This window comes from Propionivibrio sp. (genome assembly GCF_047602565.1).
GTDB lineage: Bacteria > Pseudomonadota > Gammaproteobacteria > Burkholderiales > Rhodocyclaceae > Propionivibrio.
Map to the genome: position 1 here is coordinate 4273069 of NZ_JASGGX010000001.1, position 113001 is coordinate 4386069.

Sequence of the window (113001 nt, forward strand, 5' to 3'; positions counted from 1 at the left end):
TTGCACAGCCGTTCGTAATAGTTGACCAGCGAGACGACGCGCGCGGGCGGCGTCATCTTGTCCCCGCCGATGCCGCGCGGATAGCCGCTGCCGTTGACCATCTCGTGATGCTGGAAGATGACCGACAGGATGTCCGCCGGCAGGCCGAGCTGCCGGCCGATGTGCAAGCCGAACTCGCAGTGCATGGCGCGCAGGTCGCGCTCCGGCCTGGTGTATTCGTCCGGCCGCATCTTGAGCAGGCGGTCCGGCACGTCCATCAGCCCGATGTCGTGCAGCAGGGCGCCCAGGCCCAGGACGCGGGCCTGTTCGGGCGGGAAGTCGAGCCCCTTGGCGAGCATCATGGCCAGCACGGTGACGTTGAGGCTGTGCGAATAGATGTCGTCGCCGCCGCATTCCTCGCCCATCAGGTGCAGCGTCACCGCCGGATGTTCCAGGAAGGCCGCGACCATCTGCTCGACCAGCGCGCCGATCTCGTGCAGCGTCGCCTCGGGATCGCTCATCAGGTTGCGGTTCAGGTTGCGCAGCAGCATGGCCGACTTGAGGAACGACCGGTTGACCTGCCCGAGGCGCCGCCGGTGGTCGTTCAGCAGCAGGACGCGCTGGCGCTTGCCGGACAGCGCCTCGGCCGGTGTCGGCGCCGGCTCGTCGCCGGGCGGCGCCGGGACGTCGGCCGGCCCGGCGGCAACCTCGGCGGCGGGCGCGGGGTCCGTGCCAGCGTCCGCGCCGGCGTCCGGCGCCACCGTGCTGCGCTGCGGGTCGTAGCGGAAGCGCGGCTCGCCGAGCGCGCGCAGCGCGCGCACCTGCTCCGCGCTGGCGATGCGGAAGCTGTTGAGCGTGAAGGGATGGCGGAACCAGGGCAGATCGACGTGGACGTAAAGCCCGATCCTCAACTGGTCAGCGGAAACGTAATGCGCGTGATTCGAAGGTTTCTCTTTTGCCACTGTTGCCTCTCGGCCATTGCCCGGATTCACCGGTTCCACGGTTCCCGGAACGCTGCGCGGAGCCGCGCCCGCCGTCGGGCCGTGCCATTCCGATGCGGCGTATCCGCAGCGGTCGGTCAATCGGCGATTGCCATGTATCGGTGCGATTTTCATCGAGATTTTCATTTACTGGCAAGCGATTTTTCGTTATACTCCGCCGGTTTTCCGCTCGCCCCTTCCGGGGCAAAATTACTGAGATGGGCGTTTCGCCCATTTTTCTTTTGTGGCCATGGATTTAGTCGTACTGATCGAAAAAACGGTGACCGGGCTCGGTTTCGAACTGGTCGATGTCGAGCAGAGCCCGCGGGGCCGGGTGCTGCGCGTCTTCATCGACAAGCAGGAGAAGGCCGGCGGGGTCGATGTCGAGGATTGCGCGCAGGTCAGCAACCAGCTGTCGCGCGTGCTGGCCGTCGAGGACGTCGATTACGACCGCCTCGAAATCTCTTCGCCCGGACTCGACCGCGTCCTGAAGAAGCCGGCGGACTTCACCCGTTTCGCCGGTTCGGAAATCAATCTGCGGCTGCGGTTGCCCGTCAACGGGCGGCGGAATTTCAATGGTGTCCTGCATGGCCTGCAGGACGGCAAGGTGCGCCTGACGATCGATACGGGCGAGGTCGAGCTGGATTTTGGCAACATCGACAAAGCCCGGCTGGTGCCGAAGTTCGATCGATGACGTGGGGCTGGATTAGGGGATGGTGAAATTATGAGTCGTGAGATTTTGCTGCTGGTCAACGTGCTGGCGCGCGAGAAAAACGTGTCCAAGGAAATCGTCTTCGGTGCCTTGGAGCTGGCGCTGGCGTCCGCGACCAAGAAGCGCATTCACGACGATGCCGATGTGCGCGTGGTGGTCGACCGCGAAACCGGCGATTTCGAAACCTTCCGCCGCTGGGAAGTCGTGCCGGACGAGGAATTCATCCACGAGGCGCAGCACGTCGCCCTGTCCGACGCGCAGAAGCAGGACCCGGAGATCGAGGTCGGCGACTTCCTCGAAGAGGCGCTGGAACCCATCGATTTCGGGCGCATCGGTGCGCAGGCGGCCAAGCAGGTGATCCTGCAGCGCATCCGCGACGCCGAGCGCGACCAGATCCTCAACGACTTCCTGGAACGCAAGGAACACCTCGTCACCGGCACCATCAAGCGCATGGAGCGCGGCAACGCCATCATCGAGGCGGGCAAGATCGAAGCCGTCCTGCCGCGCGACCAGATGATCCCGCGCGAGAACCTGCGCGTCGGCGACCGCGTCAAGGCCTACCTGCTGCGCGTCGACCGGCAGGCGCGCGGCCCGCAGCTGATCCTCTCGCGCACGGCGCCGGAGTTCATCATCAAGCTGTTCGAGATGGAAGTGCCCGAGGTCGACGACGGCCTGCTGGAAATCAAGGCGGCCGCGCGCGATCCGGGCATGCGCGCCAAGATCGCGGTCAAGTCCAACGACGCGCGCATCGATCCGATCGGCACCTGCGTCGGCATGCGCGGCATGCGCGTCACCGCGGTGACCAACGAACTGGCCGGCGAGCGCGTCGACATCGTGCTGTGGTCGGCCGATCCGGCGCAGTTCGTGGTCGGCGCCCTGGCCCCGGCGGAAGTGACCTCGGTGGTGGTCGACGAGGAAAAGCACAGCATGGACATCGTGGTCGACGAGGCCAACCTGGCCGTGGCGATCGGCCGCGGCGGCCAGAACGTGCGCCTGGCGTCCGAACTGACCGGCTGGACCATCAACCTGATGACCGAGGAAGAATCGCAGACGCGCTTCGAGGCCGAATCGGCGGCCATCCGGGTCCTGTTCATGGAAAAGCTCGACGTCGACGAGGACGTGGCCAACATCCTGATCAACGAAGGTTTCTCGTCGCTCGAAGAAGTCGCCTACGTGCCGCTGCACGAAATGCTCGAGATCGAGGCGTTCGACGAGACCACCGTGCAGGAACTGCGCGAACGCGCCCGCAACGTGCTGCTGACCGAGGCGATCGTCGCCGAGGAGCAGCTCGGCGACGTGGCCGAGGACATGCTGGGCCTGGACGGCATGGACAAGCCGCTGGCCGCCAAGCTGGCGGCCAGCGGCGTCAAGACCCGCGACGACCTGGCCGACCTGGCGATCGACGAGCTCACCGAAATGACCGGCATCGACGCCGAGCGCGCCAAGCAGCTGATCACCACGGCGCGCGCGCATTGGTTTGAATAAAGAAGCGTATCTGCAAGCAGAGAAGAGGATTCCCATGGCGCAAACGAGCGTTGCCCAATTCGCGACAGACCTGAAAATGCCGGCCACCGCGCTGCTGGAGCAGCTGCAGATGGCCGGCGTCGTCAAAAGCAAGGCGGACGATCTGCTGACGGAGCAGGACAAGGCCAAGCTGCTCGACTACCTGCGCCGCGCGCATGGCGGAGCCGAATCCAAGACCAAGATCACCCTGATGCGCAGGGAGACTTCCGAAATCCGCGCCCAGGATTCGCACGGCAAATCGCGTACCGTCCAGGTGGAAGTGCGCAAGAAGCGCGTCCTTGTCAAGCGCGACCCGGCCGAACTGCGCGCCGAGGCGCTCGCCGCGAAGGCGGCCGCGGCCCCCGCACCCGCGCCGGAGCCCATCCCCGAGGCGAAGCCCGAGCCGGTCGTCCAGCAGGAAGCGGAACCCGTCGCCGCGCCGGTGGAAAGCGTCGTCGCGCCCGTCGTGGAGCCCGCTCCCGCGCCCGAGCCGGTGGCGGCGGACCCGGTCGCCGCGGTCGCCGAAGTCGAAGTCACCGCGCCGCCGGCCGAGCCCGAGGCGGCGGCGCCGAAAGCCGTCGCGGAAGCCAAACCCAGGCATCCGGCGCGCCATAAGGAAACGCCGGCGGCCAAGGAGCACGCGCCCAAGTCGACGGCCAAGAAAGTCGTGACGCGGGCGTCGATCATCGGCGAGGAGCAGCAGCGCCTGCGCGCCGAGGAAGAGCGCCGCAACGCGGAACTGCGCGCCCGGCAGGAAGCCGAATTCCTCGAAAAGCAGCAGCGCGCCGCCGATCTGGTGCGTCTGAAGAAGGAAGCCGAGGAGAAGGCGGTCGCCGCGCGCGCCGCCGAGGCCGCCAAGCAGGCGGCGGCCCGGACGGCGAGCGGCAAGCCGGAGGAGAAGGGCGAGAAACAGGACAAGACCGTCCGTCGTTCTGACAGCAAGCCGGGCACCACGGAGAAAAAGAGCGGCGAGAAGAAGGGGCCTTGGAAGAGCGAGGAGGGCGGCAAGCGCCAGGGGCTCAAGACGCGCGGCTCGCCGGCCACCAGCGAATGGCGCGACGGCAAGCATGGCAAGCGCAGCCGCAACAGCGGCGACGCCGAGCAGGCGCACGCCTTCCAGGCGCCGACCGAGGCCGTCGTGCGCGACGTGCAGGTGCCGGAGACCATCTCCGTTTCCGATCTGGCCCACAAGATGGCCGTCAAGGCCACCGAGGTGATCAAGACCCTGATGAAAATGGGCTCGATGGTCACCATCAACCAGGTGCTCGACCAGGAAACCGCGATGATCGTGGTCGAGGAAATGGGGCACCGCGCCTTCGCCGCCAAGCTCGACGATCCGGACGTCTTCCTGGAGGACACCGAACACAAGGACGCGCCGCAGCTGCCGCGCGCGCCGGTGGTCACCGTCATGGGCCACGTCGACCACGGCAAGACCTCGCTGCTCGACTACATCCGCCGCACCCGCGTGGCGTCCGGCGAAGCGGGCGGTATCACCCAGCACATCGGCGCCTACCACGTGGAAACCGCGCGCGGCATGGTGACCTTCCTCGACACGCCGGGCCACGAAGCGTTCACCGCGATGCGCGCGCGCGGCGCCAAGGCCACCGACATCGTCATCCTGGTGGTGGCCGCCGACGACGGCGTCATGCCGCAGACGCGCGAGGCCATCCACCACGCCAAGGCGGCCGGCGTGCCGATCGTGGTGGCGGTGAACAAGATCGACAAGCCCGAAGCCAACCCGGACCGCGTCAAGCAGGAACTGGTCGCCGAATCGGTCGTGCCGGAAGAGTACGGCGGCGATTCGCCGTTCATCAACGTCTCGGCCAAGACCGGCGCGGGCATCGACGAGCTGCTGGAAAACGTGCTGCTGCAGGCCGAAGTGCTCGAACTGACGTCGCCGCGCGAGACGCCGGCCAAGGGCCTGATCATCGAAGCGCGGCTGGACAAGGGGCGCGGCCCCGTGGCCACCATGCTGGTCCAGTCCGGCACCCTGCACCAGGGCGACGTGCTGCTCACCGGTCAGGTGTTCGGGCGCATCCGCGCCATGCTCGACGAGAACGGCAAGTCGATCAGGGAAGCCGGCCCGTCGATTCCGGTCGAAATCCTCGGCCTGTCGGACGTGCCCACCGCCGGCCAGGACGCGATGGTCCTCGGGGACGAGCGCAAGGCGCGCGAAATCGCGCTCTTCCGCCAGGGCAAGTTCCGCGACGTGAAGCTGGCCACCAAGCAGGCGGCCAACCTCGAAAACATCCTGGAGCAGATGGGCGAGGCCGAAACCAAGACGCTGGCGCTGATCATCAAGGCCGACGTGCAGGGTTCGCAGGAGGCGCTGGTCCAGTCGCTGCAGAAGCTGTCGACCGACGAAGTCAAGGTCGACGTGATCCATGCCGCGGTCGGCGCGATCAGCGAATCCGACGTGCATCTGGCACAGGCCTCCAAGGCCGTGATCATCGGCTTCAACACCCGCGCCGACGCCGGCGCGCGCAAGACGGCCGAGGCCGTGGGCGTCGACATCCGCTACTACAACATCATCTACGACGCGGTCGACGAGGTGAAGGCGGCGCTGTCCGGCATGCTGGCGCCCGAGAAGCGCGAGGAAATCACCGGCCTGGTCGAAATCCGCCAGGTGTTCCGCGCCTCCAAGATCGGCACCATCGCCGGCTGCTACGTGCTCGAAGGCATCGTCAAGCGCAGTTCGCGCGCACGGCTGCTGCGCAACAACGTGGTGCTGTGGGACGGCGAACTCGAATCGCTCAAGCGCTTCAAGGACGACGTCAAGGAAGTGCGCGCCGGCTTCGAATGCGGCCTGTCGCTGAAGAACTACAGCAACTACGAGGAAGGCGACCAGCTCGAGGTCTATGACCTGACCGAAGTCGCCCGGACGCTCTAGGGAATCGCCCGTGACCGCCAGCAAGGGCTTTTCGCGCCGCGACCGGATCAGCGAACAGATCCGCCGGGAACTGGCGGAGCTGATCCGCACCGAGCTGAAGGACCCGCGCGTCGGCATGATCAGCATCACCGGCGTCGAGGTCTCGGCCGACTACGCCCATGCCAAGGTGTTCTTCAGCAGCATGTCCGGCCGGGAACATCTCGATTCCGTGCTGGCCGGCCTGCAGAAGGCGGCCGGCTTCCTGCGCCGCGAGCTTGGGCGGCGCATCACCATTCACAACACGCCGCAATTGCACTTCGTCTTCGACGAATCGCTCGAACGCGGGGCGGACCTGTCGAAACTGATCGAGCAGGCTGTGTCGATTTCCAAGGCGCCGGATTCGCCGGATTCGACCGAAGACTGAGTTGGACGCGAACCGCCCCAAGCGCACCTGGCGGCGCGTCAACGGCGTCCTGTTGCTCGACAAGCCCCAGGGCATGACCTCCAACGCCGCCTTGCAGGCTGCCCGGCGGCTGTTCTCCGCAGCCAAGGCCGGGCATACGGGAACGCTCGATCCGTTGGCCACCGGGCTGCTGCCGCTGTGCTTCGGCGAGGCCACCAAGTTCTCCGCCGACCTGCTCGACGCCGACAAGACCTACGAGGCGGAGGTCCGCTTCGGCGTGACCACCGACACCGGGGACGCCGAGGGCGAGGTGCTGGAGCGCCGCACGCCCGACTTCTCGCCGCAGGATCTGGAAGCGGCGCTGGCGAGGTTTCGTGGCCGCATCACGCAGGTGCCGCCGATGTACTCGGCGTTGAAGCGCGACGGACAGCCGCTCTACAAGCTGGCGCGCCAGGGCGTGACGGTCGAGCGGGAGGCGCGCGAGGTGAAGATTGGCGAACTCGCGCTGCTGGATCGTTCCGGCGACGGCTGCCGCTTGCGCGTGACCTGCAGCAAAGGCACCTACATCCGCACGCTCGCCGAGGACCTCGGCCGCGTGCTCGGCTGCGGCGCGCATCTCGCCGCGCTGCGCCGGACGGCGGTCGGCGGCGTCTTAATCGCCCAGGCGGTGACGCTCGACGCGCTCGGCGCCTGGCCGGAAGACGAGCGGAGCCGCCGGCTGCTGCCGGTCGACGCGCTGCTGCAAGGCCTCCCGGACGTGGCGCTCGACGAAGCGCAAAGCCGGCGCTTCGCGCACGGCAACCCGGTGGCCGTCGCGGGCGGCGTCCGCGGAAAATGCCGCGTCTATGCGCAGGGGCGATTGCTCGGGGTGGGCGAGGTCGACCCCGCCGGGATCGTGCATCCGCGCCGGCTGGTGGCGTCTTCCTGAGCCGGGCGGGCCGCGCGCGGGGAGTATCGCGCGCTTGCCGCCGGGGTGGCCCGGCGATATAATCCGCGCCTTGCTTCGCCAAGCGATAGGCTTGTTTTCATCAACCTGGCGCCTGCTCTATCAAACCGGGGCGGCGTCGTCATCTAGGAAAGAGAGTTTGACATGGCGATTACCGTTGCGCAGAAAGCGCAGATCATGAGCGAATACCAGCGCGCCGCCGGCGATACCGGCTCCTCGGAAGTCCAGATCGCGCTGCTGACCGCCCGCATCAACGACCTGACCGAGCACTTCAAGGCGCACGTCAAGGATCACCACTCCCGCCGCGGCCTGCTGCGCATGGTCAGCCGCCGCCGCACGCTGTTGGATTACCTCAAGCGGACGAACGTCGATTCGTACCGCTCGCTGATCCAGCGCCTCGGCCTGCGCAAGTAAGTTCGCCGGCCGAGCCGCCGTGCGGTTGGTTGACTTCCCTTTTCCTGAACACGTCGCAGCGGACAGCCCTTTCGGGTTGTCCGCTGCACTTTTTTGCAGTTTCGCCAACACGGCGTATTGATCAACCGCATGCCGGCGTCGTGGGTATGCGCAACGAACCAACTGAGAGGTAACTAATGTTTAAGATCGCCAAGAAGACTTTCACCTACGGTGCGCACCAGGTGACGCTGGAAACCGGAGAGGTCGCGCGCCAGGCCGACGCCGCCGTCATGGTGTCGATGGATGACACCGTGGTCCTGGTGTCCGTGGTCGGCTCCAAGACCGTCAGGCCGGGCCAGGACTTCTTCCCGCTGACCGTCGACTACATCGAGAAGACCTACGCCGCGGGCCGCATCCCCGGAGGCTTCTTCAAGCGCGAAGGCCGCCCCTCGGAAAAGGAGACGCTCACCTCGCGCCTGATCGACCGGCCGCTGCGCCCGCTGTTTCCGGACGGCTTCTACAACGAAGTGCAGGTTGTGGCGATGGTCGTCTCGCTCAACCCCGAAGTCGATCCGGACATCCCCGCGCTGATCGGCGCCTCGGCCGCCCTGGCCGTCTCGGGCATCCCGTTCAACGGCCCGATCGGTGCGGCGCGCGTCGGCTACCTGGACGGCCAGTACGTGCTCAACCCGACGCTCTCGCAGCTCAAGGACAGCCGCCTCGACCTGGTCGTCGCCGGCACCCAGAGCGCGGTGCTGATGGTCGAATCGGAAGCCGACGTGCTGCCGGAAGACGTCATGCTCGGCGCCGTGGTGTTCGGCCATGAGCAGATGCAGACCGTGGTCAACGCCATCAACGAGTTCGTCGAGGAAGCCGGCAAGCCCGAATGGGACTGGGCGCCCGCCGCCAAGAACGAGGAACTGGTCGCCAAGCTCAACGCCCTGGTCGAAGCCGACGTGCAGGAAGCCTTCCGCATCACCAGCAAGCAGAAGCGCACGCAGCGCCTCAACGAGATTTCCGCCAAGGCGATCGAAGCGCTGACCGCCGGCGAGGACGCGCCGGATGCCGCGACCATCGGCAACCTGCTGTTCGAAGTCGAATCGCGCATCGTGCGCGGCCGCATCCTGGCCGGCGAACCGCGCATCGACGGGCGCGACACGCGCACCGTGCGCCCGATCTCGATCCGCACCGGCGTCCTGCCGCGCACCCACGGCTCGGTGCTGTTCACGCGCGGCGAAACCCAGGCGCTGGTGGTCGCCACGCTGGGCACCGGCCGCGACGAGCAGATCATCGACTCGCTGGCCGGCGAATACCGCGAGCGCTTCATGCTGCACTACAACTTCCCGCCCTACGCCACCGGTGAATGCGGCCGCGTCGGCAGCCCCAAGCGCCGTGAAATCGGCCACGGCCGCCTGGCCAAGCGCGCGATGATCGCCGTCCTGCCGAAAACGGAGGAATTCTCCTACACCATGCGCGTGGTTTCGGAAATCACCGAATCGAACGGTTCGAGCTCGATGGCCTCGGTCTGCGGCTCCACGCTCGCGCTGATGGACGCCGGCGTGCCGCTCAAGGCGCACGTGGCCGGTATCGCCATGGGCCTGATCAAGGAAGGCAACCGCTTCGCCGTGCTGACCGACATCCTCGGCGACGAGGACCACCTCGGCGACATGGACTTCAAGGTGGCCGGCACCGACAGCGGCGTGACCGCGCTGCAGATGGATATCAAGATCCAGGGCATCACCAAGGAAATCATGCAGGTGGCGCTGGCGCAGGCCAAGGAAGCGCGCCTGCACATCCTGTCCAAGATGCAGACCGCCGTCGCCGCACCGCGCCAGGAAGTCTCCACCTACGCGCCGCGCCTCTACACCATGAAGATCAATCCGGAAAAGATCCGCGACGTGATCGGCAAGGGCGGCGCCGTGATCCGCGCCATCACCGAGGAAACCGGCACGACGATCGACATCCAGGAAGACGGCACGATCACCATCGCTTCGGTCAATGCCCAGGCCGCCGACGCGGCCAAGGCGCGCATCGAGGCGATCACCGCCGACGTCGAAGTCGGCAAGATCTACGACGGCACGGTGCTCAAGCTGCTCGACTTCGGCGCCATCGTCAGCATCCTGCCGGGACGCGACGGCCTGCTGCACATCTCGCAGATCGCCAACGAGCGCGTCAATGCTGTCGCCGACTACCTCAAGGAAGGGCAGAAGGTGCGCGTCAAGGTGCTGGAAGCCGACGAGAAAGGCCGCGTCCGCCTGTCGATGAAGGCCGTCGCCGCCGAAGCCGCCGCCGCGCCGGCAGCCCCGGCTGAGGCCGTCCCGCCGCAGCAGTAAGCGGTTGTCACCCAGCGAAAAAGGACGCCGCGGCGTCCTTTTTCGTTTGGCGGTGGCCGGCGGCGTTGCGCCGGCGATCTCGGAGAAGGTGTCCGCTTACTTGGCGACCTGTTTCTCGCGCACCTCTTCCAGCGTCTTGCAGTCGATGCACAGCGACGCCGTGGGCCGGGCTTCCAGCCGTTTGATGCCGATTTCCACTCCGCACCCGCTGCAATAGCCGTAATCGCCGCTGTCGATCAGGGCGATGGTTTCCTCGATCTTCTTGATCAGCTTGCGCTCGCGGTCACGGTTGCGCAGCTCAATGGCGATATCGGTCTCCTGGCTGGCGCGGTCGTTCGGGTCGGCGAATACCGTCGCTTCATCCTGCATGGTATGGACCGTCCGTTCGATATCCCGCATCAACTCCGCCTTGAGGGTCTCGAGGATGTTGCGGAAATGCGCCAGTTGCCTGTCGCTCATGTATTCCTCGCCCTTCTTGGGGACATAGGGGGCAAACTGTCTGGGTAGCAATTCTTCAGGCATGTTCGAAACCATCCATACGTTTTCGCAAAGAGGCGATTAAATATCAGAAATACGGCAATACTGCAAGCAATCGGGTGCCGGCGCCTGGAATGATACGGGAATCTACGCCGCATGCCGTCAATCCAATTTCTTCATTGACCTGCTTTGGCGCAATGGGTAGAATGCCGGCTTTCTCGGGGCGTAGCGCAGCCTGGTAGCGCATCTGCTTTGGGAGCAGAGGGTCGTGAGTTCGAATCCCACCGCCCCGACCAGTTTAAGAGCAGCAAAAGCGTTGCAGGCGGGATGCGAATCCCCGAAAAGCCCAGAGCCTCGTGCCCGTAGCTCAACCGGATAGAGCACCGGCCTTCTAAGCCGGGGGTTGTGAGTTCGAGTCTCGCCGGGCGCGCCAGAACAACGGCGGTGTTAGCTCAGTTGGTAGAGCATCGGATTGTGATTCCGAGGGTCACCGGTTCAAGCCCGGTACATCGCCCCAGAGCCTAGCCTCATCAAGCACCACGAGGCACCAGAAACCCCGAAGCCGCAAGGCTTTCGGGGTTTTTTGTTGCCTCAGCCAACATCATCCCGTACCATCCCAATTCATAGGTTTTGTCGGTATACGTGACGGTACACGATATTTCATTGGTATTTTTGTCGGTATACGGAGGATTTGTGGCTACCAACAAGCTGAAATCCAAGCAGGTGGAGCAGGCTAGGCCGGGCGAGAAAGCCTACAAACTGATCGACGGCGACGGGATGCATCTCCTGGTCGATACCAAAGGCGGACGGTATTGGCGACTCGATTACCGCTTCGCTGGAAAGCGCAAAACGCTCGCCCTGGGGCCTTACCCTGATGTTTCCCTGGAAAAGGCCAGGGCGGCCCGCGACGAGGCGCGCATGGCCCTTCGCGAGGGGATAGATCCCGGCGAGCGGCGCAAGGTCGGCAAGATTACCAAGGAGTACCGCGAGGCCGTCAGCTTCGAGGCGGTGGCGCGGGAATGGCACCGTGAGCTATCGCCGGGCTGGACGGCGAGCACAGCCAAGCGAAATATCCGCGTCCTCGAGCGCAGCGCCTTTCCCTGGATCGGGGAACGTCCCATTGCCGAGCTGACCGCCCCCGAGCTGCTGGCCTGCATCCGCCGCGTCAAGGATTGTGGCCGCATGGATACGGCGCACCGGTTGCGTGAGCTGGCCGGGCAGGTGTTCCGCTTTGGCATCCAGACCGGGCGCTGTGAGCGGAACATCGCCGGAGATCTGCGCGGCGCGATCCCGCCGAAGGGCAAGAAGAATTTCCCGGCGATCACCCAGCCGAAGGAGTTCGGCAAGCTGCTGCGGGCGATCTGGGGCTACTCGGGATTGTTTCACACTTGCTGTGCCTTCAAGTTGAGCGCCTTGTTCGGGCTGCGGCCAGGGGAGGTTCGTCAACTCGAATGGGCGGAGATCGATTTCGAGGAACGGCTGATCCGCATTCCCATGGGGAAGATGAAGGCACGGCGCACGCACCTGGTGCCGTTATCCGATCAGGTGATGGAGATCCTCAAGGAATTGCAGCCGCTGACCGGAAAGAATCGCTACTGTTTTCCGGGGATGCGCGATCACAGTCGGCCGATGAGCGAGAACACTATCGGTCAGGCACTGCGGCGCATGGGCTACAACACGTCATCGGAACACACCGCACACGGCTTCCGGAGTTCGTTCTCGACCATCGCGCACGGCTCCGGTCTGTGGCGGCCGGAAGTCGTCGAGGTGCAACTCGCACACAAACATGGCGACGCGGTACGCCTGGCCTATGACCGCGGCGATTTTCTCGCGGAGCGGCGTAAGCTGATGGCCTGGTGGGCGGATGAGTGCGACAAGATGCGGCAGGGGGCGGATATCATTTCCATTGAAAAGGTGGCGTAGAAATGTTTGATCCTTGGACGGCGACATTCGAGGAGGCACAAGAAGAACAGAAAAAATTGGAATCTTCTGGGAAGAATGGTTCTTCTCCTGTCGGTCCACTTTATCAGTTCGGTGGTGCGTGCAATGTTGTGCGTCTGAAAGATGAAATTGATAAAGGAGATGGGTTCGCCGTTTTAGCGGCAATTCGGGAGTGTGTAACACACGGATTGGTTGCCCCTGATTGGCTTGCTTTTGCGTTTAATCGCCGTTATGACAATGTAAATATGGCTAGGGTCGGTAGTTGGGATGATCCCAAAGCATTTGGGCGACCGTACCCAAAAGGTACGAATCTTGCCGCGCGGAGAAAGGCACGGGTAGGGCGTTTAGCAGTCTGGTTATCTGTCGTAACAAGGCGTAAAACTTCTCCGGAAACGCCGATAGACAAGGGGTTGTTTGAGGAAATTGGAAAAGCGCTCGGGTTTGGCGCTACGTTGGCTGAGCGGTACTACTACGAACAAAAGAAACTTCACATCCTTTTATTTGGTAAGAATTCCAATGCGGTTGGCATGAACCCCACTCCCACGAAAAAAGGAAAAATTGCGGGATTACTAAAAAAATCGGATTAGCGACACTGCCGCCATGCACTCACCCCACGCCATCCCGGCATGAGGGGGATCATGAAAGGAGCACGCATGGCAACGAAGAAAATCCCGCCCACCCTGGTGGCATTTAACTCCCTTCCGGATGAAGCGCTAATCGACGTCAGGTTCGTCGCGGTGCTGTTCGATTGCAGCGATAACACCGTGTGGCGGCGCGTCAAATCCGGCATGTTGCCGTCGCCGATCCGAGTATCACCCCAACAGACTCGTTGGCGTGTGGGTGGTATCCGGAAGGTACTTGCGTCCCTGGACAACTGCCAGGGGCCGGCGTGATGGCGGGGAGAACTGTTGATACGCCGAAGCGGAATCGAACACCAAGCAAACTGACACCAGCGCAGCGCCGCTTGCTGCGCGATGCGCTGTCCGCCTGTGGCGAGGCTGAGCGTTCGGCCAGGTGGAGGGTCGATCCCTCAAATCGTCCCGCCAACGTGGTTATCCTCCCAGCTTGGACTTCCGAGAGACGCGCCTTAGCATTGGATGATGCGGCTTTGGCTTTGCTGTACGCGGCTATCGCGCACCGCCTGACGCACCCTGGTACGAACCCGAAGGAAATGACGTGGCTAGGGCATCGTTGGTATTTGGTGGTACACGCATCGGGTGATCTTGAAGTTCAGGCCTATCGCGGCGTTCCCGGCGTGATATCCATCCCCATGGGGTGGGTAGCAGCCAGCATGCAAAGGGTGGCAAGACGATGATTCCCTTGACCCGCCCGGCTCGCTGGCCTGATACTGTGGGTTCTCTCAAAAACATCAGCAGCACCCCGGCACCTTTGCTGCGAAGCCGGTTTTTTTACGCCCCTCATTCCGTGAGCCGTGCACGCGCACGTCTTACCCGGTCTTTGGGGGTGTCGGGTATCCGCAAGGCCCCGGACGCGCTGATGTGCGTTGAGAGCACCCCCACCCTTTTCGGGTGGTTCTCAATCTCGAAACATCAGGAGGCCATCATGGCTGCTAGTTCTCTCCAGGGCGTTACCGTCCGCAAAGATTTTCTTTCCTGCAATCCCGAGCAAAACCTGCTCTTCTCCGTCAATTCTGGCGTGCCGGTCGAGGACGCTCTGGCAATGGCCAGTACTTTCCTTGCAGAGGCTCTTGAAGCGACTGGCGGTGACGGATGTCCGATTTTCGCGGCACGGCGGCTGACGGAGTTGGCAAAAGAGGTCATTGATTCGGTGCTCAGCAGCGCGTTGGAAGGCGGTGCCGTATGACTGCCTCGACCATCATCACCGAAATTGAAAACCTAGAATCGGTCGCTGACGGGCAACTCCAAGCGGCCTTGGCAATTATCGATGCCGCGAGAGTGCTTTGCGCCTTGGAGCGTGCGCCCGAGCATCACGATACCCACCCAAGCCACGACATCAAAACGGGCGGGGGATTCGCGCATGGGCTGAAACTGCACAATGGAACGCTTCCTACCCTACTCGCGCATGCGCATTACCTTGTGGCTATGGCGGATAACGATTACGACGTGGCGCTGGAAAAGGCGTGTGATGCGCTGAACGGGGGTGTCGCATGAAATCCGCTTCGGAAATCCGTTACGAAAGCGCGCTGGAGTTGGCCGAATGTTCCGGCATTAGTTACTTCAATCCGTTCATCGGCGGTTCAGCGGTTGAAACCTGCGAAAAGCTCAACGATGGTTTCGAAATACTGCATTACTTGATGTGCAGAGACGTATTTGAAGGTATTCGGCCGGGCCTCTCACTGTTGGTTCAAACGATGTCGGCGGCGGTGCAATTCGAGGTGGATGTCGGCCGGTTGAATGGAGATGTCGCATTAAGTCAGAGTGCCAAGAGCATTATGGGCTTGGGCGACGCGCGTCCAACGGAGGCCAAGACATGAACCGGCCGCAACACAACATCGTCGGCATCCCTGCCGGCATGACGATCGGCGAGCTGCTGCCGGTCTTCTCCGAGGTCAAGCACGAGGTGCGGATCGGCCGGCCGAACCGGGAATGCGCGAGCTGCGGCAAGCCGTTCAATGACTTGCGCAAGCGCCGCGCAATTATCCGGTTGTACCCGGCGGCTGCGCTGGTGCCCATCGTCTGCCAGTTCCATCTGTGCGGCCGGTGCTCCTATCTATACCAGAGTGGTGGCGTGGCCAAGGAGGGCATGCTGGCGACCGTGGAAGCCTACTTCAAGGGCAATGCAACGCATGGCCATTGACCCCGCCGCCAGCTTCCTGGACGCTCTCGCCGATGCCGGCTTGGCCATGCTCAAGCCGGCCGTCGTCGGCGACGGCGTTCTCCACCGCTACCGCGTCGACGGCGACAAGGCCGGCTCCCTGAACGGCTGGTACGTCCTGCACCTGGACGGCCAGCCCTTCGGGGCGTTCGGCTCCTGGAAGACCGGGCAATCCGTCACCTGGACTGCCCACCAGCCGGACACGCTCAGCCCGGCTGAGCGGGCCGCACTGGCGGCACGCTTGGCCACGGCGAAGCGCGCCCGCGATGCCGAACTGGCAAAGGTCCAGGCCGATGCCGCGGCCCGTGCCGCCCGTCTGTGGCACCAGGCGCGGCCGGCCAGCAACCAGCATCCCTACCTTGCCCGGAAGCGCGTACAGGCCTACGGCGTGCGCCTGCTGGGCGAATCCCTGGTCATTCCCTTGCGCGACGTCGCCGGCGCGCTGCACAGCCTGCAGTTCATCCTGCCCGACGGCGGGAAACGCTTCCTGACCGGCGGCCGGAAACGTGGCTGTTACTACGGTATCGGGCACCCGGACGGCGCGCTGTGCATCTGCGAAGGCTACGCCACGGCCGCCTCAATCTACGAAGCCACGGGCTACGCCACCGCCTGCGCCTTCGACGCTGGCAACCTGGAGCCGGTCGCGCGGGCGCTGCGCGGCAAGTTCCCGCAGCTGCGCCTCACCCTCTGCGCCGACAACGACGCCGGCACGTCGGGCAATCCTGGTGTCCGCCATGCCGAGGCGGCCGCGCGGGCCGTACGCGGCTTCCTGGCGGTGCCGACGTTTGCAGGGATGGAACCATGACCGGCCTGACCGATTTCAACGACCTGGCCCAAGTCGAAGGCAGGACGGCCGTAAAGCGAACCATCGACACAGCTAGGCCGGTGGCGGTGCCCGTGGCGGACATCTGGGGCGATCCGATCCTGCCGGGCGCCCGCCGGACGCCCGAAATCGAGGCGAGCATTCTGCCCGGCATCTTCGCCGAGCATGCGGACGCCGTGGCGGCCAGTACCCAGACGCCGCCGGCCTTGGCCACGATGTTCACCGTCTCGATCCTGGCTACCGTCCTGCAGGGGCGCTACGAAATCGCACCGTTCGGCGATGATTACCGGGAGCCGCTGCCGATCTGGACATGCACCTGCTATCCCGTGGGCGGACGCAAGACCGCCGTCTTCAATGCCGGCGTGGCGCCGTTGCAGCGCTGGGAGAAATTGGCCGGCGACCGTGCCCGCCCGGAAATCGCCCGGCGCTTCGCGGCGCGGGAGGTTGCCACGAAGCGCATTGAGCGCTTGAAGCAGGACGCTGCCCGCGAAGATGACGTGCAGCGGCGCGAGGCGATTCAGGACGAAATCAAGCGCGAACGGGAAGGCATGCCCGACGAGATGAAGGCGCCGCGCATCTTCACCACGAACGCCACGCCCGAACGTACGGAAGGCCTTCTCGCCGAGCAGGACGGCAAGCTGGGAATCCTGTCCGACGAAAGCGATACCTTCCTCAACCTGAGCGGCGGCCTGCGCGGCGGTATCGCCAGCCTGGACGCCGTGCTGAAAGGGCATGCCGGCTCGGCGATCCGGGTCGACCGCCAGGGCCGCGAGGCGCATCTTGATCGCCCGACCCTGAGCATGGGCCTGATCGTGCAACCGGAGAGTTTCGCCGAACTGGCGGCTGGCCGGCGCTTACGGGCGACCGGCGTCCTGGCGCGGTATCTCTACGCGATACCCAAGTCCAACATCGGCACGCGCGACGTGCGTCAGCGTGTGCCGGTGCCGCGCGCGGTCGCGGAAGGGTATCACCAGGCCGTCATGGATCTACTCCAGGGCTACGAAGAACGTGGCCGCGAACCGCGTGTACTGACCCTTGCGCCGGATGCCCTCGAACAATGGCTTGAATTCTCCGAAACCATGGAGAAGGACCAGGGCGAGGGCGGGCGTTTTGAAGCAATCACCGACTGGACATCGAAACTGCCCGGACATGCGGCGCGCCTGGCGGCGTTGTTCGCACTGGCCGCCGGTGGCCTGGAGGTGGCCGTCGTGCAGCGTGAATCCATGGAACGGGCGCTGACCCTGTGCCGGCTGCTGATTCCTCACGCCGAAGCGGCGTTCGCCATGCTCGGCGCGGATGACACAGACGCCGACGCGCTGGCCGTGCTGCGCTGGATCAGGACGGGCGAGCGCAGCGAGTTCACGCGGCGCGACGCGCAGCGAGCGATGCACGGGCGCTTCTCCAAGGTGGAACGCCTCGAGCGTGCGCTCGCCGTGCTGCGCGACAACTACATCATCAGCGGCGAAAAGAAGTCGGCGACCGGAGGACGGGCCTCTGCCTTCTACCTGGTCAATCCAAAGCTCTACACCATGAAGGTGGCGGCATGACTTCTGTCACTAAAAGCCATTTGTCAGTAGACACAAAAAATAACCTTTTTCTTTTCTTTCAAATACATACATTTCCATCCGGTGACAGTGACAGAAGTGACAAAAGGTTTCAACGCCTTGAGCGGCAAGGCTTCCAGCCATGTGACAACAGAAAACCCCGTGTGACAAAAGGGGGGCTCCGGCCAACGGCCAGACTTTTGTCACATCGCAATTTTGCAGATCACTCGGCTGTATCGCCCTGGTGGCAAAGCTTACAGACTATTGTCACTTTTGTCACTGTCACGGGATAGGTATGAAGGTGTGGAGCGGTGGAAAAGTTCAGTGCTTTCGCCTTTCTGACCGGCCGCTCCATTTTGTTCTCTCACCCGCGAAATGGATAGGGGGCGGTGCAAATCTCCAACACGTCCCGACCAAGGACCGACCGTCAAGTCTTTTTTTCTTATGCGGGGGTAATGGGAGGGGGGGTAGTAGACCAATGGACGCTATTTCAACTTATTGCATACTAATGCTCCAGCCTATAGAATCACGTCATCAACACGTCGCCCGGTTCCACGAGTCGGGTGATAGTGAGGTCCGAAAGTCGGCAAGCTTCCACGAGGCGGGCGCGCTTTCAAGCACTGTTTGTTAAATCAACAGAGCTTGGGCGCGCCCGCTTTGTTTTGCGCTCAAGCCGGTTTTAGGAGAAATAAAATGGCTTCAAACCTTCAAGAGCTGCGCCAGTACCGCGACGACCACAGTATCGAGATACTCGCCGAACTGTCAAAGAATGGCCTTAGTTTGGAAGTTGATGACAAGAACCGGAGCAAACTCGTCGCGTATCGTAACGACCTCCGCCGGGTGATCAACGGACACCGGGACAAGGCCCTTGCCATCGCAGACGCCAAGGGGCCGATCGACCCAAAAGCAAAGGCTCGTTACGATGAGTCGGTAAAAGCAATCGAAATGTTGGGCGTGCTGGTCGATCTCACCGACCACAAGATTAATCTGCTGGACATCGGCGAAGAGCATGCCGCAATCTTCGGGTTACCGTCCGCGTCCTGGAAGAACAACGGCCAGGCCGTCCGGCCGCTCGCTAGGAATGATAGGTTTGCCGACACCATCAGCGGACGGCACGAGCAAAACATCGGCTTTGGCGAGTACGTCAAGGCAATGGTTGCCGGAACGAACCGCCAGGAAATCCGCGACGCCCTGGTCGAAGGCACCGACAGTGCCGGCGGCTATACCGTTCCCCGTGTCCTGATGGCTCAGCTGATCGATGCCATGCGGGCGAAGACGGTAGCGATCCAGGCAGGGGCAATCACCGTTCCGCTGGAGACCGAGAAAACGACCATTGCTCGCCTTGATAGCGATCCGCAGGCAGGATGGCGACTTGAGCTCGGTGCGGTCGCGGAATCCAGCCCCACCTTTGGTGCCGTGACGTTTATTGCCAGAAGCCTCGCGTGCATGGTGAAGATTTCCCGCGAATTGCTCGAAGACTCGCTTAACATCGACACTGCCCTCATGACGGCGTTTGCTGGTGCAATGGCCGGCGAACTGGATCGTGTCGCGCTGTTCGGTTCTGGTGAAGCACCGGAGCCGCGGGGACTCTGCAATACGGCCGGAATCTTGGGCGTGAGCATGGGCGAGAATGGCGCGGCCATTACCAACTACGCACCGATGCTGGACGCACTTTTCGAGGTGGAGAACGCGAATGCCAGCGCCCCGACCGCGTGGGTTATGGCCCCCCGGACGAGTCGCGTTCTCAACGGGCTGACCGACAGCACGGGGCAGCCGCTGAACGCGCCGGAAGCTGTCAGCAGGATTCCCCGGCTCGTGACTACCCAGGTGCCCATCAACCAAAGCCAGGGCACTGCGCATAACGCAAGCTCCGTCATCTTGGGCGACTTCTCTCAGCTACTGATCGGCGTGCGGACTCAGCTCCGGATCGAAGTTCTTCGGGAGTTGTTCTCAAGCACTATGGAATACGCCTTCCTGGCGCACCTTCGGGCCGACATTGCGGTCGCGCAGCCCAAAGCGTTCGCTGTGATCCGGGGGGTTAAACCGTAAGATTCCCACGTCATCGCATGGGAAGGCGGCTTAGTCGTGAGTCCTGCCGTTTGCAAAGCAACCGCGACACTTTGCTGAACACACGGTTCTCCAAGCCAGTTTCATGTGTTCGAGGCAGAGACAAGCCCCAGTCCTCGGACTGGGGCGTTGTTGTTCTTGAAGTCTTTCGGCACGCGCTGTTGATGGCCGCGCGACGCCACGCTACTGCAGACGTATGGACTCGCCGTCAACGTCAGTAACCTGGATCTGGTCGCGCGGGCACTGCGCGGCAAGTTCCTGCAGTTACGCTTGCACCAACGCGGCCGGCGTTTTCGGGATAGTGGCTTCCTGGCGCTGCTCCTGTGCGCACATCCCCGCCCGCAGCACCGGAAAGCGCGACGTCTGGCGCCGTGCTCCATGAGGCGGGAAACTAATCCGACTGCGTTGTTCTGAGCGGATGAATCGGTCGAGGCTATCTACCGAAAAAACCTGTTTGGCGGTACATTTGTCGGTATACGATTTTTCCTAATTCCATGTATTCCTTGAAAAACAAGGAATACATGGAATAATTCGAAGCCGGTACATCCCCAGACAAATCCCGCGCAATCAATAGGTTGCGCGGGATTTTCTTTTGTGCGGCGGCTTGATGTTGTGGTGCATCCGGTTTTGTATCCGGAACATAAAAATCGCCTCCCTGCTGGGGTTGCGAGGCGCTATGAGGATAATGCCTCGATCGATTGAGCCGCTTCCTGGCAGAGCCGTCCGCACTCTCGGCATGCCTGGGCACAGACTGCGCAGTGTTGATGCCGTTGTGCGTGCCTGTCACATTCATCGCCACAGGCGCGACAAGCCAGGCCGCACGCCTCCAGCACTGCGCGCAGCGTCGTTCCGTTGCTGCCGGTGCGGCGCGTGGCCAGCGAACCCGCCGTCCGGCAAACGTCGGCGCAGTCCAGATTCAGTCGGATGCACCGGGTCAGCTGCTCGACCATCTCCTCGCCCAGGCAGGCATCGGCGCAGGCGATGCAGGATTGCTCGCAATCGAAGCAGGCTTCGATGCAGCGAATCAGAACGTCGTTTGTATTGCTGTGAGTGTGGGGGTGGGTACTGATCATTTGTCGGGCATGCATGGGTTTCTCCTTCAGGTCGGTCGTTTAGCGACACCTGATTGCCCGGCAAACGGTGTTCCCATGAGGGCTGAAAAAAAACGGGCAGCCGAAGCTGCCCGCCGTGTTGCGTCGCAGATTTGCCGGATCAGTCCCTGTCTCCGGAAAACGCCATCAGCAGGTTCAGCAGATGCACGAAGAGGTTGTAGATGTCCAGATAGACCGCCAGCGTCGCCGTGATGTAATTATCCTCGCCGCCATTCACGATCCGGCTGATGTCGAACAGGATGTACCCCGAGAACAGCAGGACCGCCACCGTCGAGACCGTCAGCGACAGCGCGGGGATCTGGAAGAAGATGTTCGCCAGCGACGCCAGCAGGATCACCACCAGCCCCACGAACAGGAACTTGCCCATGAAGCTGAAATCCTTCTTCGTCACGGTGGCGATGCCGGCCAGCGTAAAGAAGATCGCGCCCGTTCCGCCGGCGGCCGTGGCGATCAGCGAGGCGCCGTTGGAGAATCCGAGCGCCACCTGCAGGATGCGCGAAAGCATCAGCCCCATGAAAAACGTGAAGGCGAGCAGGAGCACGACGCCCATCCCGGAGTTCTTGGTGCGCTCGATGCCCCACATGAAACCGAAGGCAATGCCGAGAAACACCACGAAGGAAACCATCGGGCTGCCCGCGAAGAGCGTGAACCCCAGGTTGACGCCCAACACGGCGCCAGCGACGGTGGGCAGCATGGAGAACGCGAGTAACAAGTACGTATTCCGCAACACCCTGTTCTGCTGCAGCGCACTCGCCTGCGTTGCCTGATTTGTCATCGGAAATTGCGTTTGCATCGAATCCTCCTCAAATTAAGGCTAAGCCGTGTGTAAGACTACCGAAGCCACCCCCGAGTTGCAAGGAGGGGGAGTAACAGTATGTAACGTGCTATCATCCGGCCCGCCGTGGCGATGGCATGTGGGGAGGCGTGGCAGAGTGGTCGATTGCACCGGTCTTGAAAACCGGCAACGGGCAACCGTTCGTGAGTTCGAATCTCACCGCCTCCGCCAATAAAAACAAGTACTTATCGTAGTTCAATGGGCGCGCAGAGAGCTTGTAAAAAGTGATGAAAAGTTCCACTAGTCGGAGCTTTCTTCTTGGTGGCGAATTTGTACCCCGTAAGCACACCGTAACTGATCGCGGGGTATCGGCAGATTCATGCAGCCGCCGCCTAGGCCCAGCTCGGCAAGGCCAGTAACATAGCTAGAGCGGCCCATGTGGCAGGTGATAGACATGAATGAGCGAGTTAGTAATGCGAGAGGTGCTGGACTTATTTCCTGAACAAGAGACAGTCAAGATCGCTGCCAAGAACAAGCGAATCAAGGACAAGCTCGCCCCGTTCAACCTGACGGCCTACCTAGATGCCGCTCACGAGCCGTTCTTTCAATCGGCGCATGGCGCACTGTTTGACGGTGACTGCCTAGCGGTACTGCCCCACATCAAGGCGGGTTCGATTGACACCGTATTTGCTGACCCGCCCTTCAACCTGGACAAGAAGTACGGAGCCAAGGCCAAGGACAACCTTCCTGAACACAAGTATGTCGAATGGTGCAAGGCGTGGTTAGACGAGTGCATCCGGGTACTGAAGCCGGGAGGCTCCCTGTTCCTCTACAACCTGCCGCGCTGGAACATCGTCCTTGGCGCTTACCTGATGGAGAAAGGGCTAACCTTCCGTCACGACATCACGGTTTCGGTGAATTCCACAATGCCCATCGCTGGGCGGTTGTATCCGAGTCACTATTCCTTGCTGTACTTCAGCAAGGGCAAGCCGAAGACCTTCCGCAAGATACGCACGCCGATAGAGGTATGCAGACACTGCGGCGGCGAAATCAAGGACTACGGCGGTCATCGGCACGCCATGAACCCGCTGGGAGTCAATCTCAAGGATGTCTGGACAGACATTCCGCCAGTGCGGCACTGGAAGTTCAAGTCAAAGGATCGCTCTGCAAACGCGCTTTCGACCAAGCTGCTTGATCGTGTGGTTGAGATGAGTACCGTGGAAGGCGAAACCGTGCTTGACCCGTTTGGCGGGTCAGGGACTACGTTTGCAGTGTGCGAGAAGAAAGACCGCTTCTGGATCGGCATCGAACTCGACTTCGCCCAGCAGATCAAAGAGCGGCTGCTGGACGACGACATTGCCCATCACAACAACACCGACCACGTTGAGGACTAACTTTTCTGGATGAGGGCGGCCAGCATGCCTTCCGCTGCACGGCCATCCTTGCCCTTCGGAATCTTCGGGCTGTCGGTGCTCTCTCCGTCCTGCTCGATGACCACAAGCTCCAAGACACCTTCCGTCACGCTGAGGTTTTCCCACAGCGGGATATAGGGCCGGATCTCTTCAATGTTGCCGATTCGGTCGGTCAGGTATTGCGCCAGCTTCATGTTCGGCACGACCAGAACCCCGGCAATGCACTTCTTCGCCACCAAGCCCAGCGCCATCTTGTTGATGGCCCGATGGGATGAGCTGATGTTGCCGGTTTCCCATTCGACAACCACAAGCCCCTGATCGAATTGCTTTGCAGCGTCGATGTCACCCGGCCTTGTGCCTTTTCGAGATTTTCCGGTGACCCCTGTCTTGGTAGCCACTTCCCAAGGAAACTCCAGCGCCCAGCCGTCGTCCTTGAGGACTTTCATGGGCTTGGCCTTGATCGGCACGACGCCGTTACCCTGACCGGACTTCTTGCCACTCTCGGGGTGGATAGTGAAGGAGCCTGTACCTACAGGCCATTCAGCTTGCGCAATGGCTGCATGGATTTTGTCGCGGATCGCCTTCCATTCCGCCGACTGTGCAAATGCGCCCCGACTGAGCAGGACAACGGTTTCCGCAATTTTCATGAACGAGCCATAGCCAAAAGCTCGATCATAAATCTTGGGCTTCTTCAAGAGAAGAACCGCAGGCGATTTATTACGCTGCGCTTATGCCTTTCGGATGTTGCCGACCTAACCACAAGGGCAGCAATCGGTTAGCGGGCAAGCCCGAATAACTTCGTGTTTGTTGTTCCTTGCCCGCAGGCTGGCGCGCCACTACAGGCCGCCCAACGGTGCCGCGGCGGCAGTGTGGTGATCGTGGCCTATGCCGTCCCCTTAGCGCCTGCTAGCGCTCCTTGTTTGCTTGGGAAAGGACAGAAGCAGCAAGTTCCTTCGTGGTGGCAGAGTATTTTTCGCTGGTTAGTACCCTTGAGGCAACTTTCTCCATTTCCGCACCTGTTTGACGGATGTTTCCTCGCTGAGAAAGCGTGGATGCAGCAAGGCTCTTCGCAATTTGGGATGAATTATTGTTCGACAAGGTTGTGGCTGCTAATGAAGCGACCCGGCTTGACGTTTGTTTCGTATTCTTTGCCATGTTCAGTTTCCCTTAAATGGTTTCGGCGCTGGCAGCAGTAACCGACTTCTCGAACTCCATAACTTCGGCGACTGCGTATGCAATATGGTGATTGGTGTCGATAGCGATCCATGTCGTCGAATTACCGGGCTTGCCTTTCCCCAAACTGCACTGAAGAATTTCGGAGTCGCTCCAACTGAAATCGGGGCCAAGATAGTGTTGGGACTCAACGAGCTTTTTGGCGAGGTCATACATTTGACCTCCCTTAGCACCGATCTGAACCGAATGGCCGCGCACGATAAAAAAGTGTTTATCGATGGTGTGCCTAATTTTTCCGTTGGTATGTGGGGACACCACGTCTTCGCCGGTATTCGGGCTACGCACTCCATAGTCACCAAACAGCCAATTGATATGTGGATACTGAGTTCGCAGCATTTGCCACAACAACATTTCCTTCCGCAGAACCTTGCCGGTTGAATTCGGCTTCTTGACCGCACCGTCGATAGTTGGCGGTAGGGAACAACCTGCGGTGGCAATCCGCCCAAACCCGAAGGAATCAAGTTGCTCTACGATCTGCGCGCCTTGGTCAAGAATGTCCTCAATGGAAGCGTGGCTGATGTCCCCAAAATCAAGTAATACGGCGCATCGGCTTGGATCAATTTGAAGGTCGTCAAGAATCGTAGTGAGTTGCTCCTCGAAAAACTCTGGTTCTGCGGCATCTTCAATTGCATGGCTATCTAGCCGTAGGCAATAGTAGTCTTCTGGGGAAAGCTCGAGCTGCATCATCGCCGCCCTGTATTGCGTACTATCCCACCGGTCATATCCAATAACCGGGATTGCCTTGACGCCCAATGAAGCCAGTTTCCCGTAGATGTACGGAATGACATGTTCCCCTGTTTCCGTGGCCGAATTGGGAGGCCACTGGTACGCATCTACAAGGGCGCTGCTTCCCTTTCGGACTTTGGCAATGCTCTCTGCAACTTCGTCCAAGTAGGCGCAGGTGACTGCTGACGTTTCGGAGAAACGCTTCGCTTGTCTGGTTCGTTCGCTCAATCTCCCCACATCGAACAGAGGCAAAACCTTCGCTGAAACTGAGGTCTTTGAGTTCGCCAAGGCCTTCAATTCGCCTGGCTTGGCCTTGAGGATAGGGAGATATTTGGGAGCCATTTCAGACCTCTACTTCGCCACTGGTTAAGGAAAACATAGAGCGAACCTGATTTAGTCCAATCAGGTCGCCAAATACTCGGTAGTTCCCAGTTTCACGCCTCAGCCTGCCCGCGATTACCGATGGGTGGATTTTGAGTTCTCTGGAGAGTTTGTCGATTGATTCTTTGCTTGGCGCTATGAATGCATCACTGCGTTTCCAAAGCATCCTCGGGATAAACGCTTCTTTCGCCAAACGGTTGGCTTCCGCCTCGCGCCGATCCTCTGACGATGTATCAAGATCATCTAGAAATGCTTCATCTGTTCCTACATGCTTCCATAAGTGGGCAACCTCATGGAGAAGCGTGAACCAGAAGTTATCTAGGCGATCATGTCTAAGGGTGATTCCAACAATTGGCGTGCCATCAATGTCGTTCAACGCTGCGCCATCCAACAGCGTTCCCTTGAGATGCGGCTCTATCACAACGGCAATGCCATGTTTCTCAAGATACTCGACCGCCAAAAGTGGTCCGCGATCAGACCAGCTTAATTGTGCAAGCTCACGAAGAAATCCTGCGGAAAGAATAGATTTATCGAAGACTCCAAGGGTTGATTTTTTAGCTCGGGCCTTTTGAATGACACGAGCAAGCCATGCGTACAAGGCATACTGGGTTGTAGGCGAGTTGGCTTCCCCTGCCAGAGTTCTTCGAAATGATGCAGCCCCAAATTGGAGGCCTGCGTCAGCGATGAAGCTCTTGACCACATCCTCCACTGCGGTCTTCGATTTTGTAGCCAAGCTCTCTAACCAACCTCTTTTTGCCATCTCCCTGATAGGGAACTTGGACCAGTCAATTTCACCTTTTCGTTCGGTTGATTCCATGGTTGCCAACCCGATCAGCGTATCCGCAGACAGCCCTAAACCAAGAGATAGGGCGCGAATCATCTGGACGGTCAAAGGACGCTTCCGACCAAGCACCTCAGAAACGCGACTGCTCGTGCCGAAGTAGGGAACCAAATCGGCGCGCTTTAGGCCTTTCTCTTCCATCCGAAAAAGAATGGCATCAATAGGGTCCGGTGCCTCTACCGGGAATTTCGTGTTTTCATAAGCCTCAAGCAGCACCGTCAATAATTCCAGACGATCACATTGATTTGCGTCTAGCGCTCCTCCGAGGGCCATCAAGGACTGTACTTCTTCGAGGTAGCGGTGATACTGCTCCTCGGTTCTGATTACTTTAGCTTCCATAGGAACCATTTGTTTCTTCAAGTGCCGTGATGAGCGCTATTCCTTGCGGAAACGCGATCAGCAGAGAAATTGCCCGAGCGCACCCATTGACGGGGAACAGGAACCGCCCGTCCTCCATCTGTTTCACGTTCGGAAACTGAGCCCCCAACTCCGCAGGGTGCTTCCAATTTGCATTTGCCACTTCTGCTGTCCAGCTTTGAACCCATTTCTTCACCCGCTCTTCGGCGTTGCTGAGACAGCAGAGTTTTTCTCGTCCAATTAGGCGCATAAAAACTCCCAAGTTGGGAGAATCATGAACTATTCATCGCGGATTGTCAACCTCCCAAAATGGGAAAAATAAAGCCCGCCAGTTGGCGGGCTCATGGGGTGTGGTCTGGAAGGCTAGCTCTCTTAGCGATCTGGCGGCGGGAACAGTTCCCCGACAGGCGCCTGTAGTGTCTCCGCCAGCTTGACGATATTCAGCTGTCCGCGCTCAACCCCGCCCAAGTAGCTACGAGCGCCCCCGCTCTCAAGCACCTACCTGACGCCACGCCCATAGCATGGACCAACGCTTGGTTTTTATGTAGCCTATGGGCACTGTGGGTGATAGCGGAACACAGCTATCGCCTTTCTAAGACAACCAGAATTAACGACAGGAGCCGTAATGGTGATGAAAGCAAGAGCTTTGATTGGAGTGGCGTTTGCGATGTTCCTCGTGGGGTGCCAAACGCCAGGTCAGATTTCACCGGGGCGTATTTGGAGTCCGCTTGTCGGTAAAGACGAGTTCAGCGATAAAGTCACAAAGATGGTCACCGTTGGCATGGTGCGATCAAATAGTATGGTTATAACGCAGTCATTGCGGTACTACCCATTTGTTGGCGTACAGGACGGAGAACTTTATGTTGGCATCCGTTCCGGCGGTGGTTATCGCATTCCCACAGGAACAGTTCAAATTCGTGTGGATGAAAATCCGAGTTGGACAATTACGCCGGAGGAAACCCCCGTATATCTATCCCCAAGTATGCCACCGGCACCCACAGGTATGGCATCAAATCAGGAAATGGCCGATATGATCCAGAAAACACAGAATCAGGTAATGGGTAATGTCGCAAAGATCATGTCTCCCTACACCGCTGCGACGGGAGAAAAAGCGAAGGCCATCATCAAAGAAATGATTCGGGGCCGAGTTATTAAATATCGAACGATCGGCTTCAATCAAGCGGCTTCCTCGACTGGAGAAGTACAAATTGATGATTCATTCTTTTCGTCCCTTAGAGGCATAGGGATTGCTCCTGAAAGATTGTAGTAGTTTGTAAGGAAAGATAGCGGCGAGGAACAACCACAGAACTCGACAAGCAGACTGTGCGACACAACGGAGTCAAGATCGTCCCGAGTTACCATTTCTTGGCCTGACGCATTGGCACACCGGCTTTTTCTGGCCGCGCGGTGTTACCGCCACTATAGGCCCCCTGTGGTTATCGCCACCAACTAGCGGCTCGCCGTTTCGCCCCATGCGCTGCTGCGGGGCGCACACGGGCCACGCTAGCAGGTTGGCCAAGGGGGTTAGTAGGGCCGTGCAGTAATGGTCGCTTGTGGTGCCCTGCAAAGTCAGCACAAAGGTGGCTATTTGGCGATTTGCCCGAGATATTCGGCTTCCGTTTCTCGGACCAGCTCAGCCGCGGAGACTCCCAACGCCAAACCAAGGCCGATCAAGGTGGTGATGGTCGGCTGCCTTATCCCGCGTTCAAGGCGGGAAACAAACGTTCGATCCACGCCAGCACGAAAAGCAAGTTCTTCCTGAGACACGTTCAGGGCAGACCTGTAGCGCTTCAGAACGCTGCCGAATGTAGGTCCGATGTCAGGAACGTGCGAATTCGCCATGTGGCGACTTTCGCTTCATGCGTGCCTATGGGCAACGGCCTATGGGCACGTTATACTTACATTAACGAGACTCGTTCTCATCTTCTGGGCTGCTCGTGACAATCAAGTAGCAGCTGAATGTGGTTACTACAACCAATATTAAGGAGGAAATATGTGTAGCTTGTTTTTGCCACTTTTCGTCATATTGCTTGGAGCTTCTTCCATTGCAAATGCGGGGACAAAAGAACTACCCGATGATCTAAAAAAAACATTGGGTATTGAAAAACTACCTCCCGTGGAAAACAGAAAAATTGTGGGAACGTGGTTCAGTAAGGATATTGGCTGCACTCGTAGCTTTGAACAGGTCAGTCAAAAATACTTCGAAGTGATGCGTTGCAAAGACGATAGCGGGGGAGCGGATGGCTCACCTCTATCAAAAATTAATTCAAATACATTCAGACCGCTTCCTCCGCGCAGAACTGGTGATCACTACGTAATCAAAAACAATGGTGACTTAGAGGCGCGAGATAATGAAGGGCTGATTGAAACGCTACCAAAGTCCGCTGACCTGCGCCCGAGACCTGCCCCACTCCAACCACAGCCAAAATCCAGCGGACAAAGCGTCAAAAAAGAACTGCTGGCATGTACCAGTGAAGACGCTCTTGACGAGGCCTTTACTTATGCCAACAAGAAGGATTTTGAGGGGATTAAACAACTGATGCTCACGGGGAATTGCATAGTTCTTAAAGAAGGAGACCCGGTATCAGTCATTAGCCCCGGCTTTATGACTGCGACAATTCGATACCGTGGTGTGAAGCTGTATACCCCTTCCGAGGCAGTACGATAAATCACCTCATATTGCCGGCCGGGATTGACTTGTGAGAGCTGAATTAATCGCTCCACAAGGGGCTTACCTTGAATAGTTTGTTACCTTGACGTCATTTTGTGAGTCGTTGGTAAGTTGTTGTTGCATAGGCAAGGCCAAGGTTTCCCAATCGTCACAACTGAGCATTTCTGGCCACCGGGCTATGGGGCGCCCGACCGCTAGCGCTTGTTCGAGTGCCCCTAACCGTCTGCGCGTTACCGAAGACAAACGCCGTCTCATTAATGCTAGCTCGCAGTTGTGCTACAGAGTTCTGAAAGGATTGCGAGAGATTTAGCTCGAACATGGCAACTCTCGTCATTGATCGCAGAGTAACGAAGCAAATGCTCTAAATTAGCATATTGATCATCGGCTTTCGCCGTGGCTTCTGCACCATATTTACAGTACAACTCCGCATGATGGCACATTCCATGAGGGCGCATCATTTCTCTTGCAAAATACATTACACGTTCAATAAAACCTTCCTCTGACTCACGAGATAATCTATCAACGGTTTTTTGTTGTGCTGGAACCTTTCCGAATAAAGGATGCATCACAATAACAATACGATCCGGAATATGGTCACCTGCTGCAATCCATGAGTATTTGAGGGGGATATCGTTCATATTTATCTCCTGCCAATTGTTTTCTCTAGCTCATCTAGCCGATTGGTAAGTTCGTCAAACTCTCGTAGTCCTGCAAATGCGCAAATACAGTCAATCAATGCTCTGCCAGAATCCGGGTCTATTTCGCCATCTGCAATGGCTTTCAAGACTTGTGTGGCTTGCTCAGTCAGGGGCTTGGTCGCGTCAATGGCGAAACTGACCTTTTCGCTTCGCGGTTTTAGCGGAGGCGCTAGGCGCTGTAGGACGATATTGGCCGCGTGAATATCACCGTCCTTGGCTGCTTGAATAACCACTCGCGCAACTGCTGAACCTTCTTTTTCAAATTCTTCAGAGATAAGGCTGGTGCGGTTACGGCTACCTTTGGGGCGACCTTTCGGATTTCCTGACTGACCGGGGGGCCAGCCGGGTTTGCTGGCTTTGTGCTGACTAAGCCACGGTGGATCTTCTGTGGTGGTCATGTGTATTGATATCGCTGTTGTTTGCAGGAAAAAAACAGGTGTGTTGTAACTATTTGCTTTTTACACTTACATTGGGCTAACTGCAATATGACAAACACCTGTGATAAGCGCTATAAAACAGCCGCATGCAGGACTGGGAACAGCAAATAACAAATAATGTGGTCGTTGTCTTCTGTGAAGTTCTTCCGCTTTCCCCACCCGACACCCCCCTTTGCCCCTTGCAAATAGCCGAGAGCTCGCCCTATGGTGTTGCCATTGCCGAGGCTTGGGGTAACCATGGAACCAAAGACCTACACGAGACGAGAAAACGCCCGACGGGCAGCCGTGGCAACTGGCATACCGAAGGATAGGGTCATAATCACGGTTCACAAAAACAGTGACGAAGTACGGTTTGGCTGGAAAGAGGGCGTAGTACCATCAAAAAAAGCTGTGACCACAGTTGTAGAACTTGCCCCAGTCCCAACAACACTGCGGATCGAATGTAACGGGGTGAAACGCCCTAAGGTGGGAGGTCTGTGTGCTGCGGTATGGGAGTGGCTGGATGCCAACCCTCGCGCAACATTGAAAGAGGCCAAGGCGGCAGCGGCTGACCACATGTGGAATCTGAACAATGTTAGCTGCGAGTTTTACTCTTGGCGCAAGTTCCATGGGATCACTAGGCGCGCAACGTCTGCTCGCCCACCTGCGTAGCAAAACCCTGGAGGGTGGGTTATGGTGGGGACTGAGGGCGGTGTGGCAGTTTCCCCACTTTTCTCACATTACGGAGTTTCGTTAGGGATATTCTTCAGTCGGCAATACCAAACCCCTCCAAAATTTTGTTTCTCCAAATAAGTGATGCTATGTTCGTCCCACCAGCGTGCAGTTACGACACCAGCCGCAAGCGCTGCAGCTTTCACGTCGGTGACGCGCTGACTTTCATTTACAGGTGTGGTCATAAACTGGGCGCGAAGCCAGAGGCCGAATGCCGCAGGGTATTTACTGATCGGCCCGCGCGTTCCGCCAACAAGATTTTCTGGCGTTAAACTAGCGTCGAGTTGCTCCCATTCCGGGCATGTGGCATGAATGGGTTTCTGATTGCGCGGATCGATGCCCACCTGCACCTTCACGGTGCGAAACTTCCAGGCACCGCCAGGATGCTCTGGCAGATTTCCCTTCACCTGAATTAGTGCTTTAGCATACATGCCGTCATCCGGACGCGCTATGACTGAGCATAGACTGCGGCAGGTCTGTGTGAATGCAGCTGAACCAAGAACTCGATGCAGCATTGCCCGTGTCGTGTCCTTCATGAAGTGTGTGACGCATACGATGGCGAGGCTGTATTCCTGGGCAAGCAAGAGCCAAGGTTCCAATACCGCCCGCAGTTGCCCGGCATCGTTCAGATCGACCTTGCGTAGCTTGTGTCCTGGTAGGTAGCTGGTGACCGGGTCAATGACCAGCATATCGAAAGGGGCGTCACACTCCTGCGCATCTGCCAGCCATCTCTTAACGGCGGACAGATCATCTTGCATTGAAAAAGTATTGCGCTTGCCTAGTTGTACGACGCCCTGAATCTCGGTCACGTTTGCGAGGTTGGCTCCACATGCAACCAAGCGTGGAACAGTCAGTTCCTCAATGCCATCTTCGCTGCCAAGCCAGAGTACCCGCCCTTGTTGGCGTGGCTCATGCTCACCCGGCCATGGTGCTCCTGTGGTCACTTTCGCAGTTACGTCGGCGAGAACGGTTGATTTACCTGCTCCAGTCTCGCCTGCCCAGATTGTGATATACCCCTTTGGAATCCATCCCGTCCAGAGCCAATCAATTGCCCGCATTTGAACAGTGTTTAGATGACGGCCTATCAGTTCCCGTGGTACGTGGTAGCTATCGTCTAGGGGCAGGCCTCGTTTCAATTTTTCCCGTTCAAGTGCGAATTTCTCCGCGTCTCGATGCGCTTCTAATCCCCGTACAGCATCGCTGCTGTCGGAATCGGTAGTCTTTGAGGGTTGGGGGTCATTCCAAAACATCGGCTTGTTGTTGGGTGGGATCGTAGCCATTACGCGCCTCCCGCAGTGATGTCAAACCGATCGAGAGCAAGGGCCTGTCTATAAAGGTCACCCGTCGGGTGATAGGTACTAGTACTGCGGAAGGTCTTAGCTTCGAGCCATTCCAGAATGTCAATAGCTCGATAGCGAATGGGAGCTTGTTTTTCTTCGCCCATCTTCACGAACTTTGGGCCTTTTCCCTTGTGGCGCCAAATCTCAAGGGTGTTGGGTCTAATGCCAAGCATTTCGGCTGCTTGGTTGTTTGTCAGCAGAGCAGCGCTGAGTGAGGATACTGTGGTCATGGCAAGTGGTCCTTGGACTTGCCCTGTGGCGCATACGAATAGAAAGCGTCAGCAAGGCGGAGCTTGCCGTCGAGTTTTGTGTGGTCACCTGCCCCAGACGGTTTCGGGGGTGTCCGGGTTCTGGGCGGCTGGTTACGCTTGCTCCACCGGCTGACGGAACGGTACTTCTTTGCCTTGGCGCCCCGTTCGGGCGCCATTACCCTCACCACATTGCATGGCGAGGCTTTGATTGGCACTACGATAGCACAGCTTTATGCACAAATGTTGGATAATTTTGCGATATGCATAACACCTGTAAAGTCTCTTGAACACTCGTTCAGGCACGAAGTGCGACCTCGTTTTCTCCGGTGGCGATAGCCTCTGCAACCCGTGCTTGATCATCAAGCCAATTGGCGATGCGCTGAACTTCCGGAAGCAAGTAATGCAGGCGTGACGTTTCCAGATAGTGGCGGGCGGTGACGCCTCGCGGAACATGGTTAGTCAGGAGTTCGATCTTATGAAGATCGATGCCACACAGCGCCACGCCGACGGTCGTGAAAGTGCGACGCAAGTCGTGAGGCGTAATTTTGGTTTCCGCCACCTTACTAACTTTTTTCATGGTGTCGCGTGGGTCGCGGATATGGCCGCACTTGCCCCAAGAGGTGAAGACGAACGGGCTGCCTTTGATCCGCTGCCGTGTGGTCAATAACTCGTTGGCTTGTTTCGAAAGCGGTAGCCATACGGGGTTCGAGTTCTTGGGGTCTGGTATGTGCCACCAGCCTTCGTCCAGATTCACCCTGTCCCATGTCAGCGCAGATGCTTCCCCAATGCGGGCACCTGTCAGCATGAGAAACATCACGAGGTCAATGCTGGCGAGGGTGTCTCGATTGTAGGCAACTTCACGGCTCTTTTTTAAGAACGACCACACTGCTCCCGCCTTGCTGTCCGGGACGCGGCTGGTACGCGGTTTGATCGGCACCCATTTCTTGTAGAGAACATCGACGGGGTTGTCGGTAATAATGGCGCTCCCGTCTGATTTTCGGTATTCACGGATGGCGTAATTGATGAGGGCGCGAAGTACGGCAAAGCCTTGATTGGCCTGAGCCGGTGCAGGGCCGTCGCCGCGCAGTCCCTTGGTCTTGATTTCGTTGAAGCGTTTAGTGACTGCTTCGCGTGTAATGTTCGCAATGGGCTTGTTGAGCCAAGCTTCAAAGGTTGTAGTCGCATGCCGCTCGATTTCGCCCTTGCTGCTTTCTTTCAACGGTCGATCGCGCTTGTATGCATCGGTTACATCCCGCAATGTCACCGACTCCGCTGCTTTTTCCTTCGCGAGGGCTCGCGGGTCGATGCCCATGCGCATGTTACGCAGATGTTCTCGTGCTGCCTCTCGGGCCTGATCGGCTGTAAAGACGCCATGCGGGCCAATCGACATGCGAAGCTCTTTGCCATTTACCCGTCCCTGCACGATGTAGGTGCGTTTCCCGTCCTTCGTGACCCGGATGCCGAACCCCCTGTCTTGCTCGTCCCAATGCAGGTCGTAGCCATCCGTAGGGGGAACAATTTTGTCGATATAAGTCTTGGTGAGCCTTGCCATGTGGTCATCTCCTGGGTGTGCCGTAAGCACGTAGTAAGCAGTCCAGGTAAAGTTATGACAACCCACACCAAATGCGCAAGGGCTTTAATCGCCTGATTTAGCGGGCAATGTAAGGCTTACCAAAGTCACGAAAAGCAGAGTAAAGTACGCTTACGACTTACTTGAAAACCGGCAACGGGCAACCGTTCGTGAGTTCGAATCTCACCGCCTCCGCCAGTAAACAATAGCCGTGCGAGTCCGCGTTTTCGGAGATTTCCCCCGGCGTCCTGTTCAAGGATTCGGAAAGGCGTCTCCCTGCGCCATCCTGATCCCCGCTCTGCCGGCAAATTCGGCGAAGCCGACGACGCATTTCGGTAATTTTTGCGCGTCGAGCGACGCATGGATGTCGCGCAGGGCGACCAGCGAACAGCCGTTGCTTTGCCAGCCGGTCAGCAGTTTTTCGAAGGGGCCGAAGAATTTCATTCCTTCGAGCTCGGCGCGCAGGGTGAACACGTGATCTCCCGGAATGGCCCTGGAAAGCTGCAGGAGCCGGTCCATCGCCCGGTCGGGCGTCAGGCCGGGCTCCAGCGCGAGCAGTTCGTCGAGAGTCGGCAGGGTCGTCGGTATCTGCAGGCAGGCGATCGGTTCGCCCTGGACGACGGGGAAGAACGGGTGGCTTCCCCGGCAATCGCTGGCGTAGAGGAATCCCTTGCGCTGTTCGAGGCGCAGCGCATGGCGGCTGGCGCGCCAGCCGGCCGCGGCGTGCGCTTTGGGCGCGGTACCGAAGACGTCCTCGAAGCGCCGGCAGGCGCTGTCGAGTTCGGACTCGGCCAGCTCGTTGGCCGAATCCAGGATGCATCGTTCCCAGCGGACGCGATTCCAGGCGTGGATGCCGGTTTCGAAGCCGGCGTCGCCGATTGCCCGCAGAACGTCCCGGCAGCGTGCCCCGATGTCCGGCGCGGGCAGCAGGCGTCCGTAGAGACGCGACGCGAGTCCGTGGTAGGACTTCAGCGACCCGGCGCGCGCTTCGCGTCCCCCCTGGTCCGGACCGAGCGCGAAAAAGAAGGAGGCCTGCGCGCCGTGGCGCTGCAGAAGTTCCGCCAGGGCAGGCGCTCCGGTCCGGGTACCCTGGTAGGTGCCCACGTCGATCTTCAGTGCTATGCGTTTCATCGTGTCTGGCTGGCTGACGGCCGCCGGGAACCTGGCCGGGCGGGTCGGGGAATGGGCGGCAGGGCCGCGGAGTCGGATGGGCGGATGGCGTAGATCAGCGGAGGATGAGGGCGGCGGCGACCTGCCGCCCTTCGCTCGCCAGGACGTTGTAGGTCCGGCAGGCCGCGTGGTTGTCCATGGTCTCCAGTCCCTTGCGGGCCTGCATGAGCGGCCGGAGCAGCTCGGCGCGGGGGAAGCGGAGCGTGGCGCCGGTGCCGAGGAGGATGATCTCGGCGTCGAGCGCGGCGAGGAACTCGAAATCCGCGAGAGCGAGCGATTCGGGGGACGACGCGGTCCACCCTTCGATCACGCGATCGGGCAGCACGACGATGCTGTTGCCGTATCGCGCCGCGTTGACGTTGACGTAGCCTTCGCCGTAGGCGGTGAAGACATTCGATCCTTCCGGTCGGGCGAGCTGCAGCTTCATAAAATTGCGGTGCTTGGTGCGATAAAGTAGGATTATACCTTTTGCTGGACAACGCTCGCTGCAAGGACTGTCATGAAACCCGTGCATAAATCGAACAAGCTCGCCAACGTCTGCTACGACATCCGCGGTCCCGTGCTGCAACAGGCCAAGCGGATGGAGGACGAGGGACAAAAGATCATCAAGCTGAACATCGGGAATCTGGCGTCCTTCGGTTTCGACGCGCCGGAGGAGATCCAGCTCGACATGATCCGCAACCTGCCGAACGCGGCCGGCTATTCGGATTCGAAGGGGATTTTCGCGGCCCGCAAGGCGGTCATGCACTACGCGCAGCTGAAGAAGATCAAGGGCGTGACGCTCGAGGACATCTACATCGGCAACGGCGTGTCGGAACTGATCGTCATGTCCATGAACGCGCTGCTCAACACCGGCGACGAAGTCCTGGTGCCGGCGCCCGATTATCCGCTGTGGACGGCGGCGGTCAGCCTGTCCGGCGGCACGCCGAGGCATTATCTGTGCGACGAGGGCAACGGCTGGCTGCCGGACCTGGACGACATCCGCCGCAAGATCACGCCGCACACCAAGGCGATCGTGATCATCAACCCGAACAACCCGACCGGGGCGCTGTATCCGGAAAGCGTGCTGCGCGAGATCGTCGCGGTGGCCCGCGAGCACGGACTGATCATCTACGCCGACGAGGTGTATGACAAGGTGCTTTACGACGGCGCGCAGCATACGGCCATCGGGTCGCTGTCGGAAGACGTGCTGACCATCAGCTTCAACGGGCTGTCGAAGAACTACCGCTCGTGCGGCTACCGCGCCGGCTGGATGGTGGTTTCGGGCGATCAGCGCGACGCGCGCGACTACATCGAGGGGCTGGAGATGCTGGCGTCGATGCGCCTGTGCGCCAACGTGCCCGGCCAGTACGGCATCCAGACCGCGCTCGGCGGCTACCAGAGCATCGACGACCTGGTGGCGCCCGGCGGCCGGCTGTGCCGCCAGCGCGATCTCGCCTACGAACTGATCACCGCGATTCCCGGCATCAGCTGCGTCAAGCCGAAGGCCACGCTGTACATGTTCCCCAGGCTCGACCCGGCGGTCTATCCGATCGCCGACGACCAGGCCTTCATCGCCGAGCTGCTGCGCGATGAGCGCGTCCTGCTGGTCCAGGGCACCGGCTTCAACTGGCCGAATCCGGATCATTTCCGGCTGGTCTTCCTGCCCCACGAAGACCTGCTCAGGGAAGCGATCGCCCGCATCGCCAGCTTCCTGGAGAATTACCGCAAGCGGCACGGAACCTGAGATGCGAGTCGTTGCCGTAACCGACGATCAGGGGATTGTGACCGAGGCGGAGTGGCTGGAGAAGGCGGAGCACGTGCATCGGCAATTGCGTCCGCAACTGCCGCCGGACTATGCGCCGCGCCTGCGCGAAGTGTTCGCCGCCGGCGGGCGGATGGCGATCGCGGTCGAGGAGGGGGGCGTCGTTTCCGTCGCCGTCTGGCGCGTCATCGAAAACACCAACGAAGGCCGCCGGCTTTACGTTGACGATCTGGTGAGCGACGCGGCCCGGCGCTCGCGCGGCGCCGGCAAGCTCCTGCTCGGCTGGCTGGAGGCCAAGGCCCGCAGCCTGGGATGCGGCGCGCTGGCGCTCGATTCCGGGGTCCAGCGCCAGGACGCGCATCGTTTTTATTTTCGCGAAGGGCTCGTCATTTTCGCGTACAGCTTTAAGAAAGTATTGAAATGAAACCGATCAGCGTGGGACTCCTGGGCATCGGCACCGTCGGAGGCGGCACCTTCACGGTGCTGGAACGCAACGCCGATGAAATCGCCCGGCGCGCCGGCCGGCCGATCCGCATCGACGTGGTGGCCGACAAGAATCTCGATCTGGCGAGGAAAGTGACCGGCGGGCGCTGCCGTCTGACCGACGACGCCTTCGCCGTGGTTGACGATCCCGAGGTCGACATCATCGTCGAACTGATCGGCGGTTGCGGCGTCGCCAAGGAACTGGCGCTCAAGGCCATCGAGAACGGCAAGCACGTGGTCACGGCCAACAAGGCGCTGCTGGCCAACCACGGCAACGAGATCTTCGCCGCCGCGCAGCGGCGGGGCGTGACGGTGGCCTTCGAGGCGGCGGTGGCCGGCGGCATTCCGATCATCAAGGCGCTGCGCGAGGGGCTGACGGCCAACCGCATCGAGTGGATCGCCGGCATCATCAACGGAACCACCAATTTCATCCTCTCCGAGATGCGCAGCAAGGGGCTGCCGTTCGGCGCCGTGCTGGCGGAAGCGCAGCGCCTGGGCTACGCCGAGGCCGATCCGACCTTCGACGTCGAAGGCGTCGACGCGGCGCACAAGGTGACCATCATGAGCGCGATCGCCTTCGGCAATTCGATGAAGTTCGGCGACGCCTACATCGAAGGGATCAGCCGGCTCGACTCGACCGACATCAAGTACGCAGAACAGCTCGGCTACCGCATCAAGCTGCTTGGCATCACCCGGCGCACGCCCGAAGGCGTCGAGCTGCGCGTGCATCCGACGCTGATTCCGGCCAAGCGGCTGATCGCCAACGTCGAGGGCGCGATGAACGCGGTGCTGGTCAAGGGCGACGCGGTCGGCGCCACGCTCTATTACGGCAAGGGCGCCGGCGCCGAGCCGACGGCCTCCGCCGTCATCGCCGATCTGGTCGACGTGGCGCGCATGCTGACGGCGGACCCCGAGCATCGTGTGCCGCACCTGGCCTTCCAGCCGGACGCCATCGTCGAGCTGCCCATCCTGCCGATCTCGGAAGTGGTCACCAGCTACTACCTGCGCATGCGGGTCGAGGACCAGCCGGGCGTGCTGTCCGACATCACGCGCATCCTCGCCGACCACCAGATCTCGATCGACGCCATGATCCAGCGCGAGCCCGACGAGGGCGAGGAGCAGGCGGACATCATCATGCTCACGCACCAGACGCGCGAGAAGAACATCGACGCGGCCATCGCCCGGATCGAGAAACTGCCGGTGGTCACCGGAGGCGTCACGCGCCTCCGCCTCGAAGGGCTGCTGTAGGACACGCCGACGTTTTCGGCGACGCGACGCGGGAGCGGGACATGAGCTATCAGGTTTTGGCGCGCAAATGGCGTCCGCGCACGTTCGCCACCCTGGTCGGGCAGGAGCACGTGGTGCGCGCGCTGACGCACGCGCTGACCGACGGCCGGCTGCACCACGCCTACCTGTTCACCGGCACGCGCGGCGTCGGCAAGACCACGCTGGCGCGCATCTTGGCCAAATCGTTCAACTGCGAAGCGGGCATCACGGCGACGCCGTGCGGCGTCTGCTCCGCCTGCACCGAGATCGACGCCGGGCGCTTCGTCGACCTGCTCGAAGTTGACGCGGCGACCAACACCAAGGTCGACGAGATGCGCCAGCTCCTGGAAAACGCCGTGTATGCGCCGACGCGCGGGCGTTTCAAGGTCTACGTCATCGACGAAGTGCACATGCTTTCCAACTCGGCCTTCAACGCCATGCTGAAGACCCTGGAGGAGCCGCCCGAACACGTCAAGTTCATCCTGGCGACGACCGATCCGCAGAAGATTCCGGTGACGGTGCTCTCGCGCTGCCTGCAGTTCAACCTCAAGCAGATGACGCCGTCGCTGATCGCCGCGCACCTCAAGCACATCCTCGAAGTCGAGGCGATCAGCGCCGAACCGGCGGCGCTCAACCTGCTCGCGCGCTCGGCGGCGGGCAGCATGCGCGACGCGCTGTCGCTGCTCGACCAGGCGATCGCGCACGGCGCGGGCAAGGTCGAGGAAGCGCAGGTGCGCGACATGCTCGGCACGGTCGACCTCGACTACCTGTTTTCCATCCTCGACGCCCTGCTGGCCGGCGACGTGGCCGGCATGCTGCGCGTCGCCGAAGGCATGGCCGGCCGCAGCCTGTCGTTCGCCGCCGCCCTGCAGGAACTCGCCAGCCTGATGACGCGCCTGCAGGTGGCGCAGTTCGCGCCGGAGGCGGTGCCCGAGGACCTGCCCGAACGGGCGCGCCTGCTCGCACTGGCCGGCCGCTTCGATCCCGAGTACGTCCAGCTGGCCTACCAGATCGCCGTCCAGGGGCGCAACGAACTGCATCTCGCGCCCGACGAGCAGGACGGCTTCGCGATGACCCTGCTGCGCCTGTACGCCTTCCGGCCGGCGGTCGCCGGCGACGTCCTGCCGCGCGCCGCCCCGCCGGCCGCGACCAGCGAAGGCGCCCGGCGGCCGGTCGCCGCCTCTCCCTCCGCGCCGGAGGCTCGCCAGGCCGCGGCCGGGGACGACGTCTCTCCGGCTCCTGCGACGGAGCCGAAACCCGAACCGGCCGCCCGGCCGGCCGATGATCCGCCCGTGGAGACGCGGGCCGCTGCCGCGCCGCCCGTTCCGCCGGCCGCCGTCGGCGAGCCCCCCGACTGGCACGAACTGCTCGCCGCGTTGAAGCTGGGCGGCATGGCCCGGGAACTGGGCCAGCATTGCGGCGTGAAGTCGCTGGACGGAACGCGCCTCGTGCTCTGCCTTTCGCCCATGCATCGCCATCTGCAGATCAAGGCCGCGCAGGACAAGCTGCAGCAGGCGTTGTCCGAGCATTTCGGGCGCCCCATGCAGCTGTCCATCGAACTGGACGAAGTCGCCGGCGAAACGCCCGCGGCGACCGCCCGGCGGCAGCGCCAGGAGCGCCAGGAGCAGGCCGTGGCGTCCGTCGAACAGGACGTCTTCGTGCGTGAAGTGATCGACGTCTTCGACGCCACGCTGATCGAATCGTCGATCAAACCCGTTTAACCATCCCACTTGTCGAGGCAAACATCATGATGAAAGGCGGACTCGCCGGCCTGATGAAGCAGGCGCAACTGATGCAGGAAAACATGAAGAAGGCGCAGGAGCAGCTGGCGCAGATCGAAGTCGAGGGCCAGTCCGGCGCGGGCATGGTCAAGGTGGCGATGACCTGCGGCCACGACGTGCGGCGCGTCACGATCGATGCGTCGGTCATGGACGACCGGGAAATGCTGGAGGACCTGGTGGCGGCGGCGATCAACGACGCCATGCGCCGCGTCGAGGCGACGACCCAGGAACGCATGGCCGGCTTCACTGCCGGCATGAACCTGCCGGCGGGCATGAAACTGCCGTTCTGATGGCCACGCCATCGAGCCTCGAGAATCTCATCGAGGCCTTGCGCTGCCTGCCGGGCGTCGGCCCGAAATCGGCGCAGCGCATGGCCTACCATTTGCTGCAGCGCGACCGGCCGGGCGCGCAGCGCCTGATGGATGCGCTGCAGCAGGCCCTGCAGGCGCTGCGGCACTGCCAGCGCTGCAACACTTTCACAGAAGCCGAGGTCTGCGAGCGCTGCCTGTCGCCGAAACGCGATCCGGCGCTGCTGTGCGTCGTCGAAACGCCGGTCGACCTGAACATGATGGAACAAACACAGGCGTACTCCGGTCTGTACTACGTTTTGATGGGGCGCGTCTCGCCGCTCGACGGCGTCGGGCCGCGCGAGCTGCATCTGGACAGGCTGTTGGCGAGAGTGTCCGACGGCGTCGTGCGCGAAGTCATCCTGGCGACCAATTTCACCAATGAGGGCGAGGTGACGGCGCATTACCTGGGGGAGATGCTGAAGAGCCGCGGGCTCCGGGTGTCGCGGATCGCGCGCGGCGTGCCGGTCGGCGGCGAACTCGAATACGTCGATTCCGGCACTTTGGCGCAAGCCGTGCGCGAGCGGAAATCGCTTTCAGATTAAGTACTTGGCATCCTCCGTCTTTTTTTTCTGGGGGAACCTTGCGTATAATCGGCCCTGTTTCGAATAACCAAACCAACTGTCGGGGATCGGCACGATGAGCATAGAGAGCACAGTGGACTGCGGCAGGCGACGGTTGATCATCGCGACGGCCGCGGTCGGCGGCGCGGGCGCGGTGGCGGCGGTCGTCCCCTTTGTCTCCAGCATGCTTCCCTCGCAGCGCGCGAAGGCCGCCGGCGCGCCGGTCGAGGTTGACGTGTCCAACCTCGTGCCCGGCCAGATGATTACCGTCGAATGGCGCGGCAAGCCGGTGTGGATCCTCAATCGCAGCCAGGAGATGCTCGACACGCTCGCCAAGCTGGACGAAGCGGTCGCCGACCCGAAATCCGAAGTCAAGCAGCAGCCCGACTACTGCCGCAACGAGACGCGCTCGATCAAGCCGAACCTGCTGGTCGCCGTCGGCATCTGCACGCACCTGGGCTGTTCCCCGTCGTCGAAGTTCAAGAAGGGCGGGGAAGAAGGCATGCCGCCCGAATGGCTCGGCGGCTTCCTCTGCCCGTGCCACGGGTTGACCTTCGATTTTGCCGGCCGCGTGTTCCGCAACAAGCCGGCGCCGAGCAATCTGGAAGTACCGCCGCACACCTATCTGTCCGATACGCGCATCCTGATCGGCGAAGACAAGAAAGGGGCGTAAGCGATGGCCGCCAAATCCGGGTACGAGAAATACAAGTCGGACGGTTCGCTCAAGGGCAACCTGCTCGAATGGTTCGACGCGCGCTTCCCCGCCACCTCGCTGTGGCGCGGCCACCTGTCCGAATACTACGCGCCGAAGAACTTCAACTTCTGGTACTTCTTCGGCTCGCTGGCGATCGTCGTGCTGGCCATCCAGCTGATCACCGGCATCTTCCTGGTGATGTTCTACAAGCCCGACGGCTCGCTCAACGCCAGCGGCGTCCCGGTCGCCTTCGCCAGCGTCGAGTACATCATGCGCGACGTCAACTGGGGCTGGCTGATCCGCTACATGCATTCGACCGGCGCCTCGGCGTTCTTCGTCGTGGTCTACCTGCACATGTTCCGCGGCATGCTCTACGGCTCGTACCGCAAGCCGCGCGAACTGATCTGGGTGTTCGGCATGCTGATCTTCCTGGTGCTGATGGCCGAAGCCTTCATGGGCTATCTGCTGCCGTGGGGGCAGATGTCGTTCTGGGGCGCGCAGGTCATCGTCAACCTGTTCTCGGCCATTCCGCTGATCGGCGAACCGCTGTCGCTGTGGATTCGCGGCGACTATGTGATCAGCGACGCCACCCTCAACCGCTTCTTCTCGTTCCACGTGATCGCCGTGCCGCTGGCCCTGCTCGGACTGGTCATGGCGCACATCCTGGCCCTGCACGAGGTCGGCTCGAACAACCCGGACGGCATCGAGATCAAGAAGACCGTCGACGCCAACGGCATCCCGCTCGACGGCATTCCGTTCCACCCGTACTACACGGTGAAGGACATCGTCGGCGTGGTGGTCTTCCTGATGATCTTTTTCGCCGTGGTGTTCTTCGCGCCCGAAGGCGGCGGCTATTTCCTCGAGTACAACAACTTCTTCCCGGCCGACCCGCTGAAGACGCCGCCGCACATCGCGCCGGTCTGGTATTTCACCCCGTTCTATTCGATCCTGCGCGCGATCGTCTGGCCGATCTTCGGCCTGGAAGCCAAGTTCTGGGGCGTCGTCGCCATGGGTGCCTCGGTGGTGATCATCGCCTTCCTGCCCTGGCTCGACCGCAGCCCGGTCAAGTCCATCCGCTATCGCGGCCCGATCTACAAGAGCTTCCTGGCCGTTTTCGTGGTCGCTTTCCTGACCCTCGGCTATCTCGGCACGCAGCCGCCGTCGCCGGTCAGCGAATTGGTTTCCCAGGTATGCACGCTGATCTATTTCTCGTTCTTCCTGTTGATGCCCTGGTACTCGAAAATCGACAAATGCAAGCCGGAGCCGGAAAGGGTGACGTTCAAATGAAAGCGCAGAACATGAAGCAATTCCTGCTGGCGCTTCTTTTCGTTCCGCTTGCGGCGCTGGCCAGCGAAGGCGGCGTCCGCCTGGACAAGGTGGACGTCCCGTCCGACCCGGCCGCGCTGCAGAACGGCGCCCGGCTGTTCGTCAACTACTGCCTGAGCTGCCACGGCCTGAGCTTCGTGCGCTACAACCGGCTGACCGAACTCGGCCTGACCGAGCAGCAGATCAAGGACAACCTGATGTTCACCGCGGAAAAGATCGGCGAGCCGATGCGCATCGCCGCCCGCGCCGCGGAACAGAAGCAATGGTTCGGCGTCACCCCGCCGGACCTTTCCCTGGTGGCGCGCGCCCGGGCCTCGGCGGACGGCAGCGGCGCGGATTGGCTGTATACCTATCTGCGTTCCTTCTACGGGGATGAGAAGCGGCCCACGGGATGGAACAACACGCTGTTCGCCAACGTCGGCATGCCCCACGTGCTGTGGGACCTGCAGGGCCGGCAGGAGCTGGATCACGAAACGCAGAAGCTGAGTCTCGCGCAGCCGGGGCGGCTGTCGCCGGCCGAATTCGACCGGCAGATCGCCGACCTGGTGGGCTTCCTGGTCTGGGCGGGGGAGCCCGCGGCGGGATTCCGCAAGCAGTTGGGCATCGGCGTCCTGGCGTTTCTGATCGTGTTGTTCGGCGTGTCGTACGCGCTGAAAAAGGAGTACTGGAAGGACGTCGGGAAGCATTGAGCAACTGCCTGTTTCGGGCATCGGCATCGTCGGCGCGGTCAGCGGCCTGAAGCGATGCCGGTTCGTTTTTAAGGATATTGACCATGATGAACCTTTATTCGGGCACCACCTGCCCGTTCAGCCAGCGTTGCCGCATCGTCCTGTACGAGAAGGGGATGGATTTCCAGGTGATCGACGTTGACCTTTTCGCCAAGCCGGAAGACATCGCCATGGTCAATCCGTACGGGCGGGTGCCGGTGCTGGTCGAGCGCGACCTGATCCTTTATGAGCCGAACATCATCAACGAGTACATCGACGAGCGCTTCCCGCATCCGCAGCTGATGCCGCCGGACCCGATCATGCGCGCGCGCGCCCGCCAGCTGCTGGTGACCATGGAGCGCGAGGTGTTCACCCACGTCGAGACGCTGGAGAAAAACCTCAAGACGGCGGACAAGGCGCGCCAGACGATCCGCGACCGGCTGACCGAGATGGCGCCCGTTTTCGTCAAGCAGAAGCACATGCTCGGCGAGGACTTCTCCATGCTCGACGTGGCCATCGCCCCGCTGCTCTGGCGCCTGGATCATTACGGGATCGAATTGCCGAAATCGGCGGCGCCGCTGATGAAGTACGCCGAGCGCATCTTCAGCCGCCAGGGCTACATCGACGCGCTGACGCCGTCCGAAAAGGCCATGCGCCGCTGAGATTCCTCCGTACAGCGCGGACCCGGCCGGTGCCGGGATTTCCCACTCCAGAGCGTTGCCGCCGCCGAGATGACCGAAAATACCCTGCCTTCGACCAAGCCCTATCTGATCCGGGCGATCCACGAATGGTGTACCGACAACGGCTTCACGCCCTACATCGCGGTGCAGGTCGACGGCCGGGTGCGCGTGCCGCGGGAGCACGTACGGGATGGGCAGATCGTCCTGAACGTCGGCTACGAGGCGACCGGGGGCTTGCAGATCGGCAACGATCTGATCAGTTTCCAGGCGCGCTTCGGCGGCGTGGCGCGCGACATTTCGTTTCCCGTCGGCAACGTGGCGGCGATCTATGCGCGGGAGAACGGCGCGGGCATGGCTTTCGAGCCGGAAAGCGCGGCCGCCGACGCTGCTCCGCCGGAAACGCCGCCGCCGTCCGGGGACGGTCCCGAGCCCCGGCCGCCGCCCGGCGGACGGCCGAAGCTGCAGCGGATCAAATAGGCCGCTCCGCCGTGAAGCACGCCGTGCGTCCGCTTGCACCAACTTGATGCGGCGGTAGCTGCCGACCTTTCCGGATATCGTCGCAACGGCCGCATTCTCTTGTCTGGCATACGTGTTGCTGAGTCTTCCGTGAGGCGGTCCGCGGGGCCGGCCGCCTGCGGTCCGCCAGGCATCGGGTTCCGCCGCACGGTTTACATTTCGGGAGCAGCATGAACTACGCGCATTTCATCCGGGAATTGGGACGCGGCAGCGAGGGCGCCCGCGACCTCGCGCTCGACGAGGCGCGCCAGCTCTTCGGCGCGATGCTGGACGGCGGCGTGCCGGAACTCGAGTTGGGCGCCGTCGCGATCGCCTTGCGCCTGAAAGGGGAGAGCGTCGACGAGATGCTCGGCTTTTTCGCCGCGGCGAGCGAACGCCTGGCCGCCCTGCAGCGTCCGGCCGGACGGCCGCGGCCGGTCGTCCTGCCCTCCTACAACGGCGCGCGCCGGGGAATCAACCTGACGCCCCTGCTGGCCTTACTGCTCCAGCGCTACGGGGTGCCGGTGCTGGTGCACGGACTGATCGAAGGGTACGGCCGGGTGACGTCGGCGCAGGTCTTCCGCGAGTTCGGCCTGCTGCCCTGCCTCAGCGCGTCCCAGGCACAACACACGCTCGACGGCGACGGCCTGGCCTTCCTGCCGCTGTCGGCGATCTCGCCCGGCCTGAACACCCTGCTGGCGCTGCGCAGCCGGCTCGGCCTGCGCAACAGTGCGCACAGCCTGGTCAAGATGCTCGATCCGTTCAAGGGGGAGGGGGTGCTGGTGGCGGCGGCCACGCATCCCGATTATCTGGCGCTGATGCGCGAGGTGATGGGCGCGTTGGGCATGCGCGGCCTGCTCTTGCGGGCGACCGAAGGCGAGCCCTACGCGAATCCGAAGCGCCGGCCGCGCATCGAATACCTGCACGACGGCGCCGGCGACGTCCTGTTCGAGGCCGAGCACGACAGCCTGAAGACGCTGCCGAGCCTGCCCGAGTCATGCGACGCGAAAACGGCCGCGGACTGGACGCGCAAGGTGCTGGCCGGGGAAATCGGGCTGCCTTCGCCGATCGCCAACCAGCTGGCCTGCTGCCTTTTCGCGGCGGGCTGCGCCGACGATCTCAACCAGGCCAAGGCCATCGTCGCCGTCGAAGGCCCGGGCAAGGCCGCGTGCTAAGCCGTGGCGGAGGCCGCCCGCGCCGGCGGGTATCCGTCCTCGCGCGACCGGTATAATTGCGCATAGAACGAAGAACAGGCGAGGATCTTCTCGAAACCACCGGATGGACATATTCCTTCTTCTGCTGCTCATTCTGCTCAACGGCCTGCTGGCCATGTCGGAGATCGCCGTCGTCTCCGCCAGAAAATCGCGCTTGCAGAAGCTCGCCGACGACGGCTCGCCCGGGGCGAAAACCGCCCTTGACCTGAGCAACGAGCCGTCGGCCTTCCTGTTGACCATCCAGGTGGGAATCACCACTGTCGGGATTCTCAGCGGCGCCATCGGCGAGAACGCGCTGGCCGATCCGCTCAGCGCATGGCTGTCCGGCTTCGCCTGGCTGCAGCCCTACGCGCGTGGGCTGTCGCTGTCGTTCGTGGTGGTGCTGCTGACGTATTTCTCGGTAGTGGTCGGCGAGCTCGTGCCCAAACGCCTGGGCCTGCTGGCGCCGGAGGCGATCGCGGCGATCATCGCCTCGCCGATGGCGTTCTTTTCGCGCGTGGCGCGTCCGCTGGTCTGGCTGTTCTCGTCGTCGTCCAGCCTGATCATGCGCCTCATCGGCGCCCGGGCGAGCGCCGAGGCGACCGTGACCAACGACGAGATCAACGTGCTGATGGAGCAGGGCGCCGAGGCCGGCGTGTTCCACGAGAGCGAGCAGGCGATCGTCTCCAACGTGCTGCGGCTCGACGAGCAGCGGATCGCCGCGATCATGACGCACCGCAACGACATCTACGCGCTCGACCTCGAGGCGCCCGAGGAGGAAATCCGGGCCTGCCTTTCCGAGAGCCCGTTCACGCGGATCGTAGTCTGCCGCGACGGGCTGGAGCATATCGTCGGCATCCTGCGCACGGCCGACCTGCTGAAGCTGGCGCTGGCCGGCCAGAAGCTGGACGTCGAGCCGTATCTGCGGCCGCCGCTGTTCGTGCCGGAGGGGGTGACCACGACGCACCTGCTGGAGAGCTTCCGCAAGGCGCGCCAGCAGTTCGCGCTGATCGTCGACGAGTACGGCGAGCTGCAGGGGATGGTGACCCTGACCGACGTGCTGGCGTCGATCGTCGGCGACGTGCCGTCGTCCGATTCCTCGGAGATGGAGGACATCGTGCCGCGGGACGACGATTCCTGGCTGATCGACGGCAGCGTGACGATCGACCGCCTGAAATCGGTGATCGACATCGAGGACGACCTGCCCGGCGAGGACGAGAACGCCTACAACACCCTGGGCGGGCTGGTCATGTACATCCTCGGGCGGATTCCCGCCGTGACGGACGCCTTCGACGCCGCGGGCTTCCGCTTCGAGGTCGTGGACATGGACAAGAACCGCGTGGACAAGGTCCTGCTGTCCCGGCTTCCCGCGCCGCGGCACGGGGACGACGGCGAAAGCGAGTCCGCCGCGCGGGATTGAGCGCGCCGCCGGGCGGCATGCCTTAGCGGATTTCCGGAGGCCGGCAGCGAGCCGGCCCGACCGCCGCCGGGCGGCGGCCGCCTCGCGCCGTACGGCGCCCCGGGCAGGAATCGCCGCCTTTCCGCCTGGCGCGAGCCATCCGGCCGTGTTGACACCGTGTGTGGCCCCGGCCAAAACGCCGTTGTTTCGGCCGCTCCGGCCCCGTTTCTTCGTGGTATTTCCCCGCTTTTCCGGCGACGGCCGACAGGTACGGAATTCGCGCGATAGTTGGACCGGGTGGGGCGATAATCGCCCAAAAGCGTCCTTTGCCTCGTTGACGGGTGCAATCCCAGCGCCTAGTATTCCGCAAAACAAAAAACGACGTGCTTTCCATGATCGAAGCCAGTCCAGGAGTAGGGAATGAAGGTGTTTGCGAAAACTTTCCAACTGCAGTCGTCCGGCGCCATCCGCGCATTCGCGGGAGCGGTGCGGTGGACGGCGGGCAGCTTCATTCCGGACTGACGGGAGCGCAACCGATGAAACGCATCCGGGTCGGCGGGGAAATGATCGGTCGCGCGGACCAGCCGCTGATCTGTTCGCCGCTCATCGGCAGGTCGCGGGCCGCGATCCTCGACGAGGTGGCCGCCATCGTGCCGAAACAGCCCGATCTGATCGAGTGGCGCGTCGATTTCTTTGAGGAAGTCAGCGACATCGCTGCGGTGATCGATCTGGCCAGCGAAATCAAGGCCGCCGCTGCGAAGATTCCGGTGATTTTCGCCTTCCGCGCGATGAGCGAGGGCGGCGGCGCATGCGCCCTCAACGAATCCGACATCCTGAAGCTGTACGTCGCCGCGTGCGCCAGCCGTTGCGTGGATCTCATCGACTACGAAATGAGCAATCCGGTCACCAGCGTGGCGATGCTGCGCGAGGTCTCGCGCAACCACGGCGTGACCATGATCATGTCGTACCACAACCACCAGGCCACGCCGGAAGACGCGGTGCTGTCGGAGAAGTTCGCCGAGGCGGAGCGCCTCGGCGCCGACGTGGCGAAAGTCGTGGTGACGCCTCGGCATTCGGAAGACGTGCTGTCCCTGCTCGGCGCCACGCAGAAGGCCAGCCGGACCTGCGCGATCCCGCTGGTCAGCATGGCGATGGGCGGCATCGGGGCGGTATCGAGGGTTTTCGGCTGGGCGTACGGCTCGTCGGTGACGTTCGCCGCGGGGCGGAGCCCCAAGCCGGGGCAGATGCGGATCGAGGAGCTGCGTTCCGTGTTGGCGTCCGTCAGCCACGCATTGCATGGCGGCTGAACCGGGCAGGGCGTGCGAAGGAAGCGAAGCGTAAGGCGCTGACAGGCAGATTTGCAAGGAAGTAAATCAAGGCGGTGCGGAAAGCGAATCAAGGCGGCGCCGTTACTGTTCAACAATTGAAGGAGCATTCGATGAAAGACCTGGTATCCAATCAACTGGTGCGTTACCTCGAAGCGCGTGGCGTGGAGCACATTTTCGGCCTGTGCGGCCATACCAACATCGCCGTGCTGGCGGCGCTGGAAAAAAGCAAGAAAATCACCTTCGTGAATAGCCGTCATGAACAGATCGCTGCGCACATGGCCGACGGCTACGCCCGCGCCACCAAGAAGGCCTCCGTGGTTCTTTCGCACCTGTCGCCGGGCCTGACCAACGCCTGTACCGGCGTGGCCAACGCCTCGCTCGATTCGATCCCGATGGTGGTCATCGCCGGCGACGTGCCGACCCACTACTACGGCAAGCACCCGCACCAGGAAGTCAACCTGCACGCCGACGCCTCGCAGTGCGAGATCTACCGGCCCTTCTGCAAGCGCGTCTGGCGCGTCGATTCCGTGCACTTGATCCCGGAAATCCTCGAAAAAGCCTTCATTCTGGCCGAAAGCGGCCGCCCCGGCCCGGTGCTGGTTGACGTGCCGATGGACATCTTCTCCAAGGAAATCGACGTCGAACTGTTCGACCGCGTGCTCAAGAACACCCGCCAGCTCGCCAAGCCGTCCATGGACGACGAAACGGCCGAGAAGATCGTCAAGCAGCTGCTGGCCGCCAAGACCCCGCTGATGTACGTCGGCGGCGGCATCATGCTGGCCGACGCCACCACCGAACTGCGCGAATTCGCCGAACTCCTGCAACTGCCGGTCGCGCACACCCTGATGGGCAAGGGCGCGCTGCCCGACGACCATCCGCTGATCCTCGGCATGACCGGCTTCTGGGGCACCAAGTTCATCAACGAGAAGTGCAAGGCGGCCGACTGGATCATCGGCCTGGGCACCCGCTTCTCCGAAGCCGACTGCAGCTCGTGGGAAGCCGAATACACCTTCAACTTCCCGCCGACGCAGCTCATCCACATCGACATCGACCCGGCGGAAATCGGCCGCAACTACCCGGCCGCCATCGGCGCCGTCGCCGACCTCAAGCAGGCCCTGACGGTGCTGCTGCGCGTGGCGAAGAAACTGTGCCCGCAAGGCGTCAAGCGCCCCGAGCTGGTCGCCGAAATGGCCGCCAACCGCGTCTCCTTCGTCGAAAGCAACAAGGAATGGGCGGAAAGCAGCGATTTCCCGATGACCCCGCAGCGCATCCTGGCCGACCTGCGCCAGGCCCTGCCGCGCGACTCCTACATCTGCACCGACGTGGGCTGGAACAAGAACGGCCTCGCCCAGCAATACCCCGTGTATGAGCCGGGCACCATCTTCACGCCGGGCGGCTTCGCCACCATGGGCTTCGGCTCGCCGGCGGCGATGGGCGCCAAGATCGCGCTCAAGGACAAGGTGGTGGTGGCGCTGGTCGGCGACGGCGGCTGGGGCCAGAACCCGGCGGTCCTGGCCACGGCCAAGGAAAGCGACATCCCGGTGATCTGGGTGATCATGAACAACCACGCCTTCGGCACCATCGCCGGGCTGGAGAAGGCGCACTACGACACCACCTTCGGCACCGTCTTCGAAGTCGACGGCGAGACCTACTCGCCCGACTACGCGGCGATCGCCCGCGCCTACGGCATCGAGGGCATCACCATCAACCAGGCCGACGAGCTCCTGCCGGCCCTGCAGAAGGCGATCGCCCTGAAGAAGCCGGTGGTCATCGACGTCTATATGAAGAACATCCCGACGCCGACCGCCGGGCACTGGAACATCATGGACATCTACTCGCCGGGCAAGAAGGTGCACCACGTTTCGACCGACTGATCGCCCGGGCCGCTTCTGGAGTTTTGTTGGGGGGAACGGTCCCGGCTTCATGGCAACCGCCGCGCTGCGGCGGGGTAAGCCGGGACCGTGACTTTGGCGGGCGAAAGATAAATCGGACCGAGCGCCAGCGGGGCGCGGTCCCTGACAGGTTTTTTTTGGAGGGAATTTGATGGCTTTGGAATACTCATTGGCCCATCTCACGGTGCTGGGTTGCGCGCCGCCCGAGATGGTTTACGTCGCGGCGCGCGCCGGCTACGACTACGTCAGCATCCGGCCGATCTACATGGGCCTGCCCGGCGAGCCCAACTACGCGCTGGCGGACAACCCCGAAATGCTGCGCGCCACCAAGCGCGCGCTCGCCGATACCGGCATCAAGGTGCACGACATCGAACTGGCGCGCGTCTACGACGACATGCATCCCACCAAGTACCTGCCGGCCATGGAAGTGGCGGCGGAGCTGGGGGCCAAGGCCGTGCTGTCGAGCATCTGGACGCCGAAGCGCGAGTACGCGATCGAGAAGTTCGGCCAGATCTGCGACCTGGCCCGGCAGTTCGGCATGACTGTCGATCTCGAATTCGTGCCGATCGCCAGCGTCAACAACCTGGCCGGAGCCGTCGACGTGCTGCGCACCGCCAACCGCCCGAACGCCGGCCTGATGATCGACGTGCACCACTTCCACCGCGCGCTCGACACGCCCGAGGCGCTGGAAGGCCTGCCCAGGGAGTGGTTCCATTTCGCCCACCTGTGCGACGCGCAGGGCGAGATTCCGACCGATCGCGCGGAGATGACGCGCATTCTGCGCGAGGAGCGGCTCTACGTCGGCGAAGGCGGCGTGCCGGTGGCAGACATCCTCAACCGCATGCCCAAGATGGTGTACTCGATCGAGTTGCCGCATCTGGCCCGGGCCAAGGAATTCGGCTACGCTGAGCACGCCTTCCGCTGCCTCGAATCGGCCAAGGCGTATGCCGCGGCGCACATCAAGCATTCATGACGGCAGGCCGGGAGGGTCATCTCATGTCAATTGAAATCGCAGGTATAAGGAAGACGTCATGAAACAACTGGTTGATTGGTATTTCCGGATTCTCAAGGGGGCCGTGGTGGTGTGCATCACCATGATGGTGGTCATGGTGTTCGGCAACGTGGTGCTGCGTTACGGGTTCAACTCCGGGATCACGGTGTCGGAGGAACTGTCGCGCTGGTGTTTCGTCTGGCTGACCTTCATCGGCGGCACGACGGCGTTGCGCGAACACGCCCACCTGGGGATGGACACGGTGGTTTCGAAACTGCCGGTGATCGGCAAGAAGATCTTCTACGTCCTGAGCCACCTCGTCATGATCGGCTGCGTGCTGTACTTCCTGCGCGGCAGCTGGGACCAGACGATCATCAACATCGGCGTCGAAGCGCCGGCCACCGGCCTGTCCTCGGGCTTCTTCTACGGCATCGGCATCTTCTTTTCCGTGAATGCCATCCTGATCCTGGCCTACGACCTGTATGCCATGCTCGCCGGCAAGCTGCAGGACAAGGAACTGGTGAGCGTCAAGGAGTCGCAGGAAGAACTCGACGAGGAAGAACTCGCGGAACTCCAGCACGAGATGGAGCGCGAGATGGAAAATTCGAAGCTTTCCGCCGGCGGCGCGAAGCACTAAGGGGGAATCATGACCGTAACAATCTTTATCACCTCGCTGATCGGTGCCATGGCGCTGGGCATGCCCATCGCCTTCGCGCTGATCTTCTGCGGCCTGTGCCTGATGGCGCACCTCGACATGATGGATGCGCAGATCGTGGCGCAGAACCTGATCAACGGCGCCGACAGCTTCCCGCTGATGGCCATCCCGTTCTTCATGCTGGCCGGCACCACGATGAACGCCGGCGGTCTGTCCAAGCGCATCATCAAGGTGGCCGTGACCCTGGTCGGGCACATTCCCGGCGGCCTCGGCTACGTGGTCATCGTCGCCTCCTGCATCCTGGCCTCGCTGTCCGGCTCGGCGGCGGCGGACGCGGCGGCCATGTCGGCGCTGCTGTTCCCGATGATGATCAAGTTCGGCTACGACCCCAAGAAGTCGGTCGGCCTGATCGCCTCGGGCAGCATCATCGGCCCGATGGTGCCCCCGTCGCCGAACCTGATCCTGTTCGGCGTCACCGCCGGCCTGTCGATCACCAAGCTGTTCCTGGCCGCCATCGTGCCGGGCCTGATGATCGCCGTCGGCCTGACCGCCGCCTGGTGGTGGGTGGCACGCGGACAGAGCGTGCAGACCACGAAGCGCGCGACCAAGAAGGAAATCCTGATCGCCATCCGCGAAGGCCTGTGGGCGCTGGTCATGCCGGCGATCATCGTGTTCGGCCTGAAGTTCGGCATCTTCACGCCGACCGAGGCGGGCGCCGTCTGCGCCATCTATGCGCTGCTCGTTTCCATCTACGTCTACAAGGAACTCAAGTGGTCGCAGGTCTATAGCGTGCTGGCGCAGGCCGGCCAGACCGCGGCGATCGTCATGTTCCTGGTGGCGGCGGCGATGATCGGCGCGTGGATGATCACCATCGCCGAGATTCCGCAGGAAGTCATCGAGATGCTGCGGCCGTTCATGGGCAACAAGATCATGCTGATGGTGGCGATCATGGTCGTGGTGGTGATCGTCGGCACCGCGCTCGACATGACGCCGACCATCCTGATCCTGACGCCGGTGCTGGTGCCGGTGGTCATCGCGGCCGGCATCGATCCGATCTACTTCGGCGTGCTGTTCGTGATCAACAACGCCATCGGCCTGGTGACCCCGCCGGTCGGCACCACGCTCAACGTGGTGTGTGGCGTGACGGGACGGTCGATGGACGATGCGATCGTGGGCGTCATTCCGTTCATGATCGCCCAGCTGATCGTGCTGGCCCTGCTGGTCATCTTCCCCGACCTGGTCCTGGTGCCGATGCGCTTCCTGGCTGGGATGTAAGGAGTTCCGGGAGGCGCCGGCGGGAATCCGTTCCGGCAGGCGCCTCCCGGTGTTGGAGGGCAATAGTTGTTGGTGTAGTAGCTCAAACGGGTGACCTCTTCCGAGGTTCTATAGATAAGGAGATAGAGAAATGCTGAAATTCGTTGCAAAGGCATCGGTGGTGCTGATCGGCGCGCTGCTCGCGTCGGCCGGCCAGGCGCAGGTCAATGAACACACGTTCCGGATTTCCATCGCCGGCGCGCCGGGGCACCCCTCGGTGATGGGCGCCGAGAAGTGGGCGGAAATCCTCAAGCAGAAGAGCGGCGGCAAGCTGACGCTGAAGGTCTTCCCGAACGGCGTGCTGGGCGGCGACGTGCAGGTGCTGTCGGCCGTGCAGGGCGGCACCATCGACTTCACCTCGATGAACTCGGGCATCCTGCAGACGCAGGTCAAGGAATTCGCCATCTTCGACTTCCCGTTCATGTTCGAAAGCGGCAAGGAAGCCGACCCGATCCTCGACGGCCCGTTCGGCAAGAAGCTGGCCGATCTGCTGCCGGCCAAGAATCTGTACAACCTGGCCTACTGGGAACTGGGCTTCCGCGAAATGACCAACGGCAAGCATCCGGTGAACAAGATGGAAGACATTTCCGGGCTGAAGATCCGCGTGATCCAGTCGCCGATCTACATCGACACGTTCAACGCGCTGGGCGCCAACGCGGTGCCGATGCCGTTCACCGAAGTCTATACGGCGCTCGAACAGAAGATCATCGACGGCCAGGAAAACCCCTTCTCCGTGATCGAAACCAGCAAGCTGAACGAAGTGCAGAAGCACCTGACGATCACCAACCACATCTACAACCCGCAGTCGGTGCTGGCGAGCAAGAAGAAATTCGACGCGCTGACCAAGGACGAGCAGGCCCTGCTGATGTCGACGCTGGCCGAAGCGACCAAGTGGCAGCGTGAAAACTCCCGGAAGCTGGCGGAGGACTCGCTGGCCAACCTGAAGAAGACGATGCAGGTCACCACGCTGTCGCCGGAAGAGCTGGCGAAGATCCGCGCCAAGATCAAGCCGGTGATCGACAAGTTCGCCGCCAACGTCGGGCCGGATCTGGTCAAGGAACTGCAGACCGAACTCGAGAAGGGCCGCAAGAAGTAACAGCTGATTGACCCTCGCGTTCCGCGGCGGGGACGTCCGTGGCGCAGCCGCGCCACGGACGCGGCCGGACCTTCGGCGAGGGTGTTCGCACAGACATGATGGAAAAATAAAATGCTTAGTGGCAAGACAACGTTGATCGCACACATCGGCTACCCGACCGAAGCCTTCAAGGCTCCGCTGATCTACAACCCGTGGTTCGAAAAGCACGGAATCGACGCGCTGGTCGTGCCGATGGGCGTCAAGGCCGAGGATTACCCGGTTTCACTCCGGCAGATTTTCAAGTTTTCGAACGTGCATGGTGCGCTGATCACCATGCCGCACAAGGTGACCACGATTTCCCTGGCGGATGAGGTATCGATCACGGCCCGGATCGCCGGCGCCGCCAATGCGCTGCTCAAGCGTCCGGACGGCACGCTGCTGGCCGACCAGTTCGATGGCGCCGGCTATGCGCGCGGCGTGGCGAGAAAAGGTTTCAAGACCAAGGGCAGCAAAATCCTGATCGTGGGCACCGGCGGCGTCGGCAGCCCGATCGCCGCCTCGCTCGCCGCCGACGGCGCGGCCTCGATTTCGCTGTTCGACCTGAACACGGCGGCGGCCGAAGGACTGGCATCGCGCCTGAAGCAGTACTACCCCGACATGGAAGTCAAGGTGACTTCGAACGACCCGGCCGGTTACGACATGGTGGTCAACGCCACCCCGCTGGGCATGAAGGATACGGACCCGCTGCCTTTCGATCCCGAGCGCCTGGCGCCGTCGACCTTCGTCGGCGAAGTGGTGATGAAGCAGGAGATCACGCCGATGCTCCGGGCCGCCATCGCGCGCGGCTGCAAGTACCAGGTCGGCACCGACATGCTCTTCGAAATGATTCCCGCCTACCTGGAGTTCTTCGGCTTTGGCACCACCACGCCGGCGGAACTGCGCGAGGTCGCCAGGATCGCTTACTGAAGCAAACGAATTCGAATGCAGCCGGGTTTTTCCGGGTGCAGTGTTGTCTAGATGAAAGGATGAAGCGACATGAGTTCCCCCACGATTGCCTGGCCGGCCAAGGTCACCTTGTGCGAAGTCGGTTTGCGCGACGGTCTGCAGAATGAGAAGACCATTCCCACCGTCGAGCAGAAGCTGCAGCTGCTCGACGCGGTCGTCGCTTCCGGCGTGAAGATCATCGAGGTCGGCGCCTTCGTGCATCCCAAGGCCGTGCCGCAGATGGCCGACACCGACGCGCTGTGCCGCGCCATGAAGAAGGTCGAGGGCGTCGAATACCGCGCGCTGGTGCCGAACATCAAGGGCGTGCAGCGCGCCTTCGACGCGGGCCTGACCAAGGCCAAGCTGACCGTCTCGGCCAGCGAGGCGCACTGCCTGGCCAACTTCAACAGCTCGCCGGTCAAGATGGTCGAAGGCTTCGCCGACTGCGTCGAGTTCGCCGTCCAGAACAAGATGACGCTTTCGGGCGCCATCTCGACCTCGTTCGGCTGCCCGTTCCAGGGGCGCGTGCCGGTGCAGCAGGTGGAGAACGTCGTCGAAAGCTTCGTCAAGCTCGGCATCACCGAACTGTCGCTGTCCGATACCACCGGCATGGCCAACCCGCGCCAGGTGTACGAACTCGGCACGCACATGATCGCCAAGTTCCCGCAGGTGCAGTGGGTGATGCACTTCCACAACACGCGCGACATGGCGCTGGCCAACATCGTGATGGCCATCCAGGCCGGCATCCGCATGTTCGACGGCGCCTTCGCCGGCCTCGGCGGCTGCCCGTTCGCGCCGGGCGCCTCGGGCAACGTGGCGTCGGAAGACGTGATCCACATGCTGCACGAGATGGGCATCGACACCGGCATCGACCTCTTGAAGGCCATGGACACGGCGCGCCTCGCGGCCGAATTCGTCGGCCATCCGGCGAACAGCACCGTGCTCAAGGCTGGCCGCTGCGTCGACCTGGTCAAGGAAAAGGCGCAGGCACAGAACAACAAGTAGGGGGCAATCGCCGTGTGAAACGTGTTGATCGTTCCCACGGCTCACGGGGATAAAAAAATCAACGATCGGACACCGGTTTTTGCCACAACGACAACGAGATCGGTTTTTTTCTTTAGTTTGTTTTTGTTAGGGGAATGAAATGAGTAGAACAGAATGACATGCCGGAACGCTACGCCGAACTGAAGCTGAACCAGGATCAGATCGACGAAATCGAACAGGCGTTCGAACGCGCCGACAAGGCGCAGCGTGAATTCGAAAAATGGGATCAGGCGTCGATCGACCGGGCGATCAAGTCCGTGGCGCAGATCGTCGCCAACTCGAAGACCTTCCACGAACTGGTCGAGCTGGGCATCCAGGAAAGCGCCTTCGGCGACCCGGTCAGCCGCGAAGCCAAGCGCTTCAAGATCCGCGGCATCCTGCGCGATTGCCTGCGCGAGAAGTCGGTCGGCATCATCGAGGAAATCCCCGAGAAGCGCCTGGTCAAGTACGCCAAGCCCGTCGGCGTCATCGCCTGCGTGATCCCGGCGACCAACCCCGACCTGACCCCGGCCGGCAACGCCGTGTACGCCATCAAGGCGCGCAACGCCATCATCTTCTCGCCGCACCCGCGCACCCTGAAGACCAGCCGCAAGACCATCGAACTGATGCGCGAAGGCCTGCGCCGCGTCGGCGCGCCAGAAGACCTGGTGCAGATCCTCGGCTACAAGGCCAAGATCAACAAGGGCATCTCCGAAGCGCTGATGACCAAGTGCGACCTGATCATCGCCACCGGCGGCCAGGGCGTCGTGCGCCGCGCCTACATGTCGGGCACCCCGGCCTACGCCGTCGGCGCCGGCAACGCCACCATGATCTGGGACGAAACCGCCAAGCAGGACCTGAACAAGGCGGCGTTCAACACCATGCGCTCGAAGACCTCGGACTTCGGTTCGGGCTGCTCGGCCGACGGCAACATCGTCATCCACGAAAGCATCTGGGAAGACGCGCTCAAGGAAATGGTCGCGGTGGGCGGCTACATGATGTCCCCGTCCGAGCAGGAAGCCATGCGCAAGGCGATGTGGGACGACGAGTGCCATCGCCACTCCGACACCGTCGCGCTGTCCGCGCAGGACATGGCCAAGCACGCCGGCTTCTCGATCCCTGAAGATCGCAAGTACCTGATCGCCTCGCACGGCACCGGTGTGTTCAACACCTCGCTGGAAGGTGTCTGGAGCCGCGAGAAGCTGTCGACCGTCCTGGCCGTGCACGAGTACACGGGCGAGTTCCAGAACGCCATCGACACCATCATGGCCATCCATGAAGTCGGCGGCATCGGGCACTCGGTCGGCATCTTCTCGTTCGACGACGACCACATCCACCGCCTGGCGATGGTCGCCCGCGTCGGCCGCATCATGGTGCGCCAGCCGCAATCCAAGGCCAACTCCGGCAGCATGAACAACGGCATGCCGATGACCTCGTCGATCGGCTGCGGCACCTGGGCCGGCAACGCCACGAGCGAGAACATCCACCTGCACCACTACATGAACGTGACCTGGGTGTCCCGCGAGTACGACAAGATCGACTGGCCGAGCGACGAAGAACTGTTCGGCGAGTTCTACGATCCGGAACTGGAAAAGGTTCAGTACTCCAAGTACTGAGATAATAAAAAAGGCTTAGGCCTGACGAAGTCAGTCTGGCGCGGAGATCATCCGATCTCCGCGCTTTTTTGCTTTTGTTGCGGCTATACTGATCCGGTTGACCACAGGGGGGACAAGATGGACTTCAATGGCATCATGCGGGTATCGATCCTGGCGCTGGCGTGCCTCGCGGCCGCGGGCAACGCTGGCGCGGAGATCAGGAACCAGGCGTTTCGCTGGACCACGACCAACCCTTCGGGACACCCGGTCGTCAAGGGGGGATTGAAATTCTCCGAACTCGTCGCCGAGAAAAGCGGCGGCAAGATGATCGTCAAGCTCTACACCGGCGGCGTGCTCGGGGCGGACCCGCTGGTCCTGTCGTCGCTGCAGGCGGGATCGATCGATTTCGGCGCGATGAACACCGGCATCCTCCAGTCCGAGGTCAAGGAGTTCGCCCTCGTCAACCTGCCGTTCCTGTTCAACGACGCGAAGGAAGTCGACGCGATCATGGACGGCGCCACGGGCAAGCTGCTGGCCGGCAAGCTGCCGGCGAAAGGCTTGATCAATCTCGCGTACTACGATCTTGGTTTCCGCAACCTGACCAACAGCAAGCGGCCGGTGAGGAAGCTGGAGGACCTGGAGGGCCTGAAGATCCGCGTGATCCAGTCGCCGACCTACATCGACACCTTCACCGCGCTGGGCGCGACGGCGGTGCCGATGGCCTTCACCGAGGTTTATACCGCGCTCGAACAGAAAAAGATCGACGGCCAGGAAAACCCTTTCTCGGTGATCGCCGCCAACAAGCTGGACAACGTGCAGAAGTATCTGACGGTGACGCGCCACATCTATAACCCGCAGTCCTTCCTGATGAGCAAGAAGACCTGGGACAGGCTTAACAAGGAGGAGCAGGACATCATCGTCGCGGCGGCGCGCGAATCGGAGCTGTACCAGCGCAAGGTTTCGCGCGACGCCCAGGAGCGCTCGCTGGCGGAGATCAGGAAGGGCATGGAGTACTACGAGCTGCCGCCGGAGGAAATCGTCCGGATTCGCGAGCGGCTGAAACCGGTGATCCAGAAGTACAGCGACGCCATCGGCAAGGACGTCGTCGGCTCGGTGTTCGCCGAGCTGGAAAAACTGCGCAAATAGTGGGCCTTGCCACCGCCGTTCGCTGCGGCGGCGGACGTCCCCGCGTCATCAAGCCCTAGAAGGCGACGAGCAGCGCGTATTCGGCCTCGCGCAAGAGCGGCAGGGCGCGGGCGACGGCGTTTTCGATCGTCTCGTTGCCCATCGGCAGGCTGACGCTGATCGAACCGACCACGTCGCCCGCGTGCGTGCGGATAGGCACGGCGATCCCCCGGACGCGCTGCGCGACCTGCTGTTCCAGCAGCGCGTAGCCGTTCTTGCGCGCATTGTTGATCAGTTGCCGGACCGCTTCCTCGGTGGTGGCCGTGAATGGGGAATAGGGGACGAATTTCCGCCCGATCAGCCACTTGTCCACCTCCTCGGAGGTATAGGTGGACAGGATGGCGATGCCCGCGGAAGAGAGGTTCGCCGCGATGCGCGCGCCCAGCACGTAGCCGACGTTCTGCACCAGGTTGGAACCGTCGCGCGCGACGAAAACCACGTCGTTCTCGTCCATGACCGCGAAATAGGCGGCGCCGCCGAGCGCCAGGCTGAGCTTCTGCAGGTGCGGCTGGACGGCGCGCGGCACCCGCGCCGAATCGAAGTAGGACCAGCCCAGCCGCAGCACCCGCGGCGTCAGCCAGAAAAGGTGTCCGTCGCTTTCGACGTAGCCGAGGTGTTCCAGGGTGCGCAGATAGCGCCGCGTGGCGGTCCGCGTGATCCCCGTGCGGCGGGCCGCGGTCGATGCCGTCAGCCGGGGATGGGTGTCGTTGAACGCCTCGATGATCTGCAGACCCTTCTCCAGGCCGGCGATCCAGTCCTTCCGGTTGAGCGGTGGCTTTTTGTCGATCATGACGTGTCGGTTCCGCGCGATTATCAAACGAACTGGCGCGATTATCGCGCCAAAATGCGGGCCGGTCAATCGACGCGCAAGCGGCCGAAGCCTACCATGTCGCTGCTGTATTTCCGCCGGTCTTCATGCGTAATGAATGCGGCCGGAGCGGTTTCATGGCGTGCGTAGGAAGCAGTGAGTTGATTCCGAAAACGCAGAATAATGTGATGATTCATTGTTTGTGACAAGAATAAAACCCTGTAAAAATGGGAATTAACTCAGGAGTGGAAGCCGTACATTCCGATGTTGTTGATTGATCGACATCAAGTTCATTTTTGCAGTTTGACTTCCGAGGTGCCGTCGAGAACGGTCCGGCGCGTGGTGGCGCCGGACCCCGGCACCCGGGTATTGAAGGTGAAACGAAAGGAATGACCGGGTATCGTTGGAGATTCCGTCTTTCCGGGCGATGAATTGTCTGTATTTCCGATCTGCTGTCTATTTCCATCAATTTGTTTTTCACACCATTAGCAAGGAGAAATGAAAACATGACGACGCAATCAAAGATCGTTTGGACGAAGATCGACGAGGCTCCCGCCCTGGCGACCTACTCATTCCTGCCGATCGTGCAGGCGTTTACGAAGGGGACGGGCGTCGAGGTCGAGACGAGCGACATCTCGCTGGCCGGGCGCATCATCGCCACCTTTCCGGAGCGCCTGACCGAGGCACAGCGCATCGCCGACAACCTGACCCGGCTCGGCGAACTGACGCTGCGCCCGGAAGCCAACATCATCAAGCTGCCGAACGTCAGCGCCTCGGTGCCGCAATTGAAGGAGGCCATCAAGGAACTGCAGGGCAAGGGCTACAACCTGCCCGACTACCCGGAAAATCCCCAGACCGAGGAAGAGAAGGAAATCAACGCGCGCTATTCCAAGGTGCTCGGTTCCGCGGTCAACCCGGTGCTGCGCGAGGGCAACTCGGACCGCCGCGCGCCGCTGTCCGTGAAGAATTTCGCGAAGAAGAATCCGCACAAGCTCGGCGCCTGGGCGGCGGACTCCAAGGCGCACGTCGCCTTCATGTCCGAGGGCGATTTCTACGGCAATGAGAAGTCCGTGGTCATGGACGCGGCCGACGAGCTGAAGATCGAACTGGTCGGCGCCGACGGCGCCGTCAAGGTGCTCAAGGACAAGCTGAAGGTTTCCGCCGGCGAGATCGTCAACGGCACCTTCATGAGCAAGAAGGCATTGCGCAAGTTCTACGCCGAGCAGATCGAAAAGGCCAAGAAGGAGGGGCTGCTGCTGTCGCTGCACCTGAAGGCGACGATGATGAAGGTGTCCGACCCGGTGCTGTTCGGCCACGCCGTCGCGGTCTTCTTCGAGGACGTCTTCGCCAAGCATGCCGAGACCTTCAAGCAGCTCGGCGTCAACCCGAACATGGGTCTGGGCGACCTGTACGCCAAGATCAAGACGCTGCCGGAAGCCAAGCGGGCCGAGATCGAGGCCGACATCCAGGCGGTGTACGCCAAGCGCCCGGCGCTGGCGATGGTCAACTCCGACAAGGGCATCACCAACCTGCACGTGCCGAGCGACGTCATCGTCGACGCCTCGATGCCGGTCGTGGTGCGCGATTCCGGCAAGATGTGGAACAAGGAAGGCAAGCTCCAGGAAACCCTGGCGATGGTGCCCGACCGCTGCTACTCGCGCATGTACCAGGCGATGATCGAGGACTGCAAGAAGAACGGCGCTTACGATCCGGCGACCATGGGCTCGGTGCCGAACGTCGGCCTGATGGCGCAGAAGGCCGAGGAATACGGCTCGCACCCGACCACCTTCGTGATTCCCGCCGACGGCACGGTGCGCGTGGTCAACGCCGCCGGCAAGGCGCTGATCGAGCACCAGGTCGAAGCGGGCGACGTCTGGCGCATGTCCCGCGTCAAGGACATCCCGGTGCAGGACTGGGTCAAGCTGGCGGTCAACCGCGCGCGCGCCACCGGCGCCCCGGCCGTATTCTGGCTCGACAAGAACCGCGCCCATGACGCCAACGTGATCGCCAAGGTCGAGAAGTACCTGAAGAACTACGATACCAAGGGCCTGGAAATCAAGATCCTGGAGCCGGTCGAAGCCCTCCAGTACTCCGTCGAGCGCATCCGCCAGGGCAAGGACACGATTTCGGTCACCGGCAACGTGCTGCGCGACTACCTGACCGACCTGTTCCCCATCCTCGAACTGGCGACCAGCGCCAAGATGCTGTCGATCGTCCCGCTGCTCGCCGGCGGCGGCCTGTTCGAAACCGGGGCCGGCGGCTCGGCGCCGAAGCACGTGCAGCAGTTCCTGAAGGAAGGCTACCTGCGCTGGGATTCGCTGGGCGAGTTCTCCGCCCTCGGCGCCTCGCTGGAGCATCTGGCGGTCAACTTCAAGAACCCGAAGGCGCAGGTGCTGGCGGACGCCCTCGACGTGGCCATCGCTAAGTTCCTCGACAACAACAAGTCGCCGGCGCGCAAGGTGGGCGAGATCGACAACCGCGGCAGCCACTTCTACCTCGCCCTGTATTGGGCCGAGGCGCTGGCCGCGCAAACCAAGGACGCGGAACTGCAGGCCCGCTTCGCCAAGGTGGCCAAGGCCATGCAGGAGAACGAGGCGAAGATCAACGCGGAACTGATCGGCGCGCAGGGCAAGCCGGTGGATATCGGCGGCTACTACCTGCCGGACGGCGAGAAGGCCGCCAGGGCCATGCGTCCGAGCGCCACCTTGAACGCCATCATCGACGCGCTCTGAGCCCTTATCGGTAGCAGAGACCTGCGGTGAATCATTTTGGTCAGGCCTTTGGAGCGGTAGCCCCGAGCCAAAGGCCTGAACTTCGTGCAATCAGGAGAAAACATGAAAATCGTGAAGAAAGGAGTGGCAGGAACCATGCAGTCGAGCGACCTCATGGTATTCGTCGAGCCTGCCGACAGTCTGAAGGTTGAAATCGAATCGACGGTGATCAAGCAGTTCGGCCACCTGATCAGCGCCAAGGTCGATGAAGTGCTGGCGAAGAACGGCGTGAAGGCCGGCTACATCCGCCTGACGGATCGCGGCGCCCTGGATTACGCCATCGAAGCGCGCATCGAGACCGCCCTGCAGCGTGCCAGCGCGGCGTAGAAGATTACAAAAATTTAGAGGAGTAGTAGATATGGCAGATTCTCAACTGCGCCGGTCGATGCTCTACGTTCCGGGCAACATGCCGTCCATGCTGCAGAACGTACCGCTGTTCAAATGCGACTCGGTGATCATCGACCTTGAAGACGCGGTCAATTACGCCGAGAAGGACGCGGCACGCAATCTGGTCCAGCGCTTCCTGTCGACCTGGAAGGACCGCAACAAGGAAGTCCTGGTCCGCATCAACCCGCTGTACACGAAGTGGGGCCACGACGACCTGAAGGCGATCCTTCCGGAGATGCCGGACGCCATCCGCTTCCCGATGTGCGAAACGCCCGAGCTGGCCCTGGAACTGGACGCCGAACTGGGCAAGTACGAAACCGAGCACGGCCTGCAGGTCGGGCATTTCGGCATCCTGCCGTCGATCGAGACGGTCAAGAGCGTGCTCAACGCCTACGCCATCGCCACCTCCACCAAGCGCATCTTCGGCCTGGCCTTCGGCGCCGAGGACTACACCGCCAGCATGGGCATCGCCCGCACCAACTCCGGCGAGGACCTGATGCACCCGCGCATGATGATCGTCATGGCGGCCAAGGCGGCCGGCATCCAGGCCATCGACACGGTGTTCTCCGACGTCAACGACATGGAAGCGCTGCGCCGGGAGACCGAACTCGTCAAGCGGCTCGGCTACACCGGCAAGTGCATGGTCAACCCGCGCCAGATCGACATCATTCACGAAGCGTTCGCGCCGAAGCAGGAAGAAATCGACTACGCGCTGGAAGTGGTCGAGGCGATCAAGCAGGCGCAGGAAATGGGAACCGGCGTCATTTCGCTCAAGGGCAAGATGGTCGATGCGCCCATCGTCAAGCGCGCGATCAACACGCTGCAGATCGCTTACGCGCAAGGCCTGGTCGATACCCCGGTTGATGAGGAGATTCTCAATGGTTAAGAATAGTCTGGGACGGGAGATCCCCGAAGTCTTCAACGGCAAGCATTACACGCCTTACAAGGACCCGCGCGCCATCAAGCCGGAAACGCTGCAGATCCAGCGCGCCTCGCGCATGCTGAAGCGCAACTACAGCGGCAGCAGCAAGGTGGTCGGCGGCCTGCGCGACGCCATCATCGCCTCCGGCCTCAAGGACGGCATGACCATCTCGACGCACCATCACCTGCGCAACGGCGACCGCCTGCTCAACGATCTGGTCAAGGAAATCGACGCGCTCGGTCTGCGCGACATCAAGATCGCTTCGAGTTCGGTGCACATCGTGCATGCCGAGCTGATTCCCTACATCCGCAAGGGCGTGATCACCGGGCTGGAATGCGGCGTCAACGGCCCGATCGGCGAACAGATCTCGAAGGGCGAGCTGGAATGCCCGATCATCGTCCGTTCCCACGGCGGCCGTGCGCGCTCGGTGATTTCGGGCGAGGTGCCCATCGACGTCGCCTTCATGGCTGCGCCGTACTGCGACGAATACGGCAACTTCAACGGTTTCTACGGCCCGTCCGCGTGCGGCAGCCTGGGCTATGCGCTGGTCGACACCCAGTACGCGCGCAAGGTCGTCGCCGTGACCGACAACCTGGTGCCGTTCCCCGCGCTGCCGATCAGCGTGCCGCAGAACGTGGTGGACATCGTGGCCAAGGTCGATTCGCTCGGCGATCCGAAAAAGATCGTCTCCTCGACGACCAAGCTGACCAAGGACCCGATGGGCCTGCAGATCGCCAAGTACGCGGCGATGGTCATCGAATCGTCGGGCTACCTCAAGAACGGCTTCTCGTTCCAGACCGGCACCGGCGGCATCTCGCTGGCCGTCGCCGGGCACGTCCGCGACATGATGCGCGCCCAGAAGATCAAGGGCAGCTTCGGCTGCGGCGGCATCACCGGCTTCTTCGTCGACATGCTCGACGAAGGCCTGTTCGAAGGCCTGTTCGACGTGCAGTGCTTCGACCTCAAGGCGGTCGAATCGATCGGGCGCAACCGCAAGCACCAGGAAATGTCGGCCGGGCTGTACGCCAACCCGTTCAACCTGGGGGCCGTGGTCAACCGCCTGGACTGCGCGATCCTGAGCGCGACGGAAATCGACGTGAACTTCAACGTGAACGTCAACACCGAATCGTCCGGCCTGCTGCTGCACAACACCGGCGGGCACTGCGACGTGGCCAACGGCGCCAAGGTGTCGATCATCGTCTGCCCGTCGATCCGCGGCCGCCTGCCGATGGTGCGCGACGAGGTGACGACGATCACCACGCCCGGCGAAACGGTCGGCGTGGTCATCACCGAACGCGGCATCGCGGTCAACGATCACCTGCCGGACCTCAAGGCGGAACTCATCCGCCGCCGCGCGCCGGTGAAGGACATCCACCAGCTGCGCGACGAGATCTACGCGGTGACCGGCGCGCCGCGGCCGGTGGAGTTCACCGACAAGGTGGTCGGGCTGGTCGAGTACCTGGACGGCACCATCATTGACACGGTCAGAACCGTTCGCGCTTGAGGTCCTGGGTGCCCGGGACGGCCGGCAGGATGCCCTGACCCAGGCGCTGGGCGCGGGACATCCGGCGACGCTGTTCCTGTCGCTCAACATCCCAGGACGGGAAAAAACGCCTCCGGGTGCGGAGGCGTTTTTTTCGTGGATGCGCGCGCGCGTCGAGGCGGAATTTCCGGCCGCGGCGCGGCTCGCCGCGTCGTGCGACGCGCTGGGGCCCTACGCCATTCTCGGCGTGGACGAGGACCCATTTGCCGTCAAGCGGCGGTGCATCGGGCTCGAAACCGCGCATCCGTCGTCGCGGCTCATCGACCTGGACGTCTACACGCCCGCCGGCGAGCAGCTCGGCCGCGCCTCGCTCGGCCTGGCAGCGCGCGCCTGCCTGGTGTGCGACCAGCGGGCGGTCGACTGCATGCGCACCCAACGCCACGGCTTCGCGGAAGTCGTGGCCAAAGCCCATGAACTCCTCCTGCCGTTCCGGACTTGACGGGCTGGCCGCCGCGCTGGCGGCCGGCGCCATGATGGAACTCCGGCTGACGCCCAAGCCGGGGCTGGTCGACCTGATGGACAACGGCTCGCATCCGGACCTGTCGGTCCCGATCATGGAACAGTCGATCGGCATCGTCGCGCGCTACCTCGAAGAAATCGCGGCATCGCTGCGCGCGGACGAACCGTTCGTCCGCCAGAAGGAAATCGCCATCCGGGCCGAGCGCCGGCTTTACGCGGAGCTCGGGACGAACACGCACAAGGGCTACATTTTCCTGAGCGGCATGCTGCTGATCGCCCGCCACCATGCCGGCAGCCCGGACGAAAGCGCGGTCCGCAGCGCGCTGTCGGCCATTTCACGGGCCTTCTTCGCCACCGCGGAAGAACACGACACGCACGGCGAGCGGGCGCGCCGGCAATTCGGCACCGGCGGTATCGTGGGCGAGGCGGTCGATGCGTATCCGTCGCTGTTCGAGGACGCCCTGCCGGCTTTCCGCCGGGTGCTGGCGCGGCGCGCGTGCGTGACCACCGCGTCCTTCGCCATGATGGCGCGGCTGATGCAGACCATCGACGACACCACCACGCTGCATCGCGGCGGCATCGCAGGGCTGGCGCGGGTCCGCCGGGACGGCTTGGCGCTGGAGCAACTCGTCGACGAGGACGGGGACTGCGTCGCCTTCCTGGCACGGCTCAACGACGACTACAAGCGCCTCAACCTGACCATCGGCGGCGTGGCCGACATGCTGGGCATCGCCTTCGGCTGCCTGCTGGCCGCGCACGAGATCGCGCCGGCCGGCTGATTCCGGCGTGCCGCCCGCCGCCGCGCCGCGTGCGGGCGATGCGAAACAAATCCTTACAAATCCGCCCGGGGCGCAAAGATACCGGCAACAAGTCGGGCGCAGAATCCGTTCATCGCGTCGCGGCACGGCATTTTCCGGGCCGGCCGTTCACGCTAGACTTCGGGCAGCCGGCAAGAGGGCGCGAAGACAGCGGAGAGAGGAGGTGGCGTGGTGATGAATTCCGGCAAACGAATGATCGGCAGCCTCGCCATCGTGCTCCTCTGCGCGGCGTTTGCGCCGATGGTCTGGGCCGGCCCGTGGAAATACGGCGTCGCCGAGCGCGAACAGTACCGGCAGAACGATTTCCAGCCGGGACGGCGCGGCGCGGAGCCGAGCGACGGGCGCGGGCCGTCCTACCGGCGGCACGACGATCGGGACATGCAGCGGCCGCAGCGCCTGTCGCCGGAAGAGCGTTCCCAGCTGCGCCGCGACATCAAGGATGCCGGCCGGGAAATCTATCCTCCCCGGCGCCGCTGAAGGCTTCACGCACAGGGTAAAAAAGAGGAGCCGCCGGCCCGCAGGCCGGCGGCTCCCTCGTTTTGCCGCGTCGCGGGCGGTCAGTTGCCCTCGACCAGCGCGACGACCTTGTCGCCGTACTGGTCGGTGACCATCTTGTCGATCTTCAGCAGCACGCTCCAGCGGCGGAAGGCGGCGACGAAGACGATGCTGATCAGCACCATCAGCACGATCGACATGGTGGTCAGCAGGTAGAGCTGCTTGGGCAGGTAGTTGTTGACCACGTTCATGTAGCCGGCCCACATCACGGTCGGCCAGACCAGCAGTCCGGGCACGGCGGTGCACCAGGCGTACTTGGCCTTGCCGAGGCGGATCAGCATGGTGGTGCCGACGATCAGCGCGCACGAGGCGAGCAACTGGTTGGCCATGCCGAACAGCGGCCAGATGGTCGAGATGTCGCCGGTATAGACCAGGTAGCCCCAGGCGCCGGTGAACAGCGCGCTGCAGACGATCACGCCCGGCGTCCAGGAGTTGTCGGCGAACGGCTTGTAGACGCGGCCGAGCATTTCCTGCAGCAGGTAGCGTCCGACGCGCGTGCCGGCGTCGACGGCGGTCAGGATGAACACCGCCTCGAACATGATGGCGAAGTGGTACCAGTAGGCCATCATGCCTTTCATGAACGGCACCGACGAGAAGATGTAAGCCATGCCGACGGCCAGCGACACCGCGCCGCCCGGACGGCCCTGCACCTGTTCGCCGACTTCGGCGGCGAGCTGCGGCAGATTGACCGGCGAGATGCCGAGCTTGGCGAAGGCGGCCGGCACGGCGTTGATCGCGAAGTAGTCGGCGGGCACCAGCACGCAGGCGGCGATCAGGGCCATGATGGCGACGAAGCCTTCGGTCAGCATCGCGCCGTAGCCGACGAAGAGGATGTCGCGCTCGTTGGCGATCATCTTCGGCGTGGTGCCCGAGCCGATGATGGCGTGGAAGCCCGAGAGGGCGCCGCAGGCGATGGTGATGAACAGGTACGGGAAGACCGCGCCGGGGATCACCGGGCCGCCGCCGGCCATGTACTCTGTGAAGGCCGGCATCTTCAGTTCGGGGTTGACGAACACGATGCCGATCGCCAGCGCGGCGATGGTGCCGATCTTGAGGTAGGTGGACAGGTAGTCGCGCGGCACCAGCAGGAACCACACCGGCAGCACCGAGGCGAAGAAGCCGTACACCGGGATGATCACCGCCAGTTCCTTCTTGGAGAAGGTGAGCATCGCCGCCAGCGTGGGATGCTCGGCGATGTGCGGGCCGGCGAGCAGCGAAAGCAGCAGCAGGACGACGCCGATAATGCTGCCGCCCTTGATGTCGCCCGGACGGACCTTCTGCATGTAGACGCCCATGATCATGGCGATCGGGATGGTGGCGAGCACCGTGAAGGTGCCCCACGGGCTGTTGAACATGGCGTTGACCACGGCGATGGACAGGCCGGCGAGCGTCAGGATCAGGATGAACAGGATCGAGACGGAAGCGACCTTGCCGGTGGTCTTGCCGATCTCCGTCTCGGCGATCACCGACAGGCTCTTGCCTTTATGGCGCACCGAGGCGAACAGCACGACCATGTCGTGCACCCCGCCGGCCAGCACGCAGCCGATCAGAATCCACAGCGCGCCGGGCACGTAGCCGAACTGCGCCGCGAGGACCGGGCCGAGCAGCGGGCCGGCCGCGGCGATGGCCGCGAAGTGGTGGCCGAACAGCACGAACTTGTTGGTTTTCATGTAGTCCTTGCCGTCGGCCAGGGTGACCGCGGGCGTTTCCCGCTCCGCCCTCAGGTTCATCACCTTGTTGGCCAGGAACAGGCCGTAGAAGCGGTAGGCGATCGCGAAGATGCACGCCGCCGCGAAGATCAATGTCAATGAATGCATAACGTCCCCTCTCGTTTGGTTGCCGATTCGAACCCCCTGCGGCCGGCCGCTTTTTCGAGGAATGCCGGACCCGGGCATTCCGTTTGGGGTCCGGCCGGACGCAGGGGAGTAAGCAGCGTGAATCTAGCCCGGCCGCGGGCGGGCGCGGGGAGAATCTGGCGAGCGGTCGCCCGGCGGATTAAGCGGCGGCCATCCGCCCCGAGCGGCGGAAGCGCGTCAGGAGATCAGCAGCCGGTCCTTCAGTTCGCGGAGGTAGCGGCGGCTGACCGGGATGCGCTGCCCGGACGGCGTGACGATTTCCGCCGCGCCGTTTTCCTGCAGGACGATTTCCTGGATGCGGTCCGGGTTGATCAGGTACTGCCGGTGGCAGCGGATCAGCGGGGTCTTCTCCTGCAGGGTCTTCAGCGCCAGCTCGGTCATGCCGCGCTTGTCCGCGCCGACCACGTGTACGCCGGCGACGTCGGTGTGCACGTACTCGACCTCGCCGATCGGGATGAAGAAGATGCGGTTGTGGCCGCAGCAGGGAATGCGCTGGAGCAGGTCGGCCGTGCCTGGAATCCGCTGCCGCGGCAGGCGGTGGCCGGAACGCAGCCAGTCGAGCGTCTTTTCCAGGCGCTGCGGGTCGATGGGCTTGAGCAGGTAATCGGCGGCATGCTCCTCGAAGGCCTGCAGCGCGTGCTCGTCGTAGGCGGTGACGAAGACGATGCGGGGCAGGGCGGCGGGGTCGATCATGCCCACCATCTCCAGGCCGCTGACGCGCGGCATCTGGATGTCCAGGAAGACGGCGTCCGGCTTCAGGCGGTGGATCGCCGCCAGGCCCTCGATGGCGTTGGCGCATTCGCCGAGGACTTCCACGTCCGGCGCGTCCGCCAGCAGCGCCCGCAGTTCCTCGCGCGACGGGGCTTCGTCGTCGATGATCAGCGCGGTCAGCATGCCGCCACCCGTTCCACCCGCTCCTCTTCGGCCGGCAGGCGGATGGTCACGCGCGTCCATTGCTCGGGCTCGCAGTCGACCGAGACGCCGAAGGCTTCGCCGTGGCGGATCTTGATGCGCCGGTCGACCAGGCTCATGCCCATGCCGTCGCTGTCCGGCGCGGGCTTGTACAGCCCGGCGCTGTCCTCCACGACGATGTGCAGCCGCTCGTCCGCGCGGCGGGCGCGGATGACGATCCGGCCCGGTTCGATCATCTGCGAGATGCCGTACTTGATGGCGTTCTCCACGATCGGCTGCAGCGTGAACGCCGGCAGGCGCAGGCTCAGCAGGCTGTCGGGAATGTCGATGGCCACGTCGAGGCGCCCGGCGAAGCGCGCCAGTTCGATGCGCAGGTAGGCGTCCACGTGCTCGATCTCGTCCTCGAGCGTGGCCTCGGTGCTGGCGCGCTTCAAGCTCTTGCGGAAGAAGGTTGAACAGGTCCTGCACGATCTGGCGGGCCGCCTCCGGGTTGCGCCGGATCACCGCGGCCAGGGTGTTCAGTGCGTTGAACAGGAAGTGCGGGTTGATCTGCGCCTGCAGCAGCTTGATCTCGGTCTGCGCCAGCAGCCGTTTCTGTTCCTCGATCTTGCCGGCCAGCACCTGGTTGGAGAGCAGGCGGGCGATGCCTTCGCCCAGCGTGCGGTTGAGCGACGAGAAGAACTTGTTCTTCGGCTCGTAGAGCTTGATCGTGCCGAACACGCGGTTGCTTTCGCCGCGCAGGGGAATGACCAGCGACGAGCCGAGCTTGCAGTCCTTCGACACCGCGCAGCGGTAGGTCACGTCCACGCCGTCGGCGTAGACCACCTCGTTGTTGGCGATGGCCTGGAAGGTGTGCGGCGAGGAGATCGGCGTGCCGGGCAGGTGGTGGTCGGCGCCGATGCCGACGAAGCCGAGCAGCTTTTCGCAGTCGGTGATGGCCACCGCGCCGACGCCGGTTTCCTCCTGGATGACCTTGGCCATGCGCGTGCAGTTCTTCTCGTCGAAGCCCTGCATCAGCACGCCGACCGAGCGTTCGGCGATGCGCAGCGCCTTGGCGGAGAAGGCGATCGAGTATTTTTCCAGCGTTTCCCGCCGGTCCAGGATCAGGCGCATGAACATCGCCGAGCCGAGGGCGTTGGAGACGGTCATCGGCAGGGCGATGTGCGCCACCAGCCGGGACGCCTGGTCGAACGGGCGGGCCATGGCCAGGATGATCAGCATCTGGGCGATCTCGGCGAAGAAGGTGGTGCCCAGCGCGATCATCGGGTGCAGCAGCCGGTCGGCGCGGTGCCGGCGCAGCAGGTAGAGGTGCAGGCCGCCGCCGATCAGCCCTTCGAGCGTCGTCAACACGGCGCAGGCGGCATCGGTGAAGCCGCCCATGTGGTAGCGGTGGATGCCGCCGGTCAGCCCGACGGCCAGGCCGACCACCGGCCCGCCGAGCAGCCCGCCGAGCACCGCGCCGATGGCGCGGGTGTTGGCGATCGCGCCCTCGATCTGGAAGCCGAGATAGGTGCCCATGACGCAGAAGCCCGAGAACACCAGGTAGCAGACCAGCTTGTCCGGCAGGCGCACGGTGACCTGCATCAGCGGGGCGAACAGCGGCGTCTTGCTCAACAGGTAGGCGATCACCAGATAGACGCAGGTCTGCTGCATCAGGCTGCCGATCAGCGCGATGTGATTGATCTCCTGCAGTTCGAGCATGGCGGTCCTCCGGAACGGGGATGAAAGATTCTACGACCTTGCCGGATGAATACGGAAGCGGGTCGACGCGCGTGCGTCGTCCACAATGTAAAGCCGGGATCACGAATATGGTGCATGCAATGTAAATTCAACACAATGATGTCGCACGGCGGCGTGTCCAGCGGAAAACCGTAATTGAAGGCGGCGGAGGTTCGGCCGTAACGTGGCGGACGCGCGGGGCGCCTTCCGCACGACGCTCCCGGAGCCGTGAGCAAGGCGCGGCGGGTCGTCGGCGCATGGGGACTCGAAGACCGGCTTCAACAATGCGCGTTTCCGGGATCGGGCGTCCCGTTTGCGGCGCTGCCGCGATCGCGAAATGCATCCATCAAGAAAACACGGGGAGAAAAGCATGAAACTTTCGACACGGCTTGGCCTGATCGTCGGTTGCGCGGCATTGGGGGCGGTGGTGCTGGTGGTCATCGCGCTGCAGACGCTCCGCTCCTCGATGCTCGAGAGCCGGCAGGCAGAGATTCGTTCGATGGTCGATCTGGCTGCCCGGCAGGTGGGCGTCTATGTCGCCCTGGAGAAGGGCGGCAAACTGAGCCGCGACGAGGCGCAGGCGCAGGCCAGGCTGGCCGTCTCGGGCCTGCGCGAAGGCGACAACTACGTCTTCGTGCGCGATACGGCGGGCATGATGCTGGTGCATCCGGACAGCCGCCTGGAAGGTAAGGTGAGCATGGGCGCCAAGGTGCCCGACGGGCGGACCCTGATGGAAGTCTATCTGGACTTGCTGAAGAACTCGGACCGGTCCCTGGTCGAGATCAAGACCAAGCGCCCGAAAGGCGAGGTGGAGGTGTCCAAGGTCAACGGCCTGGCCAAGATTCCGGAGTGGAACTGGATCGTCGGCTACGGCCTGTTCATCGACGACATCGACGAGAGCTACCACGCCTATGCCCTGCGCTTCGGCCTGATCGCCCTGGTCATCTTCGCCGCGGTGATCGCCCTGGCCGTGGCCATGGCGCGGCGCATCTACCGCACGCTCGGCGGCGAGCCCGAGGAGGCGGCGCGGCTGGCGCAGGCCGTCGCCGCCGGCGACCTGACGCGGATGATGGAGCAGCGCGGCGCCGAGGGCAGCCTGATGGAATCGATGCGCCAGATGAGCGTCAATCTGCACGGCATCATCGAGCACATCCAGGACAGCGCCGGCAAGGTCGGCGCGGCCTCGGCCGGCCTGTCCGGGCAGATGGAGCAGATCAACCAGGCGGCCAGGCAGGCGTCCGACGCGGTGTCCTCGACCGCGGCCGCCATCGAGGAACTGGCCGTCAGCGTCGACCACATCTCGCAGAGTTCGCGCGAGACCGAGAGCAACGCCTCGCACGCCGCGCGGCTGGCCGACGAAGGCGTGGGGCTGGTGCGGCAGGCCAGCACCGAGGTGGAGCGCGCATCCAGCCAGGTGGAGGAAGCCACCCGGCTGATCGGCGGCCTGGTCGAGCGCTCGCGCGAGATCGGCGGCATCGCCCAGGTGATCAAGGAGATCGCCGACCAGACCAACCTGCTGGCGCTCAACGCGGCGATCGAGGCGGCGCGGGCCGGCGAGCAGGGGCGCGGCTTCGCGGTGGTGGCCGACGAGGTGCGCAAGCTCGCCGAACGCACCGGGCAGGCCACCGACCAGATCACCGGCATGATCCAGGCCATCCATCACGACACCACGCGCGTCGTCGAGGGCATGAACGCGGTGGGGCCGCAGGTGGCGCGCGGCGTGGAGATCGCGCACCAGGCGGGAGAGGCGCTGCGCCAGATCAACGAAGCCAGCACGGTGGCCCTGCACAACGTCAGCGACGTGGCCGCGGCGACGGGCGAGCAAAGCCAGGCCAGCGGCAGCGTGGCGCGCAACGTCGAGCAGATTTCCAGCATGCTCGACGAATCCGCGCAGTCGGTGCTGGCCGCCAACGAGAACGTGCGGGCGCTGGAGCGGCTGGCGGAGGAACTGCGGCAGTCGGTGGCGCGCTTCAAGGTCTGACGGTTCCGGCACGCTGCGCGCGGTGCTATGTTGTCGCATGCCCCGGCCCGCCGGCCGGGCCGGTCCGCGCTGCGCGGGCCGTGCGCAACGTGCCGAGCGAGGAGTATCGCCGTGGCCTACCAAGAGACTTTGCAGTTCCACACCCGCGGGCGCTCGACGCTCGAAATCACCGGCGAGGTCGGCCGCGTCGTGCAGGCCTCGGGCATCGACACCGGGATCGCCCACGTGTTCGTGCAGCACACCAGCTGCTCGCTGCTGCTCACCGAGAACGCCGATCCGGCGGTGCGCCACGACCTGGAAACCCTGGCGCGCCGCTGGGCGCCCGACGGCGACCCGGCGTACCGCCACGACGACGAGGGCGACGACGACATGGCCGCGCATGCGCGCGCCGTGCTCGCCGGCTGCTCGGCCAGCATTCCGGTGGGCGGCGGCAGGCTGCTGCTCGGAACGTGGCAGGGGCTGTTCCTGTGGGAACACCGATCCCGGCCGCACGAACGGCGGGTGGTGGTGACCGTCTGCGGGTGAGCGGCGGCGGAAATCACGGGCCGGCGCCGCGCCGGCCGGTCAGGCGCTGATCTCCACGCGGTTGCCGTCCGGGTCGAGGACGACGCTTTCATAATAGCCGTCGCCGGTGCGGCGCGGCCCGTCGAGCACCGGGTGGCCGGCATCGCGCAGCCGTTCGGTCAGGGCGTCGACCGCCTCTTCCGAACCGACGGCGAAGGCCACGTGCGTCCAGCCCATGCGCTGCGCGCCGGGCGAAGAAGGTTGCGGGGATAGCGTCGCCGTCCGCATCAGTTCCATGCGCGCGCCGTCCCCGAAGCGCAGGAAGCGCGAGGCGAAGCCCTTGGCCGGGTTGGCGTAGGGCGCGCCGACGGCGGCGCCGAAATAGGTCGCGTAGAAGGCGGCAAGGCGTTCGATGTCTTCCGTCCAGACGGCGATGTGCTCGATGCGTGGCATGCGCTTCCTCGTCGGTGGGGTGGCGGGGCGATTATAGCGGCCGCTTCGCCGCGGGATGCGGACGGCGCCGTGGCCGTTTAAACTTCGAGACTTTCCTCCGGAGCGCCGCCATGTCCATCAACCCCGCCTCGCGTCTCGCCGACATCGCTCCCTTCCACGTGATGGAACTCCTGGCGCGGGCGCGCCGGCTCGAAGCGGAAGGGCGCGACGTCATCCACATGGAGATCGGCGAGCCGGACTTCCCGACGCCCGCGCCGATCGTCGCCGCGGCGCAGGCGCACATCGCCTCGGGCCGGGTCTTCTACACGCCGGCGCTCGGCCTGCCGGAGCTGCGCGAGGCGATCGCCGGCTTCTACGCGACGCGCTACGGCGTCGACCTGCCGGTCTCGCGCGTGGTCGTCACCGCCGGCGCCTCGGCGGCGCTGCTGCTGGCGCTGGCCTGTCTGGTCGAGCCGGGCGGCGAATGGCTGGTGACCGATCCGTGCTATCCGTGCAACGTCAATTTCATCCGTTGCTTCGGCGGCGTGCCGGTGGCCATTCCCGTCGATGCCGGCAGCAATTTCCAGCCCACGGTCGAGGCCATCGACCGCCATTGGAGCGCGCGCACGGCCGGCGCGCTGTTCGCCTCGCCGGCCAACCCGACCGGCACCGTGCTCGACGACGCCGTGCTCGCCGGCATCGCCGGCCGCGTGCGCGAGAAAGGCGGACAGCTGATCCTCGACGAGATCTACCACGGGCTGACCTACGAGCGCGACGTGCCGACGGCGCTGCGCTACGGCGACGACGTTTTCGTCGTGCAGAGCTTCTCGAAGTATTTCAACATGACCGGCTGGCGGCTCGGCTGGCTGGTCGTGCCGGAGCGCTTCGCGCGCCACGTTGACGTGCTCGCGCAGAACCTCTACCTCTCGCCATCCTCCCCGGCGCAGTACGCGGCGCTGGCGGCGTTCCGGCCCGAGACGCTGGAAATCCTCGAAAGCCGCCGCGCGGAGTTCAGGCGCCGCCGCGACTTCCTCGCGCCGGCGCTCGAAGCGCTCGGCTTCCTGCTGACAGCGAAGCCCGAGGGCGCCTTCTACATCTACGCCGATTGCAGCCGGCTGACCGACGACAGCGACGCCTTCGCGCGGCGGCTGCTGGAGACCGCCGGCGTGGCGGTCACGCCCGGCCTCGATTTCGGGGCCTGCGCGCCGAAATCCCATCTGCGTTTCGCCTACACCACGGACGTCGAACGGCTGGCCGAAGCGGTCGAGCGCATCCGCCGCTTCCTGTAGGCGGCTTCCTCCGAACGTGGGCGATACCGGTGGCGCGCCGCGCCGCCGGCTGCATGTGCGCGCCGATGGCTACTTGTTGAAAAATTCGCACAACGTAATGCGCGGCAAGCACAAGAGAGGCGTTTTCTGGAATAATGGATTTTCTTTCTCATCCTGTGTGGATGTTAATGTTTTCTTTGTCTATTTCTTAAACGCCATGTCAAAAAACACGCTCTCAGTCGTCAACAATCGTACCGGGACCTCGTACGAGATTCCCATCGTGGATGGGGCCATCCGGGCCATGGACCTGCGCCGGATCAAGGTGAACCAGGAGGATTTCGGCCTGATGAGCTACGACCCGGGCTTCACCAACACCGCCTCGACGCGCAGCGCGATCACCTACATCGACGGCGACGCCGGCATCCTGCGCTACCGCGGCTACCCCATCGAGCAGCTGGCGGCGCAGAGCAGCTACCTGGAGACCGCGTATCTCGTCATCTTCGGCGAGCTGCCCAGCGTCGGGCAGCTGACCAAATGGGAGGACGACATCAGCCGCCACACGCTGCTGCACACCAACATCCAGAACCTGATCCAGACCTTCCGCTACAACGCGCATCCGATGAGCGTGTTCATCAGCGCCGTCGCCTCGCTGTCCACGCTCTACCCCGACGCCCGCCGGGTGACCGATCCGGCCAACCGGCGCCTGCAGGTCGAACGCATGGTCGCCAAGGCGGCGACGATCGCCGCCTTCACCTACCGGCACAACCACGGCTGGCCGTTCAACCTGCCCGACGACGGCCTGAGCTTCATCGGCAACTTCCTGAAGATGATGTTCCGCATGACCGAGGTCAAGTACGAGCCGGACCCGGTGCTGGAGCGCGCGCTGAACGTGCTGTTCATCCTGCACGCCGACCACGAGCAGAACTGCGGCACCAACGCCATGCGCGTGATCGGCTCGTCGCAGGCCGATCCGTACTCGGCGCTGGCCGGCGCGGCGGCGGCGCTGTATGGCCCGCTGCACGGCGCCGCCAACGAGGCGGTGCTGCGCATGCTGGAGGAGATCGGCAGCCCGGAAAACGTCCCGGCTTTCATCGAGCGGGTCAAGAAGGGCGAGGGCGAGCGCCTGATGGGCTTCGGCCACCGCGTGTACAAGAACTACGATCCGCGCTGCCGCATCATCAAGGCCACCGCCGAGGAGGTGTTCAAGGTCACCGGCCACAACCGCCTGCTCGACGTCGCGCTCGAACTGGAGCGGATCGCCCTGCAGGACGACTACTTCGTCTCGCGCAAGCTCTATCCGAACGTGGATTTCTACTCCGGGCTGATCTACCGCGCGATGAAGCTGCCGGCGTCGATGTTCACGGTCATGTTCGCCGTGCCGCGCACCTGCGGCTGGGTGGCCCACTGGCTCGAACTGCTGACCGATGCCGAGCAGAAGATCTCCCGCCCGCGCCAGATCCACACCGGCCCGGACGTGCGCGATTACGTGCCGATGGACCTGCGCTGAGAGCCGGCGCTCAGGGCTGCCTGCCGGAAATCGTGGCGCCCGCCGCGCGGTCGAGGCGCAGGGCGCCGGCGGTCGCCAGCCCCATCAGCAGGGCGATGGCGAACCACACGTAGCGGAAGTCGGCCAGCCCGAGCGACGGCGCCGCGCGCAGCATCTGCGAGGCGCCCAGCGCGAACGCCGCGAAGGCCACGCCGAGGGTCATCGCCACCTGCTGGAACATCGTCGCCAATGCGCTGGCGCCGGCCCGCTGCTCGGCGTTCACGTCGGCGAAGGCCAGCGTGGTGATGGTGGTGAAGTTCATCGAGCGGGTCATTCCGGCGGCCAGCAGCACCGCGTAGATCAGCGGCATGGGGTGGCCCGGCGCGAGCAGGCCGCAGGCCACCAGCGTCGCCGTGCACAGCGCGCCGTTCGACCGTGAGCACCCGGCGGAAGCCGAAGCGGCGCAGCACCGGCGTGGTGGCGCTCTTCATCAGCAGGTTGCCGGCCATGTAGACCAGCACCATCAGCCCGGCCTGCGTGGGCGACATGCCGAAGCCGATCTGGAACATCAGCGGCAGCAGGAAGGGCGAGGCGTTGATCGCCACGCGCGAGATGAAGCCGGCGCTGGCGACCGCCAGGGCGAAGGTGGGCACGGCCAGCGCGCGCAGGTCGAGCATCGGGTCCGGCGTGCGCCGCGCATGCCGCACCGCCGCGACGCCGGCGGCGATGCCGACGGCGATGAGCAGCAGCGGCCACGTCCTGCCGCCATGGCGTTCGCCGAGTTCGGCGAGGCCCTCGACCAGCGCGGCGAGCGAGAGCGCGGTGAGGACGAAGCCTTGCGTGTCGAAGCGGGCCTGCCGGGTCGGCGCGCGATAGGGGATGTAGCGCAGCACCAGCCAGACGCCGATGGCGCCCAGCGGCACGTTGATCAGGAAGATCCAGTGCCAGGAGACGTGCGAGACGATGAAGCCGCCGAGCGGCGGGCCGAGCACCGGCGCGATCAGCCCCGGCCAGGTGATGGTGGCGATCGCCTCGATGATGCGGTTCTGCGGCGTTTCCCGCAGCACCACGAAGCGCCCGACGGGCGACATGAAGGCCGCCGCCGCGCCCTGCAGCGTGCGCGCGGCGATCAGCGTCCAGAGAGAAGGCGCCAGCCCGCAGAGCAGCGAGGCGAAGGTGAACACGCCGACCGCCGCGGCGAACACCCGGCGCGCGCCGTAGCGTTCCCCGCACCAGCCCGCCGCCGGGACGAAGACCGCCATGGCCACCAGATAGACCGTGACGCTCGCGCTGACGCCGAGCGCGGTGGTGCCGAAACCCGCGCCGATCGCCGGCAGCGCCGTGGTGATGATGGATGCGTCGAGCGTTTCCATGAAGAACGCCGCGGCGACGGTGAAGGCGATGGCGCGCGAATTCTGTTCCTTCATGGGCGCCTCGGGAGGCCGGCTGCGGTGCGTGTCGTGGCGGGGAGGTTCATGCGTCTGGATCGTGTTCTGAATGCGTGACGGAAGGCCGGGGAAAAAGCCGCCGGTTTCCTGTCGCGGCGCGCGCGCCGTCGGGAGGGCGCCCCGGAGCAGCGCGCATTATCCGCTTCTTCGCCGCATCTGCAAAAGCCGGCGCCGGCAGTGCTCTCCCTCCCCTTCAAGGGGAGGGACGGGGTGGGGATGGGGTTCAAACGTCGGTAAACCTCATGGAATTCCGGCCTCGAACACCCCATCCCCCACCCAGCCTCCCCCTTGAAGGGGGAGGTGTTGATGCCCTGGCCGCATCTTCAGTGCGCCGCCGCCGAGGCCGCGGCGGCGCCGCCGTCGGACGATGCCTTGGCCGGCGCGCTGCGCTGGAACGGCGGCCGCGCCAGCCAGAGCACCAGGATCAGCGCGACGAACATCCAGCCGAGCGCATGGCAGATTTCGTTGAAGGAAATCTGGTACGCCTGCTGCGTGATCATGCGGTCGATCAGCGCCGCGGCGCGCTGCACGTCGCCCTGGCCGAGCGCCTGCAGGGCGCTCTGCGTCGCCGGGTCGTAGGGCGAGATGCCCTCGGTCAGGCGCGCGTGGTGCAGCACCGCGCGGTGGCCCCACAGGTAGGTCGTGTAGGACGCCGAGAAGCTCCCGGCGAGCGTGCGCAGGAAGGTGGCGAGGCCCGAGCCGGCGGCGATCTCGTGGCCTTCCAGGTCGGACAGCAGGATGGTCAGCACCGGCATGAAGAAGAAGGCGATGCCGAAGCCCTGGAAGAACTGCACCCAGGCCACGTGGGCGAAGTCGACCTCGGCGGTGAAGCCGGAACGGTAGAGGCTGGCCAGCCCCATCGCCAGGAAGGCGCACGAGGCCAGCACGCGCAGGTCGAAGCGCGCGGCGTACTTGCCGACGAAGGGCGTGAGCATCACCGGCAGCAGGCCGATCGGCGCCGAGGCCAGGCCCGACCAGACGGCGGTGTAGTGCAGCTGCGTCTGCAGCCACTGCGGCACCAGCAGGCCGATCGAGAAGAAGCCGCCGTAGGCCAGCATCAGCACCAGCGTGCCGGCGCTGAAGTTGCGGTGGCGGAACAGGCGGAGATTGACGATCGGCTCGTCGTCGGTCAGCTCCCAGATCAGGAAGATGGCCAGCGCGACGGCCGAGACGATGGCCGTGGCGACGATGAAGTCGGAATTGAACCAGTCCTCCTCGTTGCCCTTGTCGAGCACCAGTTGCAGCGCGCCGACGCCGATCACCAGCGTGACCAGGCCGACGTAGTCCATGCGCGGCGTCTCCAGCCGTTCCGGCCTGCCGCGCATCTGCTGCCAGACGATGAAGCTGGCGAACAGCCCGATCGGCACGTTGATGAAGAAGATCCACGGCCACGAATAGTTGTCGGTGATCCAGCCGCCGAGGATCGGCCCGGCGATCGGCGCCACCACGGTCACCGTGGACAGCAGCGCGAGCGCGTGCGAACGCTTGTCGAACGGATAGATGGAAATCAGCAGCGCCTGCGAGATCGGGTACATCGGCCCGGCGACGAAGCCCTGCAGCGCGCGGAAACCGACCAGGCTGCCCATGCTGAAGGCGATGCCGCAGAGAAACGAGGTGAGGGTGAACAGCAGCGTCGCCAGCACGAACAGGCGCACCTCGCCGAAGCGGCGCGTCAGCCAGCCGGTCAGGGGCAGGGCGATGGCGTTGCTCACGGCGAAGGCGGTGATCACCCAGGTGCTCTGGTCGGTGCTCACGCCCAGGTTGCCGGCGATCGTCGGCAGGGAGACGTTGGCGATGGTGGTGTCGAGCACCTGCATGAAGGTGGCGAGCGCCAGGGCCACCGTGCACAGCCCCATGTGGGCGGGCTGGAATTGGGGTTTCATTCTGGATACCTCGGTTCAACCATGGGGCAATCGCTCGGGCGTCCCACCGCCGGCCTCTCTCCCTCCCCTTCAAGGGGAGGGTTGGGGTGGGGATGGGGGAGATGCGTTGGAGGAAACCACCCCATCCCCCTCCCAACCTCCCCCTTGAAGGGGGAGGAGTGCCCGGCCGACCGGCATGCGCCGTGATTAACTGCTTTTCCCCGCCGCATCGGCCTGCCGCACCTTCACGGCCTCGGCTTTCCCGGTGTTGGCCTCGATGATGCGCGCGACCAGCTGCCCGGCTTCGTCGAGCTGACGCGCATAGACGTCGGTCGAGAACAGCGGGCGGTCGCTCGCCGCCTGCGCCAGCACCGGGCCGACGCGCTCGTGCATGTCCACCTCGGCGTGCATCGACAAGCCGATTCTGAGCGGGTGCTCGGCCAGCTCCTGCGGGTCGAGCGCGATGCGCACCGGCACGCGCTGGACGATCTTGATCCAGTTGCCGGTGGCGTTCTGCGCCGGCAGCAGCGAGAAGGCGCTGCCGGTGCCGATGCCGAGCCCGTTGACCTTGCCGTGGTAGGTCACCTCGCCGCCGTAGAGATCGGCGCGCAGCGTCACCGGCTGGCCGATGCGCATGTGGCGCAGCTGCGTTTCCTTGAAGTTGGCGTCGACCCACAACTGGTCGAGCGGCACCACGGCCATCAGCGGCGCGCCGGGCTGCACGCGCTGGCCGATCTGCACGCTGCGCTGCGCCACGTAGCCGTCGGCCGGCGCCAGCAGCCGGCTGCGCGCGTAATCGAGGTAGGCGCGGCGCAGCGCGGCGGCGGAGGCCTTGACCTCGGGATGCGTGAACAGCGCCGTGTTGTCGACCATCGCGTGGCTGCTCGCCAGCTGCTGGTCGGAGGCGGCCAGCGCGCTTTCGGCCGCGGTCAGCGCCTCGCGCGCGTGCGCCAGTTCCTCGGCCGGGATCGCGCCGGTGGCGGCCAGGCCCTTGCGCCGCTCGAAATCGGCCTGCGCCCGTTCGAGCATGGTGCGGCGCGAGGCGACTTCCGCGCGCAGGCCGCCGACGTTGGCGTAGAGTCCGCGCACTTGGCGCACCGTGCGGCCCAGGTTGGCCTCGGCCTGTTCGAGCGCCACCCGCGCGTCGCTGGGGTCGAGTTCGGCGAGCACCTGCCCGGCCTTGACCCGCCCGTTGTTGTCGGCATGGATGTTGACCACCGTGCCGGCCGTCTGCGGCGTGATCTGGATCACGTTGCCGTTGACGTAGGCGTCCTCGGTGCTCTCGAACCAGCGTCCGTGCAGGAAGTAGTAGGCGGCCGAACCGAGTCCGGCGACGACGACCACGAACGCCAGTCCGAGCAGCCATTGCCGACGGCGCGGGCGGGCGGTTTTCGGGGCGGCGTGTTCATTTTTGCTCATGGTCGGTTTTCCTTGATCTCCGTGCTGCCGGCGCGGCGCGCGGCAGCGTTTTCCGGGGTGGCGGCGAGGTCCGCCGCGGCGAACGGGACACCCTCGGCGCGGAAGCCGCCGCCCAGGGCGCGCACCAGGCCGATCGAGGCCTCGATGCGGCGGGACTGGATGGCGGACAGGCGATCCTCGGCCTGATGCAGCGCCTGCTGCAGGATCAGCGTCTCCAGGTAGCCGCCGACGCCGTTGCGGTAGCGCTGCATCGACAGGTCCCAGGCCTGCCGGGCGCTCGCCAGCGACTGCTCCTGCGCCGCCAGCTGCGCGCGCAGCGAGCGCAGCTGGCTGAGGTTTTCCGCCACCTCGTTGAAGGCGGCGATCAGCGTCCGGTCGTACTGCGCGACGGCGAGGTCGTACTCGGCGTCGCGGCCGTCCAGGTTGGCGCGTCGGCGGCCGCCGTCGAACAGCGGCAGCGACACGGCGGGCGTCGCCAGGCTGAAGCGGCTGGCGGCGTCGAAGAGATCGGAGGCGTGCGCCGAGAGCAGGCCGATGACCGCGCTCAGGCTGACGTTCGGGAAGAACAGCGCCTTGGCCGCGTCGATTTCGCTGCGGGCGGCCTCCACGCGCCAGCGCGCGGCGACGATGTCGGGGCGGCGCCCGAGCAGTTCGGCGGGCAGGTTTTCCGGCACCGCCAGTTCCGCGGCGTCGAGCGGCCGCGGGCGTTCGATCGCCAGGCCGCGATCCGGCCCTTGTCCGAGCAGGACGGCCAGCCGGATGCGCGCCGATTCGATGCGCTGCGCCGCCTGCGCGCCGGTCTGTTCGGCGCCCGCCAGCCCGGATTCGGCCTGGCGCTGCATGGCCAGGCTGTCGATGCCGGCCTGGACGCGCTGCCGCGTCAGTTCGAGCAGTTTTTCGGCGCGTTCGAGATCGGCCCGCGCCACGTCGTGCGCCGAAAAGGCGTAGTCGAGCTCGGCGTAGGCCTGCGCTACCTGGGTGGAGAGGGTGAGTTCGGCGGCCTTGGCGTCCACCTCGGCGGCGCGCTGCCGGCCGAGCGCCGCCTCCCACGCGGCGCGCTTGCCGCCCCACAGGTCGAAGTCGTAGCCGCCGGCGAGGTTGATCTGCTTGGCGGAGACGTAGGCGCCGACCGGCCGCGGAAAATGCTCGTCCGACAGCGCGGTGGGGAAGCTCGCGTTGGCGTCCAGCGTCGGCCGGCGCAGGGCCGCCGCCGTGCCGGTCTGCGCCGCGGCGTACCGCACCCGCGCCTCGGCGGCCGCCAGATCGGGGCTGTCGCGCAGCGCTTCGCGGATCAGCGCGTCGAGCTGCGTGTCGCCCAGGCGCCGCCACCAGTCGCCGGCCGGCCAGGGCGCCGGCGCCACGCCGGCCAGCGTGCGCGCGGCCGCGACGCTGCCGGGCTCGCGCGGCGCGCCGTGCGGCGCCAGGCCGCCCATGTCGGCGCAGCCGGCGAGGAGGGCCGCGCCGGCCAGACAGAGTGACTTCCAGTTCATTGTTTGCCTTGGCAATTACTGTGGTGTTCCAGCGTGGCCCGGATGCGCCTGAGCAGGTTCACCACGGTTTCCTTTTCCTCGGCCGACAGATCGCTCAGCGCGAGATCGGTCAACTGGTCGGAAATGGAACGCAGCGGCCGGGCCAGCGCGCGTCCCGCGTCGGTCAGCGAAATCTGCACCGAGCGGCGGTCCGTGGCGCAGCTGCGCCGCTGGATGAAGCCGCTTTCCTGCAGCCGGTCGAGCAGCCGCGTCAGGGCTCCGGCATCGTGCTCCAGGCGGCGCGCCAGTTCGCTGGCGCTCAGGCACGGCGACTGCGCGAGCTGCTTGAGCACGCGGTACTGCGTGAAATTGACGCCGAGATCGTTATCGGCCAGCAGCCGTTCGAGGTGGTGGATCATCCCCTGCCGCACGAAATGCAGCAACAGGCCGAAGCTCTCGTCGCCGGCAGCCGAAGCGCAGCCGTCGGGCGGAACATCAGGGAAGGAAGTGGAGGGAAGCATGGGGGGCGGATATTAATTGCCCAGGCAAATATTGTCAAGGCAAGAATGTGAAACCTGATCTCCGTTTCCGGTCGGGATCGTTTTCACGTGGTTCGCGATACACTCGGGAGGAGGCGGTTTTCAAGCTTGGTGCGAGGTACCCCTTTGGCAAAACGGAAGGAGAAGCCATGGCTCGGTTGAAACACGTGTTGGCGGCGACGGATTTTTCCCCTTTTTCCACACAGGCCGTCGAACGGGCGGCATTCATCGCCGCCGGCACGGGCGCGCAGCTCGATCTGCTGCACGTGCTCAGCCTGGCGCCGTTGCAGGATCTGGAGCAGTTGATGGCCGATCTGCCGCCGGGTTTCGCCGAGACGCTGATCGCCGCGGCGCGCGCCGAGCTGCAGGCCGTCGCGGACGATCTGGCCGCGCGGCGCGGCGTGAACGTCACGTGCCGCGTGGCGTGCGGCCCCTTGCTGGCGACGCTGCATGCCGAAGCCGTGGCGTCGCGGGCCGATCTGCTGGTGCTCGGCGCGCGCGGGGAGAGCGGCGTCTTCCGCAGCATGGTCCTCGGCACCACCGCCGCGCGCATGATCAGCAAGGCCCGGCAGCCGATCCTGGTGGTCAAGCAGCCGCTGCGGGGCGCGTACCGGACCGTGCTGGCCCCGGTCGATTTTTCTCCCCCGACCCTGCAGGCGCTCCGCCTCGCGCAGCGCGTCGCGCCCGAGGCGGACACCATTCTCATGCACGCCTTCGACGTGCCCTTCGAAAGCCGCCTGCGCTTCGCCAACGTGGACGACGACGTGATCGGCCTCTACCGCTTCGCCACCCGCCAGCGGGCGCAGGAAAGCCTCGCCGAACTGCGCGAGCGGAGCGGCCTGCCGGCGGAAGGGACGCGCTTCGCGGTCGTCCAGGGCGACGCCTCGCAGCAGGTCATCGAACAGGAGAACGACTTCGACTGCGATCTCATCGTCGTGGGCAAGCACGGGAAAAGTCCGCTGGAAGACCTGATCGTCGGCAGCGTGACGAGAAAGGTGCTCGCGGAATCGCAGTGCGATGTGCTGGTGTTCGTGGAAGGGGAAGAAAACACTAATTGACCACGGCGACGCGGGCGGGCACGGCGGAAAAACAAAGAATTGCTTTTCGCCGTGCCCGCCGTGTCGCCGTGTCGCCGTGGTTAACCGCTTTTCATTTCGACCCCGTCAGCCGCTTCACTCCCGCGACGAATCGCTGCAGGGTTTCCGAGAGCACGCCCGGCGGCAGGGTGATCTCGATCAGGCGGAACTGGCCGCGCGCGGCGAACGCCTCGTCCAGCGCGGCTTTCAGTGCCACCCGCGTGGCGACGCGCACGCCGTGGCCGCCGAGGCCGGCGGCCATTTCAGCGTAGCCCCAGTGGCCGAGGTCGTTGAACGACGATTCCGGCTGGAAGGTCCTCAGCATTTCCCAGCCGGCGTTGTTGAACAGCAGGACGATCGGGTCCCAGCCGTAGCGCCGGCAGTTGCCGAGCTCCCAGCCGGTCATCTGGAAGGCGCCGTCGCCGACCAGGATCAGCGGCCGCCGGCCGGTGGCCGCCTGCAGGCCCAGGCCGGCCGGGACGCCGTAGCCCATGGTGGCGTAGTAGCCCGGCGCGACGAGCGGGGTGAAGGCGATTTCCATGGCGGTGAACAGGCAGTCGCCCATGTCGGCGGCGATCGGCAGCTTGCCGTGCTCGGCCATCAGGTCGTTGACCGCGGTGGCGACGTCGGTCGGCGTGATCGCCGCGCCGTCGGCGGCGAGGCCGGCCGGGAACGCCTGCCGCCGCGCGGCCGCCGCCGGCTTGCCCGCTTCGGGAACCGACGCCAGCAGGCGGTCAACCAGCGCGGCCAGCGGAATGTCCGGGTAGGTGTGGTAGCCGAGCGTCACCTGTCCGTCGAGCGCCTGGATCGTCTTGCGCAGGTCGATGCGCGTTTCGGAGACGGCGAAATTGGTGTCGCTGAGGATCTCGCCGAGCAGGAACAGCCCGTCGGACTCCTCGACCAGGCGGGTGACTTCGGGCAGCCCGGCGACGCCCATGTAGGTGCCGACCAGCGGCGCGTCGTGCTCGACGAGCAGGCCGCGCCCCATGAAGCTGGTGACGACCGGCAGGCCCAGGCGGCCGGACAGCCGCGCCACCTTTTCCTCCAGTCCGAAGCGGCGGACCTCCACGCCGGCCATCAGCACCGGCGCGCGCGCCCGGCGCAGGCGGGCGAGGATGTCCGCCACGCAGGCGTCGAGCGCCTCGCCGTCGACCGGCGGTTCCGGCATGCGCGCGACCGGCGCGCAGGGCTGCGCCACCATGTCGCGCGGGATTTCGATGTACACCGGCTGCGAGTGGCGCAGGCAACTGGCGAGCACGCGGGCGATGTCCTCGGGCGCGCGCGCTGCGTCGTCCAGGCGCACCTGGTCGCAGGTGATCTCGCGGTACATCTGGAACTGCGAATCGAGCGTCTTGGCCTGGTGGTGCAGGAGCAGGCCGGAGCGCGACTCGCCTTTGCCCGGCCCACCGGAGAGCACGACCACGGGCGACTTCTCGGCGTACGCCGCGGCGACCGCGTTGACCATGTTCAGGGCCCCGGCGCCGTAGGTGACGGCGGCGACGCCGAGCCCCATGGTGATGCGCGCCGAGGCGTCCGCGGCGAAGCCGATCGCCGGTTCATGCGACAGCGTGTAGAGCGGCAGAATCCGCGTCTGTTCGATGATGCGGAAGAAGGGCAGGGCGAAATCGCCCGGAATGCCGAATATCTGGCGGGCGCCGTGCGCCTTGAGCGCGTGGAGGAGGGATTCGGTGAGGTTCATGAGCGATGCCGGGAATATGGGAAAGAGATATTTTCACGCGACGCACGAACAACAGGAATTCGTTTTTTAGCCTGCAAAGGTTTATCATGCACACAATGTGCGTATAAAGAGGTTTGTATGCAAACCATAACGTTCGACCGCTACGATCTCGCGCTGCTTGACGCCGTGCAGCGCGACGGCAGCGCCACCAACGCCACGCTCGGCGCGTCGGTCAATCTCTCGGCGTCGCAGATCAGCCGCCGGCTGCAGCGCCTCGGCGAATCGGGGCTGATCGCCGGCTATGCGGCCTTGCTCGACCCGGTGGCCATCGGCCTAGGCGTCACGGCGTTCGCCCACGTCGTCCTGGAACGCCACGGCACGGCGCAGTCGGACGCCTTCGAAAACGCCGTCTCGGCTATGCCGGAAGTGATGGAATGCTATTCGGTGACCGGCGACGCCGACTATTTCCTGCGCATCGTCGCGCCCGACCTGCAGGCCTTCTCCGAGCTGATGATGAAGCGCGTGCTGCGCCTGCCGGGCGTGGCGCACATCAAGAGCAACATCGCCCTGCAGAAGGTCAAGCAGACGCACGTGCTGCCGCTCGACCACCTGGCCCAGCCGAGCCGGCCGCGGCGGCAGCAGATCCGCTTCGTGACGGACTGAGCGCCCGCCGCCGCGACGGGTCAGAACTCGTAGCCGTAGGTCTTGATGATGGCTTTGGCCTTGGCCGATTTCAGGTACTCGGCCAGCGCGAGCGCGGCCGGCTTGTTCTTGGCCTTGGCCAGCACCACGGCATCCTGCCGGATCGGCTGGTACAGCTCGGCCGGGACGATCCAGGCGGAACCCGAGGTGATCTTGCCGTCCTTGTAGACTTGCGACAGCGCGACGAAGCCCAGTTCGGCGTTGCCGGTGGCGACGAACTGATGCGCCTGGCTGATGTTCTCGCCCTGCACGAATTTCGCCTGCAGCGCGTCATGGACGCCGAGTTTCTTCATCGTCTCGATCGCCGCCGCGCCGTAGGGCGCGGTTTTCGGATTGGCCAGGGAAAGATGCTTGAAGTCGCCCTTTTTCAGCACTTCGCCCTTGTCGTCGACCACGCCCGGCTTGGCGGACCACAGCACGAGCTTGCCGATGGCGTAGGTGAAGCGGGTGTGCGGAGCGATCAGGTATTCCTTCTCCAGCTTGGCCGGCGTCTCGTCGTCGGCGGCCAGGAAGACCTCGAACGGCGCGCCGTTGGTGATCTGGGCGTAGAACTTGCCCGTCGCGCCGAACGACAGCACGGCCTTGTGGCCGGTGTCCTTCTCGAACTCGGCGGCGATCTGTTGCATCGGCGCCGTGAAGTTGGCCGCCACGGCGACCTGGATTTCATCGGCGCGGGCCGAAGCGTTCGCGGCGAGGATCAGGACAAACAGCAGTTTCGATAGAAGTTTCATGGCAATGGCTCCTGGAAAGGCGTGAGAACTCACGCATACTGGCAAAGAATGACCGACGAGGCCTTGAACACGGCGCAGGCGCGCACGCCCACCGCGAGTCCGAGGCGCCGCACGCTGGCGTGGGTGACGACGGCGCAGACCGTCTTGCCGCCGGGAACCGTCAGGATCACCTCGGCATTGACGGCGCCGTCCGCAATGCGCGTCACCTCTCCCCACAACTGGTTGCGCGCGCTCAGCTTCAGGTCCGGATCGGTGTGCAGCAGGATCGACGAAGTCTTGACCAGGGCGGTGACCTCCATCCCGATGCGCAGCCCGAAGCTTTCCGCCGATTCGCGGGTAATGATCGCCACCAGTTCGGTCTGTCCGTCCAGGCGCACGCAGACTTCGAAATCGACGTCGCCCTCGCGCAAGGCATTTATCGTCCCGGAAAACTGGTTGCGGGCGCTGGTTTTCACCGCCAGCCGCTTGATGACCTGGCGGAAATGGTTCAGATCGCCGCTCTGGCCATCGGCCATCGTCGCCGCCAAGCGATCCAGGGCGCTCTGGTATTCCGCCTCCAGCGCCCGGTAGAGCGCCACGAGCTTGCGCCCATAGTCGGTCAGCGCCGTCCCGCCGCCGTGGCGGCCGCCGGTCGAGCGGATGACCAGCGGCTGATCGGCCAGATTGTTCATCGCATCGACGGCGTCCCACGCCGCCTTGTACGAGAGCGGCACCGCCTTGGCGGCCCGGGAGATCGAGCCATGGACGGCGATGGCTTCCAGCAGGCGGATGCGCGTGTCGCCGAGGAAGGTGCCGAATTCCGTGTCGACTTGCAGTTTGCCTTGCAGCCGCTGATGTAGGTTTTGCTCCATGGGCCTTCGAAATATTGTCAGGTATACAACACGGACAGGCTCTCCGGGCAGTAGCGAATCTCCTGTATTTTTCAACGAATCCGCTATGGTTGTTTTTGCACAGCGCATTCGCGTACAGTGAATCGCCATCCCGCTGCATGCGATCTATTCTATCGTATATAGCGAAAATCGGGCCAGTCGCTTTTGGGCAAAGGAGAAACGAATGAATGTCAGTGCGCGCAACGTTTTCAAGGGAAAGATCACCGCCTTGGTCAATGGCGCCGTCAATGCCGAGGTCGAACTGACCGTGGCCGGCGGCGACAGGATCGTCGCCATCGTCACCGAAGGCAGCGTGAGATCGCTCGGCCTGGCGGTCGGCAAGGATGCGATCGCCTACGTCAAGGCGCCTTGGGTCATGCTCCTCTCGGGCCAGCCGACCGTGCGCTTCTCGGCCAGGAATCAACTGGCCGGAAAAGTGGTGCGCCTGGAAAAAGGGGCGATCAACGCCGAAGTCGGCATCGAATTGGTGGGAGGTGCGGTTGTCTACGCCGTCGTGACCAACGATGCCGTCGAGGAACTGGGACTCGCGATCGGCACGCCCGCGACGGCGCTGTTCAAGGCCAGCCACGTCATTCTCGGCGTTCCCGCCTGACCGCGGAAAATCCTGCCCAGCAGGCGTGCCTTGAGTCATGGGGCGCCTGTCTGGCGGTGTTTCGATCCGCGCTTTTCGTTTTTTTAAGCTGTCGGCAGTCGCAACCGCCCGATCAATCCGCCTTCGGGCCGGTTGAGCAGTTCGAATTTTCCGCCGTGCAGGCGGGCGATGCGGTCGACGATGGCCAGGCCCAGTCCGGTGCCGGTGGTGTCGGTGCGGGCGTTTTCCAGGCGGGTGAAGGGGCGCTTCAGGCGTTCAAGGTCGGCGGCGGGGACGCCGGGGCCGCTGTCGACGACGTCGATGACGATTTCGCCGCGCTGGTGCCGGGTGACGACGGCGAACGGGGCGGCGCCGTATTTGCGGGCGTTGTCGAGCAGGTTGGCGACGGCGCGCGACAGCGCCTTGGGCCGGACGCGTACGCCGGGCGGCAGCGGCCCGAGGTCGAGCTGCGGCATGGCGGCGCTGCGGCCGTGCCGGGCGGCGGCCTGTTCGACGAGGGCGTTGACGTCGGTCTCGACCGGCGGCTCGTCGCCGTCGCCGCGCGCGTAGTCGAGGAACTGGGCGATGATCGCGTCCATCTGCTCAATATCGGCGATGGCCGCGGCGCGCGCGCTCTCGTCGGCGATCGACAGCTCGCTTTCCAGGCGCAGCCGGGCGAGCGGGGTGCGCAGGTCGTGCGAGATGCCGGCGAGCACCTCCGTGCGCTCGGCGGCGATGCGCTGCAGGTCCTCGGACATGCGGTTGAAGGTCTGCGCCAGCTGCCGCAGTTCGCTGGCGCCGGATTCCTGTACCGGCGCGGGGAAGCGGCCGCGCCCGAGTTCCCGCGCCGCCCGTGCCAGCGCGCGCAGCGGCCGGGTGATGCGCGAGACGATCAGCCAGGCCACCAGCAGCGCCAGCGCCAGCGAGGCGGCGCCCCAGCCGAGCCACTGCCAGGGGACGAATTCCTTGGCGTGCTCGCCGGGGAGCATCAGCCAGTAATCGTCGTCATTGTCATCGTCGTCGCCGAGCGAGAAGCTGACCCACACGCCGGGCTGCCCGTTGACTTCGCTGGCAAAGCGCGTGTGCGGGCCGAGCTGGGCGGCGGTGGCCTGTTTCATCACGTCGAAGAAGTAGGTGTCCGGCAGCGGGGTGACGGCGTCGCTGTCCTCGGCCGGGTACAGGTGGACGCCTTCGCTGTCCGCCAGGTCCTGCAGCAGGGCGACGCGCTTGGCCGGATCGGCGGCGACCAGCGCGGCGCTAGTCAGGTTGACCACGCTGGCGGTCAGCTGGGCCAGCTGCAGGGCGCGCGGTTCGCGTTCGGCCAGGCTGAACAGGGCGAACCACGTGCCGCCGGAGGCGAAGATCAGCAGGCTGATGAGGAGGAAGGCGCGGCCGAGCAGCGTTTGCGGAACGGGCCGGCGCGGCGGCGTCACTTGGTCTCGCCGTCGGGGATGAATACGTAGCCGAAGCCCCACACCGTCTGCAGGTAGCGCGGCGTCGCCGGGTCGGGTTCGACCAGCTTGCGCAGGCGGGAGACCTGCACGTCGATGGCGCGGTCGAACGGGCCCTGCTCGCGGCCGCGCGCCAGCGTCATCAGCCGGTCGCGGGAGAGCGGCTGGCGCGGGTGTTCGAGCAGGACCTTGAGCACGGCGAACTCGCCGGTGGTCAGCGACTGCGGCTCGCCGTTGCGCTTCAGCGTCCGCGTGGCCAGGTCGATCTCCACGTTCCCGAAGGCGATCACCTTGTTTTCCGTGGTCGGCGCGCCGGGCACCACGGCGGTCCGCCGGCGCAGCACGGCCTGGATGCGGGCGACCAGTTCGCGCGGGTTGAACGGCTTGGGCAGATAGTCGTCGGCGCCCATTTCCAGGCCGACGATGCGGTCGATCTCGTCGCCCTTGGCGGTGAGCATGATGATCGCCTGCTGCGGTTCGCCGGCGCGCAGCCGGCGGCAGATCGACAGGCCGTCCTCGCCGGGCAGCATGAGGTCGAGGATGATCAGGTCGAAGGTGTCGCGCGCGAGCGCCTTGTCCATCGCTTCGGCGTTTTCCGCCACGCGGACGGTGAAGCCCTGTTCGCCCAGATAGCGATGCAGGAGATCGCGAAGCCGTTTGTCGTCGTCGACGACGAGGATTTTGCGGTTGCTCATGGGAATCCCCTCGTGCGAGGCCAGGATGATGCCCTGGCGGGTGGCCGAATCGTACCCGAAATCGCGCCGGAAGGCGGCGGCCGGGCGGCGTGCCCGCGCGTCCCCGCGCGGCGGGGACGGCCGCGGCGGCCGCCGCAGGGACGGAATGCCGCCGGCCTAGTTCCTGTTGCCGGCTTGCCGCGCGGCGCGCAGGCGCTCCATGTTGGGCACCGGCAGGGTCCGCCGCAGCACCGTTTCGCCGAGCCATTCAGCGGCCCGCCGGGCGCGGTCGGCGATGGTTTCGGCGGGCATCTGCAGATAGTCGGTGTTGTACACGTCGAAGCTGTAGTCGCCGAAGTAGCCGATTTCCTCGAGCTTGACGATGAAGCGGGCGATGTCCTCGCTGTGCGCGCCCTCGCCGGGGAAGACGCGGAAGTGCGCGGCGGTGGCGGCCTGTTCGTCGGTGGAGCGGATTTCCTGCAGCATGAAATCCGAGAGCTGCACCAGGAAGATCTGGTCCGGGAAGACGAGGTCGAGATCGTCGAGCGGCACGCCGGCGGCGATCACGTCGAAGGCGTCGATGGCCAGCCCGAGGTTGGGGCAGTCGGCCAGCGAAATGATCTCGGCGGCGGTCGGGAAATCGCGCACCGTGCGGCTCCACGAAACGCCCTTGAAGGCGATGCGGATGCCCATCGGCAGCGCCAGGAAGGCCAGCTTGCGCAGATCGCGGGCGATCTTCTCCGGATCGATGTCGGCGTGCGCCGACGCGGACGCTTCGGTCAGCAGCAGGCGCCCGCCGATCCGGCTGCACAGCTCCAGCATCGACTTGGCGACGTCAACTTTGTACTCGTGCAGCTTGCCGGACAGGCCTTCGAAATCGCGCAGGGCTTCCAGCCCGGTGACGCGCAGGCCGCTGTCGCGGATCGTCCGCACCGCCGTCTCGGTGTTCGCCGGATGGCCGACGATGTCCGTGGCGGCGATCATCGCATGCGTGAAACCGGACTGGCGGGCGGCCGCCAGGCGGGTTTCCAGCGACCCGGCCATCGAGGCGCAGTCGATTCCAAAATCATTGAAATTCAGTGGCACGGCTTATTTCCCGTCTTGGGTATGAACCAGCTCGAACATCATGCCGCCGAGCATGGCCGCCGTCAGCGCGCCGCGTTCGGTGGTGTGGACCTTGTCGGTGGAGAGAAACTCGATGCCGCGTTTTTCCAGTTCGCGGGTGGTGGCGATCACGTCCGGCGTGCCCAGGCCGATGCGCTGGAAATGCTCTTCCATCGGCGCGTACTGGGCGGCGCCGTCCGGCTCGATCAGCTGCAGGTAGAACCTGGCGCACGGGCTCTGCAGCAGCAGGCCCTTGGGCATGATGCCGAAGCGCACGGTGTCGGGCAGCTGGCGGAAACCGAAGATCTGGCCGTAGAACTCGGCCCAGTCGAGCGTCCGGTCGGTGCCGACGTACTGCACGAGGCCGAAGTAATGCATTCCGTTGATCGCCGGCGGATGCGGGTCGACGCCCGGAATGGCGCGGAAATCGATGTCGAAGATCGAGAACTCGTCGTAGCGGTCGACGAAGTAGATCAGGCTCTCGCCGACGCCGTGGATGGCCGGGACGTTGAGCTCGATGGCGCGGGCGTGCACCGGGATTTCCCAGGCGCCGAGATCCAGCGCGCGGCGATAGGCCGCGTCGGCGTCGCGCACGCGCAGGGCCACGGCGCTGATGACCGGCCGCTCGACCGGCGTGACGGTGCGCGGAATGTCGGCCGGATGCGAGTTGACCACCAGGTTCATCGAGCCCTGGCGGTACAGCTCGATCTCGCGGGAGCGGTGCCGGGCCACCAGGCGGAAGCCCATTCTTTCCAGAATGCCGCCCAGCGCCTGGGGTTTGGACGTGGCGAACTCGATGTACTCGATGCCGTCCATGCCGATCGGATTGGGGGGTTCCGGGACCGCTTCGCGGTCTGTTTCGTTGTTCATCCTGGCTCCTGGGTCGGTGCGTCAACGGGATGGCGCCATTCTATACCGTGCGCTCGCTCTCTTCCCGAACGCGGCGGCAAGGGCGGCATCATGGACGGTCGGGACGCGCCCGTTTTCGCCTCGTCTGGCGGCTCGCATGAGCAGGACCGAATTCTAAGGCGCGGCCGGAGCAACGCGCAATCCCCGTTCCGGCCGGCGCCGGGCAGTGCGCCGAGGCCCGCCGGAACGCGGCCGGCGCAGGACGGGCGCTGCGCTACAATCGCTTCCTCTGCGGCCGGTGCCCGCCGTCCGATTCCTGTTTCTTGAGGAGATTTCCATGGCCGAGACCGCGTTCGTACTCATCGCCCACGGCGCCCGCGAAGCGGCGTGGGCCTTGCCCCTGCGCCGCGTGCGCGACGCGGTCGCCGCCCGCGCGCCGGGGCTGCGCGTCGAACTGGCGTTCATGGAGCTGATGCCGCCGGATCTTGCCGAATGCGTGGAAAAACTGGTGGCGGAAGGGTTCGTCCGCATCCTGGTGGTGCCGCTGTTCATTGCCCGGGGCGGGCACCTGATACACGACGTGCCGCAGCAGCTCGACGAGTTGCATCGCCAGCATCCCGGCGTGACCTTCGAACTGGCGCCGCCGGTCGGCGAGGCCGAAGCCGTGGTGCAGGCCATGGCCGGCCACGTGCTCGACATGGCCGGGCGGGCGGCGGAATAGCCGGGGAAGCGCTCAGAACAGCAGCTGGTCCCTGAACAGGCAGCCTTCCTCCCGCAGGCGGCGCACCGTTGCCGTGAGATTCAGGCCGGTCTGCCGCCGGACGGTCTCGGCGCGTTCCAGCAGTTCCTCGAAGCTGGTGTCGACCGGCGCGCCGTCGCGCGCGAAGGCGATGGCGTTGCCGCTGTCGCAGGAAGGAAAGACGAAGGCCCGGTCGTCGAAGGCGGCGGCGATGCGGTCCTTGCTGGCGGAAAATCCCCGGCTGCGGCCGAGCAGGTTGACCGAGAGCAGCCCCTCGGCGGTCAGGCGCGCGCGGCAGGCCTGGTAGAACGGTTCGGTGTCGAGGGCGCCGGCCTTACCCTCCTTGTCGAAGCCGTCGATGAGGATGTAGTCGTAGTGCTCGCCGTCCCGCAGCATGAAGCGCGCGCCGTCGCCGATGACGACGCGCAGGCGGCGCGGATCGTCGGGCAGCTTGAAGTGCAGGCGCGCGACGATCTCGACCTGCGGGTCGATTTCCACGACGGTGATCTTCGTCGCGGGCAGCTTGTGGTAGATGAACTTGGCCAGCGAGCCGGCGCCCAGGCCGATCAGCAGCGCATTGCGCGGCCAGGGCGGTTCGCGCAGCAGCAGGCCGGCCATCATCTCGCGCGTGTAGGCGAGTTCGAGGGCGTTCGGACGCTGGATGCGCATCGCGCCCTGAATCCACGCGGCGGAAAAGTGCAGGTAACGCACGCCGGCGTGTTCGCTGATCTCGATGGATTGGTCGCTCATCGGGCTCGTGCTCCGTTGGTTTCGATGGTTCCGGTGGCGGCAAGCCACGCATCTTACCGCATCGGTGGCGCCGGCCGTTCCGGTGTATCCTGAAAAGCCATCCTTCGACCGATCCGGGAGACCGCATGTCCGCCGCCGATGCGACGTCCTTCGAGACGCCGTTTGCCACCCTGACGCCCGACTCGCTGCTCGATGCGCTGGAAAGCGTCGGCCTGCGGCCGGATGGGCGCCTGCTCGCGCTCAACAGCTACGAGAACCGCGTCTACCAGGTGTTCATGGAGGAGGGCGCGGCGCGGGTGGTCAAGTTCTATCGGGCGGGGCGCTGGCCGGACGCGGCGATTCTCGAGGAGCATGCGTTCTCGCTGGAACTGGCCGCGGCCGAACTGCCGGTCGTCGTGCCGCAGGTCATCGAGGGGCGCACGCTGCATCGCCACGGCGACCTGCGCTTCGCGGTCTTTCCGCGCCAGGGCGGCCGGGCGCCGGAATTCGAGCGGCGCGAGACGCTGGAATGGATGGGGCGGTTCATGGGGCGCATCCACGCCGTCGGCGGGCGGCGGCCCTTCCGCGAGCGCGGCGAGATCGGCCTGCGCAGCTTCGGCGAGGAACCCCGCGATTTTCTCCGGCGCGGCGGCTTCCTGCCGGCCGATCTGGCCGGCGTCTATTTCGGCGTCGTCGAGCAGGCGCTGGACGGCGCGCGGTGCTGCTACGAGCGCGCCGGGGAGGTGGCGACGCTGCGCCTGCACGGCGACTGCCACGCGGGCAACGTGCTGTGGGTCGAGGGCGAAGGCGGCGGGCCGTGGTTCGTCGATTTCGACGACGCGCGCATGGGGCCGGCCGTGCAGGACCTGTGGATGCTGCTGTCCGGCGGGCGCGAGGAGCAGTCGCGCCAGCTGGCCGACATCCTGGCCGGCTACGAGGATTTCCATGAATTCGACACGCGCGAGCTGCACCTCGTCGAAGCCCTGCGCACGCTGCGCCTGATCCATTACGCGGGCTGGCTGGCCCGGCGCTGGCACGATCCGGCGTTTCCGGCCGCCTTTCCCTGGTTCAACACGCAGCGTTACTGGGAGGAGCGCATCCTGGAGTTGCGCGAGCAGATCGCGCTGATGCAGGAACCGCCGCTCTGGTCGGCGTAGCGCGCTTGCGCGGGCGTCAGCGCGGCAGCGGCCGGGCGGTTTTCCGGATGCCGTCCAGCAGGCTGCGCACGGAAGTCGAACGTTCGAAGCGGCGATGGATCACGATCAGGCTCGACGAGGCGTCCGTCGCCGCCAGCGGGCGGTAGCAGACGCCGGGCAGGCGCAGGTGGGACACGATCCCGGCGACCAGCCCCGCGCCGAAGCCGGCGGCGACCAGGCTGATCAGCGTGGCGATTTCCGAGACCTTCTGGGTGATCCGCGGCGCGAAGCCCGCCTCCCGGCACAGGTCCAGCAGGGCTTGGCCGATGCCCACGCCCGCCGGGTCGTCGAAGGCGATGAAGGTGTCGTCGGCGAGGTCGCTCAGCCGGATCGCGGCGTCCGCGGCGCGCGGGTGCGTTTCCGGCAGCACGGCGACCAGCTGCTGGGTGGACAGCAGGAAGTGTTCGACGCCGTGGAGCAGGGCGTCCGGAAGCGGGTCGCGGACGATGGCGATGTCGAGGTGCTGCGTCCTCACGGCCTCGATCTGCGTGAGGATCGGCAGTTCGTGCAGCGCGATCTGCACGTCCGGGTGCGCTTGCCGGTAGAGGTTCAGCTGGCGCGTGAACAGCGGTTCGTACATCGCCGAGCCGACCAGACCGATGTCGATCTGGCCCGCCTCGCCGCGCGCCATGTTGCGCACCACGCGCACGGCCCGGTCGGCCTGGGCGAGGGCGGCCCGCACCTCTTCCAGGAACACCGCGCCGGTTTCGGTGAGTTCCACGCGGCGCTTGGCGCGCAGGAAAAGGCGCGTGCCGAGCTGCTGTTCGAGCGCCTTGATCTGCTGGCTCAGGGCGGGCTGGGCGATGCCCAGCTTTTCCGCCGCGCGCGCGAAGTGCAGTTCTTCGGCCGCGGCGACGAAGTAACGGAACTGGCGGAAATCCATGGCGGGTTCAATAAGAAAAAATTATCGTTTCAATTGTATCAATACGATTGATTGACTTAATATCCTCCGGATAATGGAGCCCCAGCAGAAATCCTCCTTCTCTGCGGCGTGCCCCGGGGCGTGAAGCCATCCGGACACGCCTTTTTCTTTTTCGGGGCGGGCCTTCGACGTCCGCTCCAGGTGACGAGCACGACATGAGCCGCCAGGCGCTGAATCCGCATCCCTTTTTCTCCGAGCGCAAGAGCGTGATGCTGCTGGCCACGCTGTGCTGCCTGCTGTGGGGCAGCTCCTATCCGGCGATCAAGAGCGGCTTCGCCCTGTTTGCCATCGCGCCGGGCGACATGGCCGGCAAGTTCGTCTTCGCCGGCTGGCGCTGCCTGCTGGCCGGCGCGGTGTTGCTCGGCGCCGCCGTCGTTGCGCAGAAAGACGTTTTCGGGCTGAGCGCGAAGAACTGGCGGGAGGTGGCGGCGCTGGGCCTGCTGCAGACCTCGGTCATGTTCGTCTTCTTCTACCTCGGGCTGGCGTATACCACCGGCGTCAAGAGCTCGGTGCTGAACGGCACCGTCTCCTTCTTCGGTGTCCTGCTGGCGCATTTCATTTACCGGAACGACCGCCTGACGTGGGCCAAGAGCCTCGGCTGCCTGATCGGTTTCGCCGGCGTGCTGGTGGTGAATTTCAACCATGACCTGCTGGATTTCAGCTTTACGGCGATCGGCGAGGGCAGCGTGGTGCTGTCGGCATTTTTCATGGCCGCCGGCATGGTCTACGGCAAGCACGTTTCGCGGCAGATGGATTCCAGCCTGATGACGGGCTGGCAGTTCGACCATCGGCGGCACGGTGCTGCTGGCGATCGGCTACGCATCGGGCGCGGAGATGGCGCGGCTCACCGTCAAGTCGGCGCTGGTCCTCGGCTATCTCGTGCTCAACTCCTCGATCGCCTATACGCTGTGGAGCGTGCTGCTCAAATACAATCGGGTCGGCATGGTCAGCGTGTTCAACTTCCTGGTGCCGATCTTCGGCGCCATCCTCTCCGCGCTCTTTCTCGGGGAGACCTTTCTCGAATGGAAGAACCTGGCCGCGCTGGCGCTCGTGTGCTCCGGCATCTGGCTGGTGACCCTGGAAAAATAGACTACCGATTCGATCCATGAACCCGCATCCCTTTTTCTCCGACCGGCGCGTCGTCGTCCTGCTCGCCTCGTTCTGCTGCCTGCTCTGGGGCAGCGCCTATCCCGCGATCAAGAACGGCTACGCCATGTTCGGCATCGCCGCCAACGACATTCCGTCGAAAATGGTGTTCGCCGGCTACCGCTTCGTGTTCGCTGGCCTGCTGCTGCTCGTGCTGGCCATGTTCATGCGCCGCAACATCTTCGTCCTGAACCTGCGGAATCTCTTGTCCACCAGCCTGCTGGGCCTGACGCAGACCTCGCTGCAGTACGTGTTCTTCTACGTCGGGCTGGCCTACACGACCGGCGTGAAGAGTTCGATCATGAACGCCACCGGCACGTTCTTCAGCGTCCTGCTGGCGCACTACATCTACCGCAACGACCGCCTGAACTTCAACAAGGCCGCCGGCTGCCTGATCGGCTTCGCCGGGGTGATGGCGGTGAACTTCAGCCCGGACCTGCTCGATTTCAACTTCACGCTGCTCGGCGAGGGGTTCGTGGTGATCGCCGCGTTCATCCTGTCCGCCGCCACGATCTACGGCAAGAAGCTTTCGCAGACGATGGATTCGGTCGTCCTGACCGGCTACCAGCTCAGCATCGGCGGGCTGGCCCTGGTCGTCGGCGGCCATGCCACCGGCGGGACGCTGAGCGGCTTCACGCCGGCTTCGACGGCGCTGCTCGCTTATATGGTGGTCCTGTCCTCGGCGGCGTTCGCCTTGTGGACCGTCCTGCTCAAGTACAACCGCGTCGGCCTGGTGGCGGTGTTCAACTTCCTGATCCCGGTGTTCGGCGCCGTGCTGTCGGCGATCTTCCTCGGCGAGAGCATCCTCGAATGGAAGAACGTCGTGGCGCTGGTCCTGGTGTGCGGCGGGATCTGGCTGGTGACGCGGGAGCGTTGAAGCGGAGGAAGTCCGCTGGTACCCTTGACGCCGCACCTGGAAAGCGTGATTCCTCTGCGATCGCGGCGATGTGTTCAAACCCCCTGCCTTTGATGGACGTTACGTCGGTGGAGACGGGTTGCCATGGCAGGCGGCCTCCGCTCGCGCGATTTTTCGCATCGAGCGGATCGGGGGGCATTCCCGGTAATGATTCCTATGTCAATAAAATATCCGGCGTCCCGGCAGGGATAGTCCGCAGACACGAATTGGCATCGAAGAATCATTCAAAACCAATGGATTGAATCTCCTCCCAAAAACCGGGGAGGCGTTCTCCCGTTCCGGTGCGGCGGCAAGGCGGTCCATGGAACCTCTCCGGCCAAGTGGACACGGCATTGCCGGTATGCGTCATCTCAAGGCTGCTGATGAGAGGCTCCGTGCCGCACGAGTCGGTCACATCCGGATTCCCCTGCGCGTGAACTTCGTTGGTGGCGATCGCCAGGGAGAAGTCGAGCGTGATACACCAACATGCCTCAATGCACGGCAACGCGCACAGGCTCGATTCGGCGTTGCTTGGAAAAATAGAACTTTCCCGTTTCCTGACCTTGCCGCTGAAAGCCTATTGCCGGTTCGTCGCCCAGATCGAATCGTCGCCGGGCTTCCGGATGCTCGCCTACCATGTCAAATGGCTGAGCATCGACGGCGCGCTATGCCGGGACCTCGCGACGGAGGCGGCGCCGGCATCGCTGCAGCTCGGGGAGGTGCGGCGCGAAAACGGCGATCTGCGGTTCGTGTACGACTGCGATGCCTTTACCAGGGAATACCGCTTTGACGAGCCCCGCCTGGAGCAACTGCACCCGAATCGGACCTTGGCGGCGACCCTGAGCCGATTGCGTCTCATAAACAGCCGCAACAGATTGACGCACGGCGTCATCCGTACGCTGCTCGAAATTCAGGCGGGCTTTCTGACTACCGGCGACCCGCTGAGCATGACTCCGCTGAGCCTGGCGGCGATGTCCGAGCTGCTTGTGTCGCAGGGAGCCTTGTCCATGGTGCCTGACGAGGGGCGCCTGTCGCGGCTGGTCCGGGGGCTGTCGTTCCGGTCGCTGGACGGCAAGCACTATCCGCTGAGGACGCTGTTTCCGAGCCGGCGACAGCTGCATTGCCACCGGCTCGACGCCCTGATCAAGGTGGAAAAAGGGCTGCTTCTCGCCGGGAGGATGGGACATCCCTGGTCGGACGAAGCCCTGGCCATGCTTTTGAGGCACCATTACGGCGTCTGCCTCACCCGGCGTTCGGTGGGCGCAATCAGACATCATCTGGGCATTCCCGGCCAGCGATACCGTGGAGAGTGCCGGGACTATCTGGTCGCCACGGAAGGCTTTTCTCCGCTGCTTCCTTTGACCGCCGCGGGATTGTCGGCGTTTGTGCCCGGCAGCCCCGGCGTATATGAGATCAGGATGGCAATGAGGTTAAAAGAAGAAAAAGAGGAGGGTTCGGCGGTTGCGGAGTCTACCAAGGTTATATATATTGGTTCGAGCATTGATCTGCGTAAGCGTCTCATGGAGCATCTGCGCGGTAACAGCGGAAATGCGCTGTTGGCGGAGTTCCTTGCCCAGGGAGAAGCAAAAGTGCGTTTTCGCATGGTCGATTCCGAATGGCGGTCGGTTGAGCGGGAACTCTATCGAGCGTTTTGTTCGTCGTTCGGTGTTCCTCCTCAGTGCAATCGGATGAGTCCATGAGGGCCGCGATGGAAAAGAACTTGCGCAAGCAAGCAAGCAAGCAAGCAAGCCTGATCGAGTCGCCGTCCCGCGCGAGGCGGGACGCATGAGTTCTGCCGTCCCGGGGGAAATACACGGTCTCGGGAGCCATGCGGCCCCTGTCTGCCTCTTCCCCCGATCGGCAACGAACATGCCGGAAGATACGGACGGCCGGTCCGGGGCGCCATGGCACCGCTGAACGATCGCGCCGACTTCCGTACATGGATGCGGGCGGCATTGTTTTCCATAAACATGGTGGCGATCGTCGTCGTTACCATCGGCTTGAAACAGTTGTACGAGCGATCGATCCAGGAAGCGGAAATTCGTGGACAGAATCTCGTGCAGGCCATCGACCTCCATCTGGGCGGCGAGGTCGACAAGATCAATCTTTCCCTCCAGACCGTCGTCGGGGAGTACGAGAAACAGACCGGGGCGAGAGGAGATGCCGCGATTTCATCCATCCGGGCGCTGGTCAAGCAGCAGAAGGAACTGTTGCCGGAGACCGAGGGCTGGAGTATCGCGGATGCGGAGGGGCGGGTCATCCTGCATGAAAGCGACGAAGGGCCGGCGGATTTTCTCGTCACGAATCGCGATTATTTTCAGGCGCTCAAAACAGGGAAAGCGGCCGGTCTGCTGGTATCGAAACCCTTGAAAAGCATGATCACGGGCCGTTTCATCGTGATTTTCGCCCGGGCGATTCGGGATCGGGCCGGTAGATTTTCCGGGATCGTCATCGTTTCCCTGCCGCTCTGGTATTTCGACCAGGTCCTTGCGAGATTCGAGGTCGGGCCGCAAGGCGTCATGACCTTGCGGGACGCCGACCTTGGCCTGGTCACGCGATTTCCCTCCGATGACGCTGCGCTGGAGGCGCAGATGGGCGACGCCAGGGTATCCCCGGAACTATCGCGCCTTGTCGCCGAAGGAAAGACGGAAGGGACCTACCGCGGGGTTTCGCCTTTCGACGGGGTGGAACGCATCGTCGGTTATCGTCTGCTGGCCAATGCGCCGATCCATGTATTCGTGGGAATATCGAAAGAGGATTTCCTGATCGATTGGCAACAGACGTCATGGCGCTTTGTCGGCCTTCTGGCGCTCTTTCTGCTGGTGATCAACGGTACGGCCCTGACGCTGCATCGGCAGTGGCAAAAACAGCGGAACAACGCGGCATCGCTGCTGGAAAGCAACGAACGCCTCGAAACCTCGCTTCGTGCCCTTCGGGAGAGCCAGCGGCGGCTGGAATTCATGGCGTACTACGACGATTTGACGGGCTTGCCGAACCGGGCGCTGCTGACCGACCGGATGCGGCAGGCGATGGCGCACTGCCTGCGTAAAGGCGATGAGCATATCGCCGTGTGCTACCTCGATCTCGACGGCTTCAAAGGCGTGAATGATCAGTGGGGCCACGAAGCCGGCGACCGCGTCCTGGTGGAGGTGGCGAAGCGTTTCCGCAGCTGCGTACGTGCCAACGAAACGGTCGCCAGGCTGGGAGGCGACGAGTTCGTGCTGCTTTTCCGCGATTTCAGGGAGGAAGGCGATGTCGAGCGGGCGATATCGCGGCTGATTCGGGTCGCCGCGGAACCGTACCGCATCGGCAACGTGCAGGCCGAACTCACGATCAGCGTCGGAGTCACGATCTATCCGCCGGATGGCGCCGACGAGCCCGATGTCCTGCTTCGGCACGCGGATCAGGCGATGTGCGAAGCCAAGCGCAATGGCAAGAACCGGATGCGGTTTTTCGACCTGGAAAGCGAGCGGTGCCTGCGGGAATATCAGGAAAAGCGCGCGGGCCTGGTCGCGGCGCTTGCCAGGAACGAATTGCGTCTGTTCTATCAGCCCAAGGTCGATTTGCGCTCCGGCGAGGTGGTCGGCGTGGAAGCATTGTTGCGCTGGTTGCATCCGAAATACGGGCTTCTGCAGCCCAGCGACTTTCTGCATGTGATCGAGGATTCCGAACTGACCCTGCCGGTCGGGGAGTGGATTCTTCACGAGGCTCTGCGGCAAAAGGAGGCATGGCTCGCGCAAGGCATGGACATGCAGGTGAGCGTCAATGTCTTCGCCTTGCACATACAGCGCGCCGATTTCGTCGAGCGACTCGAAACCGTCCTGCAGGCACATGCAGGGGTCGATCCGCGGACGCTCGAACTCGAGATACTCGAAACGACGGCGCTGAAGGACCTCGACGAAATCACCGAGCGCCTGCGCAGGTGCCTGCGACTGGGCGTGCATTTCTCCCTTGACGATTTCGGCACGGGGTATTCCTCGCTTACGTACCTGCGGCAGCTCCCGGTCGCCAAGGTGAAGATCGACCGGTCGTTCGTTTACCACATGCTTGGCAATACGGAGGATCAGGCGCTGGTCGAGGGGATCGTCGGCATGGCGCATACGCTTGGGCTCAAGGTCGTTGCCGAAGGCGTGGAAACGATCGAGCACGGCATTCCGCTCATACGGTGCGGGTGCGATTATGCGCAGGGGTATGGCATCGGCCGGCCGATGCCTCCCGAAGCTCTGGCCGATTGGCTGGCGCATTGGCGGATGCCCGGAATCTGGTCCAGGGCCGCGTCCTGTGATGTTGATCGTCCGACCGTCGAGATACTGTGACAGATCGTCTGCTCGCTGATGCCATCCGGTTCGTGGCGGACTGATCCGGGACTGATCTTCTCCTGGCGCTTGCTTCGTTTGTTCTTGGAACGTTATTTGCTGATCTATATAACGTGACGCATAGCCAGGATAAAGCCTACATTTGGCCTGCCGGTTCTGTCGGGTCTGCAACAAATTCTTGACGGGTTCGCTCCGGAAACTCTCCAGTCCGGTATTTTCATTATGTCTATACATATGCAGTTATACAAAATGTCCGGACTCCTGCCGCAAAAACGGCCGGACCGGGAGCCGGACTGGCGGCTGGACCTTCCGGCCGACTGGCAGGCGATGGTCGTTGCGCCGATCCGTTTCGAGGTTTGCCGGGAGTACGAGATTACCGCGGACAGGACGACCGGCTTCGACGAGAGCGACCTGCCGTGCTATTGCGCGTATCGCTACGTGCTGACCGAACCCCGGCTCGATGACGACGAGCTGTTCTACGATGAGCCGGTCTACGCCGAGAAGCGCACCGCCTGGCGCCTGCGCGACGACCGCTGGCTGGTGTTTCGCGAGGTCGCCGCCAGCGCCGGCTGTGACCGCGTCCATGCCTTTTATTCCTTCGGCGACGCCATGCCGCGATGAACGCGCCGGGCGATGGCGCCATCCGGGCGGGCAGTGATGCCCGAAGGGCGGAATGATCGGAAACACCACCCGGAGCAAAGACGAATTTCTATTTTGTTATTAAAACGACAATTATCAACTGTTTGATATGTAAGAAATTTAGTTCTTTTTTTGTATAAAAGCCCGATGGCACGCCTATTGCAAGGTTCTCTCCGTCACTTCATTCATTACATGCGGAGAAACATTCATGGCCTACAAGATCATCGGCTCGCAATGCACTGGCTGTGCCGCTTGTGAATCAATTTGTCCGAATCACGCCATCAACGAAAAAGGCGGGGTGTTTGCGATCACGCCGGACAAATGCACCGAGTGCGTCGGCTATTTCGACGAAGCCCAGTGCCTCATCGACTGTCCTGCCGACTGCATCGTCGTCAACAAGAGCGTGCCGCGCTACGCGGTGGCCTGAAACGGGGAGAGCGCCATGCACAGCGTCGTCTGCATCAAGCAGGTTCCCGATTCGGCCCAGATCCGGGTGCACCCGGTCACCAACACCATCATGCGCCAGGGCGTGCCGGCCATCGTCAATCCTTATGACCTGTTCGCCCTGGAAGAGGCGCTGCGCCTCAAGGACACGCTCGGCGGCACGGTGACCGTCGTCAGCATGGGGCCGCCGATGGCCGAGGCCGCCCTGAGGAAGTGCCTGTCCTACGGCGCCGACGATGCGATCCTGGTGTCGGACCGCGCCTTCGCGGGTTCCGACACGCTGGCCACCTCCTATGCGCTCACCGCGACCATCCGCAGAATCATGGCCAATATGCCGGTCAACCTGATCTTCACCGGCAAGCAGACCATCGACGGCGATACGGCGCAGGTCGGGCCGGGTATCGCCAAGCGCCTGAACTACCAGTTGCTCACCTACGTTTCGAAGATCGTGGATGTGAATCTGGAGAAGAAAGAGATCCGGGTGGAGCGCCGTGCCGAGGGCGGCGTACAGCTCCTGAAAACGTCCATGCCCTGCCTGATCACCATGCTCGAAGGGACCAACGAAATGCGTTTCGGCGACCTGGACGATCTGTTCCGGGCTGCCCGCTATCCCCTGAAAATCTGGGACAGGGAAGCGGCGGGCATCGACGACGTCGAGATGATCGGCCTGAAAGGCAGCCCGACGGTGGTCAACAAGGTCTTCGCGCCGAAGCCCCGCAGCGAACGCGCCGAGATCATCGAAACCCAGGACGACGACCCGAAAAATCTGGCGGTGACCCTGCTGGCCAAGATGTTCACCCAGAATCCCAAGCTGGAACGGGAAATCGCCAAACGCGCACGCTGAACGGGAGAACTTTTCATCATGAGCGAGCAAGCAAAAAAACCGGCACGCAGGAAAGTCGAGCTGGATCCGCGTTTCGTCAATTACCGGCACGTCTGGGTCTTCGTCGAGAGCGAACGCGGCGAGGTCCATCCGGTTTCCTGGGAACTTCTCGGCGAAGGCCGCAAGCTGGCCGACGCCCTCGGCGTGCAACTGTGCGGCGTGGTCATGGCCGGCCCCGGCGAACGGGGTAAGGGTATCTGCGCCGAAGCCTTCCATTACGGCGCCGACAAGTGCTACCTGGTACAGGACCCGGTGCTCGCCGACTACCGCAACGAGCCCTACGCCGCGGCCCTGACCGAACTGGTGAATACCTACCAGCCGGAGATCCTGATGCTCGGCGCCTCGACGCTCGGCCGGGACCTCGCCGGCTCGGTCGCCACCACGCTCAAGACGGGACTGGTGGCCGACTGCACCGGCCTGGTGATCGATTCGGAGAGCCGCAACCTGGCCTCCACCCGGCCGACCTTCGGCGGTTCGCTGCTGTGCACCATCCTCACCCAGCGGCATCGTCCGCAGATGGCCACGGTGCGCCCGCGCGTCATGGCCATGCCTGAGGCGGACGCCTCGCGTGGCGGCGAGATCGTGGAAGTGCCGTTCTCCACCATGCCGGAGGCTTCCATCATCACCAAGGTCCTGGAGTTCATCCCGGACGACACGCGCGACAAACCCAATCTGCCTTTCGCCGACATCATCGTGTCCGGCGGCCGGGGGCTCAAGAAACCGGAGAACTTCCAGCTCGTATGGGACCTGGCCAGGGTGCTGGGCGCCGAGGTCGGAGGGTCGCGGCCAGTGGTGCAGGCCGGCTGGATCGAGCTGGATCGCCAGGTCGGCCAGTCGGGCAAGACCGTGCGTCCCAAGCTCTACATCGCCGCCGGCATCTCCGGCGCCATCCAGCACCGGGTGGGCATGGACGGCGCCGACGTGATCGTCGCCATCAACTCGGACCCTAACGCCCCCATCTTCGATTTCGCCCACTACGGCATCGTCGGCAACGCCATGACCATCCTGCCGGCGCTGACCGAAGCGTTCAGGACGCATCTGGCCCAGGCCCGGCGGGCCGGCTGACAGGAGACCATCATGGCTGAAAAATTCGATGTGATCGTGGTCGGTGCCGGCATGGCCGGCAACGCCGCCGCCTACACCCTGGCCAAGGGCGGGCTCAAGGTGCTGCAGATCGAGCGCGGCGAAACGCCGGGTTCGAAGAACGTGCAGGGCGCCATCCTCTATGCCGACGCGCTGGAACGGATCATTCCCGACTTCCGCGACGAGGCGCCCCTCGAACGCCACCTGATCGAACAGCGGGTATGGGTGCTGGACGACACCTCCTACATGGGCACGCACTACCGCTCCGAGGACTTCAACAAGCCCCCCTACAACCGCTACACCATCATCCGCACGCACTTCGACCAGTGGTTCAACAAGAAGGTGCGGGAAGCCGGCGCGCTCACCATCTGCGAGACCACCGTCACCGACTTGCTGATGGACGGCAAGAAGGTGATCGGCGTGCGCACCGACCGCAAGGGCGGCGAGGTGCTCGCCGACGCGGTGATCGTGGCCGAAGGGGCCAACTCGCGGCTGGCGGTCAAGGCCGGCTTCTGCCCCGAAATGCAGCCCAGGAACATGGCGCTGGCGGTCAAGGAAATCCACTTCCTGCCCCAGGAAACCATCGAATCCCGCTTCAACATCGGCGAGGACGAGGGCGTCGTCATCGAGATGGCCGGCAACATTTCCGCCGGCATGATGGGCACGGGCTTCCTTTACACCAACAAGGAATCGATCACCCTGGGCGTCGGCTGCATCCTCTCCGATTTCAAGGCGCAGAAGATCACGCCCTACGAACTGCTGGAGCGCATGAAGTCGCATCCCTCCATCGCGCCGCTGATCGCCGGCGGCGAGATGAAGGAGTACGCGGCGCACCTGATCCCCGAAGGCGGCTACAACGCCATTCCCCAGGTGGTCGGCGACGGCTGGCTGATCGCCGGCGACGCGGGGCAGTTCGTGAACGGCCTGCACCGGGAAGGTTCCAACCTGGCCATGACCACCGGCATGCTGGCGGCCGAGACCCTGGTGGAGCTGAAGGCGGCCGGCAAGCCTTTCACCCGGGCCAATCTGGCCGCCTACAAGGCCAGGCTGGAAGAGAGCTACGTCATGAAGGATCTGCGCAAGTACCGCCGCATGTCGGACATCTTCCACAACAACAAGCAGTTCTTCAACACCTATCCGGACCTGCTCTCGCGCGCCGCGCAGACGATGATCCGGGTGGACGGCGTTGAACAAGAAGACCAAGGAGCGGGAGATCAAGCGCAGCTTCGTCGCCTCGCGTTCGCTGTTCGGCCTGATCGGCGACGCCTACAAGTTCTGGCGCGCCGTCGAGTAAGGAGAAGGATCATGCTGAAAGTCGAAGAGAAGCTGTTCCAGGACCGTTACCGGGTCGATTCGGAGCGGCCGCACGTCCGCATCAAGGACGCCGAACTGTGCGCCCACCGGTGCGGCAGCCAGCAATGCACGGTGTGCTGTCCGGCGGGCTGCTATACCACGGAAGGCAACGGCAAGGTGGTGCTGATCGCCGACGGCTGCCTGGAATGCGGCACCTGCCGCATCGTCTGCGACGAGTACCGCAACATCGACTGGGACTGGCCGCGCGGCGGATTCGGCATCCTGTTCAAGTTCGGTTGAGGACGGCATGGACGACATACATTTGTTTCTCGCGCATGCCATCCATTTGGAAAAGGAATCGGCCCGGCGCTACGAGGAACTGGCGACGGGCATGAAGACGCTGGGCGATCCCGAGGTAGCGGATTTCTTCGGCCAGATGGCGCATTACTCCCGCCTGCATCTGGCGGACGCCATGGCCCGGGGCGGATTCCACCATCCGCCCGAGCTGCGCGCCGACGAATACGCCTGGCCCGACGGCGCCAGCCCGGAAGCAGCCGCCTGGAGCGGCGCGGATGCGTTCATGGACGTCCCCGGCGCCCTTGCGCTGGCCCTCGACGGCGAACAGCGCGCCTGCGCCTTCTATCGGGGCATCGCCGAGAGCAGCCGCAATCCCAACGTGCGGATGATGGCCCGGGAGTTCGCCGAAGAGGAAGCCGATCACGTGGCCCAGCTCGAAAGCCGGATCGACGCCCGGGCGAAAGGCTGAACGCGGCCGGTGGAAACGGCGGCGATCCGGGCGCGGATTCGGGGCGTTTCACATCCGTCCGCGTGAGAAGAGCGGCGGCGCCACGCCGTGCCATGTGCACTGTTGCGGCTCCCCGCCTTGTTCTGCGCCGCATGAATGCAAAACCGTATCAAGCGTCCTCAGGGCCGAAGCAGATACGGTAGTCGCAGCAGTCCGCGCAGTGCGGGGATTTGCAGATGAGCACGCCGGCGCGCTGGCAGAGCTGGCGGTAGAAGAATTTCTTCCACTTCATGTCCTTGTCGTTCAGCGCGGTGAGCGTGGGGAAGTGCTTGCGCAGCAGGGCCGAGAGCACGTTGCGGCTGGGCAGGCCCATGTCCTGCCAGAGGTGGTTCTCGCCCATCGCCGCCGTGGCGATGGCATGGGCCAGCCAGACTTCCATCGCGTCGCCGCATCCGCGGTGTTCGAGCAGCAGGTCGACCAGGTCGTCGAACTCGTCGTAGGCGAACATCGCCATGTCCTCGCCGTCCGTCCCGCCGTTGCTGCATTCCAGGCCAGGAAAGTAGGAGGCGACGAGCGCGTGGAAGCCGTCCTCGTCCAGCCCGCGGATCAGCGGCCGGCGGCGGGCCTGCATGGAACGGGCGATGACGCCGGCGAAGGCCAGCGTGGCGGGGTCGTCGGGATGCCGGGCGAGGGCCAGCGGGGGTGTCGGTGGGTGCGTCATGTCGATGCCTCGGTCGGAATGTCCTGTACCGCCATAAGCAAGAGCCTTTCCACCTGTTGCGACGGCGTTTTCCCCGGAGTTTCCGGGGGGCGGGTGTCGGGTTCGCGACAATCGGCGCCGCGCCCGCCGGGCGCGCTGTCGCGATCGCCACACAGGGCGGGTTGGAGAATGCCCGCAAAAACATGTGCTTATCGGTGGCACGCCGATTGCATGGCAAGGGCGAAAGGATGCCACCATGAAGACGAGCGATATCGCCCTGCTGATCGACGAGCCGGCCTGCGCCAACAACGCCAGCAAGGCCAAGGGCGGCTGCACGCGCCCCAAGCCCGGCGCCACGGCCGGCGGATGTTCGTTCGACGGCGCGCAGATCACCCTGTTTCCCATCGCCGACGTGGCGCACATCGTGCACGGGCCGATCGCCTGCGCCGGGGATTCGTGGGACAACCGGGGCGCGCGCACCACCGGGCCGGCGCTCTACCGCATCGGCATGACCACCGACCTGTCCGAGCAGGACATCGTGATGGGGCGCAGCGAGAAGCGCCTGTTCCACGCCATCAAGCAGGCCATCGACATGCATGCGCCGGCCGCCGTGTTCGTTTATGCCACCTGCGTGACAGCCATGATCGGCGACGATCTGCCCGCCGTGTGCAAGGCCGCCGAGGCGCGCTGGGGCGTGCCGGTGATCCCGGTCGACGCGGCCGGTTTCTACGGTTCCAAGAAGCTTGGCGACCGCATCGCCGGCGAGACCATGTTCGAGCACGTGATCGGCACCTGCGAGCCGGACCCGGTGCCCGCGTCGGCGCGGCGTCCCGGCGTCGAGGTGCACGACATCGCCCTGATCGCCGAGTACAACATTTGCGGCGAGTTCTGGCACGTGGCGCCGCTGTTCGACGAACTCGGGCTGCGCGTGATCGGCTCCCTGTCGGGCGACGCGCGCTTCCGCGAGGTGCAGACGATGCATCGCGCCGAAGCCTCGATGGTGGTCTGCTCGAACGCGCTGCTCAACGTCGCGCGCCGGCTCAAGGAGACCTGGGGCGTGCCCTACTTCGAGGGCAGCTTCTACGGCATTTCCGAGATGTCGCGGGCCTTGCGCGGCTTCGCCCGCCTGCTGGGCGACGCGGACCTGGCGGAGCGCACCGAGGCGCTGATCGCCCGCGAGGAGGCCCGGGCCAGGGCGCTGCTCGAACCGTGGCGCGCCCGGCTGCAGGGCAGGCGCGCCTTGCTCTACACCGGCGGCGTCAAGTCCTGGTCGATCGTCTCGGCCTTGCAGGACCTGGGCATGGAGGTCGTGGCGACCGGCGTGCGCAAGTTGACCGAGGAGGACAAGGAACGCATCCGCGACCTGCTGGGCGAGGACGCGCACATGCTCGAAAGCGGCGACCCCGCCGGCCTGCTCAAGGTGTTCCACGAAAAGGGCGCCGATGTGCTGATCGCCGGCGGCCGCAACCTGTACACGGCGATGAAGGCGCGCATCCCCTTCCTGGACATCAACCAGGAGCGCGAATTCGCCTACGCCGGCTACGTCGGCATGACCGAGATGGCGCGGCAGCTCGCGCTGACCATCGAAAGCCCGGTGTGGGCGGCGGTGCGCAAGCCGGCGCCGTGGGCGGCCGGCGGCAGCGTCGGCGTGCCGGTCGCGGCCTGAGCGCAAGGAGAGGGAAATGGCCGAAATCGTCCGCCACGCCAAGCCGCTGACCGTCAGCCCGCTCAAGGCCAGCCAGCCGGTCGGCGCCGCGCTGGCCTTCCTCGGACTGCGCAACTGCCTGCCGATGCTGCACGGCGCCCAGGGGTGCTCGGCGTTCGGCAAGGTCTTCCTGGTGCGCCATTTCCGCGAGCCGATCCCGCTGCAGACGACGGCGATGGACCAGGTGGCCACGGTCATGGACGCCGGCGAGAATGTGCTCGTCGGGCTGAAGACAATCTGCGAGAAGAACCGGCCGGAGGTGATCGGCCTGCCGACCACCGGCCTGTCCGAGACGCAGGGCACCGACATCCACCGCCTCGTCCGCGAGTTCCGCGCCCGGCATCCCGAATTCGCCCACGTGGCCGTGGTGCCGGTGAACACGCCGGACTTCGCCGGCTGCCTGGAGAGCGGCTTCGCGCTGGCGCTCGACGCCATCGTCGACGCGCTGGTTCCCGAGACGCGCCAGGCCGGGCGCCGGCGCCGCCAGGTCAACGTGCTGGCCTCGGCGATG

At 63.9% G+C, this 113001-nt stretch carries 108 protein-coding genes, 4 tRNA genes and 2 pseudogenes (2 of these 114 cut by a window edge); 76 read left to right on the forward strand and 38 right to left on the reverse strand.

Annotation, left to right across the window (positions count from 1 at the left end; all coding sequences use genetic code 11):
- Positions 1-941: the 5' portion of an HD-GYP domain-containing protein gene (locus QM701_RS20155; protein WP_415168785.1), read on the reverse strand. The gene continues 403 nt to the left of window position 1, outside the view; 941 of the gene's 1344 nt are visible here — the first part of the coding sequence; the start codon lies at positions 939-941; its stop codon lies off the left edge, out of view.
- 268 nt (positions 942-1209) lie between these two features.
- Between QM701_RS20155 and rimP the strand changes: the two genes are divergently transcribed.
- The 7 genes from rimP to pnp all read left to right on the forward strand — a co-directional run bounded on the left by rimP (position 1210) and on the right by pnp (position 10118).
- Positions 1210-1653, forward strand: coding sequence for a ribosome maturation factor RimP (gene rimP / locus QM701_RS20160; RefSeq protein ID WP_415168786.1), 444 nt, complete (start codon positions 1210-1212; stop codon positions 1651-1653).
- Positions 1654-1683: 30 nt separating this feature from the next.
- On the forward strand, positions 1684-3156 hold the full coding sequence (gene nusA / locus QM701_RS20165; protein WP_415168787.1) for a transcription termination factor NusA: 1473 nt from the start codon (positions 1684-1686) through the stop codon (positions 3154-3156).
- A 34-nt stretch (positions 3157-3190) separates the two neighbouring features.
- Complete coding sequence (infB, locus tag QM701_RS20170; protein WP_415168788.1) at positions 3191-6064, forward strand: translation initiation factor IF-2; 2874 nt, start codon at positions 3191-3193, stop codon at positions 6062-6064.
- Between the two features lie 10 nt (positions 6065-6074).
- Positions 6075-6467 (forward strand): 30S ribosome-binding factor RbfA, encoded by a 393-nt coding sequence (rbfA, locus tag QM701_RS20175; RefSeq protein ID WP_415168789.1) that lies wholly within the window; start codon positions 6075-6077, stop codon positions 6465-6467.
- Position 6468: 1 nt separating this feature from the next.
- Complete coding sequence (gene truB / locus QM701_RS20180; RefSeq protein ID WP_415168790.1) at positions 6469-7374, forward strand: tRNA pseudouridine(55) synthase TruB; 906 nt, start codon at positions 6469-6471, stop codon at positions 7372-7374.
- Positions 7375-7536: 162 nt separating this feature from the next.
- Positions 7537-7806, forward strand: a complete 270-nt coding sequence (rpsO, locus tag QM701_RS20185) for a 30S ribosomal protein S15 (protein WP_415168791.1) — start codon at positions 7537-7539, stop codon at positions 7804-7806.
- Between the two features lie 176 nt (positions 7807-7982).
- Complete coding sequence (gene pnp, locus QM701_RS20190) at positions 7983-10118, forward strand: polyribonucleotide nucleotidyltransferase (RefSeq protein WP_415168792.1); 2136 nt, start codon at positions 7983-7985, stop codon at positions 10116-10118.
- 96 nt (positions 10119-10214) lie between these two features.
- Here the strand turns inward: pnp and dksA are convergent, their stop codons facing one another.
- On the reverse strand, positions 10215-10640 hold the full coding sequence (gene dksA / locus QM701_RS20195) for an RNA polymerase-binding protein DksA (protein WP_415168793.1): 426 nt from the start codon (positions 10638-10640) through the stop codon (positions 10215-10217).
- Between the two features lie 174 nt (positions 10641-10814).
- On the opposite strand from dksA, the gene QM701_RS20200 reads away from it, so the two are divergent.
- The 13 genes from QM701_RS20200 (at position 10815) to QM701_RS20260 (ending at position 19748) form a co-directional block, all read left to right on the forward strand.
- Positions 10815-10891 (forward strand) — tRNA-Pro (locus tag QM701_RS20200).
- A 60-nt stretch (positions 10892-10951) separates the two neighbouring features.
- Positions 10952-11028 (forward strand) — tRNA-Arg (locus QM701_RS20205).
- An 8-nt stretch (positions 11029-11036) separates the two neighbouring features.
- Positions 11037-11112 (forward strand) — tRNA-His (locus tag QM701_RS20210).
- 176 nt (positions 11113-11288) lie between these two features.
- Positions 11289-12518, forward strand: coding sequence for a tyrosine-type recombinase/integrase (locus tag QM701_RS20215; RefSeq protein ID WP_415168794.1), 1230 nt, complete (start codon positions 11289-11291; stop codon positions 12516-12518).
- A gap of 2 nt (positions 12519-12520) precedes the next feature.
- Positions 12521-13123, forward strand: coding sequence for a hypothetical protein (locus tag QM701_RS20220; RefSeq protein WP_415168795.1), 603 nt, complete (start codon positions 12521-12523; stop codon positions 13121-13123).
- A 66-nt stretch (positions 13124-13189) separates the two neighbouring features.
- The gene (locus QM701_RS20225; protein WP_415168796.1) at positions 13190-13429 is read left to right on the forward strand and encodes a helix-turn-helix transcriptional regulator; all 240 of its coding nucleotides are present in this window, start codon (positions 13190-13192) and stop codon (positions 13427-13429) included.
- A gap of 670 nt (positions 13430-14099) precedes the next feature.
- Positions 14100-14360 (forward strand): DUF3077 domain-containing protein, encoded by a 261-nt coding sequence (locus tag QM701_RS20230; RefSeq protein WP_415168797.1) that lies wholly within the window; start codon positions 14100-14102, stop codon positions 14358-14360.
- On the forward strand, positions 14357-14668 hold the full coding sequence (locus QM701_RS20235) for a hypothetical protein (protein ID WP_415168798.1): 312 nt from the start codon (positions 14357-14359) through the stop codon (positions 14666-14668). Before QM701_RS20230 ends, QM701_RS20235 begins: the two co-directional genes overlap by 4 nt.
- Entirely contained in the window at positions 14665-14991 is a 327-nt protein-coding gene (locus QM701_RS20240) for a hypothetical protein (RefSeq protein WP_415168799.1), read from the forward strand. The genes QM701_RS20235 and QM701_RS20240 overlap by 4 nt, the downstream gene beginning before the upstream one ends.
- Positions 14988-15314 carry a hypothetical protein gene (locus QM701_RS20245; RefSeq protein ID WP_415168800.1) on the forward strand — a complete coding sequence of 109 codons (327 nt, stop codon included), beginning with the start codon at positions 14988-14990 and terminating at the stop codon, positions 15312-15314. Before QM701_RS20240 ends, QM701_RS20245 begins: the two co-directional genes overlap by 4 nt.
- Entirely contained in the window at positions 15304-16137 is an 834-nt protein-coding gene (locus QM701_RS20250; RefSeq protein ID WP_415168801.1) for a toprim domain-containing protein, read from the forward strand. Before QM701_RS20245 ends, QM701_RS20250 begins: the two co-directional genes overlap by 11 nt.
- Positions 16134-17702, forward strand: a complete 1569-nt coding sequence (locus QM701_RS20255) for a YfjI family protein (RefSeq protein WP_415168802.1) — start codon at positions 16134-16136, stop codon at positions 17700-17702. Before QM701_RS20250 ends, QM701_RS20255 begins: the two co-directional genes overlap by 4 nt.
- Before the next feature lie 690 nt (positions 17703-18392).
- Positions 18393-19748 (forward strand): phage major capsid protein, encoded by a 1356-nt coding sequence (locus QM701_RS20260; RefSeq protein ID WP_415168803.1) that lies wholly within the window; start codon positions 18393-18395, stop codon positions 19746-19748.
- Between the two features lie 692 nt (positions 19749-20440).
- On the opposite strand, the gene QM701_RS20265 is transcribed toward QM701_RS20260, so the two are convergent.
- A complete protein-coding gene (locus QM701_RS20265) occupies positions 20441-20854 on the reverse strand; it encodes a four-helix bundle copper-binding protein (RefSeq protein WP_415168804.1) in 414 nt (137 codons plus the stop codon).
- Between the two features lie 124 nt (positions 20855-20978).
- Positions 20979-21671 carry a Bax inhibitor-1/YccA family protein gene (locus tag QM701_RS20270; RefSeq protein WP_415168805.1) on the reverse strand — a complete coding sequence of 231 codons (693 nt, stop codon included), beginning with the start codon at positions 21669-21671 and terminating at the stop codon, positions 20979-20981.
- 125 nt (positions 21672-21796) lie between these two features.
- On the opposite strand from QM701_RS20270, the gene QM701_RS20275 reads away from it, so the two are divergent.
- Both QM701_RS20275 and QM701_RS20280 read left to right on the forward strand, forming a co-directional pair.
- Positions 21797-21884, forward strand: a tRNA-Ser gene (locus QM701_RS20275).
- Positions 21885-22126: 242 nt separating this feature from the next.
- Entirely contained in the window at positions 22127-23047 is a 921-nt protein-coding gene (locus QM701_RS20280; RefSeq protein ID WP_415168806.1) for a DNA-methyltransferase, read from the forward strand.
- Here QM701_RS20280 and QM701_RS20285 read toward each other — a convergent pair.
- The 5 genes from QM701_RS20285 to QM701_RS20305 form a co-directional block, all read right to left on the reverse strand.
- Complete coding sequence (locus tag QM701_RS20285; RefSeq protein WP_415168807.1) at positions 23044-23760, reverse strand: hypothetical protein; 717 nt, start codon at positions 23758-23760, stop codon at positions 23044-23046. The genes QM701_RS20280 and QM701_RS20285 overlap by 4 nt on opposite strands.
- Before the next feature lie 211 nt (positions 23761-23971).
- Positions 23972-24220, reverse strand: coding sequence for a hypothetical protein (locus tag QM701_RS20290; RefSeq protein WP_415168808.1), 249 nt, complete (start codon positions 24218-24220; stop codon positions 23972-23974).
- A 12-nt stretch (positions 24221-24232) separates the two neighbouring features.
- On the reverse strand, positions 24233-25366 hold the full coding sequence (locus QM701_RS20295) for a beta family protein (protein WP_415168809.1): 1134 nt from the start codon (positions 25364-25366) through the stop codon (positions 24233-24235).
- 1 nt (position 25367) lies between these two features.
- Positions 25368-26594 (reverse strand): ImmA/IrrE family metallo-endopeptidase, encoded by a 1227-nt coding sequence (locus tag QM701_RS20300; RefSeq protein WP_415168810.1) that lies wholly within the window; start codon positions 26592-26594, stop codon positions 25368-25370.
- Positions 26575-26853 carry a type II toxin-antitoxin system HigB family toxin gene (locus QM701_RS20305; RefSeq protein ID WP_415168811.1) on the reverse strand — a complete coding sequence of 93 codons (279 nt, stop codon included), beginning with the start codon at positions 26851-26853 and terminating at the stop codon, positions 26575-26577. The genes QM701_RS20300 and QM701_RS20305 overlap by 20 nt, the downstream gene beginning before the upstream one ends.
- A 375-nt stretch (positions 26854-27228) precedes the next feature.
- On the opposite strand from QM701_RS20305, the gene QM701_RS20310 reads away from it, so the two are divergent.
- Positions 27229-27870, forward strand: coding sequence for a hypothetical protein (locus QM701_RS20310; protein WP_415168812.1), 642 nt, complete (start codon positions 27229-27231; stop codon positions 27868-27870).
- Positions 27871-28187: 317 nt separating this feature from the next.
- Here the strand turns inward: QM701_RS20310 and QM701_RS20315 are convergent, their stop codons facing one another.
- Positions 28188-28445: a helix-turn-helix domain-containing protein gene (locus QM701_RS20315; protein WP_415168813.1), complete on the reverse strand. Its 258-nt coding sequence runs from the start codon at positions 28443-28445 to the stop codon at positions 28188-28190.
- A 151-nt stretch (positions 28446-28596) separates the two neighbouring features.
- On the opposite strand from QM701_RS20315, the gene QM701_RS20320 reads away from it, so the two are divergent.
- A complete protein-coding gene (locus QM701_RS20320) occupies positions 28597-29271 on the forward strand; it encodes a hypothetical protein (RefSeq protein WP_415168814.1) in 675 nt (224 codons plus the stop codon).
- A 263-nt stretch (positions 29272-29534) separates the two neighbouring features.
- Here the strand turns inward: QM701_RS20320 and QM701_RS20325 are convergent, their stop codons facing one another.
- The 7 genes from QM701_RS20325 to QM701_RS20355 form a co-directional block, all read right to left on the reverse strand.
- Complete coding sequence (locus QM701_RS20325; RefSeq protein ID WP_415168815.1) at positions 29535-29912, reverse strand: hypothetical protein; 378 nt, start codon at positions 29910-29912, stop codon at positions 29535-29537.
- A gap of 2 nt (positions 29913-29914) precedes the next feature.
- Positions 29915-30370 (reverse strand): DUF5681 domain-containing protein, encoded by a 456-nt coding sequence (locus QM701_RS20330; protein WP_415168816.1) that lies wholly within the window; start codon positions 30368-30370, stop codon positions 29915-29917.
- A gap of 758 nt (positions 30371-31128) precedes the next feature.
- Positions 31129-32400: an AAA family ATPase gene (locus tag QM701_RS20335; RefSeq protein ID WP_415168817.1), complete on the reverse strand. Its 1272-nt coding sequence runs from the start codon at positions 32398-32400 to the stop codon at positions 31129-31131.
- On the reverse strand, positions 32400-32690 hold the full coding sequence (locus tag QM701_RS20340; protein ID WP_415168818.1) for a helix-turn-helix transcriptional regulator: 291 nt from the start codon (positions 32688-32690) through the stop codon (positions 32400-32402). The genes QM701_RS20335 and QM701_RS20340 overlap by 1 nt, the downstream gene beginning before the upstream one ends.
- Positions 32691-33006: 316 nt before the next feature.
- Complete coding sequence (locus QM701_RS20345) at positions 33007-34263, reverse strand: tyrosine-type recombinase/integrase (protein ID WP_415168819.1); 1257 nt, start codon at positions 34261-34263, stop codon at positions 33007-33009.
- A gap of 270 nt (positions 34264-34533) precedes the next feature.
- Positions 34534-35412, reverse strand: coding sequence for a polysaccharide deacetylase family protein (locus QM701_RS20350; protein ID WP_415168820.1), 879 nt, complete (start codon positions 35410-35412; stop codon positions 34534-34536).
- A 94-nt stretch (positions 35413-35506) separates the two neighbouring features.
- Positions 35507-35878, reverse strand: a complete 372-nt coding sequence (locus QM701_RS20355; RefSeq protein ID WP_415168821.1) for an Mth938-like domain-containing protein — start codon at positions 35876-35878, stop codon at positions 35507-35509.
- A gap of 72 nt (positions 35879-35950) precedes the next feature.
- Here QM701_RS20355 and QM701_RS20360 point away from each other — a divergent pair, with 72 nt between their 5' ends.
- The 23 genes from QM701_RS20360 (at position 35951) to QM701_RS20470 (ending at position 60132) form a co-directional block, all read left to right on the forward strand.
- Positions 35951-37177: a pyridoxal phosphate-dependent aminotransferase gene (locus QM701_RS20360; RefSeq protein WP_415168822.1), complete on the forward strand. Its 1227-nt coding sequence runs from the start codon at positions 35951-35953 to the stop codon at positions 37175-37177.
- Between the two features lies 1 nt (position 37178).
- On the forward strand, positions 37179-37619 hold the full coding sequence (locus QM701_RS20365; protein WP_415168823.1) for a GNAT family N-acetyltransferase: 441 nt from the start codon (positions 37179-37181) through the stop codon (positions 37617-37619).
- Positions 37616-38926 carry a homoserine dehydrogenase gene (locus QM701_RS20370; RefSeq protein ID WP_415168824.1) on the forward strand — a complete coding sequence of 437 codons (1311 nt, stop codon included), beginning with the start codon at positions 37616-37618 and terminating at the stop codon, positions 38924-38926. Before QM701_RS20365 ends, QM701_RS20370 begins: the two co-directional genes overlap by 4 nt.
- A 41-nt stretch (positions 38927-38967) precedes the next feature.
- Complete coding sequence (gene dnaX / locus QM701_RS20375) at positions 38968-40665, forward strand: DNA polymerase III subunit gamma/tau (RefSeq protein ID WP_415168825.1); 1698 nt, start codon at positions 38968-38970, stop codon at positions 40663-40665.
- A 29-nt stretch (positions 40666-40694) separates the two neighbouring features.
- On the forward strand, positions 40695-41015 hold the full coding sequence (locus tag QM701_RS20380; RefSeq protein WP_415169439.1) for a YbaB/EbfC family nucleoid-associated protein: 321 nt from the start codon (positions 40695-40697) through the stop codon (positions 41013-41015).
- The gene (gene recR, locus QM701_RS20385) at positions 41015-41617 is read left to right on the forward strand and encodes a recombination mediator RecR (protein ID WP_415168826.1); all 603 of its coding nucleotides are present in this window, start codon (positions 41015-41017) and stop codon (positions 41615-41617) included. The genes QM701_RS20380 and recR overlap by 1 nt, the downstream gene beginning before the upstream one ends.
- Positions 41618-41711: 94 nt before the next feature.
- Positions 41712-42308: a ubiquinol-cytochrome c reductase iron-sulfur subunit gene (petA, locus tag QM701_RS20390; RefSeq protein ID WP_415168827.1), complete on the forward strand. Its 597-nt coding sequence runs from the start codon at positions 41712-41714 to the stop codon at positions 42306-42308.
- Between the two features lie 3 nt (positions 42309-42311).
- A complete protein-coding gene (locus QM701_RS20395) occupies positions 42312-43616 on the forward strand; it encodes a cytochrome b (protein ID WP_415168828.1) in 1305 nt (434 codons plus the stop codon).
- Positions 43613-44344, forward strand: coding sequence for a cytochrome c1 (locus tag QM701_RS20400; protein ID WP_415168829.1), 732 nt, complete (start codon positions 43613-43615; stop codon positions 44342-44344). Before QM701_RS20395 ends, QM701_RS20400 begins: the two co-directional genes overlap by 4 nt.
- An 83-nt stretch (positions 44345-44427) precedes the next feature.
- Positions 44428-45024, forward strand: a complete 597-nt coding sequence (locus QM701_RS20405; RefSeq protein ID WP_415168830.1) for a glutathione S-transferase N-terminal domain-containing protein — start codon at positions 44428-44430, stop codon at positions 45022-45024.
- Positions 45025-45093: 69 nt separating this feature from the next.
- Complete coding sequence (locus tag QM701_RS20410) at positions 45094-45519, forward strand: ClpXP protease specificity-enhancing factor (RefSeq protein ID WP_415168831.1); 426 nt, start codon at positions 45094-45096, stop codon at positions 45517-45519.
- A gap of 209 nt (positions 45520-45728) precedes the next feature.
- Complete coding sequence (gene ybiB, locus QM701_RS20415) at positions 45729-46712, forward strand: DNA-binding protein YbiB (protein ID WP_415168832.1); 984 nt, start codon at positions 45729-45731, stop codon at positions 46710-46712.
- 103 nt (positions 46713-46815) lie between these two features.
- Entirely contained in the window at positions 46816-48150 is a 1335-nt protein-coding gene (locus tag QM701_RS20420; RefSeq protein ID WP_415168833.1) for a hemolysin family protein, read from the forward strand.
- 515 nt (positions 48151-48665) lie between these two features.
- Positions 48666-49436 carry a type I 3-dehydroquinate dehydratase gene (aroD, locus tag QM701_RS20425; RefSeq protein ID WP_415168834.1) on the forward strand — a complete coding sequence of 257 codons (771 nt, stop codon included), beginning with the start codon at positions 48666-48668 and terminating at the stop codon, positions 49434-49436.
- A 131-nt stretch (positions 49437-49567) separates the two neighbouring features.
- On the forward strand, positions 49568-51331 hold the full coding sequence (locus QM701_RS20430; protein ID WP_415168835.1) for a thiamine pyrophosphate-binding protein: 1764 nt from the start codon (positions 49568-49570) through the stop codon (positions 51329-51331).
- Positions 51332-51518: 187 nt separating this feature from the next.
- Entirely contained in the window at positions 51519-52322 is an 804-nt protein-coding gene (locus QM701_RS20435; RefSeq protein ID WP_415168836.1) for a sugar phosphate isomerase/epimerase family protein, read from the forward strand.
- A gap of 58 nt (positions 52323-52380) precedes the next feature.
- Positions 52381-52977, forward strand: coding sequence for a TRAP transporter small permease (locus QM701_RS20440; protein WP_415168837.1), 597 nt, complete (start codon positions 52381-52383; stop codon positions 52975-52977).
- Positions 52978-52986: 9 nt separating this feature from the next.
- Positions 52987-54270 carry a TRAP transporter large permease subunit gene (locus tag QM701_RS20445; protein ID WP_415168838.1) on the forward strand — a complete coding sequence of 428 codons (1284 nt, stop codon included), beginning with the start codon at positions 52987-52989 and terminating at the stop codon, positions 54268-54270.
- A gap of 130 nt (positions 54271-54400) precedes the next feature.
- Complete coding sequence (locus QM701_RS20450; RefSeq protein WP_415168839.1) at positions 54401-55405, forward strand: TRAP transporter substrate-binding protein; 1005 nt, start codon at positions 54401-54403, stop codon at positions 55403-55405.
- Positions 55406-55537: 132 nt separating this feature from the next.
- The gene (locus QM701_RS20455; protein ID WP_415168840.1) at positions 55538-56350 is read left to right on the forward strand and encodes a shikimate dehydrogenase family protein; all 813 of its coding nucleotides are present in this window, start codon (positions 55538-55540) and stop codon (positions 56348-56350) included.
- A 69-nt stretch (positions 56351-56419) separates the two neighbouring features.
- Positions 56420-57373, forward strand: a complete 954-nt coding sequence (locus tag QM701_RS20460; RefSeq protein ID WP_415168841.1) for a hydroxymethylglutaryl-CoA lyase — start codon at positions 56420-56422, stop codon at positions 57371-57373.
- A gap of 158 nt (positions 57374-57531) precedes the next feature.
- Positions 57532-59007 (forward strand): aldehyde dehydrogenase family protein, encoded by a 1476-nt coding sequence (locus QM701_RS20465; protein ID WP_415168842.1) that lies wholly within the window; start codon positions 57532-57534, stop codon positions 59005-59007.
- Between the two features lie 117 nt (positions 59008-59124).
- Complete coding sequence (locus QM701_RS20470; RefSeq protein ID WP_415168843.1) at positions 59125-60132, forward strand: TRAP transporter substrate-binding protein; 1008 nt, start codon at positions 59125-59127, stop codon at positions 60130-60132.
- Between the two features lie 55 nt (positions 60133-60187).
- On the opposite strand, the gene QM701_RS20475 is transcribed toward QM701_RS20470, so the two are convergent.
- Positions 60188-60961, reverse strand: a complete 774-nt coding sequence (locus tag QM701_RS20475) for an IclR family transcriptional regulator C-terminal domain-containing protein (protein ID WP_415168844.1) — start codon at positions 60959-60961, stop codon at positions 60188-60190.
- 524 nt (positions 60962-61485) lie between these two features.
- Here QM701_RS20475 and QM701_RS20480 point away from each other — a divergent pair.
- The 7 genes from QM701_RS20480 to QM701_RS20510 all read left to right on the forward strand — a co-directional run bounded on the left by QM701_RS20480 (position 61486) and on the right by QM701_RS20510 (position 68356).
- Positions 61486-63711 carry an NADP-dependent isocitrate dehydrogenase gene (locus QM701_RS20480; RefSeq protein ID WP_415168845.1) on the forward strand — a complete coding sequence of 742 codons (2226 nt, stop codon included), beginning with the start codon at positions 61486-61488 and terminating at the stop codon, positions 63709-63711.
- Positions 63712-63813: 102 nt separating this feature from the next.
- Entirely contained in the window at positions 63814-64077 is a 264-nt protein-coding gene (gene citD, locus QM701_RS20485; protein WP_415168846.1) for a citrate lyase acyl carrier protein, read from the forward strand.
- Between the two features lie 31 nt (positions 64078-64108).
- Positions 64109-65023 carry an HpcH/HpaI aldolase/citrate lyase family protein gene (locus QM701_RS20490; protein ID WP_415168847.1) on the forward strand — a complete coding sequence of 305 codons (915 nt, stop codon included), beginning with the start codon at positions 64109-64111 and terminating at the stop codon, positions 65021-65023.
- Entirely contained in the window at positions 65016-66563 is a 1548-nt protein-coding gene (gene citF, locus QM701_RS20495) for a citrate lyase subunit alpha (RefSeq protein WP_415168848.1), read from the forward strand. Before QM701_RS20490 ends, citF begins: the two co-directional genes overlap by 8 nt.
- Positions 66535-67041, forward strand: coding sequence for a citrate lyase holo-[acyl-carrier protein] synthase (locus QM701_RS20500; protein WP_415168849.1), 507 nt, complete (start codon positions 66535-66537; stop codon positions 67039-67041). Before citF ends, QM701_RS20500 begins: the two co-directional genes overlap by 29 nt.
- Entirely contained in the window at positions 67013-67840 is an 828-nt protein-coding gene (locus QM701_RS20505) for a triphosphoribosyl-dephospho-CoA synthase (RefSeq protein ID WP_415168850.1), read from the forward strand. Before QM701_RS20500 ends, QM701_RS20505 begins: the two co-directional genes overlap by 29 nt.
- A 207-nt stretch (positions 67841-68047) precedes the next feature.
- Entirely contained in the window at positions 68048-68356 is a 309-nt protein-coding gene (locus tag QM701_RS20510) for a hypothetical protein (protein WP_415168851.1), read from the forward strand.
- Positions 68357-68436: 80 nt separating this feature from the next.
- Here the strand turns inward: QM701_RS20510 and QM701_RS20515 are convergent, their stop codons facing one another.
- The 4 genes and pseudogenes from QM701_RS20515 to QM701_RS20530 all read right to left on the reverse strand — a co-directional run.
- Positions 68437-70251, reverse strand: coding sequence for a carbon starvation protein A (locus QM701_RS20515; protein WP_415168852.1), 1815 nt, complete (start codon positions 70249-70251; stop codon positions 68437-68439).
- A 216-nt stretch (positions 70252-70467) separates the two neighbouring features.
- Complete coding sequence (gene btsR / locus QM701_RS20520) at positions 70468-71244, reverse strand: two-component system response regulator BtsR (RefSeq protein ID WP_415169440.1); 777 nt, start codon at positions 71242-71244, stop codon at positions 70468-70470.
- The gene (locus QM701_RS20525; RefSeq protein ID WP_415169441.1) at positions 71178-71588 is read right to left on the reverse strand and encodes a sensor histidine kinase; all 411 of its coding nucleotides are present in this window, start codon (positions 71586-71588) and stop codon (positions 71178-71180) included. Before QM701_RS20525 ends, btsR begins: the two co-directional genes overlap by 67 nt.
- 103 nt (positions 71589-71691) lie before the next feature.
- Positions 71692-72903 (reverse strand): annotated as a pseudogene (locus tag QM701_RS20530) (LytS/YhcK type 5TM receptor domain-containing protein); the annotation flags it as partial.
- Positions 72904-73291: 388 nt separating this feature from the next.
- Between QM701_RS20530 and QM701_RS20535 the strand changes: the two are divergent.
- Both QM701_RS20535 and QM701_RS20540 read left to right on the forward strand, forming a co-directional pair.
- Complete coding sequence (locus QM701_RS20535; RefSeq protein WP_415168853.1) at positions 73292-74902, forward strand: methyl-accepting chemotaxis protein; 1611 nt, start codon at positions 73292-73294, stop codon at positions 74900-74902.
- Between the two features lie 111 nt (positions 74903-75013).
- Entirely contained in the window at positions 75014-75427 is a 414-nt protein-coding gene (locus QM701_RS20540) for a secondary thiamine-phosphate synthase enzyme YjbQ (RefSeq protein ID WP_415168854.1), read from the forward strand.
- Positions 75428-75466: 39 nt separating this feature from the next.
- Here the strand turns inward: QM701_RS20540 and QM701_RS20545 are convergent, their stop codons facing one another.
- A complete protein-coding gene (locus tag QM701_RS20545; RefSeq protein ID WP_415168855.1) occupies positions 75467-75859 on the reverse strand; it encodes a VOC family protein in 393 nt (130 codons plus the stop codon).
- A gap of 110 nt (positions 75860-75969) precedes the next feature.
- Here QM701_RS20545 and QM701_RS20550 point away from each other — a divergent pair, with 110 nt between their 5' ends.
- Positions 75970-77127, forward strand: coding sequence for a pyridoxal phosphate-dependent aminotransferase (locus QM701_RS20550; protein WP_415168856.1), 1158 nt, complete (start codon positions 75970-75972; stop codon positions 77125-77127).
- A gap of 259 nt (positions 77128-77386) precedes the next feature.
- On the forward strand, positions 77387-78613 hold the full coding sequence (locus QM701_RS20555; protein ID WP_415168857.1) for a citrate synthase: 1227 nt from the start codon (positions 77387-77389) through the stop codon (positions 78611-78613).
- On the opposite strand, the gene QM701_RS20560 is transcribed toward QM701_RS20555, so the two are convergent.
- From QM701_RS20560 to QM701_RS20580, 5 genes are all read right to left on the reverse strand, one after another.
- The gene (locus tag QM701_RS20560; RefSeq protein ID WP_415168858.1) at positions 78589-80019 is read right to left on the reverse strand and encodes an MFS transporter; all 1431 of its coding nucleotides are present in this window, start codon (positions 80017-80019) and stop codon (positions 78589-78591) included. The genes QM701_RS20555 and QM701_RS20560 overlap by 25 nt on opposite strands.
- Positions 80020-80363: 344 nt before the next feature.
- Entirely contained in the window at positions 80364-81923 is a 1560-nt protein-coding gene (locus tag QM701_RS20565) for a DHA2 family efflux MFS transporter permease subunit (RefSeq protein WP_415168859.1), read from the reverse strand.
- 186 nt (positions 81924-82109) lie between these two features.
- Positions 82110-83321, reverse strand: a complete 1212-nt coding sequence (locus QM701_RS20570; RefSeq protein WP_415168860.1) for an HlyD family efflux transporter periplasmic adaptor subunit — start codon at positions 83319-83321, stop codon at positions 82110-82112.
- Entirely contained in the window at positions 83318-84811 is a 1494-nt protein-coding gene (locus tag QM701_RS20575) for an efflux transporter outer membrane subunit (RefSeq protein WP_415168861.1), read from the reverse strand. The genes QM701_RS20570 and QM701_RS20575 overlap by 4 nt, the downstream gene beginning before the upstream one ends.
- Positions 84808-85311, reverse strand: a complete 504-nt coding sequence (locus QM701_RS20580; protein WP_415168862.1) for a MarR family winged helix-turn-helix transcriptional regulator — start codon at positions 85309-85311, stop codon at positions 84808-84810. The genes QM701_RS20575 and QM701_RS20580 overlap by 4 nt, the downstream gene beginning before the upstream one ends.
- A 167-nt stretch (positions 85312-85478) precedes the next feature.
- On the opposite strand from QM701_RS20580, the gene QM701_RS20585 reads away from it, so the two are divergent.
- Complete coding sequence (locus QM701_RS20585; RefSeq protein WP_415168863.1) at positions 85479-86387, forward strand: universal stress protein; 909 nt, start codon at positions 85479-85481, stop codon at positions 86385-86387.
- 91 nt (positions 86388-86478) lie between these two features.
- On the opposite strand, the gene ipdC is transcribed toward QM701_RS20585, so the two are convergent.
- Entirely contained in the window at positions 86479-88104 is a 1626-nt protein-coding gene (gene ipdC / locus QM701_RS20590) for an indolepyruvate/phenylpyruvate decarboxylase (protein ID WP_415168864.1), read from the reverse strand.
- A gap of 117 nt (positions 88105-88221) precedes the next feature.
- Here ipdC and QM701_RS20595 point away from each other — a divergent pair, with 117 nt between their 5' ends.
- Entirely contained in the window at positions 88222-88746 is a 525-nt protein-coding gene (locus QM701_RS20595) for an Lrp/AsnC family transcriptional regulator (protein ID WP_415168865.1), read from the forward strand.
- Positions 88747-88766: 20 nt separating this feature from the next.
- Here the strand turns inward: QM701_RS20595 and modA are convergent, their stop codons facing one another.
- Both modA and QM701_RS20605 read right to left on the reverse strand, forming a co-directional pair.
- Entirely contained in the window at positions 88767-89516 is a 750-nt protein-coding gene (gene modA / locus QM701_RS20600; RefSeq protein WP_415168866.1) for a molybdate ABC transporter substrate-binding protein, read from the reverse strand.
- Positions 89517-89545: 29 nt separating this feature from the next.
- Positions 89546-90367 carry a TOBE domain-containing protein gene (locus QM701_RS20605; RefSeq protein WP_415168867.1) on the reverse strand — a complete coding sequence of 274 codons (822 nt, stop codon included), beginning with the start codon at positions 90365-90367 and terminating at the stop codon, positions 89546-89548.
- 202 nt (positions 90368-90569) lie between these two features.
- Between QM701_RS20605 and QM701_RS20610 the strand changes: the two genes are divergently transcribed.
- The gene (locus QM701_RS20610; protein WP_415168868.1) at positions 90570-90998 is read left to right on the forward strand and encodes a TOBE domain-containing protein; all 429 of its coding nucleotides are present in this window, start codon (positions 90570-90572) and stop codon (positions 90996-90998) included.
- Between the two features lie 83 nt (positions 90999-91081).
- On the opposite strand, the gene QM701_RS20615 is transcribed toward QM701_RS20610, so the two are convergent.
- From QM701_RS20615 to QM701_RS20630, 4 genes are all read right to left on the reverse strand, one after another.
- Complete coding sequence (locus QM701_RS20615; protein ID WP_415168869.1) at positions 91082-92410, reverse strand: ATP-binding protein; 1329 nt, start codon at positions 92408-92410, stop codon at positions 91082-91084.
- On the reverse strand, positions 92407-93123 hold the full coding sequence (gene ompR, locus QM701_RS20620; protein WP_415168870.1) for a two-component system response regulator OmpR: 717 nt from the start codon (positions 93121-93123) through the stop codon (positions 92407-92409). Before ompR ends, QM701_RS20615 begins: the two co-directional genes overlap by 4 nt.
- 156 nt (positions 93124-93279) lie before the next feature.
- Positions 93280-94188: a sugar phosphate isomerase/epimerase family protein gene (locus QM701_RS20625; protein WP_415168871.1), complete on the reverse strand. Its 909-nt coding sequence runs from the start codon at positions 94186-94188 to the stop codon at positions 93280-93282.
- 3 nt (positions 94189-94191) lie between these two features.
- Entirely contained in the window at positions 94192-95076 is an 885-nt protein-coding gene (locus QM701_RS20630; RefSeq protein WP_415168872.1) for a VOC family protein, read from the reverse strand.
- A 316-nt stretch (positions 95077-95392) separates the two neighbouring features.
- On the opposite strand from QM701_RS20630, the gene QM701_RS20635 reads away from it, so the two are divergent.
- The gene (locus QM701_RS20635) at positions 95393-95776 is read left to right on the forward strand and encodes a sirohydrochlorin chelatase (RefSeq protein WP_415168873.1); all 384 of its coding nucleotides are present in this window, start codon (positions 95393-95395) and stop codon (positions 95774-95776) included.
- A gap of 12 nt (positions 95777-95788) precedes the next feature.
- Here QM701_RS20635 and QM701_RS20640 read toward each other — a convergent pair whose 3' ends face one another.
- Positions 95789-96544, reverse strand: a complete 756-nt coding sequence (locus QM701_RS20640; RefSeq protein WP_415168874.1) for a fused MFS/spermidine synthase — start codon at positions 96542-96544, stop codon at positions 95789-95791.
- 125 nt (positions 96545-96669) lie between these two features.
- On the opposite strand from QM701_RS20640, the gene QM701_RS20645 reads away from it, so the two are divergent.
- A complete protein-coding gene (locus tag QM701_RS20645; protein WP_415168875.1) occupies positions 96670-97680 on the forward strand; it encodes a serine/threonine protein kinase in 1011 nt (336 codons plus the stop codon).
- A gap of 16 nt (positions 97681-97696) precedes the next feature.
- Here the strand turns inward: QM701_RS20645 and QM701_RS20650 are convergent, their stop codons facing one another.
- Positions 97697-98602: a LysR substrate-binding domain-containing protein gene (locus tag QM701_RS20650; RefSeq protein ID WP_415168876.1), complete on the reverse strand. Its 906-nt coding sequence runs from the start codon at positions 98600-98602 to the stop codon at positions 97697-97699.
- Positions 98603-98850: 248 nt separating this feature from the next.
- On the opposite strand from QM701_RS20650, the pseudogene QM701_RS20655 reads away from it, so the two are divergent.
- The 11 genes and pseudogenes from QM701_RS20655 to QM701_RS20705 all read left to right on the forward strand — a co-directional run.
- Positions 98851-98919 (forward strand): annotated as a pseudogene (locus QM701_RS20655) (hypothetical protein); the annotation flags it as partial.
- Between the two features lie 556 nt (positions 98920-99475).
- The gene (locus QM701_RS20660; protein WP_415169442.1) at positions 99476-99730 is read left to right on the forward strand and encodes an EamA family transporter; all 255 of its coding nucleotides are present in this window, start codon (positions 99476-99478) and stop codon (positions 99728-99730) included.
- Positions 99731-99746: 16 nt separating this feature from the next.
- The gene (locus QM701_RS20665; protein WP_415168877.1) at positions 99747-100664 is read left to right on the forward strand and encodes a DMT family transporter; all 918 of its coding nucleotides are present in this window, start codon (positions 99747-99749) and stop codon (positions 100662-100664) included.
- A 512-nt stretch (positions 100665-101176) separates the two neighbouring features.
- Positions 101177-102382, forward strand: a complete 1206-nt coding sequence (locus QM701_RS20670) for a hypothetical protein (RefSeq protein WP_415168878.1) — start codon at positions 101177-101179, stop codon at positions 102380-102382.
- Positions 102383-102586: 204 nt separating this feature from the next.
- Positions 102587-104998: an EAL domain-containing protein gene (locus QM701_RS20675; protein ID WP_415168879.1), complete on the forward strand. Its 2412-nt coding sequence runs from the start codon at positions 102587-102589 to the stop codon at positions 104996-104998.
- 249 nt (positions 104999-105247) lie between these two features.
- Positions 105248-105619, forward strand: coding sequence for a hypothetical protein (locus QM701_RS20680; RefSeq protein WP_415168880.1), 372 nt, complete (start codon positions 105248-105250; stop codon positions 105617-105619).
- A gap of 226 nt (positions 105620-105845) precedes the next feature.
- Positions 105846-106064 (forward strand): 4Fe-4S binding protein, encoded by a 219-nt coding sequence (locus QM701_RS20685; RefSeq protein WP_415168881.1) that lies wholly within the window; start codon positions 105846-105848, stop codon positions 106062-106064.
- 15 nt (positions 106065-106079) lie between these two features.
- Positions 106080-106925, forward strand: coding sequence for an electron transfer flavoprotein subunit beta/FixA family protein (locus QM701_RS20690; RefSeq protein WP_415168882.1), 846 nt, complete (start codon positions 106080-106082; stop codon positions 106923-106925).
- Between the two features lie 18 nt (positions 106926-106943).
- Entirely contained in the window at positions 106944-108029 is a 1086-nt protein-coding gene (locus tag QM701_RS20695) for an electron transfer flavoprotein subunit alpha/FixB family protein (protein WP_415168883.1), read from the forward strand.
- A 12-nt stretch (positions 108030-108041) separates the two neighbouring features.
- Positions 108042-109640 carry an FAD-dependent oxidoreductase gene (locus QM701_RS20700; protein ID WP_415168884.1) on the forward strand — a complete coding sequence of 533 codons (1599 nt, stop codon included), beginning with the start codon at positions 108042-108044 and terminating at the stop codon, positions 109638-109640.
- Between the two features lie 7 nt (positions 109641-109647).
- A complete protein-coding gene (locus QM701_RS20705; RefSeq protein WP_415168885.1) occupies positions 109648-110106 on the forward strand; it encodes a ferritin-like domain-containing protein in 459 nt (152 codons plus the stop codon).
- Between the two features lie 148 nt (positions 110107-110254).
- Here QM701_RS20705 and QM701_RS20710 read toward each other — a convergent pair whose 3' ends face one another.
- Positions 110255-110806: a nitrogen fixation protein NifQ gene (locus QM701_RS20710; protein WP_415168886.1), complete on the reverse strand. Its 552-nt coding sequence runs from the start codon at positions 110804-110806 to the stop codon at positions 110255-110257.
- A 235-nt stretch (positions 110807-111041) separates the two neighbouring features.
- On the opposite strand from QM701_RS20710, the gene nifE reads away from it, so the two are divergent.
- A complete protein-coding gene (gene nifE, locus QM701_RS20715; protein WP_415168887.1) occupies positions 111042-112451 on the forward strand; it encodes a nitrogenase iron-molybdenum cofactor biosynthesis protein NifE in 1410 nt (469 codons plus the stop codon).
- A 16-nt stretch (positions 112452-112467) separates the two neighbouring features.
- Positions 112468-113001: the 5' portion of a nitrogenase iron-molybdenum cofactor biosynthesis protein NifN gene (gene nifN / locus QM701_RS20720; RefSeq protein WP_415168888.1), read on the forward strand. The gene runs 861 nt beyond the window's last position; 534 of the gene's 1395 nt are visible here — the first part of the coding sequence; it begins with the start codon at positions 112468-112470; its stop codon lies beyond the right edge, outside the window.

What these genes read in the sequence shown, in the direction of transcription:
- rimP (WP_415168786.1), top strand. Translation starts at nt 1,210, where the DNA reads ATGGATTTAGTCGTACTGATCGAAAAAACGGTGACCGGGCTCGGTTTC.
- nusA (WP_415168787.1), top strand. Translation starts at nt 1,684, where the DNA reads ATGAGTCGTGAGATTTTGCTGCTGGTCAACGTGCTGGCGCGCGAGAAA.
- infB (WP_415168788.1), top strand. Translation starts at nt 3,191, where the DNA reads ATGGCGCAAACGAGCGTTGCCCAATTCGCGACAGACCTGAAAATGCCG.
- rpsO (WP_415168791.1), top strand. Translation starts at nt 7,537, where the DNA reads ATGGCGATTACCGTTGCGCAGAAAGCGCAGATCATGAGCGAATACCAG.
- pnp (WP_415168792.1), top strand. Translation starts at nt 7,983, where the DNA reads ATGTTTAAGATCGCCAAGAAGACTTTCACCTACGGTGCGCACCAGGTG.
- dksA (WP_415168793.1), bottom strand. Translation starts at nt 10,640, where the DNA reads ATGCCTGAAGAATTGCTACCCAGACAGTTTGCCCCCTATGTCCCCAAG.
- QM701_RS20220 (WP_415168795.1), top strand. Translation starts at nt 12,521, where the DNA reads ATGTTTGATCCTTGGACGGCGACATTCGAGGAGGCACAAGAAGAACAG.
- QM701_RS20225 (WP_415168796.1), top strand. Translation starts at nt 13,190, where the DNA reads ATGGCAACGAAGAAAATCCCGCCCACCCTGGTGGCATTTAACTCCCTT.
- QM701_RS20230 (WP_415168797.1), top strand. Translation starts at nt 14,100, where the DNA reads ATGGCTGCTAGTTCTCTCCAGGGCGTTACCGTCCGCAAAGATTTTCTT.
- QM701_RS20235 (WP_415168798.1), top strand. Translation starts at nt 14,357, where the DNA reads ATGACTGCCTCGACCATCATCACCGAAATTGAAAACCTAGAATCGGTC.
- QM701_RS20240 (WP_415168799.1), top strand. Translation starts at nt 14,665, where the DNA reads ATGAAATCCGCTTCGGAAATCCGTTACGAAAGCGCGCTGGAGTTGGCC.
- QM701_RS20245 (WP_415168800.1), top strand. Translation starts at nt 14,988, where the DNA reads ATGAACCGGCCGCAACACAACATCGTCGGCATCCCTGCCGGCATGACG.
- QM701_RS20250 (WP_415168801.1), top strand. Translation starts at nt 15,304, where the DNA reads ATGGCCATTGACCCCGCCGCCAGCTTCCTGGACGCTCTCGCCGATGCC.
- QM701_RS20255 (WP_415168802.1), top strand. Translation starts at nt 16,134, where the DNA reads ATGACCGGCCTGACCGATTTCAACGACCTGGCCCAAGTCGAAGGCAGG.
- QM701_RS20260 (WP_415168803.1), top strand. Translation starts at nt 18,393, where the DNA reads ATGGCTTCAAACCTTCAAGAGCTGCGCCAGTACCGCGACGACCACAGT.
- QM701_RS20265 (WP_415168804.1), bottom strand. Translation starts at nt 20,854, where the DNA reads ATGCATGCCCGACAAATGATCAGTACCCACCCCCACACTCACAGCAAT.
- QM701_RS20270 (WP_415168805.1), bottom strand. Translation starts at nt 21,671, where the DNA reads ATGCAAACGCAATTTCCGATGACAAATCAGGCAACGCAGGCGAGTGCG.
- QM701_RS20280 (WP_415168806.1), top strand. Translation starts at nt 22,127, where the DNA reads ATGCGAGAGGTGCTGGACTTATTTCCTGAACAAGAGACAGTCAAGATC.
- QM701_RS20290 (WP_415168808.1), bottom strand. Translation starts at nt 24,220, where the DNA reads ATGGCAAAGAATACGAAACAAACGTCAAGCCGGGTCGCTTCATTAGCA.
- QM701_RS20295 (WP_415168809.1), bottom strand. Translation starts at nt 25,366, where the DNA reads ATGGCTCCCAAATATCTCCCTATCCTCAAGGCCAAGCCAGGCGAATTG.
- QM701_RS20300 (WP_415168810.1), bottom strand. Translation starts at nt 26,594, where the DNA reads ATGGTTCCTATGGAAGCTAAAGTAATCAGAACCGAGGAGCAGTATCAC.
- QM701_RS20305 (WP_415168811.1), bottom strand. Translation starts at nt 26,853, where the DNA reads ATGCGCCTAATTGGACGAGAAAAACTCTGCTGTCTCAGCAACGCCGAA.
- QM701_RS20310 (WP_415168812.1), top strand. Translation starts at nt 27,229, where the DNA reads ATGGTGATGAAAGCAAGAGCTTTGATTGGAGTGGCGTTTGCGATGTTC.
- QM701_RS20315 (WP_415168813.1), bottom strand. Translation starts at nt 28,445, where the DNA reads ATGGCGAATTCGCACGTTCCTGACATCGGACCTACATTCGGCAGCGTT.
- QM701_RS20320 (WP_415168814.1), top strand. Translation starts at nt 28,597, where the DNA reads ATGTGTAGCTTGTTTTTGCCACTTTTCGTCATATTGCTTGGAGCTTCT.
- QM701_RS20325 (WP_415168815.1), bottom strand. Translation starts at nt 29,912, where the DNA reads ATGAACGATATCCCCCTCAAATACTCATGGATTGCAGCAGGTGACCAT.
- QM701_RS20330 (WP_415168816.1), bottom strand. Translation starts at nt 30,370, where the DNA reads ATGACCACCACAGAAGATCCACCGTGGCTTAGTCAGCACAAAGCCAGC.
- QM701_RS20335 (WP_415168817.1), bottom strand. Translation starts at nt 32,400, where the DNA reads ATGGCTACGATCCCACCCAACAACAAGCCGATGTTTTGGAATGACCCC.
- QM701_RS20340 (WP_415168818.1), bottom strand. Translation starts at nt 32,690, where the DNA reads ATGACCACAGTATCCTCACTCAGCGCTGCTCTGCTGACAAACAACCAA.
- QM701_RS20345 (WP_415168819.1), bottom strand. Translation starts at nt 34,263, where the DNA reads ATGGCAAGGCTCACCAAGACTTATATCGACAAAATTGTTCCCCCTACG.
- QM701_RS20350 (WP_415168820.1), bottom strand. Translation starts at nt 35,412, where the DNA reads ATGAAACGCATAGCACTGAAGATCGACGTGGGCACCTACCAGGGTACC.
- QM701_RS20355 (WP_415168821.1), bottom strand. Translation starts at nt 35,878, where the DNA reads ATGAAGCTGCAGCTCGCCCGACCGGAAGGATCGAATGTCTTCACCGCC.
- QM701_RS20360 (WP_415168822.1), top strand. Translation starts at nt 35,951, where the DNA reads ATGAAACCCGTGCATAAATCGAACAAGCTCGCCAACGTCTGCTACGAC.
- QM701_RS20365 (WP_415168823.1), top strand. Translation starts at nt 37,179, where the DNA reads ATGCGAGTCGTTGCCGTAACCGACGATCAGGGGATTGTGACCGAGGCG.
- QM701_RS20370 (WP_415168824.1), top strand. Translation starts at nt 37,616, where the DNA reads ATGAAACCGATCAGCGTGGGACTCCTGGGCATCGGCACCGTCGGAGGC.
- dnaX (WP_415168825.1), top strand. Translation starts at nt 38,968, where the DNA reads ATGAGCTATCAGGTTTTGGCGCGCAAATGGCGTCCGCGCACGTTCGCC.
- QM701_RS20380 (WP_415169439.1), top strand. Translation starts at nt 40,695, where the DNA reads ATGAAAGGCGGACTCGCCGGCCTGATGAAGCAGGCGCAACTGATGCAG.
- recR (WP_415168826.1), top strand. Translation starts at nt 41,015, where the DNA reads ATGGCCACGCCATCGAGCCTCGAGAATCTCATCGAGGCCTTGCGCTGC.
- petA (WP_415168827.1), top strand. Translation starts at nt 41,712, where the DNA reads ATGAGCATAGAGAGCACAGTGGACTGCGGCAGGCGACGGTTGATCATC.
- QM701_RS20395 (WP_415168828.1), top strand. Translation starts at nt 42,312, where the DNA reads ATGGCCGCCAAATCCGGGTACGAGAAATACAAGTCGGACGGTTCGCTC.
- QM701_RS20400 (WP_415168829.1), top strand. Translation starts at nt 43,613, where the DNA reads ATGAAAGCGCAGAACATGAAGCAATTCCTGCTGGCGCTTCTTTTCGTT.
- QM701_RS20405 (WP_415168830.1), top strand. Translation starts at nt 44,428, where the DNA reads ATGATGAACCTTTATTCGGGCACCACCTGCCCGTTCAGCCAGCGTTGC.
- QM701_RS20410 (WP_415168831.1), top strand. Translation starts at nt 45,094, where the DNA reads ATGACCGAAAATACCCTGCCTTCGACCAAGCCCTATCTGATCCGGGCG.
- ybiB (WP_415168832.1), top strand. Translation starts at nt 45,729, where the DNA reads ATGAACTACGCGCATTTCATCCGGGAATTGGGACGCGGCAGCGAGGGC.
- QM701_RS20420 (WP_415168833.1), top strand. Translation starts at nt 46,816, where the DNA reads ATGGACATATTCCTTCTTCTGCTGCTCATTCTGCTCAACGGCCTGCTG.
- aroD (WP_415168834.1), top strand. Translation starts at nt 48,666, where the DNA reads ATGAAACGCATCCGGGTCGGCGGGGAAATGATCGGTCGCGCGGACCAG.
- QM701_RS20430 (WP_415168835.1), top strand. Translation starts at nt 49,568, where the DNA reads ATGAAAGACCTGGTATCCAATCAACTGGTGCGTTACCTCGAAGCGCGT.
- QM701_RS20440 (WP_415168837.1), top strand. Translation starts at nt 52,381, where the DNA reads ATGAAACAACTGGTTGATTGGTATTTCCGGATTCTCAAGGGGGCCGTG.
- QM701_RS20445 (WP_415168838.1), top strand. Translation starts at nt 52,987, where the DNA reads ATGACCGTAACAATCTTTATCACCTCGCTGATCGGTGCCATGGCGCTG.
- QM701_RS20450 (WP_415168839.1), top strand. Translation starts at nt 54,401, where the DNA reads ATGCTGAAATTCGTTGCAAAGGCATCGGTGGTGCTGATCGGCGCGCTG.
- QM701_RS20460 (WP_415168841.1), top strand. Translation starts at nt 56,420, where the DNA reads ATGAGTTCCCCCACGATTGCCTGGCCGGCCAAGGTCACCTTGTGCGAA.
- QM701_RS20465 (WP_415168842.1), top strand. Translation starts at nt 57,532, where the DNA reads ATGCCGGAACGCTACGCCGAACTGAAGCTGAACCAGGATCAGATCGAC.
- QM701_RS20470 (WP_415168843.1), top strand. Translation starts at nt 59,125, where the DNA reads ATGGACTTCAATGGCATCATGCGGGTATCGATCCTGGCGCTGGCGTGC.
- QM701_RS20475 (WP_415168844.1), bottom strand. Translation starts at nt 60,961, where the DNA reads ATGATCGACAAAAAGCCACCGCTCAACCGGAAGGACTGGATCGCCGGC.
- QM701_RS20480 (WP_415168845.1), top strand. Translation starts at nt 61,486, where the DNA reads ATGACGACGCAATCAAAGATCGTTTGGACGAAGATCGACGAGGCTCCC.
- citD (WP_415168846.1), top strand. Translation starts at nt 63,814, where the DNA reads ATGAAAATCGTGAAGAAAGGAGTGGCAGGAACCATGCAGTCGAGCGAC.
- QM701_RS20490 (WP_415168847.1), top strand. Translation starts at nt 64,109, where the DNA reads ATGGCAGATTCTCAACTGCGCCGGTCGATGCTCTACGTTCCGGGCAAC.
- citF (WP_415168848.1), top strand. Translation starts at nt 65,016, where the DNA reads ATGGTTAAGAATAGTCTGGGACGGGAGATCCCCGAAGTCTTCAACGGC.
- QM701_RS20505 (WP_415168850.1), top strand. Translation starts at nt 67,013, where the DNA reads ATGAACTCCTCCTGCCGTTCCGGACTTGACGGGCTGGCCGCCGCGCTG.
- QM701_RS20515 (WP_415168852.1), bottom strand. Translation starts at nt 70,251, where the DNA reads ATGCATTCATTGACATTGATCTTCGCGGCGGCGTGCATCTTCGCGATC.
- btsR (WP_415169440.1), bottom strand. Translation starts at nt 71,244, where the DNA reads ATGGACGCGCGTGACCATCCGCCTGCCGGCCGAAGAGGAGCGGGTGGA.
- QM701_RS20535 (WP_415168853.1), top strand. Translation starts at nt 73,292, where the DNA reads ATGAAACTTTCGACACGGCTTGGCCTGATCGTCGGTTGCGCGGCATTG.
- QM701_RS20545 (WP_415168855.1), bottom strand. Translation starts at nt 75,859, where the DNA reads ATGCCACGCATCGAGCACATCGCCGTCTGGACGGAAGACATCGAACGC.
- QM701_RS20550 (WP_415168856.1), top strand. Translation starts at nt 75,970, where the DNA reads ATGTCCATCAACCCCGCCTCGCGTCTCGCCGACATCGCTCCCTTCCAC.
- QM701_RS20560 (WP_415168858.1), bottom strand. Translation starts at nt 80,019, where the DNA reads ATGAAGGAACAGAATTCGCGCGCCATCGCCTTCACCGTCGCCGCGGCG.
- QM701_RS20565 (WP_415168859.1), bottom strand. Translation starts at nt 81,923, where the DNA reads ATGAAACCCCAATTCCAGCCCGCCCACATGGGGCTGTGCACGGTGGCC.
- QM701_RS20570 (WP_415168860.1), bottom strand. Translation starts at nt 83,321, where the DNA reads ATGAGCAAAAATGAACACGCCGCCCCGAAAACCGCCCGCCCGCGCCGT.
- QM701_RS20575 (WP_415168861.1), bottom strand. Translation starts at nt 84,811, where the DNA reads ATGAACTGGAAGTCACTCTGTCTGGCCGGCGCGGCCCTCCTCGCCGGC.
- QM701_RS20580 (WP_415168862.1), bottom strand. Translation starts at nt 85,311, where the DNA reads ATGCTTCCCTCCACTTCCTTCCCTGATGTTCCGCCCGACGGCTGCGCT.
- QM701_RS20585 (WP_415168863.1), top strand. Translation starts at nt 85,479, where the DNA reads ATGGCTCGGTTGAAACACGTGTTGGCGGCGACGGATTTTTCCCCTTTT.
- ipdC (WP_415168864.1), bottom strand. Translation starts at nt 88,104, where the DNA reads ATGAACCTCACCGAATCCCTCCTCCACGCGCTCAAGGCGCACGGCGCC.
- QM701_RS20595 (WP_415168865.1), top strand. Translation starts at nt 88,222, where the DNA reads ATGCAAACCATAACGTTCGACCGCTACGATCTCGCGCTGCTTGACGCC.
- modA (WP_415168866.1), bottom strand. Translation starts at nt 89,516, where the DNA reads ATGAAACTTCTATCGAAACTGCTGTTTGTCCTGATCCTCGCCGCGAAC.
- QM701_RS20605 (WP_415168867.1), bottom strand. Translation starts at nt 90,367, where the DNA reads ATGGAGCAAAACCTACATCAGCGGCTGCAAGGCAAACTGCAAGTCGAC.
- QM701_RS20610 (WP_415168868.1), top strand. Translation starts at nt 90,570, where the DNA reads ATGAATGTCAGTGCGCGCAACGTTTTCAAGGGAAAGATCACCGCCTTG.
- ompR (WP_415168870.1), bottom strand. Translation starts at nt 93,123, where the DNA reads ATGAGCAACCGCAAAATCCTCGTCGTCGACGACGACAAACGGCTTCGC.
- QM701_RS20630 (WP_415168872.1), bottom strand. Translation starts at nt 95,076, where the DNA reads ATGAACAACGAAACAGACCGCGAAGCGGTCCCGGAACCCCCCAATCCG.
- QM701_RS20635 (WP_415168873.1), top strand. Translation starts at nt 95,393, where the DNA reads ATGGCCGAGACCGCGTTCGTACTCATCGCCCACGGCGCCCGCGAAGCG.
- QM701_RS20640 (WP_415168874.1), bottom strand. Translation starts at nt 96,544, where the DNA reads ATGAGCGACCAATCCATCGAGATCAGCGAACACGCCGGCGTGCGTTAC.
- QM701_RS20645 (WP_415168875.1), top strand. Translation starts at nt 96,670, where the DNA reads ATGTCCGCCGCCGATGCGACGTCCTTCGAGACGCCGTTTGCCACCCTG.
- QM701_RS20650 (WP_415168876.1), bottom strand. Translation starts at nt 98,602, where the DNA reads ATGGATTTCCGCCAGTTCCGTTACTTCGTCGCCGCGGCCGAAGAACTG.
- QM701_RS20660 (WP_415169442.1), top strand. Translation starts at nt 99,476, where the DNA reads ATGGCGCGGCTCACCGTCAAGTCGGCGCTGGTCCTCGGCTATCTCGTG.
- QM701_RS20665 (WP_415168877.1), top strand. Translation starts at nt 99,747, where the DNA reads ATGAACCCGCATCCCTTTTTCTCCGACCGGCGCGTCGTCGTCCTGCTC.
- QM701_RS20670 (WP_415168878.1), top strand. Translation starts at nt 101,177, where the DNA reads ATGCACGGCAACGCGCACAGGCTCGATTCGGCGTTGCTTGGAAAAATA.
- QM701_RS20675 (WP_415168879.1), top strand. Translation starts at nt 102,587, where the DNA reads ATGGCACCGCTGAACGATCGCGCCGACTTCCGTACATGGATGCGGGCG.
- QM701_RS20680 (WP_415168880.1), top strand. Translation starts at nt 105,248, where the DNA reads ATGTCCGGACTCCTGCCGCAAAAACGGCCGGACCGGGAGCCGGACTGG.
- QM701_RS20685 (WP_415168881.1), top strand. Translation starts at nt 105,846, where the DNA reads ATGGCCTACAAGATCATCGGCTCGCAATGCACTGGCTGTGCCGCTTGT.
- QM701_RS20690 (WP_415168882.1), top strand. Translation starts at nt 106,080, where the DNA reads ATGCACAGCGTCGTCTGCATCAAGCAGGTTCCCGATTCGGCCCAGATC.
- QM701_RS20695 (WP_415168883.1), top strand. Translation starts at nt 106,944, where the DNA reads ATGAGCGAGCAAGCAAAAAAACCGGCACGCAGGAAAGTCGAGCTGGAT.
- QM701_RS20700 (WP_415168884.1), top strand. Translation starts at nt 108,042, where the DNA reads ATGGCTGAAAAATTCGATGTGATCGTGGTCGGTGCCGGCATGGCCGGC.
- QM701_RS20705 (WP_415168885.1), top strand. Translation starts at nt 109,648, where the DNA reads ATGGACGACATACATTTGTTTCTCGCGCATGCCATCCATTTGGAAAAG.
- QM701_RS20710 (WP_415168886.1), bottom strand. Translation starts at nt 110,806, where the DNA reads ATGACGCACCCACCGACACCCCCGCTGGCCCTCGCCCGGCATCCCGAC.
- nifE (WP_415168887.1), top strand. Translation starts at nt 111,042, where the DNA reads ATGAAGACGAGCGATATCGCCCTGCTGATCGACGAGCCGGCCTGCGCC.